Below are 115343 nucleotides of genomic sequence, written 5' to 3'. Positions count from 1 at the left end.
GACGCCAAACGCTATGAAACCCTGCGAGCTCCCTCTCTCACGGAAGCAGAGTTGATGGCCGCGGAGGCCGAAGCGTTTGGCGTGACCTATGCTGCGCTGGGTGCGGCCCTGTGCCAGTCATGGGGGCTAGCACGGGATGTGGCAGACGGGGTGCGCATGCGCGTGCTGCCCACCGAACAGTGGTCAACCGAGCGTCCGCAGTTGCAGCGTTTGCTGACCATCGGGATGGCTGTCGACCACTTGCTCCTGGATGTCTTGCAGGAACGTCCTGTTGACGCCGACGCCGTGTGGACCACGCTGCGCCCCGTGGCAAATCAGGCTGGCTTGCACTTTGATGCATTCCAGCTCGCGACCCGCCGCGTCTGCGAGCGGCTCAACCCCATGAGCTGAACCGCCCGATCCGGTTCAGCTTATTGCTTGACGGCTTCGACCTGGATCACCAGCTTGACGCTGTCAGGAATGAAAGGCAGACCGTAGTTCATACCGAAAGCGCTGCGGGTGATGGTGCCTTCGAAGTCGCCACCGCAGACTTCACGCTTGAGCATGGGGTTCTGGTAGCAGTTGAAGTTGGCAGCCTTGAATTCCACCGGCTGGCTCTTGCCCAGCAGGGTCAGCGTGCCGGACACAGCCGTCACCTTGTCGCCTTCAAAGGTGAACTTGTCGCCCACGAAATGCGCGGTCGGGAAGGCTTCTGCGTTGAAGAAGTCCTTGCTCTTCAGGTGGGTCTCAAAGGCAGCGTAGCCGGTGTTGATCGAGCCGGTTTCCACGGTCACGTCCACCTTGCCGGTCTTGGCAGCGACGTCCAGCGTCACGGTACCCGTCTTCTTGTCGAAGCGGCCGCGGTTGGTCGAGGTGCCGAAGTGCTTGGCTTCAAAGGTCACGAAGGTGTGGGTGGGGTCGATGTTGTAGGTCGACGGGGCAGCCTGGGCCACCGAAGCGGTCAAGGCAGCGATGGAAGCGAGCAGGGTCAGAGACACGGTTTTCATGGAATGGGCTCCTGGTTGAAAAGGGATCGAGGAACAGACAGAACATCAAAGCGCCGGAACGCCTTGCAACACGAACTTGAACTTCACCTGGACGTCGTTGGCCACGACCGAGGTGTCGGCCCAGTCGCCCTCACCCACCTTGAAATCAAGGCGCTTGAGTGCGAGGGCACCGGTGGCGGTGGTCAGGCCCTTGGCCTGGGTGAGCTGGACGGGCACCGTCACGTCACGGACCAGACCCTTGATGGCCAGCTTGCCCGCCACCTCGAAGCGGCCATTGCCCAGGGCCTTGACGGCCCCCGACTGGAAGGTGGCCTTCGGGAATTTCGGGGTATTGAACCAGTCCGGCTTGACCAGCTCAGCGTTGGCATCGGCATTGACGGCCACGCTGCCGAGGTCGATCTGGATGGCGATCTTGCTGGTTTGGGGCTTCTTCGGGTCGAAGGCCACTTGCGCGGCAAACTGCTTGAAGTGGCCATCCAGCGGCACACCCAGTTGCTTGGCCACAAAGGTGACCTCGCTTTGAGCGGGCACCAGGGTCTGGTCAGCCCAGGCCGCACTGGTGGCCAGGACCGCCAGCGCGGCGGTGGCCACGGTGCGGGTTGTCAGGCGAAACGAAGAGGTCGTCAACATGATGAGATCCTTTGCGAGGTAGTCGATCAACGGCCGGGGCGCATGCGGTCGAGCAGGCCGTCACGATCAATGAACTGGTGCTTCAGGGCGGCGGCGATGTGCAAGGCCACCAGACCGATCAGACCGAAGGCCAGCAAACCATGCAGGGGCTTGATGGTGTCGGCCAGCTGCGGGTTCGGCGCCACCAGATCAGGCAGCGGCAACACGCCAAAGAGCACGATGGGGTAGCCGTGAGCCGAGCTGTAAGCCCAACCGGCCAGCGGCACGGCGAAGAACAGCACGTACAGCAGATGGTGGGTGGCGTGGTAGGCCACGCGCTGCCAGCCCGGCATGGCGGTCTCGATGACCTGCGGCAGCGCAGGCGGCCGGTGTGTCACGCGCCAGATCAGTCGCAGCACGGACAGCGCCAGGATGGTCACCCCAGCCCACTTGTGCCAGTTGATGAGCTTGATGCGGGTGGGTGACAGCGGCAAGTCGTCCTGATAGACGCCCACGGCGAACGCGCCAATGATCAGCACCGCCAGCAGCCAGTGCAAAGCCATGGCAACGCCAGAGTAGCGGGAGGTGGTGGGGAGGGTCATGGCAGACATCCTTGGGTTGGTGGTCGTCACAGGCTCTAGATTAGGAGTTCATCCTGTGAAATTGGTTGCGTCAACTTCACATGTTTTTTCAAATTTATTGAATTGAGACCTGGCATCAGGTTTGATCTGGATATGCCGGTATTCATATATCGGATAGCATTCATGCATGCTTTTCCAGTTTTACCGGCACCTTGACCGCCTGATTTTCGGCACCGAGCCCAAGCAGCGCTTGCGGATCTACCGTTCGCTGATGGCGGCCAATGTGTATGTCATCTGCGTTGGTCTGCAGATCTATGCCTGCTGGGTGGGCTACATGGACGAGCGCGATGTGCGCACCTTGTCGACGGTGATCGTGCTCAACGTGGGCGTCTGGTACATCCTGCTGCGCACCGGGCTGAGCCGCCTCTTCAGAGACCCGTCGCTGACCCTGCCGCAAATTCTGGCTGCGCTCACCGTCATCGTCGGGGCTTACGCCGTCACCGGGCCGGTTCATGGCTCGACCATGATGCTGCTGGCCCTGGTCCTGGTCTTCGGCATCTTCAACCTCACGGCACGCGATGCCCGGATCGCAGGCAGCTACACGGTGGTCCTGATGGGGCTGACCATGAGCATCAAGCTGCGCAGCGACCCGACCCACTACCCGCTGAAGCTTGAAATCGCGCACTTCGTGCTGACCGCGGCCATCGTGCCCACCATCTCGGCCCTGGCCGCCCAGCTGAGTGCCTTGCGCGCCCGGCTGCAGGCCCAGAAAGACGAGCTGGCCTCCGCCGTCACCCGCATCCAGATGCTGGCCACCCGGGATGAACTCACCGGTCTGCACAACCGCCGTCACATGATGGAAGTGCTCAACCAGCACCAACGCCGGCTGGACCGTTCCGGCCACCACCGCTTCTGCCTGGCCCTGCTGGACCTGGATCACTTCAAGCGCATCAACGACACCCATGGCCACAAAGTGGGCGACGAGGTGCTGCGCTACTTCGCGGAACAGGCCCGCTCGGTCATGCGTGAAGTCGACGTGCTGGCGCGCTGGGGTGGCGAGGAGTTCCTGCTGCTGCTGGTGGACACCTCGCCAGCGCTGGCCCAGATCGGCATAGAGCGCATCCGAGCTCAGCTGGCCCACGCACCCATGCAGGTCGATGGCCACGCCATTCAGGTCACGTTCTCGGCCGGCCTGACTGGCTACTGGGGTACCGAACCCCTCGATGCCTGCATCGAGCGGGCTGACCATGCGCTCTACCGCGCCAAAAACGAAGGTCGCAACCGCACCGTCATCGACCTGGGTCCGGGCGCGGAGCTCGAGCCGCTGGCCTGCGCAGCCGCTGCGGCCGAGGCGCCGCAGGTCGCCATGCTCTGACGACCACGGACATGCGCGCCTTCCTGCACACCCTGAATACCTGGCTGCTGGGCACCGAGCGGCATCAGCGCATGCGCGTCAAGATGACCTTGATCGCGCTGTACGGCTATGTGGTCAGCACCGCCTTGCTGTTCTATGGCATGGACATCGACCTGGTCAACCCACGTCACGGCTGGTGGCTGATAGCCTACATCTGGACGGGTGTGCCGGTGTTCTATCTGCTCGTGCGTACCGGCTGGGCCTCACGCCTGGGCAACCCCAGTCTGGACCTCCATCAAAGCCTCTACGCGCTGGTGGCCATACTGGGCGCCTACGTCATCACCGGCCCGGTTCGCAACTCGGTGCTGATGCTGATGTGCCTGGTTCTGGTGTTCGGCATGTTCACCATGTCGGCCCGTCAGGTCATGCTGATGGGTTTGCTGTTTGTCTGCTGCCTGGGCAGTGTCCAGACCATCATGGTGCTGGCCAACCCCGGTGCGTTCGACGTCCGCATTGAAGTGGTCAAGTTCATCCTCGCCGCCTGCACCCTGCCCGCCGTGTCTGCTGTGTCGATCTACGTCAGCCAGGTTCGTGCACGGCTGATCGAGCAAAAGGAAGAACTGGCACATGCCCTGGCCATGCTGCAGGACATCGCCTCGCGTGACGAGCTGACCCGCCTGGTCAACCGCCGCCACATGCAGGAGCGCGTCACCCAGGAAGCAGACCGCCAATTGCGCAGCAACGAAGCCTTCTGTCTGGCCCTGATCGACCTCGACCATTTCAAACGCATCAACGACCTGCATGGTCATGCCATGGGTGACATGGTGCTCAAGGAATTTGCGCGCCTCGCACTGGAAGGCTGCCGCAAGACCGATGTGCTGGCGCGCTGGGGCGGCGAAGAGTTCCTCATGCTGATGCCGGCCGAGACACTGGACGGCGCGCAGGCCGCGCTGCAACGCATCCGCGAACACCTCGATACATCGATGGCCCTGTCGCCCGGGCTGAGCGGCTTGCAGGTCACCTTTTCTGCCGGACTGACCGACCACCCCGCAGGCGAACCGCTGCATGAAACCCTGGAGCGCGCCGACCGTGCGCTCTATACCGCCAAGGAGGGTGGCCGAAACAGAACCGTGGTGACACCCGCCATGGGCAACGGCGCCACAAGCCCGCCTTTTGCCGATCTCGCCCATCTGTGAGACAGTAGTGGCGCGGCGCGAGCACACCACCCTCTGCCGCATGGGAGGACGGTGGTGATGATTCAGTGGCATTTTCATGAGCATTCCGCCCGCCAATCCCGGTCAGGACGAGGTTCAGCAATTGCGCGCCCAGGTGGCCGCACTGTACGAGCGTCTGCAGGCCAGCGAAGAAAACTACCGACAGCTCTTTGCCGCCGGCGTCGGCATTGCGCGGGTCAGCCTGCAAGGCCACTTTCTGGAGGTCAACCACCGCTTCGGCGAGATCGCGGGACGTTCGCCAGATCAACTCAGGCAACTGACCTTCCAGGACATCACCCACCCGGACGACCTGTCACCCGACATGGCCTTGGTGGAGTCCTTGCTGGAGGGGCGCAGCCACCGCTACACCATCGACAAGCGCTATGTGCGCCCCAATGGCGACATCGTCTGGGTCGCCCTGACGGTGGCTTTGCTGCGCGATCGGCTGGGCCAACCGCTGCACTTCATCTCGGTCATCGAAGACATCACGGACCGGCGCCGCCTGGCCGAGGCCGTGATGACGGCCAAGGCCGCCGAGCGGGCCAACAAGGCCAAGACGGAATTCCTGTCCCGCATGAGCCATGAGCTGCGCACACCGCTCAACGCCATGCTGGGCTTTGCACAGCTGTTGCGACTCGACCCGGCCAACCCGCTCAACACGGCGCAGACCCGCAAGGTCGAACACATTGAAAAAGCCGGCGGACACCTGTTGGCCATGCTGACCGATGTGCTGGATCTGTCTCGCATCGAAGCCGGTGGGCTCCCGCTGAGCATCGAGACCCTGCAGCTGGCCCCCGTCTTCGACGAGGCTGTCAGCATGGTCACCAACCAGTTGCGACAGGCCCAACTCGAGCTGCACTGCACCGCACCAGATGAAGACGTTTACGTCAAGGCGGATCAGGTGCGGCTGCGGCAGATCCTGGTCAACCTGCTGTCCAATGCCATCAAGTACAACCGGCCTGGCGGGCGGGTGATGATCGAGGCGCAGGCCTTGCGCGCCTTCGTGGTCATCACCGTGACCGACACCGGAAGCGGCATGTCCGAAGACCAGCTCAGCCACCTTTTCGAACCCTTCAACCGCCTGGGCGCCGAGTTGAGCAATGTGGAAGGCACCGGCATCGGCCTGGTGATCGTCAAGCGCCTCGTCGACCTGATGCAAGGACGCATCGAGGTCAGCAGCCAGCCCCATGCCGGCAGCACCTTCCGCGTGTGGTTGCCCAGTGCCGAAGACCCGAACATCGCCTTGCGCGATGCGCAGGAAACGCTGGGGCTGGACACGCCCCGCTCGGGCTGGGGCACGTTCGATGCCCTCAACCCCGGCACCCTCTCCGTGCTGTACGCCGAAGACAACCGTGTCAACGTCGAGCTGGTGCGCCAGGTGGTGCGCATGCGCCCCAAATGGCAAATGGAAGTGGCCCGCTGCGGCGCGGATGCCATCGAGATGTGCCGCTCCAGCCCGCCGGATCTGATCCTGCTGGACATGCACCTGGGCGACATGAGTGGCCTGGACGTGTCCGATGCGCTCATGCAGTACGCCCACACCGCCAACATCCCGCGCGTAGCCCTGTCAGCAGATGCCATGCCCGATCAGATCAGGCAAGCGCGAGAGCGCGGCTTTCTGGACTACCTGACCAAGCCGCTGGACGTAGGCCGACTGCTCAAGCTGCTGGACCGCTGTGCGGGGGAGCGGACCAGTTCAGGTCTGTGAAGAAACGGCCACCCTGGTAGACCAGCGGTGGCACCCCCACGCGGCGGCGACAATGCATGACGCGGCCCACGAAGATCACATGGTCGCCTTCGTCATGCTGGCTGCGCTGTTCGCACTCGAACACCGCCACGGCGCCGTCGATCACCGGTGCACCGGTCAGGCCGGGCTTCCAGGGTGCGCCGTCAAACCGGTCGATGCCCTTGCGGGCAAAGCGCTCGGCCAGTTGCCGCTGATCCGCACCCAGGACATTGATGGCGTAGTGGCTCGCTGACAGGAAACCCGGCATCGAGCCCGATTGCTTGGCCAGGCTCCACAACACCAAGGGCGGGTCCAGCGACACCGAATTGAAGGAATTGGCGGTCAGCCCGACCAGGCTGCCATCTGCCGCACGCGCGGTGACCACGGTGACGCCGGTTGCGAACTGCCCCAGGGCGGCCCGGTATTCTTCTGGTGTGAACGTGGTCTGGCTGGCGGTGTCGGACTGCGGCTGGCTCATGTCGGCTTTCTGGATCAAGCGCACAGTGTAGACGGCGCCCCCCATGCCGTCACAGCGGCTGACGGTACAACCACACAGGCCGTCCGCCTTCCAGCGTCAGGCGGGCCGCGGGCTGAAGGCGGTGCCCGGCATCGTCCACCGCCTCGAATTCCAGGCTGACCAGCCAGGCTCCCGGACGCAGCTCCTGGCGTGCCTTGGCCACCGCGCGAGGCATGGTCTCCGGACGCTGGAAGAGATAGACGAGGTCATAGCCGGACCAGTCGTCGGCCCACATGTCGCCGCGGCGCACGGTGGCCCAGGGACAGCGCCAGGCACACACCAGGCGCCACAGCCAGCTCCATTCGGTGCCATGCAGCGTCGCTTCGGGGTAGGCCCGGTGCAACTCAGCCAGGCCATCGCCCATGCCGCAGCCGGCGTCCAGCACCCGCGCCTGCGCTGGCAGGGGCAGCAAGGCTGGCAGGTCGACCAGGGCGTTCTTCGGGGTGGGAAACACCGGAGCGTCGCGCCAGGCATGGACCGGATAGGCCAGCAGCAGCAAGGCCATGGGCGCCAGCCATAACCAGGCCGGCAAGGCACCGCCCTGCCCCAATGCCAGCACCGACAAAGGAAAGCCTGCCGCGACAAAGATGCGCCGCCAGGGCGTGTTGGCCATGGGCGGCAACACCGCCAGCAAAGCCCCCAGCAGCGCCGGCAACAACAGGCCCAGTACAGCAGGCACCCCCGCCGCCTTCAAGGCCAGGCACAAGGCCCAGGCCAGGCCCCACGCCAGCAGCGCGGGCAAAGGCCACAGGCGCAGCAGCATGCGGCCGCTCAGCCCTGCTCGGCCTGGTTGCCGCGCAGCTTGTCGATCAGGCCGTTGAGCTCGTCCAGGCTGCCGAACTGGATGGTGACTTCACCCTGCTCGCCCCGCTTGGTACGCTTCTTGATGTGAATGCTCACTTGCGCTGTCAACACATCGGACAGCTCTTCTTCCAGCCGAACCACATCACGCGACTTTTCTGCCTTGACGCGCAGCAGCGGCGACTGGCGACCCGCACCAACCAACTTGGTCACGAGCTTTTCAGCATCGCGCACATTGAGCTTCTTGCCGATGATCTCGTGCGCCGTGGTGATCTGCTGGGCCTTGTCGAGGGCCAGCAAGGCGCGGGCATGGCCCATGTCGATGTCGCCGGCCATCAGCATGCCCTGCACCGGTTCGGCCAGGTTCAGCAGACGCAACAGGTTGGACGCCGCACTGCGCGAGCGTCCGACAGCCTGCGCCGCCTGCTCGTGGGTCAGGCCGAACTCCTGCGTCAGGCGCTGCAGACCCTGGGCCTCTTCCAGCGGGTTGAGGTCCTCACGCTGGATGTTCTCGATCAGCGCCATCACGGCGGCCGCCTCGTCGGGCACCTCTTTGACCAGCACCGGCACCTCGGTCAGCCCGGCAATGCGGGCCGCCCGCGAGCGGCGTTCACCCGCGATGATTTCGTAGCGCCCGCCACCGATCGGTCGAACCAGAATCGGCTGCATGATGCCCTGGCTGCGGATGCTTTCCGCCAGTTCATAGAGCGAGCCCTCGTCCATGCGGGTACGCGGCTGGTATTTGCCGGCCTGCATCAGGTCGAGTTTCAAGGTGGTCGGTGGGCCCTCTGGAGCAGGAGCCGCATCGCTGACTTTGGGGCCCAGCAGAGCCTCCAGGCCCATGCCCAGGCCTTTGGATTTTTTCGTCGCCATAGGGGTGGATTGTCCTTCAGTCTGCGGCCGCTGTGATGTCCTGGGTGCCCAACCATGCCTGCCAGCGCGCCCAGCCGGCAGGCCAGTCGCCAAAGCCGGCATCGGCATTCACATGCCCGGCGGGGCCCAGGTCGCCGAAATCGGCCCCCCAGTCTGCCGCCAGACCGGCACTGCGGGCCAGCGATCCATAGGGGTCGTTGCTCGAAGCCAGCATCAGCGCCGGAAAAGGCAGCGCCTGCCGCACCACGCGACGCCAGCCATGCAGCTGGGGTGGCATCGAGGTCATCGCATCCGGGCCATCCAGATCAGGTGGGGCGACCAGCAAGGCTGCACGCACCCGCCCTGTCAGCCCAGAATGGGCCGCCCAGGCCGCCACCAGATGGCAGCCCAGACTGTGTGCCACCAGCACCACTGGCGCGCCCTGCTCCGGCACCTGGGCAAGCAAGGTTTCGTCCAGACGCATCATCCAGTCGCCGCGCAGGGGCTGCTGCCAGTCGTCCTGCTCGACCCGGGTGAAGCGGGCCTCGTCAGCATGCAACAGGGCCCAGCGGCTCTGCCAGTGGGCCGGGCCGGAATCCTGCCAACCAGGCAGCACAAGCACGTGCAAACGGTCCTGATCGAGCATCTTGTTCACGTCAACCGATCCGCACGCGGACACGGCGTCAGGCCAGGCCTCGCTGGACACGCTCGACCAACTCCCCAGCAAAGCCAACGAAGGCCTGGGCCCCCTTGCTGCTCGGGTCGAACACCACGCCCGGCACACCGTAGCTGGGGGCCTCGGCCAGGCGGACATTGCGGGGAATCACCGCGTCAAACACCTTCTCGCCGAAGTGTGCCTTCAGTTGTTCGCTCACCTGCTGCTGCAGTGTGATGCGGGGGTCGTACATCACACGCAGCAAACCGATCAGCTGCAGGGCCGGGTTCAAGTTGGCGTGCACCTGCTTCACGGTGTTGACCAGGTCGGTCAGCCCTTCCAGGGCGAAGTATTCGCACTGCATCGGCACGATCACGCCATGGGCACAAGTCAGTCCATTGAGGGTCAACAGGCTGAGCGAGGGCGGGCAATCAATCAGCACGAAATCGTAATCGGCTGCAGCGGCTTCGATGGCCCCCTTGAGACGCCGGTCACGGCGCTCCAGCGGAACCAGTTCAATTTCTGCACCAGCCAGATCGCGGTTGGCACCCAGCACGTCATAGCCGCCTTTCGGGCTGCGCTGGCGGGCTTCTGCAATCGAGGCATCTTCCAGCAGCACGTCGTACACGCTGTGCTCAAGGGTGCGTTTGTCCACCCCTGACCCCATCGTGGCATTGCCCTGCGGGTCGAGGTCCACAATGAGCACACGCTGGCCAATCTGCGCGAGACCGGCAGCCAGGTTGACGGTGGTGGTGGTCTTGCCAACCCCACCCTTTTGGTTGGCGATGCAGAAGATGTGCGGCATGGGGTGATTATCCTTGCTCTGCTGCACTGCGCCAAATGCCGTTGTCGCTGACGCGACAGTCAAGTCGACTTCCGTGTCCATCACGCCTGTGTATCCCGCATCCAGACCAGGCAGCGCTCGGCATCGAGGCCCGGCACCCGCAACTGTTCCACGTGAAACACCTCCACGCCGGAAGGCAATGCCGCGATCTCTTCATCAGGCACCTTGCCCTTCATCGCCATCCAGACACCGCCAGGCGCCAGCAGCCCGCGGGTGAGCGACACGAAGTCCAGCAAGGACGCAAAGGCACGCGACGTGATCACGGGCCAAGGCTTGGCAGGCAAGGTCTCGACCCGCGCATGCTGGGCACGCAGATTGGGCAACTTCAACTCGGCGGCCACCTGCCGCACAAACGCGGTCTTCTTGGCTACGGCATCCACGCAGGTCACCTCGAGTTGGCGCATGGTGATCGCCAGCACCACACCCGGCAGCCCGCCCCCACTGCCCACATCGAGCACGGCAGACGGCTGCTCACCCAGATGGCGCCACAGCGGCGCACGCACCACCAGGCTGTCCAGCAGGTGCAGGCGCAGCATGTCCTGAGGGTCCCGCACCGCGGTCAGGTTGTAGGTCTTGTTCCAGCGAGACATCATCTCGACGTAGCCCAGCAAGCCCGCCACTTGCCCATCAGTCAGATCGGGTGCAGGCGACAGGTCGACTTGCGTCAGGGCCTCACGGAATGGCACTTCAAGGTTCATCGTTTCAACAATCAGATGGTGTGGTCTCGTCGATCAGACCGATGTGGGCTGGGCTTCGTCCATCCGGTCAAAGCCCTTGAAGCGCCCCTTCTTCAGATGGATGAGCAACAGCGAGATGGCCGCAGGCGTCACACCGGAGATGCGTGAAGCCTGTCCGAGCGTCTCGGGGCGGTGCTTGTTCAGTTTCTGGCGCACTTCGATGCTCAGCGCCGGCACAGCCATGTAATCCAGATCCAGAGGCAAGGGCAGGCTCTCGTAATGAGCCGCACGCTCTACTTCGTCCACCTGCTTGCTGATGTAGCCAGCGTATTTGACACTGATCTCCACCTGTTCGATCACCGCGTCAGCCAGGGCTGCACCCAATTCGGATGCCAGCATGGCGCGCTGATCAAGGGGTGTTGTTTCACGTGAAACAACGTCAGGTGCAGCCAACTCGCCACCAGCCTGGGCCACCTTGTCTGCGCGCATGGCCAACTGGATGTCAGCAGCAATCTGGCCCGCCTCAGCCACCGCATCGTAGTGAACGCCCGGGCGTCTGAGTAAATCCGCGAGGTTGTATTCACGTTCCAGCGCCTTGCCCAACAGCCGCTCGGCATCGGTGGCAGGCAATGTTGCAGGGCGAACCCAGGTGGTGCGCAGCCGTTCTGTTTCACGTGAAACAGCATCGCGCTTGCGGTTGAAGGCATCCCAGCGCGCATCGTCAACCAGACCCAACTCACGCCCCACTTCCGTCAGCCGCATGTCCGCATTGTCCTCGCGCAATTGCAGACGGAACTCGGCTCGGCTGGTGAACATGCGATAAGGCTCCGTCACCCCCTTGGTGATCAGGTCATCGACCAGCACGCCCAGGTAAGCCTGATCACGGCGCGGCACCCAGGGGCCCTGCCCCTTCGCCTGCAAGGCCGCATTGAGGCCGGCGAACAGGCCTTGCGCGGCGGCCTCTTCATAGCCCGTGGTGCCATTGATCTGCCCGGCAAAGAACAGGCCCTCAATGGCCTTCGACTCGAAGCTGGACTTCAGCTCACGCGGATCAAAGTAGTCATACTCGATGGCATAGCCCGGTCTGAGGATGTAGGCATTCTCCAGGCCCGGCATCGTGCGCAGGGCGTTGAGCTGGATGTCGAACGGCAAGGAGGTGCTGATCCCGTTGGGATAGAACTCGTTCGTCGTCAGACCTTCCGGCTCCAGGAAGATCTGGTGCGAATCCTTGTCGGCAAAACGGTTGATCTTGTCTTCAATGGAGGGGCAATAGCGCGGACCCACACCCTCGATCACCCCGGTGAACATCGGGCTGCGGTCAAAGCCCGAGCGGATGATGTCGTGGGTTTGCGTGTTGGTGTGCGTCACCCAGCATGGCAACTGGCGGGGGTGCTGATCCGGCGAACCAAGGAAGCTGAAAACCGGCACATCCGGACCGGTCGGGGCCGATTCACCCCACTTGCCCACCAGGCCCACGCCATCACCGGGCTGTTCGGTCAATTGGCTGAAATCGATGCTGCGGCCATCGATGCGCGGCGGGGTCCCGGTTTTGAGACGCCCTTGCGGCAGCTTCAATTCCTTCAGGCGTGCGGACAAGGACACCGCCGGCGGATCACCCGCACGCCCTGCGCTGTAATTGTTCAAACCCACATGGATGCGCCCGTCCAGGAAGGTACCCGCGGTCAGCACCACAGCCCGCGCGCGAAAACGGATGCCGACCTGCGTCACCGCACCGACCACCCGGTCGCCTTCGACCATCAGGTCATCCACAGCCTGCTGGAACAGCCACAGATGGGGCTGGTTCTCCAGGCGCTTGCGGATAGCGGCCTTGTAGAGGATGCGATCAGCCTGCGCACGCGTCGCCCGCACGGCCGGCCCCTTGCTGGAGTTGAGGATGCGAAACTGGATCCCACCCTCATCCGTGGCCGCCGCCATGGCCCCACCCAGCGCGTCCACCTCCTTGACCAGGTGGCCCTTGCCGATCCCCCCGATCGATGGGTTGCAGCTCATCTGCCCCAGCGTTTCAATGTTGTGACTCAGCAGCAGCGTGGCACAGCCCATGCGGGCTGCAGCCAAGGCTGCTTCGGTTCCGGCGTGGCCACCACCGACCACGATGACGTCAAATTCCTGGGGATACAGCACGGCTCACCTCGCTCGAGAAAGTGCTTAATTTTTGGGCAACCTTCCATTGTACCGAGTCAGCGCGCTCTGCGCACATACCCGCACCAGCATCGTGCGCCCATTCGGGCAAACTAGGGATAGGCACACCAGGCCGATCAACCTACGATCTCGCCCAATACGTGCTGTCATCACGCTCGACTACAAAAACAGGGCTCGCTTTCACGCTTCATGGAGGCACACTCGCGCCATGAACTGTCGCCCTGGCTGCGCCGCCTGCTGCATCGCGCCCTCCATTTCTTCCCCCCTGCCGGGGCTGCCCCAAGGCAAGCCGGCCGGCGTACCCTGCCCTCATCTGGATGAAGCCCTTCGCTGCCGCCTGTTCGGTCAGCCCGAACGGCCGGCCGTGTGTGGCTCCCTGCAACCCAGCGAAGACATGTGCGGCGACAGCCGCGAACAGGCCCTGCGCTGGCTCACCGCACTCGAAGACGCCACCCGCAGTTGAGCTCAGCTCGCGTCGGCACGAGCCTTCACGTAATACCAGCGCCCCTCTTCCCGCACGAATTCGCTGTTTTCCTCCAGGCGATGCGCCCGCCCACCGATCTTGTAGCGCGCCACAAAAGCCACCAGGCCGGAGGACTCGGCAGGAGCCGGCGCCTGCCGCACTTCCAGGCCCAGCCATTTGAGGCCAGGCTCCGGTGGCTCGATCTCGCCGGGCCGGGTCGAGGCATGCCAGGTCGCCAACAGATACGGTCGCAAGTCCAGCACAAAGGCGCTGTAACGAGAGCGCATCAGCGCCTCCGGGGTCGGGGCCTGCCCAGCGGCCGCCCCCCCATCGTGATAGCGCCCGCAACAAGCCGAGTAAGGCAGACCAGACCCGCAGGGGCAAGCGGATGAGGCAGTCGAAGAGGTGGGCTTGGCCATGGCGCGCGTGGTCTACACCAGGATGGTGACGAAAAGGCCTTATCGTAGCGACTCCCGACCCACCACCTGAACCGGACCGATGTTGTTGTTGCGCCGTCTCTGCTCCCGACACAACCTGCCCTGGTGTCTGCTCAGCCTGTTGAGCTGGTTGATGGTGGGGGTGCTGGTCTGGGACTCGGCCACCGCACCCGCGCCGCAACCGGCATGGCATTGGGCGCCCGACACTGGTCTGACCATGGCTGCCCCAGGCGGCCCGATCCCCTTGGCCGGACTGCGTTTGCCAAATGGAGCCATCACCGAAGCGAGCCCCAGGTGGCATGCACTGGCACCCGAGACACAACGCACCCTGCCCGACCTGCAGGCCTACTTCCAGACCGAGGGCTGGCTATGGTCACTGCGTGGCCAGTCACTGCATTTCGTCGACGTCGATGGCCAACTCTGGCCGGTCCGCTGGAGCACACTGGGCACCGCCGTGCTGACCCATATGAACTGGGCACTGATCTCGATGGCCCTCTTCACCTGGCACCTCGCCCTGTGGAACTGGCGGCAACGTCCCCGCGATCGACTCGTCGCCATCTATGCCATTGGTGGCCTGGCCTATGCCGCCAGCCTGCTGGTGCGCGCCTGGGTGTCGGCGCGCCCCTGGGCTGTACCAGGCTGGAGCATGGCGGCTGTTTTCCATGTGTCGCACCTGATGGGCTACATGCTCCTGGGTGGTTGCCTGTTCGTGGCGATGCGCCTGCCTCGGCGCCTCATCCCGCTGGCCCTGGAGCGCGTCATCGTCGCCGCCATCCTCGCCCTGTGTGTCCTCGACCAGCTCCAGGCATCACCGGCCATGCTGTTTGCGACCTACCAGTACCCCGTGGTGCTGATGACCTGCGCCATCGTGCTGCTGGAGGTCTGGCTCGGTTTCAAGCTGCGCCATGACCCCACCTACCGCGCCGCGCTGCGCTGGCTGTTCATGGCCTTTGCGCTGTCTGCCGGACCAGGGGTGCTTTTCTATGCCTTCTGGGCGATGGGATGGATGGACCTGGGCATCAACCATTCCGCCAACCTGATGGCCCCCGCGCTGGGCTATTACGGCATCTCGGCCCTGCTGCACCGGGAGCAGCTGTTCCGGCTGGAGAACCTCCGATCCGGGGCCCTGGCCTGGTGGATCGCCTTGCTGGCCGCCCTCGCCGTGCTGCTGGGCCTGTCCACCCATGGCGGCAGCCTCGTCAGCTGGGCCCCACTGGTGTCGCTGCTGACACTGCCCTGGGTCTATCTGGCCGCACGCCGGTGGCTGGACCGACGCGCCCCGCTGACCGCCGCAGAGCGTCTGGAACAGCTGGTGCCCCAGTTGATGAACATGGCCGCCGCCGAGTCCCGTGCGGGTCACACCAGGCAGCACTGGCATGACATCCTGAGCGCAGCCTTCCAGCCTGAAAGGCTCAGCGTCGGCACGACAGCATCCTCGTCAACGTGCGACATCGCCATCCTCGAAGGCGGCGTCTGCCTGCGTGTGCCTGAACTCGATGGCCAGGCCGGCCCCGCCGAGCCGCCCCCCTTGCTCCTGCACGGTGCGCAAGGCGGCGCACGCTTGTTCAACCCCACCGACATCCAGCTGGCCGAAACCCTGTGGCGACTGGCCTCGCAGGGCGTGCTGGCTCACCAGTCCTACACACTGGGCGCGCATGCCGAACGCCGCCGCATCGCCGCCGATCTGCACGATGACATCGGTGGCAAGTTGCTGCATCTGAGCCAGGCGGCGGCCGACCCGCAGATGCGGCACTACGCGCTCAACACCCTGGGTGACCTGCGCAACATCACCCGTGGCCTCAGCGCCCAGCACCGCAGCTGGCGCGACGCCATGGCCGACCTGCGCCACCAGCTGACCCGCCGACTGGAAGCGATCGATGTGGATCTGAACTGGCAGATCACCTGGACCGAGGCCCTGTTGAACCAGCCCGCCCCAGCCGAAGTGGCGGTCTCCATCAGCTGCATCGCCAGTGAACTGGTCCGCAATGCCCTGGAACACGCCCAGGCACCCCAACTGCGCATGCTGTGGCAACAGCACGGCGACCAGCTGACCTTGTCCCTCGTCCACAGCGGCCAGGTCACCGATCCCCAACGCTGGCAACCGGGCCTGGGCGTGAACTCGATTCGTCGCCGGGTTGGCGAACTGGGCGGGCAATGTCGCTGGGTGCGTGAAGCCGACAGCGGCGAGTTGCATTTCGATGCCAGCTGGCCTGCGGCCGCATGCGCCGCGACGTCGCAGCCCGCCAACGCGTCCCGAGGACTCGGGATAGCCGGGCACACCGCCTGAGCCGAGAATGCCCGGACCATGGCCAGCACCCACCCCCAGCGCATCCTCATCATCGAAGACCAGCCCGAAGGCCACCGCCTGCTCGGGCGCATTGTTGACGAGCTGTTCGCACCGGCCACCCGAGACCACGCGCCCGATCTCGCGCAGGCCGAACCCTGCCTTTACAACGCCTATGACCTGGTGCTGTGCGACCTGCGCCTGCCTGATGGCCTGAGCCTGGGCTGGATCGAACGCTATCGACGGCTCCACCCCGATGCCTGGCTGGTCGTGAGCACCCTGTACGACGATGACGACCTCGTGTTCGCCAGCTTGCGGGCAGGCGCCGATGGCTACCTGCTCAAGACCGACCCGCCCGAGCTGCTGCAGGACACCCTGAGCCGCCTGGTGCGAGGAGAGCCGCCCATGTCCCCCACCATCGCCCGCAAGGTGCTGGTGCATTTCCGGGGTCAGGCGCCCGATACCCCTCGCCCCCAGCCCGACATCGACACGGAAGGGCTCGAACAGCTCTCCCCGCGCGAACAGGAAGTGCTGACCCTCATTGCCCAGGGCCTCAGCGCCAAGATGGTGGCCGGCGAGCTGCAGACCAGCCGCTACACCGTCAACGATCAGATCAAAAGCATCTACCGCAAGCTCGGCGTGCGCAACCGCGCCGAAGCCACCGCGCAGGCCATGCGCATGGGCCTGGTCGACCTCGGCTGAGCAGCCCTCCCCGACAACTCGGGATAGCTGCCCAGCGCCCACCTCGGCACCATCGGCGCGTCCCCATATTCGGGCTTCCTTAACAAACCATCAAACCAGTCTGGACGGGCCCATGCGCCCGCCCATGGAGAAGTCTTGCCATGCATCTCATGAACCAGCCCCACAAAGCCCTGCTGACCTCCGGCATCGGTCTGCTGCTCACCGCCTGTGGCGGTGGTGGCGACAGCGGCACCAACGACAACAGCGCCGTGCCCACCGGCCGCCTCGGCCAGATCACGGCCCTCAGCACCGGCTACCTGCAGTCGGGCACCTATACCCCCACCGATTGCGTCAACAGCAGCAACCAGTCCGTCAGCCGCAAACTGCGACTCAACAGCAATGGCAGCATCGAATGGCTCGACGGCAACAGCACCGTGCTGGCCACCTACACCCCGAACAACAGCACCACCTCCACCCAGCGCGAGTCCCGCCAGTTGCAGTTCGTGGCAGACACCAGCCTGTCCTACAGCCACTGGTTCTTGCGCTACAAAATCTACGACAGCAGCGGCTCCCAGACCCTGGACTTCCAGCTCGCCCAGAACTACCTGCGCATGCAATATGGCAGTGCCGACGACAGCTGCGGCGCCTCGGGCGCCAGTGCCGCGGTCGTGAGCATCCCCATTACCCTGGACAGCGCCAACCTGAAGGCCCGACTGAAATCGGTTGCGGCCACCAGTGGCACCACCACGGGCTGGAACAGCACCAATGTCCTCACCGACACCGGACAGACCTATGCCCGCTTCATCCTGGACGCCTCGGGGCAGATCAACAGCACCTATGGCAGCACCAGTGCGGCCTGGGGCGACTGGGGCGACCGCCTGGCCAGCAGCACGACTCGGGGCTACATCTACGAAAGCTGGTGGGCTCAAAACAGCTCGGGCGCCAGCAGCCCCACGCAGCCAACCATCTACCTGCAGTTCGGGCACCCCACCCTGACCTTCTCTGGCACCACCACCGCCGAGAACATGAGCTTCCAGATCGAGAGCTACAGCGGCACCACGCCCGTGGTCACCATGGGCGCCACCTCGAGCGGCCCTCGCTGACACTGGGCACGGGCATGGCCGCACCACCATCGTCGTGCAGCCTGCCCCGCAACAGCAGGTAGATCTCGCATGCCCCACGCAGGTAGACCAGCGTGGGCAGCACCACCGCCAGGGCAAACACCAGTCCACCCCCGACCGACGCCGCCATCACATAGGGGTGGGCTGCCGCAGGCACGTCGGTCGCCGCCGTCATCTGCAGGCCATGGCCAAACAAGCCGGCCATGAACAGCTCCGGTGCCACGTCCACACCCAGCATCCACACCGACAACTGGGCCATGACCCGACCGCCGGCCATGACAATGAAGCTCAGGGCCCCGCCAACCAGCGCGGTGATCACGCCGAGCGCAGTCGCCAGCGCGGTCGCCTCGAGCAGCCGATGGCGGATGAGCGCCCACAAGGTACGAACACAGTCCACGGAAGAGGCGCCCGCCCATACGGCTGGCCCGGCAAGCAGGCCCACCACCGTGGTGCCCGCCAGCAAGGCGACACCCAGCACCACCACCGTTGCCGGCACCACCAGTGTGAACAGCCAGGACCCGACCACGGGCAGGCCGCACAGCCAGAACAGCCCCCAAACGAGCGCACCGCCCGCCAAGCCACAGGCCAGCACCACCAGCAAGGCAACCAGCACCCGATGGGCCACGCCCAGCGCATCCTGCAAAGCCACCCCGACGTCGCGAGAAGCCAGTCCCTGTGCGGCATCCATCATCATCAGGCCCGCCGCATTGGCGCCATAAAAAACGATGAACAAGGCAGCCGCGCCCAGCACGATGGCGCCCCGCTCGTGTCCGCCCGACAACACTTGCAAAGACTGGGTGAGTGTGAAGCCGCCGGCGGCAAAACTGGCCAACAGCACATACAACGCGCGCCCGGACTTCATGGCGACAACACAGGAAAACAGACGCGCGAAAGCGGCGCCCCAATCCATCTCTTCAGCGTGGTCCGATGTCGACACCATGGATTTCCAGACGTGGAGCCCGAGTCATTCGGGCAGCATGCAGGCAATCATAGGGGCTACCCCCTACCCCGAAATGACGAATCGACGCAACAAACCCGCAGACCAGTTGACATTTCGTCGCAATGGGGGAAAAAAATCTGTGGCCTAAATAAAAACTCTCACTCATAATGGTTTGGTCTGTGTCTGGTAGCGACCCCGAGAAGGAATGGGTCCTGATGGGTTGAAGCTCCGCATGGTTACTTTGAAAGGAGCTCACTCATGGGCAACAAACTCTACGTAGGCAACCTGGCCTACACCCTGCGCGATCAAGATCTGCAGGATGCCTTCTCGCAATTCGGCGCTGTCAACTCTGCCAAGGTCATGATGGACCGTGAAACCGGCCGTTCCAAGGGCTTCGGTTTCGTGGAAATGGCTTCCGATGCAGAAGCCCAATCCGCCATCAACGGCCTGAATGGTCAACCTCTGGCTGGCCGCGCCATCGTCGTGAACGAAGCACGTCCTCGTGAAGAGCGTCCCAGCGGCTTCCGCAGCCCCTACGGCGGCGGTAACGGTGGTGGCGGCTTCGGCGGCGGCCGTCGTGAAGGCGGCGGTGGCGGCTTCGGCGGTGGCCGTCGCGAAGGTGGCTTCGGCGGTGGTCGTCGTGATGGCGGCAACGGCGGCGGCTACGGCGGCGGCTACTGATCCTGTTGGCCGGCTTGGTCCGGCCTGAGGCTCAAGAAAGGCGATGCTCCGGCATCGCCTTTTTTCATTCATGGCTCAGCGTAGGACACATCTCGATACGTGTCAGGGGTCAACTCGTGACATCCTCGACGCGTTGAGTACAGTGCTCACCTACTTTCTGAGGAGTTATCCATGTCTAACCGCTTTGCTTCCGGCCTGCGTCTGGCCCGCCATGGTGCGTTGGCCCTGACCGGTCTGCTCGCAGCCGCCAGCGGTTTCGCTGCAACCAACGTAGGCGTCAGCGTCTCTATCAACCAGCCAGGGTTCTATGGCCGCGTCGACATCGGCGACCAGCCGGCCCCGGCCGTCATCTACCCGCAGCCCGTCATCATCGACCGCGGCCCGGTGGCGGTTTACCAGCGGCCCATTTACATGCGTGTGCCTCCCGGCCACTACAAGAACTGGGGCCGCTACTGCCACAACTACAACGCCTGTGGTCAGCCGGTTTACTTCATCAACCCTGATCGCAACGGCCCTGCCCCACGCATGGATCGCCGTGACGACCGCCGAGATGATCGTCGGGATGACCGCCGTGACGATCGCCATGACCGCGGCCATGGTCATGGCCGAGGCCACGACCGCCACGATCATTGATCACTGGCGTCGACGCTTCTTGCGGTGAGACTGTGCGCCCACCGCAGCGTCGAACAACCAGCGCGGCATGAAGCGCAACACGGTTGCCACCACGCCCATCTGCCAGGGGATCACCCGAAAGCGCACCCCCTGGTCGATGGCCCTGACGGCCCGCCGAGCAAACGCATCGGGCGCCATCAGGAAGGGCATCGGGTAGTCGTTCTCTGCCGTCAGCGGCGTGGCGACATACCCTGGCGCCAGGGTCACCACACGAACCCCGAACGGCCGCAACTCACCGCGCAGCGTCTCGCAAATCTGCACCACGGCAGCTTTTGACGCGCAGTAGCCTGCGTGTCCGGGCAAACCGCGCATGGCCGCCACGCTCGCCACCCCCACCAACGTGCCAGAACGGCGCTGCTTCATCGGCTCGATGAAAGGCTGAAAGGTCGCCGCCAGACCGGACACATTGGTGGCCAACAGGTCATCCAGCACCGCCAGGTCTTCTTCATATGACAGGTCGATGCCAACGCTGATACCGGCATTGGCGATGACCACGTCCGGCACACCCCACTGCGCCATGCAGCGCTGTGCGGCCGACTGAAGCCGCGCGGGCACGCGCACATCGGCCCCCAGCGCGAGCCATTGCCCACGGGGCCAGCCCTGGGCCAGTGCCCAGGCGCTCAAAGCCGCCTCACGACGGGCCACCATGGCCACACGCCAGCCCTGATCCACATAAGCCTTGGCCAGTGCCTGCCCCAAGCCACTGGAGGCCCCGGTGATGAAAACCAGGCGCCCTTCAGCGGCGCGGGGCATCGTAGTAACCGCTGACGTGCTGGTGGAACTCGGTGATGCCGGTGCGCTGGTCATGCAGCATCGAGCCGCCGCGCACCACCCCGGCCTCATGCAACAGACGCACAGGCTGATCCGAGCTCAGCACCTGCGAGCGGTTGTCCGCCTTGAGGATCTCACCTTCGAAGGTCACGGGCGAGGACGCCAGGCCCTTGGCCCCCGGCTCGGCGAAGGCCACGGCATGCGCGCCCCCTTTGAGGGTCACGGTCTGGTTGACCCCATCGGCAAAACCCTGGCGGGCCACTGCCTGCAGCCGTTTGCCCGCATCATCCCGGGCTGACAGCCGTACCTCGTCAATCACCAGCCGATCACCGTCGACATAGTGCCGCATCACGCGACCATCCAGCACGGACACCAGCTGACCCTTGGGTGCAAAGCGTTCGACACGCGCCTGTTCCAGTTCATAGTCCGGCGCAGAAGACGCGGCGGCGGCCCGAGCCGGGCCATTGCTGCGCGGTGTGGACTGCACCAGCCACCACGTGAAAGCAGCCAAGCCGGCCACCGCCACGATGGGTATGGCTGACCGGGCCTGATCAAGGGCATGGAGCCACAGCTTCTTCACCGACGCGCCCCTTCGGCCGTGGTGTCCAGTGTCTGGAGATGCCCTTCCAGCAGCGCCTCATAACGCCCAGTGGCCCACAGCAACAGGTCACAGCATTCGCGTGCAGCACCTTCTCCCCCACGCACGGATGTGACGTGGTCGGCCAGGGCCCTGACCTCCGGGTGGGCGTTGGCCGGGGCACACGCGAAGCCCGCGCGCACCAGCAATGGCAGATCAGGCCAGTCGTCGCCCATCACGGCCACCTGCTCCCAGTTCAGTCCCAGTTCCGCCAGCAGGGGCTCGGCCACGGTCAGCTTGTCATGGGCACCGAACACCGCCTGGGTCACACCCAGGTCTTTCAGGCGACGGCGCACGGCGGGTGAATCACGCCCGGTGATGACGATGGGGGTGATGCCGCCTTGTGCCAGCAACTTGAGGCCATGGCCATCCAGTGCATGGAAGGCCTTCAAGGTTTCACCCGCTTCGCTGATGTAGAGGGTGCCGTCCGTCAGCACGCCATCGACATCGAAAATGGCCGCGCGGATGCCTTCCGCCAGGACGCGGGCATCATTCGAAAAAGACTGTGTCGGCTTGATCGTACGCATCAGATCACCTTCGCGCGCATCAGGTCGTTCGTCGACACGGCGCCGACCAGATGCCCTTGGGCGTCAACCACCAGCAGCGTGTTGATGCGGCAGGTTTCCATCAGCGACACGGCTTCCGCAGCCAGCACGTCATCGCGGATGGTGCGGGGCCCCGCCGTCATCAACTGTGCCGCCGTGGCCGAACGCAGGTCCACCCCGGCTTCGATCTTGCGACGCAGGTCACCGTCGGTGAACACCCCCAGCACCTTGTTGCCAGCACCCACCACCACAGCGGCACCGAGGCCCTTGGCGCTCATCTCGCGCATCAGGTCGCTGAAAGAGGTGTCCGGTCCGACCTTGGGCAAGGCATCGCCCGAGCGCATGACATCGCGCAGGTGCGTGAGCAGCTTGCGCCCCAAGGCGCCACCCGGATGGGAGCGTGCGAAATCTTCAGCCTTGAAACCACGCAGTTCCAGCAAGGCGACGGCCAGCGCATCGCCCAACGCCATCTGCGTGGTCGTGCTGGCCGTCGGTGCCAGGTTGAGCGGGCAAGCCTCCTTGTCCACGGCGCAATCGAGCACGATGTCGGAGTGGCGAGCCAGCGAAGATTGCGCCTTGCCGGTCATGGCAATGAGGGGCACACCCTGGCGCTTGAGCACCGGCAACAGCGCCGTGAGTTCTTCGCTCTCACCGGAATTCGAAATGGCCAGGACCACATCGATGCGCGTGACCATACCGAGATCGCCGTGGTGGGCTTCTGCGGGGTGAACGAACATCGCCGGGGTCCCCGTGGAGGCCATGGTGGCCGCGATCTTGCGGCCCACATGGCCACTCTTGCCCATGCCCATCACCACCAGGCGCCCTTTGCAGGCGAGAATCGCCTGCACGGCCTTCACAAAGGCCTCTCCGCTGTGCTCACCCAGGCGCGCACTCAAGTCCTGCAAGGCCTGCGCCTCGATCTGCAAGGCATGCTGTGCCATGGCCACCACAGCCGTCGGCTCGACAGCACCCGGAAGCGAAGAAGTCATACCAGATGAAGGAATGTTTGAAACAGTCATGAATGTAGCGGGTAGGATCGAGGGATTCTAGGGACAAGATGGCCAGCACGCTCGACCTCACATTGTTGTACCTGTTTGCCGCGGTGCTCGGCGTGGTGCTGTGCCGTCTGGCCAAACTGCCACCGATGCTCGGCTACCTGGCAGTCGGTATTGTGATCGGTCCCAACGCCCTTGCGCTGGCCAAAGATTCGGCCGGTGTGCAGCATCTGGGCGAATTCGGCGTCGTCTTCCTCATGTTCGTGATCGGGCTGGAGTTCAACCTGCCCAAGCTCAAGAGCATGAAGTCACTGGTGTTCGGCCTGGGCTTCAGCCAGGTCGCCCTCACCATGATCGCCACACTCATCGGCCACACCGCGCTGAGTGCCATCATGGCCCAGATGGGCCATGCCGAAGGGCTGCTGGGCTGGGGCATCACCTGGCAGAGCGCCATCGCACTGGGTGGTGCGCTGGCCATGAGCAGCACCGCCATCGTCGTCAAGCTGATGGCCGAGCGACTCGAGCTCGACAGCCCCCATGGCAAGCGGGTACTGGGCATCCTGCTGTTTCAGGACCTGGCCGTGGTGCCCTTGCTGGTGCTCATTCCTGCCCTCGGTGAAGACAGCGCCGCCGACCTGACCCGCACCCTGGCCATCGCCATGGGCAAGGGTGTGGCGGTGCTCACGGTCGTGCTGCTGGCCGGGCCCCGGGTCATGCACTGGTGGCTCACCCTGGTCGCTCGCCGCCAAAGCGCCGAGCTGTTCATGCTCAACCTGCTGCTCGTGACCCTGTCGCTGGCCTGGCTGACCGACTACGCCGGCTTGTCGATGGCCCTGGGTGCCTTCCTGGCCGGCATGCTGATTGCCGAAACCGAGTTCAAGAACCAGGTGGAAGCCGATATCCGGCCTTTCCACGACGTGCTGCTGGGCCTGTTTTTCATCACCATCGGCATGAAGCTCGACTGGCACAGCGTCATCGACCACTGGCTGCTGGTGCTCATCCTGACCACCTTGCCGGTGTTGTTCAAGTTCGGTCTGATCACCATGCTCACCCGCCTGTCCGGGGCAGAAACCGGGGTGGCACTGCGCACGGGTCTCTATCTGGCTCAGGCCGGTGAATTCGGTTTCGTGCTGCTGACGCTCACCGCCGGCACCCACCTCATTCCCCACCAGGCGCAAAGCCCGCTGCTGGCATCGATGGTGCTGTCGATGCTGGCCACGCCCTTCATCATCATGGCCAGCAACACCATCGTGATGAAGCTGTCGTCCAACGACTGGCTGATGCAGTCGCTGGCCATGACCAAGGTGGCGACCAAAACCATTGGCATCCACAACCACGTCGTCATCTGCGGTTATGGCCGCAGCGGGCAGAGCCTGGCCTATCTGCTGCAACAGCAGCGCATCCCCTACATCGCGCTGGATCTGGACCCGGACCGTGTCCAGCAGGCCATGTCGGCCGGGCAAAACGTGGTGTTCAGTGATGCCACACGGCCCCAGAGCCTGATTGCCGCGGGTCTGACGCGCGCGGCAGCGGTCGTGGTGACCTACCCGAACACGGCATCTGCCCGCAAGATCTTGCAGGTGGTCCACGAGCATGCGCCCACCGTACCCGTACTGGTTCGCACCACCGACGACAGCGCCCTCGACGAACTCCATGCTGCAGGCGCCACGGTGGTGGTCCCCGAAGCCCTGGAAGGCTCGCTGATGCTGGCCTCTCAGGCGCTGGCCCTGCTGGGCGTGCCAATGCGCCGGGTGCTGCGCATGATCCAGGACCAGCGGGCGGCCCGCTACGGCATCATCCGCAACTACGTTCACGGTGCCGATGACGACACGGTCGACGAGCGCGAACTGCAACGCCTGCGCTCCTTCACCCTCGGCCCAGATGCGCCCGCCATTGGCAAGACGCTGGAGCACGCGCTGCATGAGCTCGACATGACGGTCGTGGTCATTTCCCTGCGTCGCGCCTACGGCGCGGTCATCACGCCCACGCCCTCACTGCGACTCGAACAGGGTGACACCCTCGTGCTGTCGGGCCGCCCCAAGGCGCTCAACCGCGCAGAAGAAGTGTTGCTCAACAGCTAGCCCTGGGCGCATCCCTCTGGCGGAGAAGGCCGGCAGCGGGCAAACTGCAGCCACACCGCCGACACCAACATGGTGTCAGAACAAGAAAAACGCACAGGAGCGTGTTCAGGATGGATGGCGCCCGCAAGTTCTCACCCATGGAGCCTGAAACCGGGCCGCAAGACACGCTCAGCAGCCGCGTCGGTCTCAATCGCTCCCTCATCTGGGCCGCCATCATCTGGACGGTACTCATCCTGATCGGCGCATGGATCCTGATTGCCCACCAGCTCAACGACCACCGCGAGAAGCGCCTGCAGGCCACAGCCCAACGCCTGGAAAACCTGGCCGACGCTGTCGATCTGACTTTCCAGCAACTCGAAGCCCTGCCCAAAGCCCTGGGACGCCAGGCTTCGATCGCCGACTTCCTCGCCCAGATCAAGGTGCCTGACAGCGACCGGCTTCAGGAGACCGACCAGCTCAAGACCCAGCACTGGCTGCTGGAACGCGCCGATGTGCGCGCCATGTCGGCCACGCTGAAAGAAACCACGGAAGATTTCAGCCTCAACAACATCTTCCTGTTTGACCGCTTTGGCACCGTCGTGGCCGAAAGCCGCCTGAACCGCAGCCCGGTCATCCTGGGCTCCAACTACCGCACCCGCCGGTACTACACCGAAGCCCTCGACAACGGACGTGGGCAGCAATTCGCCGTCGGTCGGGTGACCAAGATCCCTGGCTACTTCTTTGCTTCACGGGTTGACCGCGGCCAGAACACACTGGGTTTCGTGGTCGTCAAACAGGAACCACAGGCTTTCTCGGGCATCTTCGACGACCCGGACCGCCGCCTCTTCGTGGTGGATGCCCAGGGCGTCATCGTCATGGGCGGCCGACAGGAAGACCTGCTGCACCGCATGCCGCTGGCCCCACCTTCTGCCATCAATGCAGAGCAAACAGCCCGGCTGTACATGGGCACGCCACCCACCCTGCCCTGGCAAACCACCCGCGTCAAGGTCCGGGATCACATCGTCGATCTGGTCACCATCGACGGACAGCGCTACATGGCCAGCACCGTCCCGCTGCACCCGGCCGGGCTGCAGGCCTGGGCCCTCACACCCATGGGCGCAGAAAGTGCCCTGATCGCCGGCTGGTCGCTTGCAGCCCTGCTCCTGCTGCTGATGGGCTACTGGCTGATCGGTGGCATGGCCCAACGTACCCGTCGGCTGTCCATGCTCACCCATGCCCAGCGCAGCCTCGAAAACATGGCGCATGCCTTGCCACTGGTGGTCTTTCGCTACAAGCAGCCCGCAGATGACAAGCCCTACTTCAACTTTGTCGGCCAAGGCTTCAAGACCCTGTTCGACACCGACCCCGAAGCCCTGCAGGATGATCCCGCCTTGCCATGGCGACTGATCTCGCCAGACTTGCACCTGCCCCCTACCGCACCGCGCGAGTTCCCGATTTTCGCCGGGCAGCAGCGCCGCTGGATCCGCTGCGACAGCACCCCCACCATCTCGGCCCATGGCGCCACCATCTACAACGGCTACTGGCTCGATGTCACCGAGCGCAGGCAGATCGAGCAGCGCTCCAACGCCGTTTTCGAACATGCGCCTCTGGGCTTCATGTTCTGCGATACGCAGGCCCGCATCCTGCGCTGCAATCCCAGGGCGGTGGAGCTGTTCCAGGCCGGCAGCGAGCAAGCGCTGCTGGGTCTGCGCCCACCCATGCCGCCACTCTCGCCGGTGCTGCAGGCGGAGGGCACCACCTCGGAGAGCCAGGCTGACGACATCCTGGGGCGCATCGCCACCACCGGGCAGGCTGAAACCTTCGAATGGCTTCACACCCGGTTCGACGGCAGTGCGTTCTACGCCGAGGTGGTCCTCATCCCGCTGGAACAAGATGGTCAGCAGCAGCTGTGCGCCATCCTGCAAGACATCACCGCCCGCAAGCAGGCCGAAGCCGACATGCGCGACGCGCGCCATGCAGCCGAAGCCGCGGCGCTGGCCAAATCGAATTTCCTGGCCAACATGTCCCACGAAATCCGCACGCCGATGAATGCGGTCATGGGCATGACGCATCTGGCCTTGCTGGATGAATTGCCCGCACGGGCACGCAACTACGTCGACAAGGCCCACCGCGCCGCGGGCAACCTGCTGCAGATCCTCAACGACGTGCTGGACGTCTCCAAGATCGAATCCGGCAAGCTCGAGCTCGAGACCGCCGACTTCCAGCTCGAGCAGGTCATCAGCAACATGGCCGATGTGCTGGGTGTGCGGGCCGAAGAAAAGGGGCTGGAGCTGCTTTTCACCGCCGACCCCGACATCCCCACCGCCCTGGTCGGCGACCCGATGCGGCTTGGCCAGGTGCTCATCAACCTGGGGACCAACGCCATCAAGTTCACTGAGCGGGGTGAAGTCATCATCGGCGTCGAAGTGCGCCGGCTGGACCCCCGCCACGTTGAATTGCACTTCTGGGTGCGCGACACCGGCATCGGCATTGAGCCCGATCTGCTCACCCGTCTGTTTGAGCCCTTCACCCAGGGCGACAGCTCCACCACCCGTCAATATGGCGGGACCGGCCTGGGCCTGACCATTTCACGACAGCTCGTGCGCATGATGAACGGCGACGTCTGGGTCGAAAGCCAGGTGGGCAAGGGCACCACCGTGCACTTCACAGCCCGTTTCGGCATGCAGGACCATGCCGGGGCACGCCGCGCCCTGCTCGCCACGGAACTGCGCGGCAAGCGGGTGCTGCTGGTCGACGACAACGCGACCGCCCTCGACATCCTGGGCCACATGATGAGAAGGCTGGGACTGGACGTCGAGACCGCGCTCAGTGGCGAGGCGGCTTTGCACCGCATCGATCAGGCTTCCCGAGAAAGCAAGCCGCACCATCTGCTGGTCACCGACTGGAAGATGCCCGGCATGGACGGCATCGCCTTCGCGCGCCGCGCGCTGGATCTTCCGCCCGAACACCGCCCCTGCGTGCTGCTGGTCACGGCGTTTGGCCGCGAAGAGGCCTTGCGGGCTGCCGAGGGCGTCGGCCTCGCTGGTGTCCTGACCAAACCGGTGACCCCTTCGACCCTGCTGGACAGCGTCTCCAAGGCACTGGGGCAGCACCATCACCTGCCTGCCGCCATCAACCAGGGGCCGCAGGTCTTCGAAAAGGCCAAACGCCAGCTCGCCGGCGCACGCCTGCTGCTCGTGGAAGACCAGCCCATGAACCGTGACCTCGCCTGTGACCTGCTCGAGCGCGCCGGCATCCAGGTGGTCACCGCCCACAACGGCATGGAGGCCCTGGACCGCCTCGAGCACAACGGCCCCTTCGATGGCGTGCTGATGGACTGCCAGATGCCCGTCATGGATGGCTACACCGCCACCCAGCGCATCCGCGCCTCCCAACAATGGGCCACCCTGCCCGTCATCGCCATGACCGCCAGCGCCATGGCCTCGGACCGCGAACGCGTGCTGGCCTGCGGCATGAACGACCACATCACCAAGCCGCTGGACCTGGCACAGATGTTCGCCATCATGGCCCGGTGGATCATCCCCGCCCGCCCGGCGGTACCGGTTGCAAGCGGCCCCGATCTGCCGCCGCCACAGGCACTGCAGCCCCCCTTCATCGCGCGCGACGCCCACCTCGCTGTCCTCGACACGGTGGACGGCCTGACACGCTGCATGGGCAATCTGGACCTCTATCGTCGCCTGCTCAAAGGCTTTGACAAGACCCAGCAGGACTTTGGCGACCAGATGGCGTCGGCCCTGGCAGAGGGCCGGCTCGACGATGCCGCCCGCCACGCCCACACACTCAAGGGTCTGGCAGGCAACATCGGCGCCGCCAAGCTGCAGCAACAGGCCGCCCTGCTCGAAACCCACCTGCTGTCCACCCCGGACGAGCCCGTCGAGCCCGTCCTGCACGACACCCTGACCGCACTCCAGGCCGTTCGTCAGGACATCCAGGCCCTCATCAGTCAGGCCGACAGCAGTCCGGCTCCCAACGCGACAGCGGACGCAGCCTTGCCTGATGACGAGGTCCTGCACAGCCAATGGCAGCGACTGGCCGCCCTCATCGACGACGATGATGCCCAGTCACTGGAGCTCATGCAGGACATCCTGCAGCACTGGCGCATGCTGGAAGGCGTCGCGGTGGTGCAGACCCTGTTCCAGCACCTCAGCCGCTATGACTTCGATGCCGCCCGTCCGGTGCTGACGGACATCATTGGTCGGCGAGCACGCCCCGATCATCCGCATACAGATCCATCACCTTGAGGATCTCGTACTGCTGCTGGAAGAAACACGCCAGCAGCGCCGGATCAAACAGCGTGCCCTTGCCTTCAGCCATCGTGCTGAGCGCCTGCGCCACGGTCATGGGGCCACGCCAGGGGCGCTTGCTCATCAGGGCATCAAACACATCGGCAATCGCCACGATGCGGCCAAACAGCGGGATCTGATCCCCCACCAGCCCTTGCGGATAGCCACTGCCATCCCAGCGCTCGTGGTGGCTGAAGGCGATGGCGCGCGCCATGGCCAGCAACTCGTTGTCATGGCGGCCAATGATGTCGGCCCCCATCTGCGGGTGCTGCTGCACCAGCTTGCGCTCGTCATCATCGAGCACCCCTGGCTTGAGCACCACCCTGTCCGGCACGCCGATCATGCCGACATCGTGCAAGGCAGCCGTCTGAAACAGCAATTGCACGGATTCGGGGCCCAGGCCCGCCTGCAGGCCGATCAACCGTGCCACATGGCTCATGCGGATCACATGGTTGCCGGTCTCGTTTTCGCGGAACTCGGCGGCACGCCCCAGGCGTCGGATGATCTGCTGGCGCGTGGCCACCAGTTCGGCCGTGCGCTGGGCAACCATGCGCTCAAGTTCACGAGACTGGTCATACAAGGCCAGGTGGGTACGCACACGAGCCTGCACCAGAGCCGGGGAAATGGGCTTGGTGATGTAATCAACCGCGCCCAGCGACAAACCCATGCTTTCATCTTCGACCGTGCTCATGGCCGTCACGAAAATGATGGGAATACGGCGGCGATCCGGATTGGCCTTGATGCGCCGGCACACCTCATACCCACTGAGGTCGGGCATCATGATGTCGAGCAGGATGAGATCGGGCGATTCGTCGGAATAGGCGATGGTCAAGGCCTTTTCGCCTGACGTGGCGACCTTGATCCGATAGTCCTGCCCCAGCACGCGCGACAGCAACTCGATATTTTGCGGAGAGTCGTCCGCGACCAGCACGGTCGGCCGGCGCAACTCCTGACTGTTGTACATCCCACCCACTCCCTTGTGTTTATCGGGCGCCGACATTCAGAAATTCAGAAAGGGCGGGACTGACTTTACGCTGAAGGAACCTGTCTCTGCAAGTTGGCTCGCATGCGGATGGCCATCACGCCACCGAGGGAGCGCAGCACCTCCAGGGCCACACCGGGCACCCGGGCACACAGCTCTTCAAACCGAGGCAGGCGCAGGGCAAACACCACACAGGGCGTCATCGCCTCCACATTGGCCATGCGCACCCCATCACCGAACAAACCAGCTTCGCCACAGACCGAGCCAGGACGCAAGATGGCAATGCGAGACGCGCCGGGCGTGCCCCCGGTCATGAACACCTGCATCGAGCCCTGACCCAGGAAATAGACCGTGCGATCCCGGTCGCCCTGCTTGATCAGCAAGTCACCAGAGCGCAGTTCATGGCGGGTCAGATACTGAAAGAAGGTTCGCCATTGCTGGGGATCCAGCCTCGGGCGAAAGGCATCTTCGGTATTCAGGGTCTGAATGGCCTGATGCAGTTCGGTGACTTCCATCATTTCCTCTTTAATGGTGGATATTGCGCAAAACGCAGAAATTTAATACATAACGATCAACATACTGCACTATTTGCCAATGCAAAACCGCGTAAAGATTTCGCCCAGCAAATCATCCGGCGAAAACGCCCCGGTGATCGCACCCAGTTCGTTATGCGCCAGACGCAATTCTTCTGCCAGCAAATCCAGTGCCCCATCCCGCTGAGCGGCATGGGCCTGTGCCATTTCAAGATGTGATCTGGCCAGCCGAAGGGCCTGCACATGGCGCTGCCGCGCAATGAACACGCCTTCCGATGCCGACTGCCAACCGGCCATCTCCAGCAGCTTGTGCCGAAGGGCCTCCAGCCCCGCCCCGGTGCGTGCCGACAAACCCAGTGTCATGTCCGGCGTACCCGCTGTGTAGCTGGCCATGACCAGCTCGCTCGCGGCATCCACCTTGTTGAAAACATGCACCACCGGAACGCCTGTCGGCAAACGAGCAGCAATATCAGCATCGGCCCGCGCGTAAGTCTCCTCGTCACACCGCGTCAGGTCATGCAGAAACAGCACGGCATCAGCCTGACCAATCGCCTCCCAGCTACGGGCCATGCCAATGCGCTCCACTTCATCACTGGCTTCATGGTCAGCCCGCAACCCGGCGGTGTCAATCACATGTAAAGGGACCCCCTCTATTTGGATGGTCTGGCTGACCTTGTCGCGTGTCGTTCCTGCAATGGGTGTCACGATGGCCAGTTCCGCCCCAGCCAGGGCATTGAGCAGCGAGCTTTTGCCCGCATTCGGCTGCCCAGCCAGCACCACCTGAAGACCTTCCCGTAAGAGCGCCCCCTGACGGGCCTGAGCCAGCACCTTGTCAAGCGCATCGACCACCCGGTTCAAGCGACCACGCGCATCGGCCTTCTCCAGGAAGTCGATTTCCTCTTCGGGAAAGTCCAGCGTCGCCTCCACCAGCATGCGCAGGTTGATCAACTGGTCGCGCAAGGCCTCGATCTCTTTCGAAAAAGCCCCCCCGAGCGAACGGGCAGCAGAGCGCGCCGCGGCTTCGGTGCTCGCGTCAATCAGATCGGCAATGGCCTCCGCCTGAGCCAGATCGATCTTGTCGTTGAGAAACGCGCGCTGCGTGAACTCACCCGGTTCAGCCAGGCGCAAACCGGCCAGCCGGGGCTGCCCCGTGCCAGCATCCAGCTCTGCGGCAGCTTCCAGACAGCGTGCCAGCAACAGCTGCAGCACCACCGGCCCACCGTGCGCCTGCAGTTCGAGCACATCCTCACCGGTGAAACTGTGCGGCCCGGGGAAGTGGATCGCCAGACCATGGTCGATGGCCTCCCCTTTCGCATCCAGCAAAGGCCCGTACGTGGCATACCGGGCTTGCAGGGACACCCGCCCGGTCAAGGCCTGCGCCAGGGGCATCAATCCGCGTCCGGACACGCGCACGATGCCCACCGCACCTCGGCCTGGTGCCGTTGCCACCGCGACGATAGGGTTGTTGCGATCCGTCCAGCTCATGGTGTGTTTGTCTTTCTCATCACGTTAGTATTCTCGTTCAGCTGCTTGCCAAGGCACATGGACGAAAAAAAACCGCCCGGCTGAGCGGGCGGTTTTCTGTGCAGGGCAGCAGCGACGTCAGGCGTTGTTGTTCACACCCAGCTGCTTGTTGATGAACCACTGCTGTGCAATCGACAGCAGGTTGTTCGTCAGCCAGTACAGCACCAGACCAGCCGGGAAGAAGAAGAACATCACCGAGAAAATCATCGGCATGATCCACATCATCTTGGCTTGCATCTCGTCAGCCGGCTTGGGGTTCAGCCAGGTCTGCAGCAGCGTCGAGGCCGTCATCAGTGCCGGCAGCACGTAGTACGGGTCTTTCAGAGACAGATCGGTGATCCAGCCAATCCATGGGGCATTGCGGATCTCGACCGACGACGACAGCACCGAATACAGCGCGATGAACACCGGAATCTGGATCAGGATGGGCAGACAGCCGCCGATCGGGTTGACCTTTTCCTCGCGGTAGATGCGCAGCATTTCCTGCTGCTGCTTCTGCGGATCGCTCTTATAGGTTTCCTTCAAGGCGGCGATACGCGGGTTGAGGGCCTTCATCTTGGCCATCGAACGGTAGGCGCTCGCATTCAGCCAGAAGAAGGCTGCCTTCAGCAGCACCACCAGCGCCACGATGGACCAGCCCCAGTTGCTCAGGAAGCCATGCAGCTTGTTGAGCAGCCAGAACAGCGGCTTGGCCATGATGGTGGTCCAGCCGTAGTCCTTCACCAGTTCCAGGCCATCGGCCAGCTGGCTGAGCTTGACTTCTTCCTGCGGGCCCACGAACAACTTGGTGTCCAGCGCCTTGGTCTGACCAGGGGCAATTTCACCCATGGGCAGCAGCATGCCGGTGGCATACAGGTTGTTGTCGACCTTCTTGGCGAAGAACTCGCGCGGCAGCTTGTCGTTTTCGATCCAGGCCGAAGCGAAATGGTGCTGCACCATGGCGATCCAGCCATTGTCGTCAGCCTTCTCGAACTCGGCCTTGCCTTCTTCAATGTGCTTGAAGTCGATCTTCTGGTACTTGCCCTTGGCGGAGTAAATCGCCATGCCGGTGTAGGCCACCGGGCCACTCAGGAAGCCACCCGGGCCTTCGGCTGCCGGCGGCGGGGTGCCATCACGCAGCAGCTGCACGTACAGCGAAGGGCGAATCGCCACTGCCGAGCCGTTGACCACTTCCTGCTTCACATCGATGGCGTAGTTGCCACGTTCGAAGGTGAAGGTCTTGACCAGCTTCACGCCGTCAACCGGCTGTGACTCCAGCGTGACCACCAGCTCCTTGGCATCGGCGGCCAGCGCACGCTCCTTGCTCACCACGGAGAACAGCGTCTTGTGGGTCGGCAAGGCGGCACCTGAAGCCACCAGGCCCGACTGCGCCTGATAAGTGTGTGTCGCTGTCTGATCCAGGATCACGACAGGGCTGACCTTGTCTTCCTGGCTCAGGTGCTTGAGCAGTTCCACCTTCACCACGCTGCCGCCCAAGGTGTCGATCGTCACCTTGGTCACATCGGTGGTCAGGGTGATCAGCTCACCCTTGGCAGGAACCGGTGCACTGGCACCATCAGAAGCAGGCACGGCAGCAGCCGTGGCACCAGTGGCCGCAGGCACGCTGGCTGCTGTCGGCGTGGCCACCGCAGGGGTAGACGCTGCCGCCGCACTGGCAGCAGGCGCCGGTGCAAACAGAGAAGGCTGACCAGTGTGGCGCAGCCACCCGTCCCACAGCATCAGCAGCGAGACAAAGAACACCGACCACAGGAGGGTGCGACGCAGATCATTCATGGGTGATGGGGATCCGACGAAGGGTTGGAAAAACGGGAAAACAGACCCGGCACCTTATCAGGTACAGGATCATGCCCACCGGCGCACATCGGGTGGCAGCGCAACAAACGGCGCGCAGCCAGATAGCTGCCGGCTGCAGGACCATGTCGCTGCAAGGCATCGAGTGCGTATTGGGAACAGGTCGGCGTGAAGCGACAGGCCGAGCCCAACCAGGGGCTCAGTAAGAAACGGTAGCCCTTGACCAGCCCGATCAGCACGGACTGCACAGCCGAGCGGACAAGGCGAATCATCTCAGTGGCTTCCGTTCGGGCGCTTTCGGGCGCACAACGCTGCCCAGAGGGCGTCGAGTTCCGTGCGCACCAGCTTTGTGAGGGCCTCGGACGCGGCACTGGGAAACTGCTGACGGTCAAATGGCGCGCGCAAGCGCAGCACCCAGGCTTCTGCGGGCGAGTAAGGCCCCCAGCCTGCAGCCGCCACAGCGGGTGCATGCCGGCGAACGGACTCCCGCGCCTGATGGCGCAGCAGAGAACGGGTCACAGAACGTCGTGCCAGACGCTTGGGCAGAACCAGCCCGAGCCGCCACGAAGGGCAGTCTTCCACATGCAGGGAAGCAGACTCGGTACCAGCTGTTGACAACTCCATGCCCGATGGCCCTTCAGAGACATCGGACTTATCCGCAGGACCAGGATCTTGCGGCAGGAGATGCAAAACGAAATGGGCAGACCGCGCCACAGGGCGCGTGCCCAATGCCTTTTGAAAATCAACAGCTTTGAGGCTGGGCCTGCGCACGGTCGTCGGCTGAGGCAGGGGTCAGACTACCCCGACTGCCTGGCTCAGACAGCCAGACGCTTGCGGCCCTTGGCGCGACGAGCGTTGATGACAGCGCGGCCACCGCGGGTCTTCATGCGAACCAGGAAGCCGTGGGTACGGGCACGACGGGTCTTGGAGGGCTGGTAAGTGCGTTTCATGGTCAATCCTTCTTGTGATCTGAACCTGTGAAATCAATTGCCCACAGGCCTACTCCAGCCACGTGGCCGGTCGAACCCGCGATTACACCAAATCTTTTGCCTGTGGTCAATGCCCTTGCCTGTCAAGCGCTTTTGACTCTGGATAACCATGGGTAAAAATCTGTGGATAACCCATTCCTCATTGCCCGATCTGGACGTAGAATTCGCGGCCCAAGTACGGACTTGTCCACAACATGAGTGCCCTCGAATCCAGCGCTGACAGCCCCATTTCTGCCGATCTGGCCAGCCTGTGGCCGCGCAGCTGCGAGCGTCTGGCTGCCGAATTGCCCGAGCAGCAGTACAACACCTGGATTCGCCCCCTGCCCCCTGCCGACGTCAGCCAGAAAGACGGCGTGACCCTCGTCAACGTGCGAGTGGCCAACCGTTTCATGCTCGACTGGATCCGCACCCAGTACAGCGCCCGCATCGAAGCCATCGTGGGCGAACTGGTCGAAGGCCCCATCAAGCTCGATATCAGCCTGGCCCCGCGCGCGCCTATGGCCCGCCCGGCCATGCCCTTGCCTGCTGCCGGCGTGATGCCCGCCCGTGCCCTGCCGCCCAATTCGTTTGCGGCGCAGCAGACTTCGCAGCACAGCAGCATGCCCATGGCAGCCGAGCCGGTGGCCCACGTCAAGGCTCACCCGCAGGTCATGGGCCTGAACCCGGCCCTGACGTTTGACAACCTGGTGCCCGGTCGTGCCAACCAGATGGCCCGCACCGCTGCCCTGCATGTGGCTGGCGCCCCGGGCCAGATGTACAACCCGCTGTTCATCTATGGTGGCGTTGGCCTCGGCAAGACCCACTTGATGAACGCCGTCGGCAACGCCCTGCTGGCAGACAAGCCCGATGCGCGCATCCTCTACCTGCACGCCGAACAGTTCATCTCCGACGTGGTGAAGAACTACCAGCGCAAGACCTTTGACGAACTCAAGGCCAAGTACCACCAGCTCGACCTGCTGCTCATCGATGATGTGCAGTTCTTCGCTGGCAAGGACCGCACGCAGGAAGAGTTCTTCAACGCCTTCGAAGCCCTGCTGGCCAAGAAAGCCCACATCATCATGACGTCGGACACCTACCCCAAGGGTCTGGCCAACATCGATGAACGCCTCACGTCACGTTTCGACTCTGGCCTGACCGTGGCCATCGAGCCGCCCGAGCTCGAAATGCGTGTCGCCATCCTGATCAAGAAAGCTGCCCAGGAAGCCATTGAGTTGCCTGAAGACGTGGCCTTCTTCGTGGCCAAGAACGTGCGTGCCAACGTGCGTGAACTGGAAGGCGCCCTGCGCAAGGTGCTGGCCTTTGCCAAGTTCAGCCACAAGGAGATCACGATCAACCTGGCGCGTGAAGCCCTGAAGGACCTGCTGTCCATCCAGAACCGCCAGATTTCGGTCGAGAACATCCAGAAAACCGTGGCCGACTTCTACAAGATCAAGGTCGCGGACATGTATTCCAAGAAGCGCCCGGCCTCGATCGCCAAGCCCCGTCAGATCGCCATGTACCTGGCCAAGGAGCTGACCCAGAAGAGCCTGCCCGAAATCGGCGAACTCTTTGGTGGACGCGACCACACCACCGTGCTGCACGCCGTGCGCAAGGTGGCTGGTGAACGTGGCAAGGACACCGAACTCAACCAGCAACTGCACGTGCTGGAACAGACGCTCAAAGGCTGACCCGGTTCAGCAAGCGACACCAGGAGGCTTCAGGCCTCCTTTTTTTTCGCCTGTGGTGAAGCGAAGCTGTCCACAACACTATCTCTTCAATATCTCATTGGTGGTTGTAGTAGAGGGTGCCTCTTTCTGTGGACAAGTCTGTTTTCATCAAGCAGATCAAGCACTTGTCTTACTTCAAAGTCTGTGAAGCCCGGTCTGGAAAGCACAGGGACAGCTGCACAACAACTTTTCAAAACAGCTTGTGCGTGTGGAAAACAACGCGCTTGTCCTTTTTTGATGAACAGGCTTGTTCACAGCCCTGGAGACCGCTTTAATGCGCTTGAACGCGCTGCCAAAGGTTCTGCAGACCTGTCAAGCCAACAAGGTTGTGGACAAAATTTGAACAAGCAGAGGCTTATCCACAGGGTCTCTGCTTTTTCCAGAGTTGTTGTCAGCTGTCCCCATCTCGAACCGGGGTACGATCCACAGGCTTGTCCTGAGGCTAAATCCTTGAAGAATCAGGACAAAATAGCGTTGTTCACAAAAAAAGCGGCCCTCTACTACGACGACCAATTTGAAAGAATAAGATGATTGTGTTGAAAGCAGCCCAGGAAAAAATCCTCGCCGCACTGCAATCAGTGGGTGGCATCGTCGAACGACGCCACACGCTGCCCATCCTTGCCAACGTCCTGATCCGCAAGAAGGGCCCTCAGCTCGAATTCATCACCAGCGATCTGGAAATCCAGATCCGCACCACCGCCGAGCTGGATGGTGATGACGGTGACTACAGCACCACCGTGGGTGCCAAGAAGCTGGGTGACATTCTCAAGAGCCTGCCGAGCGACCAGATCGTGTCGCTCACAGCCAATCAGAACAAGCTGACCCTGCAAGGTGGCAAGAGCCGCTTCACCCTGCAGACCCTGCCGGCTGAAGACTTCCCGCTGGTGCAGGAAGCCGCTGACTTCGGTCCCGCTTTCAGCGTGCCGCAAAAGACGCTGAAGATGCTGATCGGTCAGGTGCACTTCGCCATGGCCGTGCACGACATCCGTTACTACCTCAACGGCATCCTGTTCGTGGCCGAAGGTCAGACCCTGACCCTGGTGGCCACCGATGGCCACCGCCTGGCACTGGCCCAGGCCACCCTGGACGTCGAGATTCCGAAGCAAGAAGTCATCCTGCCGCGCAAGACCGTGCTGGAACTGCAGCGTCTGCTGAAGGACGACAGCAAGGGTGAGGAAGAACAGGTCATCGAAATGCGCTTTGCCGGCAACCAGGCCAAGTTCAACTTCGGTGGGCTGGAGTTCGTGACCAAGCTGGTCGAGGGCAAGTTCCCCGACTACAACCGCGTCATCCCCAAGAACCACAAGAACCACATCACCCTGGGCCGCACCACCCTGCTGGCTTCGCTGCAGCGTGCGGCCATCCTGACGTCCGAGAAGTTCAAGGGCGTGCGCATGAACTTTGCGCCGGGCGTGCTGGGCATCGCATCGAGCAACGCCGAGCAGGAAGAGGCCAAGGAAGAACTCGAAATCGATTACGGTGGCGACAGCTTCGAGATCGGTTTCAACGTGGGCTACCTGATGGACGTGCTGGCCAACATGAGCCAGGACATGGTGACCGTGTCGCTGCAAGATGCCAACAGCTCGGCGCTGATCACCAACCCCGAGTTCGAAGGCTTCAAATACGTTGTCATGCCGATGCGCATTTGATGTCGGCTTGAGCGGCTAGAATCGAGGGTCCCGGTATTGTCAGATCGGGGCCCTTTTCCTTTTTTGGAACCATCCAGGCGCTTGCACAGATGACCGACGAGATTCAACCCGACCAACAGCCTGAAAAGCCCGCCACCCCTGTGGACACGGGCTACGGCGAAGGCAGCATCCAGATCCTGGAAGGCCTTGAAGCCGTGCGCAAGCGCCCAGGCATGTACATCGGCGACACGTCCGACGGCACCGGTCTGCACCACCTGGTCTTCGAAGTGGTGGACAACTCCATCGACGAAGCGCTGGCAGGGCACTGTGATGACATCGTCGTCACCATCCACATGGACAACTCCATCTCGGTGGTCGACAACGGTCGTGGCATTCCCACGGGCGTCAAGATGGACGACAAGCACGAGCCCAAGCGCTCGGCCGCTGAAATCGCCCTGACCGAGCTGCACGCCGGTGGCAAGTTCAACCAGAACAGCTACAAGGTGTCGGGCGGTCTGCACGGCGTGGGCGTGTCCTGCGTGAATGCGCTGTCCAAGTGGCTGCGTCTGACCGTGCGCCGCGATGGCCAGGTTCATTTCATCGAGTTCCGCAAGGGCGTGCCGCAAGACCGCGTCATCGAGATCCGTGACGGGGCAGAAACCAGCCCGATGAAGATCACCGGGACCACCGACAAGCGTGGGACCGAGGTGCACTTCCTGCCGGACGTGGAAATCTTCGGCGAGAACCACGTTTTCCACTACGAGATCCTGGCCAAGCGCCTGCGTGAACTCTCCTTCCTGAACAACGGCGTCAAGATCCGTCTGGTCGACGAGCGCAACAACAAGGAAGACAACTTCGCCTACGCAGGTGGCGTCAAAGGCTTTGTCGAGTTCATCAACAAGGGCAAGAACGTCCTGCACCCCAACATCTTCCACGCCATGGGCGACAAGATGTCGGAGCAAGGCACGAACATCGGCGTCGAAGTGGCGATGCAATGGAACGAGAGCTTCAACGAGTCCGTTCTCTGCTTCACCAACAACATCCCGCAGCGTGACGGTGGCACCCACCTGACCGGCCTGCGTGCCGCGATGACCCGCGTCATCAACAAGTACATCGAAGACAACGAGCTGGCCAAGAAAGCCAAGGTCGACATCGCCGGTGACGACATGCGCGAAGGCCTGGCCTGCGTGGTGTCGGTGAAGGTGCCCGAGCCCAAGTTCTCGAGCCAGACCAAGGACAAGCTGGTGTCGTCGGAAGTGCGTGCACCGGTGGAAGACATCGTCTCGCGCCTGCTGACTGACTGGTTGCTCGAGAACCCGACCGACGCCAAGATCATCTGCGGCAAGATCGTGGAAGCCGCGCGTGCCCGTGAAGCGGCTCGCAAGGCTCGCGAAATGACGCGCCGCAAGGGTGTGCTCGACGGCCTGGGGCTGCCGGGCAAGCTGGCCGACTGCCAGGAAAAAGACCCGTCGCTGTGCGAAATCTACATCGTGGAGGGTGACTCCGCCGGCGGCTCGGCCAAGCAAGGTCGCGACCGTAAGTTCCAGGCCATCCTGCCCCTGCGCGGCAAGATCCTGAACGTGGAAAAAGCCCGCTACGAGAAGCTTCTGACCAGCAATGAAATCCTCACGCTGATCACGGCGCTGGGCACCGGCATTGGCCGTGGCGCCGGTAACGACGATTTCAACCCGGACAAGCTGCGCTACCACCGCATCATCATCATGACTGACGCGGACGTGGACGGCGCCCACATCCGGACCCTGCTGCTGACCTTCTTCTTCCGTCAGATGCCGGAGCTGGTCGAGCGTGGCCACATCTACATTGCCCAGCCGCCTCTCTACAAGGTCAAGCACGGCAAGCAGGAGCAATACCTGAAGGACGCCGGTGCGCTGGACGAGTACCTCACCAAGGTGGCTCTGGACAGCGCCGTGGTGCTGCCCGGTGCCGGCAAGCCGGCCATTGAAGGGGAAGCGCTGCAGGAGTTGGCCAAGTCTTACGTGACGGCCAACAACGTGGTCGAACGCCTGAGTGCCTGGATGGACGTGGAAGCCCTGCGCGCCATCGCCAATGGCCTGACCTTGAACCTGACTACCGAAGCCGATGCCCAAGCCAGTGCGGCTGCCTTGAAGGCCGCCCTGCACAACGCCGAGGTGACGGCTGAATTCGATGCGCGCCACGACAAGCACATCCTGCGCATCAGCCGCATCTTCCATGGCAACACGAAGAGCAGCGTGATCACCGCCGACTTCCTGCATGGTTCCGACTACGAACTGCTGACGCAGGCTGGTGTCACCTTCAAGGGCCTGCTGACCGCCGACGCCGTGGTGCGCCGTGGCGAGGGCGAAAAGGCCAAGGAATCAAAGGTGAGCGACTTCCGCGCTGCCATGGCCTGGCTGATGACCCAAGCCGAGAACTCGGTGGGTCGCCAGCGCTACAAGGGTCTGGGTGAAATGAACCCCGAGCAGCTGTGGGAAACAACGATGGACCCGAATGTGCGTCGCCTGCTGCGCGTGCAGATCGAGGACGCCATCGAGGCCGATCGCGTGTTCACCATGTTGATGGGCGACGAGGTCGAGCCTCGCCGCGATTTCATCGAAACCAACGCCCTGCGCGCGACGAACATCGACGCTTGATGGCTGTCGGGTGACACGGATAGTGAGATCTGTGTCAGGTTAGTGAGAGATTGCTGACGCGATTGTTGAGAGATTCGCTGGCTCCGAAACCTTGTTTCCTTAGGGAGCCTTTGTCTTCATTCCATCGAGCCGACTGAAATGAGTGGGGCCCGTTACCTTCCTGGTCGGAGGTCAAGGCCATCCAGCGCCTCTAACGTCTGAACCACGGACTCCACCAGGTCTGCGTCGAAGTCATCTCTGTTTGCCTCTTCGTGTGTCCCCTTGTTGAGATAGGTCCACACCAAGTTGGCAGCTGGGATACCGAGAATGCGGCCGAAGGTATCTACCAGCACAGCCTTATTCGGATGGTTGAACGTCGCGGAGTCATTCAGCCGCTTGTAGAGTGCTTCGCTAAGGTTGCGCAGACTTGGTTCGGCACCGACACCTGCAAGCTGCAGATTGATCACGCCTAGGCCGTGGCTCGCGAGCCAGCGCCAAACCTTTTCGGCCAACATCTCAAGGCCCTGTCGGGATGAAGCCAGCGCTTCCCGGTTGTCCAATGCATCCTTGGATGACCGCGCCTTAACCACATAGTTCCGGCTAGGAATATTGCCGGTCACACGGGGCTGGTAGTTGCCGATGTGGTGACGAAGCAGGTAAACCTGACAGTCGTCGCGACGTTGTGCGGAGAGATGCTGCTGGATGTCTTTGATGAACTCATTGCTATGGCAAGTCACAATGAGTTGGGTATCTGCGAAATGATCGCTCTCAAAGATCGTCTCGCGAATTCCGCTTCGGTGATCGTGGTCGATTGCGTTGATGGCGTCATCGAAGACGATCAGTGGGCTTTGAATGCTTTGGCCCTTGGCGAGCAAAATCGCCAGACCCAAACATCGAATATGGCCTTCACTGAGGATTCGAAGAGCATCGACGCGGACCTGCGGGTTGCCTCTGAACGAGATCTCGATTTTTTGCTCGGCGGTCAGCGGTAGGTGTAAGGCCGAAAGCTTGTCCGCATCGAGGTCGTTGCGATTGAACTCGTTGTACAGGTTCATCGCTGTTTCGTTCAGACCCGCCATCAAGGTGCCTGGAAGCTCGTTCCGGTAGCTTTTTAACAAGGTCAGGAATCGGTCGTATGCACTTTTTATGGGTTCATCGCGTGCTACATCGCGAGCTTCTTGAGCCACCTCCTCGATGAGCGGAGCGTTGTCCACGTCAAAGGCTGCAATGCGGGCTTTTGCCGCAGCTAAGCTGTCAACGAGTTGTTGCCGCTTCAAATCTTGTACCTGAACGGCCAAGCGGAACTCGTTGAGTCGATCACGTTCCGCGATGTTGCGTTGGCGCTCCAGACGGGCAAGAGCTGAGGTCCTGTCTTGCGCTTCAGCTCGGTCAACGATGGCAAGAATCTGGTCCAGCGTTACAGCAGCTCCATCCTGGTGGGTGGGGTAAACAGCTGCCCACCAGTCTCCGGCTGGTTCCGCTGCAAGGCCAGCAAGGTAGTGGAACACAGGTGTCTCTTGCTCTTCATAGGATGCAAGGAATGCAGACAGAACGCCAAGCTGCCGCCGCAGTTCTCGCGATGCGGTGGCCACCTTCTCCTGCGCGGTTGCCAGTCGTTCCTGCAGTTCCCCAAGTTCTTTCAGTTGGATAAGACCGGCAGATGCTTTCTCATATGGGTTGGCTTTGACTTCAGCCAATGGAGTGTTGCAGGCTGGGCAGTGATCATCCTCGCCAGCTTGCAAAGCAAGGACGGCGGTGTACAGGTCTTTGAAAGAAACCTGGCTGCTCCTGGCCTGAAGTTGTGCTGTGATGCCTACCACCTCTTCGAGCCTGAGGTGCGGTGCTTCGAATGCGCTGAGCAGACCTTGTCGCGTTAGCCCAATTGCTGCCGGTGGCACGGCGTTCAGGATGCCTTCTAGCTCTTGCAGGCGTCCGGGTGTCTCAGCGGTGCCTATAAGCGCCTTCAGTCCCGCATACGTCATCCCTTCCGAGTGCGTAAGTGCTAGGTTGGCTTCTTCGTTGGTCAAACTCGATAACGCTTGGGCCTCCCCATTGACGGTTGCTTGATCGGCCAACAAAGCATTGCGTTTGCCGGTAAGGACGATCTGCTTGGCAGCGGTCAGCGTCAGTTGTTGGTCAATCGACTCGTTGAAATGACCCACGAAATCGTTGAACTTGTCCATGCCAAACAGCGTGGCGATCAGCTCTGTGCGTTGGGCTGGCGGCCTGGCCGCAATGCGTGAGAACGCGTCGATCCGGTTCTTCTCGACGAAGCAGAATCTGAAGGTGTCGGCACTCGCCGCAACTGCAACATCACGATTCTGATGGTCCGTCGCGCGGAGTGTCGGCGGTTCAAACCGCCGTGCATGCAGGTTGGTGAGGTAGGCGCGCCCGTCAATCCGCTTGGACTCAGCCTCTTCGACGGAACCCAAGAGACCGTACTCCAGTCCCTCGCACAGGCTAGTCTTGCCGCTGCCGTTCGGACCATAGAACAGGATCACGCGCTTCTGCAAATCGAATGGCTCTGGCGTGCGGAAGCCTCGAAATGGCCCGATGGTCATGCTTCGCAGACGCCGCCACGGCCAAGTGCCATCGGCGGCGATCTCCTGGATGTTCGGCTGGCCGTCAGGTGTCTGAGCCAGGTTCCTTCGCGCGAGATCTACCAAAAAGGTGGACCGCTGGCTGTGCTGTCTCGATGTCCGCGCCAACGCGTCGAAGTTTGCCAATGCTAGATTGGCCAGACGCCGTACATCAGATGGCGCCCCGACGGCTGGCTGGTGCAGCCAGATAACAAATCGCTCGAAGTCGCGCTTGGCAGTAGACATGATTTTCCCTGGCTGTCTTTGAATGTCGTAGTTAGAAGGCGGGGGCCTTCAAAACATGGCCCTACTCGTCAACATCACTGAAAATTGAACGGCCACGCTGTTGTTGAGGGCGAGCCGCAGCGGGCATGCTGTTGAAAAAGCTGGTCTCTTCGTCATCGTCCGACTTCCTAGCTTCGACTTCCCTTTTGGCCTGCTCTAACTCAGCGATCAATTCGTCATGTTTCTGTTTGAAGGCAGAGCTCCCTTCGAACACGTACCAGATGTCGTCAAGGAAGTCAGTCACCTTCTCGAATTGACTATCGATATCGCCATCGGGGTCAGCCTCGCTCTGACAGTCGGCAATCTTTTCCGAGATCTCCGAGTTCAACTTGGACAGCAGTCCAGCAGTCAGCCGCATCAGCTCAGAGGGACGGAACAGCGCCAAAATGCTGTCATCACTAACGAACGAAGCGTCGAGCGAATAGATAGCTTCCTCTTCAAGCATAGCTGTCGTCTCAGCGCGAATTTCATCAGAGAGCAGCCCCATGTGATGGGCCGTCGCGCGTAGACGAACCATCTCTTGCGATCGGATGCGGCGCCAAGACACACGGATACCCTGCCGTCCAAGAAGCTCCGGAGCCCGCTGGAGGAGCTTCTGCACCAAGTCCTCGGGGAGACGACGATTCAGAAACTCAAAGAGATGTTCGTTCGAACTCTCCTCGTCAGGAGTCTCTAGTAGTCGGTCGATGAGTGCATCACTGTTGCTTCGAGGAACTACGACAGCATCGCGAACCTTTGGGGCACCCTCACAAACAACATCGGTTAGCAGCGTGTCGAGTCCTGCACCCCGCACGTAAACCGAAATTAGGTCCGGGCGTTTGCTCAATATCTCGCTGATGGCATCGGCAAATGTCGGGTGCCAGAATGCCCAGTAGTCTTGGTCTCCGTCGCTCCGCCTGATCACGAAGGAGCCCCCAAGTCGAAACAAAGCCTGGGTCATGTTGGCCGTTGTCACACCGTAGCTCGCGGCGACCAAGGCCGCTTCTTCTTCGGGGAAGGTGTTGACCGGTAATCGTGACCGAGCAAGGAACACAAGCGTCAGCGCCGCTTGCTGCTCTGGTGCCAGCTCCTTGAATGTCTGAACCAGGAATTCTTGTGGCTGAGCAATGAAGCGCAGCAGGTCGTCTGGAAGCGTCGTGATGTTTCCGGTGTAATCCTTGTCGCCTAAGCGTCGTGCAAGCTCGGGTAGCAGGCTGTTCTGTTTGGACAGTTGGGGCAAGTAGCTCTTGATCCTGGCCTTCCAGGACGATGGTTGAGTACCTGCCTTCAAGTGGTTGTACAGAATCTGTTCGCGTTCTGATTCTGTCAGGTCACCGACATGGACAACGGCCGTGCCTGCTGTCAGGAGAGGATGGTTTCTAGAGCCCAGACGAGGTTCAGCCTCATTCCAAATATGAGTGCGGGACGTGAGGATGAAGTGACAGCCGTGATCAAGGGCTGTCTTAAGTTTGGGCATGAACTCAACCCAAGCGTTCACATAGTCCGGCATCAGCAGGTTGGCGCCGAAGGCGTCATCCACCCAGAACAGGCGCTTGTTATCGTGAGGGTTCCAGTGCTGCTTCAGCTCCAACGGCCCGTCACACTTGAACACTTGGACGTCGTTCTTGTCGACCGCCATCATGGCGAGGATCGCTGCCAAAGTGGACTTTCCCGTTGCCGGAGCTCCAAGAAGAAGCACCAGTTTGTGCTGCGCCAGGATGTTCACTGCCGCACGGTGAGGTGCCGTCGGTACGTATACATGCAGGGCTTTGCGATGCTCGCCAAGCAAGGCAAGGGTCTGTGCGGCGCATCGCTCGTCGAGGATCGTTGAAAGGTCGCCAAGGCCATAGACGCGAGGAACCAACGCCCGAAGACGGGGACTGGCCTTTATCTTGCCGAGCAACCATTCCTTGCCAACGACATGAGGCTCAGATACCCCTTGAGCTGATAGCCGCTCGCGAATCGCGCGCGCGACATCTGCGTCCACTCCCATGCTGGTGACGAAGTAGTAGACGGTCGCCATTTTCTTGGCGACGAGTTGTTCAACGTTCGCGAGCTCTCCGGTGATATCCGATGCTCGCAACCGTTGCTCTGGCTTGCCGGAGAACTTGCACTGCACCGTACCGACCGTCGTGAGGCCATCAGCCCCTTTTACGAGAAAGACAGCATCCTGCCCGCCGTCTTGTGCCTCGCGGTATACCGAAACTGAGGCTCGCAACTCCTCCTCCATGACCTGAGCACACAAGTCCTGAAAGGCTTTCCAGCCCAGGGTGTGAAGTGCAAAGTCAACGTGGTAGGCCTGTGCTTTTGAAGCAGTCATCTGATCGCCTACCTCGTGTCAACTGTTGGGCGATGCAATGTCGAGCTGAGGCAGTGACCTCACGATCTTCATCGTTTCCAAGCTCACAGTAACAACCCGCTGGAACAACTCCAGCGGGTATCGCGGGTTGCCCATCGTCTCGACCGCCCAATCATTCGCATCGTTGACGATGCCACTGTCCTTGTCGGTCTTTATGGCTTGGCGCTCGACCACCCAGTCCAAGGCTGGTTTGCCGTTAACAACATAGTCGTAGGCTTCCAGAGGGATGCCGGTCAAGGTGATTCTGTCGTTGTAGTGCAGGGTCGTCAGGTCCTTGTCCTTACCTTTGCCCTTGCCGTAGCGCATCTTCTCGACGCGGTAGTCGGCGTCAGTGAGCTTCTTGCCGCCGCTGTCGATCTGCAGCGGATAGGGTTCGACGCTCTCGTAGTTCAGGTGCAGGTCGGCTAACTTGCGGCCAGCTTGGGAGAAGACCCAGAAGTCGGTGGCCGTCTTCACACGCGGGATTCGCGGCAGCTCTTTGCCCAGGTTGTCGGCGAAGCGCTTGCGGTAGTCGGGCGAGTGCAGCAGACCGTAGACGTAGTAGAAGAGGTCTTCTCGGGCGATGGTCTCATTTGGGTAGGCGCACTGGAAGTGCGCCAGGCCCTCCGCCGTGATAGCGTCGCGGCGCTTGGGTGCCAATGGTTGCGTTGGCGCATCCGCATCGCCGAACAGGCCTGACTGCGCAAGGCATGCTTCGGCTATTTCTGGTTCCGTGCTGTCGTAAAGGTGTAGCGGGAAGCACTGTGACCCTGCAACGAAGTGGAAGTTTGGCACCTCATCTGCGATAAGGGAGCTAAAGCCTGCAGCCTCCCCAAGTCCGGTGACGCACACCACTAGATTTCCTGTGGCGGCATTCGGAAAGATGCGCGGCATCTGCAGCACCATCTCATTGAATCGTCGATCGAAGTACATCCACTGCTTGGTGAACGGGCGATAAAGAGCACGAACAATTTTCTTGGCATCGAACTCGAAGGTACGACCTTGTATCAACTCCTGCTTGAGACCACGGGACCAGCTGATCCGGCTGGCATCGGTGTCAATGAAGTCGTCTACCTTAGTTGCACGATCCTTCCTATCCAGACCTGCAAACGCCTTTGAAAACCGCTGAGACTCTGCGTTGAAGTGAGCAATGAGACGTGCGACTTGTGAGGCTAACTGTTCTTTTGAGGCGTTGTAGCACCAGGCGTCTCGGCTCGTGACAACGCCCTGGGAATAGCTTTCGAACAACTTGAGGTCACCTCCCCGCTTGTCGCCAAGCACCACATACTCAGCGAAGCTGTCGTCCCGCTGCTTGAGCCAGTCGCCATGAGCGTCCGGCGTGATGGTCTGCCAGCTCTGTTCAGCCGTGATGCCTGCAATGCTTCCCAAGGATTCGATCTTGGCGAGCTTTTCCTCGCGGCTCAGGTAGTCGCCGATGTCGTGGAAGCTGATGTGCCCGTGCTGCCTAGCGGCCGGGTTCTTTACCAAGAGCGAGATGGCAATCGGTGCACGGCTGCCACTGCCGAAAATCTTGCCACCTTCCCTTCGGGAAAGCTCACCCGCAGTGCGTTGATTACCTCGCAAGTGGAAGACGTAGATGCTGCTGAACTCCTCAGCCAGGCACTTTCGCAGGCCATCTGCAGTGTTGGCCTCTAAAAAACCAGCGTTGGTGACAAATCCGATCACGCCACTAGAACCAACGCGATCACTGGCCCAACGAATGGCCCGAATGTAGCTGTCATACAGGCCCTTTGACAGGGCCGCAGCAGATCGTTCGGAGTAGGTGGCGCGGATACGGCTATCAAGGTGCTGGTAAGCGACGTTCTGGTTGTTGTCGTTTTGGCTGCTCTGGCCGATGGAATAAGGCGGGTTTCCGAGGATCACCCGGATGTCCAGCTTCTTTTGCCGCTTGCGCCGCGCGCTGTTGTCCACCAGCAGCGCGTCGACCAGGTCTTCCTTCTCGTACATCTGGAAGGTGTCGGTCAGGCAGATGCCCTCAAAGGGCTGGTACTTGCCGCCGACGATGCCGTGATAGACCGCCTCGATGTTGATGGCGGCGATGTAGTAGGCCAACAGCACCAGCTCGTTGGCGTGAATCTCGTGCTTGTACTTGTGTGGCAGGTCCTCGGGTGCGATCAGGCCGCTCTGCAGCAGACGGGTGATGAAGGTGCCAGTGCCCGTGAAGGGGTCGATGATGTGGACGCCCTTGCTGCCCAGCGTCTGCCCGAACTCGGTCTGCAGGACGTGGGCAACGCTGTGTATGATGAAGTCCACCACCTCGACCGGCGTGTAGACAATGCCCAGCCGCTCGGTCATCTTGGGGAAGGCGTTGCGGAAGAACTTGTCGTACAGCTCGACGACGATCTTTTGCTTGCCGGCCGCGTTATCGATGCCCGCAGCACGCATCTTCACGCTGTCGTAGAAGCGCTGGAGGGTGTCGGCCTCCTTGTCCAGCCGGTGCTCCTGCAACACGTCGAGCACGCCCTGCATGGCCAACGACATGGGGTTGTGCTGGGCGAAGCTGTAGTCTTCGAAGAGCGCGTCGAACACCGGCTTGGTAATGAGGTGCTGGGCCAGCATCTCAATAATCTCACCATCGCTGATGCTGCCGTTCAGGTCGTCGCGCAACTCGTCTGCGAAGGAGTTGAAGGCGGCGCGTTCCTTCTCGTTCGCCGGGTCTTCAACGATGGCAGTGATGCGATCGATGTGGGTTCGGGCGATCTTGGCGATGTCGTTGGCCCAGTCTTCCCAGTGGTGGCGGTTGCCCACCTTTTGCACTAGCTTGGCGTAGATGGCCTTCTCGATCTCGCCGATTTCGAATGGCAGGGAGGTCTGGTCTTCCTTGCCGTATTGTTTGGGCGTCGGCTCGCCGATGGTGAAGCCGCCCTTACCGGCGTCCTTGTTCTTCGGCCCCTTCGGCTTCTCTGCTCTCTTCTGAATCTTGTCGGTGATCGCGACGACTTCCATCTTGCTGGTGTCGCGCCCGATCAGGTCCAGCTTGTTCACCATCGCGTCGAAGCGATCGTCATGCGAGCGCAGAGCCTGCAGCACTTGCCACACCACGGCGTAGGTCTTGTTGTCGTTCAGCGCGTCGTGCGGCTCCACGCCCGCCGGGATGACCACTGGCAGCACAACGTAGCCACGCCTCTTGCCCGGGGCGTTGCGCATGACCCGGCCAACCGACTGCACGACATCGACCTGCGAGTTGCGCGGGGTCAGGAACAGCACCGCATCCAGCGCGGGCACATCCACACCTTCAGACAGGCAGCGCACGTTGCTCAGGATGCGGCACGTGTCCTCGGGGGTTTCGGCCTTAAGCCAAGCGAGCTTGGCTTCCTTCTCGCTGGCGTTCATGCTGCCGTCCACATGCTCGGCTTCACAGGCCAGGGTGGAAGCTGCATCGTCCTCCTCGGTCGCTTGGTAGGCCTCGACCACCGCCTGGAACATGCCGGCGATGTTCTTGGAGCTGACCTTGTGGGTCTTGGCACCCTTGCTCACTTCGATGACCTGGCAGAAGGCCACGGCGCGCTTCATGGCTTCGTGGTCGCCGCTCAGGTCTTCAGCGAGCCCTTGCTTGGCCAACGCTTTCCAGCACCCAATGATCTTCGCGGCATCGTCCACCTTGAGCTGGTTGTTTTCGTCCTTGAGCAGGGTCTGGATGCGGCGGCTGACATGGCTTTCTTCCACTGAAAGCACGATGACCTTGTAATCCACCAGAAGGCCACGCCGGACGGCTTCAGAGAACGTGATGACGTACAGCTCTGGGCCATAGAGGGCTTCGTCATCCATCGAGCACAGCGCCACGCTGCCCTGTTCGGCCTTGGCTTTGGCGCTGTCTCCATAGATGCGTGGCGTGGCCGTCATATAGAGGCGCTTGGCCGAGCGAATGTAAGCTGCATCGTGTACCTTGACGAAATTGCTCTCGTCTTCGTCACCGAAGGTCGCGCCGGTGGTGCGGTGGGCCTCGTCGCAGACGATGAGGTCGAAATCAGCCAGGCCGTGCCCTTGCTGGGCACGGTGGATGACGTCGATGGAGTGGTAGGTGCTGAAGACCACGCTCATGTGTGCTGCGTCATGCCGCTTGGCCATCTCAGTCGCCAGGCGGCCTGGTTCAGTCGTGGCGGGGTAGCGCAGTTCGTGGGTGAAGGTCTGGACGCTGTCGTCGTCCTTCTGGCGCTTCTTGCCGACATCGCTGTCCGAACAGACGGCGAAGCTGTGCAGCGGCGTGCCGCTTTCCTGGGTCCACTCGGTCAGGGTCTGAGACAGCAGGGACAGGCTGGGCACCAGGAACAGCACGCGCTTGCCCTTGCCCGCCAAGGCCTCGGCAATCTTCAGGCTGGTGAAAGTCTTGCCCGTGCCGCAGGCCATGATGAGCTTGCCTCGGTCTGCCGTCCCCAGGCCGGACAACACCGCGTCCAGCGCCTGCTGTTGGTGGGGACGAAGCTGCTTCTTGACCTTGAGCACTGGCGCAGCCTTGGGCTTGTACTGAGCCCAGTCGATTTGGCTGTTCTCCAGGTCATTCAGGTCGATCTTGCTGACGGGAGGCTGCTGGTCGCGCAGCGCCTCTTCGGCGTGGGTACTCCAGTGATTTGTCGTACTGACGATCACGCGGTGGGAGAACGGCTTTTTGCCGGATGCGGTGAAGAAGCTGTCGATGTCGCTCTTCTGCAGCCGGTAGTCCTCAGCGTACAGCTTGCATTGGATGGCGTGGATCTCGCCAGTGCCCTGGGTTTTGGCAACCAGGTCGATGCCCGCATCGCGTTTGTCCAGCCCTTGGAGTGCTGCCCATTCGCCGTAGGTCCATACATCGCTGTAGAGGTCGCGGTAGGTCGCCTCGTTGCGCAGGTAACAGAGCATCAGCTCTTCAAAGTAGGTGCCCTTCTCACGCTCCGACATGGAGGATTGGCGATAGTGGTTGAGCAATGAAGCAAGAGCTGTCATGAGAGGCCTGGCAAGGGAATCTTGGCTACTGGTCTGAGGTGTCGGATGGCTCATGGTGCTTTGCGCACACGAGTTGTTTTGACAGGGCGCGCGGGCACGATGCCGTGGGAGCGGCAGTAGTCCAAGACCATGAACTCCACCATCGACGCGACGCTGCGGCGCTCTTGTTCCGCCGCTGCGACGAGGGCAGCCTTGACGTCGGGTGGGACCCTGACACTGACGACTTCGGTTTTCGTGATGGCCACAGCGAACTCCAGTTTGCAAAACGCTAGCACTTTGCGCAGGGTATCAGGTTGTATGGCCATGGCCCGTTGACGCACGCAACCGTTTTCGACCCAGCCACACCTATTCCCGTACACGGCAGTCGGAATTGCGTGGGCGAGCAACACGTGGTCAAGCCAGCTGGGCTGCCTCCGCCTGATTTCTTGTCGCACAAGGCTTTTGGCCAAACAACGTCAACCGAACATGCAGTCACTCTGACAGCACGCCACTTTTCCGCTGTTTTGGCCGTTTGACAGCCCGCTCGTCGATACCTACGCTAGCCGTCAAATTCACGACTGGTGCGAGTTATCTTGAGCCCGTTTTCCCGAGTCCTTCGTGAGCTTCGCATGCGTCACGGCATGCGCCAAGGCGATTTGGCCGATGCGATGGGCTATGAGCAGACGTACATCTCCGCCCTGGAAATCGGGACGAAGGGGCCGCCGACCGCTGAGTTCACTGAGCGGGCAATCAGTGCGCTGAAGTTGTGTCCCGCAGAACAAGCTGAACTGAGAACAGCAGCCGCTGCGTCGGAGCGACAGATCAAGCTCCGCAACGACATGCCCGAGGCCTTGTTTTGGATGGTCTCGGAATTGCGGGACCACCTGGAAACGCTTCACCCCGCGCAGGTCACTCTCATCCGAGAAATCATTGGCATGCGCGCACGGCTCGCTGAATCGCCGCCGGTCGAGTTGCACCGGATTCGCAAACGACCAAGATCGGAGGCCACCATGTAAAAAGCGGGACAAACCTTTTGGCTTGCCCCGCTGGGTAGCATCCCTTGCGGAACACCTAGTTAGCGCTTTCAGTGTCTCCGACAGCTACTCAGCCGTCAAGCCTCCTTCATTCCAGCCATCGGTTTACTCGTGGGTTCAGCACCCGCGATGGGCGTAGCTACGCCTGAAATCCGTCGGCTGGTGAATCACAGGTTGGCGTGATGGCCCAAGGACCATCTGCGCCCTTGGAGGAGTTGAATGTCAAAGTTTGGATGGGATGGCACATGGCGAGGACGTTCGCCTGCAAGCGCCCCTCATAAGCCCGCGCGAGACATCGTCAGGTACACCGGCGCGATCGTTCGAGGAAAGTTTCCAAGCAGAAAAACAGGTCGCATGATCGGCCATGAAAAGCTGCTGGAGCTGGATGCGATATACCTGTTCGAGACGGCGCCTCAAATCGAGCGGTATGTTGAGCAGCCCGAAAAGATCAGCTACCCGGATGGTGCGCTGCTGAGGCGCTACACCCCGGACTTTCTGCTGACCTTTGCAGGGGGGCGGCAGCTTACGGTCGAAGTCAAGCCCAGAGAGCATCTGGAGCGACCGGAGACGTGGCATCGGTTCCAGTGCATCGCCGAACACATGGCTCGCATCGGACGGGACTTCATCGTTCTCACAGACGATGTGATCCGCCTGGAGCCCCGCCTCACCAACCTCAAGTGGGTCTATCACGAGGCACCTCGGCTCGGGCCCACAACTGCCGCGGCTTGCGCGGCGCTGGGGAAGGTCAGCAGCGAATTCCCAACCTCGATCCGCCGAGCAATTGATGTGCTGACCCCGTATGGCGTCAGCCCGTTCTCGCTGGTGCTCTTGGGCATGCTGGTCTGTGACCTGCAGGAAGCTCTATCGCTGGACTCAATCGTCCGCATCGAACCTTCTGGAGGTACGCATGGCGAACTTTTCGCTCCGCGTTGGGGCAATCTTTGAGCTTGAAGGGGCTGCGTATCAGATTGAGCGGCTGCACAGTACTGGCCCGCAGGAAGTCCGCCAAGTAGTCTTGCAAAGGTGCCACGATGGCCACACGGTGCTGAAGACAGATGTAGAGCTTCTGTCCGCCTACACAGCGGGGCGGATCACTGCGCTTGATCAGAGCACCGTTGCAGCCACTACCGCACCGGTGTCGTTGCCGCTGTCAGGTTTGAAGGAGCGCGAGATGCGCGAGTTCAAGCGCAGGCGTGCCTATGTGTTGGCTTTGGTCGACTGCGGAAGTTTCACCTTCGAGCCGCATTTCATAGAGCCCTTTATTGCCGACAAAGCGGCGGAGATCAATGACCTTGATCCGCCTTCGCGAGCTTCTTTGTGGCGCTGGCATTCCACATATCTGGCCTTTGGGGACGTTCGTGCGTTGATTCCAAAGTACCGAGACAGAGGCTCCAAAGGCAGCCGACTGGACGGGCGTGTGCTGGAGCTGTTCGCGGAAGCACTGGATGCGGCGTTTAAGCAGAGCCCAAAGGCCACCGGTGGTGACGTTCATGATCGGCTAGCCGGGATGATTCAACTTGAGAACCTGCGACGTCTCCCTGATGAGCAACTACAGACGCCGTCAATACGCACAACTTATCGGTTGTTGTCGAAGACGGAGGCCTACGATCAAGTGGTTCTTAGTGAAGGCAAAGCCGCAGCAGATCGGCGGTTCAAGATCGCGAAACGAGGCCCCAAGGTTCGGAACATCCTCGACCGCGTTGAGGGCGACCACACCCCACTGGACTTGTTCCTGATTGACGAGGTGACATGGCTTCCACTTGGTCGCCCGACGCTCACGATGTTTCTTGATCACTGCAGCCGCTTCCCGCTTGGTTACTACCTCAGTTTTGGCGGCACCTCTGCGGCTGCCGTCATGGGTGCGCTGCGGCACGCAATACTGCCGAAGACCCCTGTGACTGAGGTGATCCCTGATTTACCCGTGCAGCATCGATGGCCTTGCCATGGGCTGATGGATGTTCTTGTGTTGGACAACGGCTTGGAGTTCCATGGGCTAGACCTCGAGAGCGTGGCTTTGGACTTGACGATCCGCCTGCAGTACTGCCCGAAACGCACCCCGTGGTTCAAGGGTGCCATCGAGCGATATCTCAAAACGGTCAATTACTCGTTTGCGCACCAGATTCCAGGGGCGTCCATGGCCAAACTGGCGGACCGAGGGGACTACGATCCACAGCGCCACGCGGTTCTCACGATGGGTGAGTTCAGGCATCTGTTCGAGAAATGGATTCTGGATGTTTACGCGCAGACCGTCCACCGAGGTATTGGAACGACGCCGTGGGCCAAGTGGCATGAAGCGGCCTCGCGCAGGACACCGCAATTGCCTGCTGATATCAAGTTGCTACAGCGAAGAATTGGCTTGGTCAAGGAACGAAGCCTACGGCCGGATGGCATCACGATCGACGGGATTCGATACGCTGACGACAGCCTCCTTCCATTGCTGAAGAAGTGGGGGCCAGGCACAAAAGTACGCATCGTCTGTGACCCTGAGAACCTGGCTGACATCCAAGTTTGGGGTCCAGAAGAGCGCGATCCTGTGACAGTGCATGCGGTTGAGCCTGAGTATGCGAACGGACTCACGCTGACACAGCACCAACTCATTCGCCAAGAGCTGCGTGAGGCTGGCAAAAATGCGGAGGACACACAAGCCCTTATCGCTGCCAAGTACCAAATCGCGCGTTCTCTGGAGCAGTTGATCACAAGTCGAAAGCAAAAGACCAGGCGACGTGCTGCGCAGGTGCATGGCATCACCAGCGCCAAGCCACAGGCGCGCCTTGAGTCTTCGGCGATCCCGGTTGTTCCTGCGCCGAAGCCGGTGCTGGTACAGCGTCAGACCGCTACCATGGCCAACGATCCCCCTGCATTGCTGCAGGCGTTTCGTCTTGCGCCCGGAGGGTCCCAATGAACCTCCGTGAATTCGAAGCTTTCAGTGCCTTTGATGCCGAGTGCTTGCTCTTCCCCCCCTTCGTTGCTGCATTTGAGGCCATTGAGCGATTGCTTCAGCAGTACCGGCACACAGGCATGGTCGAGAACCTGCTGGTCACAGGGGAGTCCGGTACTGGAAAGACCACGCTGTGTCGCTTGATGCTTCAGAAGTATCCAAAGCAGATTCATCGCGAACGGGACGTGATCCCCGTTCTTTTCGTGGCGATGCCGCCCGCTGCGACGATCGGCGGAGCTGCCGAACAGATGCTGCTTCGATTGGGGGACCCAGCGCCCACAAAGGGGACGACGTCGTCGAAAACAGCTCGCGCCATTCAGATTGCGCGAGGTTGCGGTGTTGAGTTGCTCTTATTCGACGAAGCCAATCACATCCAAGACCGAGGATCATCGCCCACCCAGTACTACGTAGGCGACTGGCTGAAGTCGTTAACCGATGAACTGCAGAAGCCTTGCGTCCTGCTTGGTCTCCCCCGAGTGGAGTCGTTGCTGAGGGTGAACGAGCAGCTCCGCCGCAGGTTCACCAGGCAGATGCACATGGAGCTCGGTCAAGCCAAAGATGTTGCGATTGAGCGGGAATGCATTCAGCTATTCAATTCGCTGGCCCATGCGCTACCGATTCCGTTTGACCCAGGCGATATGGCATGGGATGAGCTTGGTCACCGCGTGCGCTTTGGAACCGACGGGCGGGTCGCGTTCTTCAAAGTTCTGCTTGCTCAGGCATTGAGAACGGGCATGGAAAAAGGCTTGGACGTTCTAACTGTTGCGGACCTCGAGGTTGCTTTTTCTGCGGCGATCTGGCCCCAAGGCATCGGCGCCTTGAACCCGTTCAACATCCAATTTGAGTTCAGGCGGCTTGATCGCGCAGGTGAGCCGTTTGAACGTGGTGCCCTGGGCGTTGGTCGGCGATAGGAGTTCACCATGATTCAGCTGGAGCAGTTTCCTTTACGGCCAAGTAAGTTGGAAGGAGAGAGCCTCGCAGGGTACTTTTACAGGTACTTTGACACCAATGGCCACCGCATGCCAGACGCGCTTCATCGCAGCCTCCAATGCATCTATCGCCCCATTGATGAGGAGTCCTTGAATGAAGCCTGGACAACCGTGCAAAGGATTGCAGGTGATCGGCTGCGTCCAGATCGAGAGGTTTGGAATTTGAATCATGCAGCGGTTTCGTCCCGAAGAACAAAAGTCGCGACTCAGGCTGAGTTCAGCTACTTGCATCTGAGGTTCTGTCCGCAGTGCCTCAAGTTGCATGAACACCATCGCTGGCTCTGGGAGCTTCCTCTTGTCCTGATTTGCCTGGATCACGGGTGCGAACTGCTGTCGAAATGTGAGTGTGGAACCAAGCTCTCATGGCGGTCGCTTCAGCCCGCATGGCATTGCCGCTGTGGCCAGGATCTGCGGATGTTGACCAGCAAGCCATGCGTGCCGACTCGTGCGCATCTCGACAGGTTCGTCGTCAAAGGCTTTCACGAGTACATGAAAGCGGGGCTGGCGTCACCAGCGGGGCGGTCTGCTGCGACAACGCCGTACCGAACGATATCGCTCTTGGGCGCGCTCTGCAGGCCGATGTACAGCTGGGATGCCGCTTCAAGCGGCACTAAGTTCGACCTCGACATCATGATCGCGCGGTTAACCAGTCGATGGCCCGCGACCTTATTGAGGAGTCTGACGCGCGTCGAGCGATCTTTCGCATCGAAACATGCCGAGCTCTGCATTGAGTTGACTCCGCCTCTGGCATTCACTGAGCTTCTTGGCTGGTACAAAACTGTAGAAGCGGAGCGGAGGGCGGATCCAGAACTTAGGCGTCTTGTTCAGCGCCGGATGTCGGCGCTGTTGTTGCCCGTTGAACGTGGCAACCTGGTGGTCTTGAATCCTGTCATCAATCACGAAGAGAGGCAGGAGCGGCTCAAGGTTTTCAGCGATTGGTGGAGGAGACTGTTTGACGCGTACGAGCCGATGGATCCGCGCGTCGCAAAGCAGTTGGCGGCTCGGAAGAACGTCCAACGCGACAGGCGGTTCGGTCGATCAATCCGGCCACACTGGTCAATCGTTAATCGCTTCTTGGACGCATCATGGGCAGAGCTTTCCGTGTCCGCATTCCTTCCGATCGCGTGGGAGTGGCCAGAACGGTATGTGGACCCGATAGATGATCCGGTCCGGCTTCTGAGTCAGGTGTCTGATCAACTGGCTGGGGTGACCATCATGCAGGCCTGTCGTTTTGACTACCTGTGCAACCGCGCTTTGGCGGCCAGTACCCAATGAGTCACAGCGACGCGCTTGAAGCGGAGTTCAGACTTCTGCCCTTACGACCTCGTCCCGTGCATGATGAACTGCCTGCGGGCTACATGGCGAGACTGTCGGAACGGTTGGGGACCGAATCACCCCGAGCGCTCTGGGCTGCCATCGTCAGCCGTTACGGCGCTGGTCCAAACGTGCTCCAGAAATGTCTAGGCTTGAGCGACATTGAATGGCAGCACCTGAAGGGGCCATGGCTTCGCCACTGCAAGGAGGTGGATCTTTTGCCCTTGGGCCTTTCGCGGGCTGATTTCACCCTGGAGGTGATGCGGTGGTGTCCGCAATGTCTCAGCGAGTCCATGCATTTGCGGTTCCAGTGGTCAATCAAGCTTGTGTGCTGGTGCGATGTCCACCGGGTCAGATTACTGGACGCGTGCCCTGGTTGCGGATCGGTTCAGCGGTTGGAGCGATCGTGCCTCTCAAGCTGCGCCTGCGGTTACCAGTTGGCACATGGATCTGCCGAGCCTGGCAGTAATGCACTCGCGTACGTGCAGGGGTGCTTGAACGATAGCCTGCAGCGTGGCTTATCAGATGCTGGGTTTGGGCTTTCTGCGAATGGCTGGATCGAGCTGTTGCGGATCGCCGAGCAGATCACTGATGCTCAGCGTGCAAGAGCGACCGGACAGGTTGCTGGCCTAGATCGTGTTGAGAAGTCCGCTCGACAAAGCGAGGCGCTTGGACAGCTGTTGTGTGATTGGCCGCATGGCTTTCATTCTTTGCTGGCTCAACACCAAGCTGTAAAAGGTACGAGCCTGAGCATTTCGAGGACGTACGGACGCATCTATAAGTGGCTGTACGCTTATCTAGAAGCCCCTTGCTTCCAGTTCCTGCGAGATGCTTTTGAGGCCTATCTGAATGAACATTGGTGGGGGTTGATCTGCCGACGCAATCGCAACCTGAGGAATGGCACCAAGGCGTCACATGGACGCTCTACCGTAAGCGCCACAGCCACCGCTGCAGGCACAGGGCCCGCCACGGTCAAGCAACTCCATTTGGCGGGCCTTGTTGCTGCTGATGTTGTGGAGCTCCCATCCGGCAGGTCCGCATGGTCAGTGCCCGTCTCTGAGATCGCCACAATCGCTGAGTACGTTGAGGACGCCGTCGACCTTCAGACTGCAGCGAGGCTTCTCGGAATCGCCAAAAGCCGAGTCCGAGAGCTTGTCGATGCGCGCACGTTGACAGCGCATATCCGGTCGAATGGTGGCTCACGTCCGTGGATGCTTTCGCGCATCGAAGTTTGCGAGCTGTTGGAGAGATGCCGTATGCAGATCCGATCTGAGGAGAGTGCCGGCAATCAAACGGTCAGCATCCATCAAATCCTCAAGTGTTGGCGGCTACAGGAAGGTGAGTTCGCCAAACTACTGATCGCCGTCCAGTCGGCTGTAGTCCGTGTCCGTGGTCTCGATACAAGTCGAGACGGCCTGAGTGGCTTTCTGCTTGAGCGAGATACCGCATCTGCTTGGCGCGCAAGCATGGTGCAGCAGTGCAGAGACTGGCTTTCTATTGACGTGGCAGCTCGGATGCTGGGGGTGAAGCAGCAAGTGGGCTATCAGCTGGTGCGAAGGGGGCTGCTACTGGCGCAAGAGGATGATGGACAAAGTGGCAGGCGAGTCCATCGAGACGAGGTGAGACGCTTCGGGGAGACCTATATCTCCCTGAGTGCGGTTGCTGCTGCTGTCAAGCGCTCGCCCAAGGCTTTACTAGCCCAACTGGAAGGACGACCAGTCTGCGGGCCCAGTGTCGACGGCGTCAGGCAGTACTTTCTCCTGAGGCGTGATCTCGCGAGGTTAGGGGTCCAAGTCGCGCCGGTTGGCACAAACCCGTCATGAGCGGCGCGGTCCGTTCGAAATTGGCCGTATGTGGCGCTTGGTTGGTGGACAGCGGCTATGCCTGCGTTGCATCCGGTCGCAACAGATCACTGATGTCCAACTCCAGGGCCTTCGCAAGCGCCTCCATGTTGTCAACCGCGATGTTCCGTTCGCCTCGTTCAACGGAGCCGACGTATGTACGGTGTAGCCCAGCTAGTTCAGCCAACGCCTCCTGGCTAATACCTTGGGCCAGACGTGCTGTCTTGAGCAGTCTGGCAAAGCGTTGCCTGGCAGATTCGGCTGTTTTGCGGGCGGATGACATCACCCGCGAGATTGCTTTTTTGATGACTATAGGTCTACAGACTATAAGTAGCATCACGCTAGAATGCCACTCAGTGCGCCATCCATGCAATTCGCCGCGATGGCATCCCGTTGCTTGTTCCGTGGGGGAACCCGATGCCTCACTTACTTGAAAACGTCGCTCATGCGTCGATTACGTTCGGCGTCAAAACACCGCGTCATCTGGGCACGTTACCCGGTGGGAGAGGAGACGTCTGGTCAGCAGACGTGAAGGCGGTGCGCAAAGGGCAGTTCTGTAAGCTCTTTCCAAGCGTGCTGTTCGTCGAGAAGGACGACCTGGCTTATGTGCTGGGCATTGAGGTGCCAGATGGGCGCTCTGCAATCCTGCGGGCGGACTTGGCGAACCATCAGCAGCAGTTCATTCTGTTTTTGCGTGCGCAGACCAGCCTTGACGCAAAGGCACTCGGCCTGATGGCCAGAGCATTTGACGGCCATGAGTACGGCAGTGAGGGCTCAGTGACAGCGGCCTACGCGGTGGCACGGCAGGTGCCTTTGCATCTTGGCGTTGGCTACTTGGCCGATTCTGGCGGCTATGAACTCATCGGAATTCATCAGTCCGATGAGCTGATTGCCGATGCCCGTTCGACCTTGCCTTTCGACGAGCTGAATGAGTTCTAAAAGGTGACGCCATGCCCCAGCTAAATCCAGCAGACGCCCCCGCGTACTCAGTCTCGTGGTCAGAAGAAGATCAGGAGTACGTGGGGCTCTGTGCCGAGTTCCCGTCGCTTTCATGGCTTGCACCGACGCCCGAAGACGCACTCGCAGGCATTCGCAGGCTGGTACAGGATTGCAGAGGCGACTTGAGCGCTGGCTTGGTGGCTTCATCTGACAACGGCCATGCCATGTCAGGAACACCGACGGCAACATCAGCACGCTACGACGAGCAGCGCCATATTCTGGTTATCAGGTTCAGCGACGGCCACACGCTGCAGCTCAACCCCGACAAAATTCAAGGCTTGGAAAACGCGCAGCCGTGTCAACTACAGAGCTGCGAGCTCTCGCCTTCTGGCTTGGGTTTGCACTTCCCAGAGCTGGATGCCGATGTGTACTTGCCCGCGCTGTTAGCTGGCCGACTGGGCACTATTCAATGGATGGAAAACCTCAACAAAAGCTCCCTGAAGAACGAAGTGAATGGGGATGAATAGTCGGCCGCTGCCGGTTTGTGAACAACCGCGCCACCCGAATCAGCTCAGCGTTTCACCCTTCTTGCTCGGCAACGATCCGGATGTCTGCTATCTCCTTGGCCAGATCACTCCACCCGGCAGCATTGGCATAGATAACCATCCGATCCACGACCGCTGGGGGAGCCGGGCGCTGTTGGGCGGCGGGGACCTCGGACGGACGCATCAACCATGGCTGCAAGACATGCCCTGCTTCCGTGGCCGCGCGGCTCAGATGCGCAGCGATCCGGAACCCGCCTTCATCCACATCCCCCCAATGGCACACCGCCAGGCCAGACTGCAAGCTGGAAAGCAGCCGCACGTACATGGCCCTCCAGGCGGGTGAGGGCATCCCGGCCGTATAGAGCACCAGCGTGTCGGTGTCAGCCAGTTTCCTGGCGGTAACGTGGAAGGTGGTCAGGTTCTCGATCGAGAGCACCCTGCTCGGCGCAGCCCCGCCAACGCCCAATACCGTCGTTGGCGGCAAAGCGCAGTAGGGCCGATCCAGCGGAAACTCTCCGCGTTCTCTGCGGATAACGACATTGCCAGCCAAGCGCGCGGGCTGCTCCTCTCTGTAGAGCCCAAGCTCCTGCATGACCTCTGTGTCCGGCCGAGCCTGATCCTCAATGCTGGTGCAGAGCAAAGCATCAAGCAGCGGAATCAATGCCTCGACACGCTTGCTGTCCTTGAAAAGCCGCGCACTGACATCACGCACCGGCATCTCAGCAACACCAAGGGCCACCTGGTTGCGGCAGTGCGCGATCACCTGGCAAGCGGCAACCCAGCTCGGTGAATCCTCCGGGCTGCTGCCTCGGACCTGCTTCATGAGACTCCACTTGGAGATCACGTCCTGCAACACAGGGAAGTCATCCAAGAATCCCTGCAGGATCTGGCGAGCACCCTCCACGCGCTGAGCATGGGGAATCAACCCTAGCAGGCTGGCAAGCCTGCCCCCGTCGACCAGGTCAATGCGTTCTATCTGGCCATGTGGGTTTTGACGAGGCCGGTGAATCTGGATCGCGCCTTCAGCCTGGCAATACAGCATCGTTGCGTCGAAGTCCTCCATCTGCTTGAGCACCCGCAGCGCATGGTACTCACTCAAATCCTTTGAGGTCAGCGCAGGAGCACGACCGGATATACCGGCCGCATGCCGATTGGCCCTCTTCAGTAGAGTTTCAAGGGACTTCCTCGCCAATGTATCCAGCCCGGACTTGCTCCCCTGGTTCGCTGCGCTCGTCATGACGCGATGACTCCACCGATCTCTGGCAGCAAGTTGCTAGGAGACTGATACTGCCTGGCGATCTCGTTGGCGAGCAACTCCGGGTTCAACTCGGGCCAATCGGCTCTGAACATCTGGCGAACCGACTCGTCGACATCGTGGCCCTCGAGAAGCACCACATTGCTCTCGGCGTCTCGCATGATGTCGTAGTAGCGATGCAAGAAAGCCGTGAGCGTCCCTAGGGCGTCCCCAGTGCTGGCCATGAAGACCTGCAAGCCCAGTTCCTCGAAGTAGCGCATGATCGCAACGATGTTGCGCCCGTCCATCTTGATGAAGGCCTCGTCAACGACCAGGAGCCGGATGCCTGACTCGTCGCCCCGCTCCAGGCGATAGGCCGAGGCCATGGCAGCGCCTGCGATCACATAGAGCGGAGCTCTGTGCTCGCCGCCCGAGCCTGAGCCCACGCGCTTGCTGAGCCAGCCTACATGCTTGAGGCTGCCATCAGCCGCTTCGCGCAAGACCTCAACGTCGAAGTCGAAATATTCGCGGTAGTCGTCCAATGGGGACTTGATGGCAGCCGATCCTGGCACCGACTTTTCGCGGATGAGCTCGGCGAATTCCGGCGGCATCTCGCCCGCGCCACCGAACAGGTCGTCGCCGGGACCATAGTCGGCCACGTCCTTGATGAACTTCAGCAGGTTGGCATATGCCGGGCGCACCGTGCGTTGAAAGCGATACCTCTCGCCGTTGGTGAAGGTGGGCGCCGAGCGCAAGGCCGCGTTCATGCGATCCATGGTGTCGCTCAGCCAGTCGAGGTTCTCCTTCTGGGCCACAGCGACGTCGTTGCGGAAGGTGTTCTGCGCCGTGAGAAGGGCGGCCTCCATTTGAGGCTTGTATTCATTGAGCCGGGTTGAGCTCAGCTTTTCAACCCGCGCGGTCAGCCAGGCGCGTGATAGGCGCCAGTCACCACGGGCTTCTGAAGGCAAGAACTCTTGGTACTTCTGGGTGAACGCGCCTAGACGAGCTCCGCCACTATCGGCCTTACGGCGCGACAGATCGTGTGCCTCACGCGCACGGCGCTTGAGTTCGGCCTCAGCCTCTCGGAACGCCAGGTCATTGCGGGTGAGCAGCTTCTCCCATTGCTCAGACGCATAGTCAGCGTCGAACCCCTCTTGCTGGCGGGCACGATCGGCGATATCAGTCTGTTGGGTCACCCAGGAAGCGCACTTCGCGGTGAAGCTCTGCCGCTGTAAGAGATCAGTTCCGGCACCCCCCACTGCTGTCGCTGCCTGCAGATGCTTTGCACGCAGTTCCTCGACGGCTTGCTTGGCCTGCTTGACGGCCTCGACAAGCAGCCGGTACTCCTCTGTGTCCAAGGACACGAGACGAGCGACCAGAGCCCGATGATTCTCGACCTCCATCCCGGCACGGTCAAACTCTTCAAGCAGCGACTGAACCTTCTCGTTCTCGTTACCGGAGAAATTGGAGACCAGGCCAAGTACGCGTTTGGTGTCGTCATACGCCTTCTTTAGATCAGAAACGCGGGTCTCCAGTCGTCGGATCTCATCGGCAATGGCGGTACGAGTTGCTGTTGAGGTCGGGCCGATCTTGAAGAACACCGGATCAGTCGGCTGAAATCGCGAGAATTCGCCATCCGACACGAACATGCCGTCCTTTGTCAGCGCAAAGCGGTGCGAGAAGCACTCATCTTCGGTGTCGGCGCAGAAGGTCTCTCCTAGCTTGTGGCGCAAGTAGTTCACAGCAGCCGCATTGTTGCCAGCGATCAGTTCTGCGACTGTCCCGCGCTTAGGGCTGGGACGAGAGGTGAATTTGCTGGGCATGACGACCTTGGCGCCGAAGATGCGTAGGCCACGGGCGATGGCAAATGCCTTGCGCTCGCTCGCCGCATCACCTTCGATCACCAGGGCCTGCAAGTTCGACGAACCCAGGTACGACTCGATTACTGGCTGCCACAGCGGATCTTCGACTCGAACCATGTCGCACACGGGCGTGGCATCAATGCCTTCATCGGCCAACGCGCGCTTGAGATCGGAAACCTTCCTGTCAAGTGGCGGCTTGCCTTTGGAGATGCGCTCCTGGTTCTCGCGCATCCCTTGAAGCTCAGCCTCAACGCGTGAGATTTCGCTGCCGAGATCTTGCATCTCCTTGAAGATCTCGTCTGACAAGCCCTTCACTGCACGCAGAGCAGCCCGTATGTGCCGCTCGATGTCCTCTCGGTTGGGCGCCCTTTCCTCATCAAGCAGGATCTGCATGCCCCGCTGGGCCATGCTGACCGCTTCGGCGCCCCTCGAGATCAGCTTGCCGGGAATCTTCACATCGAGGGCACTGTTGATGGCCATCAGCGTGCGCCGATATGCAGCCTGGCGATCCTTCATCCGCGCCTCTGCCTGCACGACCTGCTCTCGCAGGAGGGCCGTGTCGGCATGTGATGCGTGCTTGTCACGCCGCTCGGTGCATTCCTGCTCCTGAGCTACAGCGTTGTCCACCTTCTGAGCAGCAGCCTGCTCCATCTCCCTGGCACGATCGAGCCGTTGAAACGCATTGCCCTCCTCTTCCTCAGCCTTGGCCAACTCCTCGTTGGCAACTTCTAGTGCAGCGGCTTCCGCCAAAGCGGCGAGGGTCACACCATGGCGATACTTTCGATCAGCCTCGGCATAGTCAGCCTCGATCAGCTCAGCTTCCTTGAGCTTTCCATCGATCTCACGAACTAGGGCTGACACATCCTGGAAGGTCTGAAGCACCTCACGGAATCGCTTGACGTTGGTCGGGCGGGCTTCCAGCACCTGATTGCGCACGATGTCGTCAACGCTCTTGTCGAACTTCATGCGCAGCCCAAATCGGAAGGACTGCCTGAAGGCATCCAGGCTTGCGGCCCCCCGCGAGCCACGCAGCGCAAACAGCATCGCGCTGATGAATCGGTCGGAATCGTGGAAGAGCACCTCTTCGTCCCTGCCGGCACGGTGTTGCAGGCTCTGGCGGAACGTGTTCCAACCGCGCGGCCGCTCTATGCCTTCTGCGCTTTCGAGGTGGTCATTCAAGGTCAGCGCGATCGGGGCAATGTAGCGGCCCAGCACCTCATGCTTGTCGCGGTCGCTGCTGGCAGCAATGCACACCCCAGTTGAGATGTACTCCTTGGTGACCGTGTCATACCAGACCAGGGTCACGTAGGACGTGGCGTTTTGGCGCACACGCGCGTCCGGCGAGTCACCATACTGACCCAGGCAGTAGCTTCGAATGGAGCGCGTGTTTTGCCCACCTTCATCTGCCTGCGCGTTGAACGAGACGCCTGATCTGCCGCGGCTCTGGTTGGCGCCCAGCATGACGATTTGCACGGCATCCAGCAGCGAGGACTTGCCGCTGCCATTGGCCCCGAAGACGCCGGTGAACTGCCCAATGCTCACCTCCCTCTTCTCGTAGAGGAAGAACTGAACCAGGTGAATCTTGACCAGCAGTTTCATCAGGCTTCACCTTCCTCATCTGGGTTGCCGTCAGCCGGTAATTGATCGGCGGCAATCGTGTTTTCGACATCAGCCGCTGGAGCAGAAAACTGAGCAAGCCGCTCGAGCGCGGCCTCACCGAGAACATCGGCGATGCCCGGGCGAATGATCACGATGTACGGTTGTTCGCTTTGGTACCCATCGCGCGCCAATGGCGAGGCTTCATCAACAGCTATGCGTGCAATGCCCCAGCGGCGCATCCACTGCATCAGCTCCTTGAGCTTGCCGGAGCTCGCAAGCTCGCGTCCTCCGGTGGCCTGCTTGTACTTCACTTCGAGCGTGACGAGATCGACGGCGACTTCCCCGTTCTCGTCGTGGTTGCCAGCTCGCGTTTCCTCATCGAAGATGATCCGCAGAACCAGGGCAAAAAGGGTCTGATCCACGGTCACAGGTGTCGTCTTGGCGTGCAGTGGGATAGCGCAAACGTAGCGCAACTGGCTGTTGACCTTGAGGGTGATTCCAAACGGCTCAAGGGCTCGCTTGAACTCCTTTTGGTAGTCACGGATCAGGCCATAGGCCACCTTGCTGCCGCGGTCGGCTGCGTACAGGATCTGCTCAGAGATCAGGCGATAGGCGGCGGCCTCAAAGTCCTCTTCGAGGACTGCATTGCCCGTGGTCTCGGCGGCACTTGTCCAGAAACTCATCCCTTTGCTCCCTCAGTATTTCTGCGTGTGCTCACGATGTCGAAGGGCATGTGAGTGATGCCTGCTCCCGCCAGCTCTTCATCGTCGGTTCTAACCGTCGTGAAGCCACTGCTCATCGTCTTGGCATTCATTTTGAGCAATGGGCTGTTCGAGTCATTCGCGCTGGCAATCGTGAGCAAGACCTGAAGCGCACGCACCGACTCGATGGTGTCGGCGGGCAGTGCTGTGCTGGCGATTGACTTCGCGCCGCCCAGGTGATCACGCACGAAGGCCGCGAGCTTGGGCATGTTCACATTGCGTCGGTCGCGCGCCAGAAGGTGCAATCGGCTTCTGGCCTCCTGCTCTGCTGACATCACCTGCTTGCGCAGCTCTCCCGGCTCCGCACGTTGAGACGAGACCCTCGGCTTGGCCAGCCGCTCGGGGCCGATCATCTCCGAGGGCGCACAGGGCAAGACTTCGGCAGCCGCAGCGCCATGCTTGATGACGGAGTCGATGGCGTGGCCGACCAGTTCATCGAGCGGTCGTGTGCCCCGCAAGCGGTAGTCGAGGAATGCCAGGGCCAGCTTGTTGGCCTTGCGGATCTCGTCATCGAGCCGATCGAGGTATTCGTCGATTCGACGCAGGTCTTCGATCTTGCCGATGTCCCTTTGGAACAGCGCCTCGGCACGTTTGGGGTCGTCGTTGGCTTGCTTATGCCGGTACCAGGTGATCAGGCGATCTCGAATCTCAGGAGTCTGCTGGATCTGATGGATGACCTTGAGGATCTCCTGGCGACGAGACAGGGGATGCTCACGGGTGCGCAGCTCCTTGTAGTCACCAATGAACATTCGCTCGATGTAGTCGCTGAAGAAGCGTCGCACGAACTCGCCGGTGGCGTCTACGTCTCCCAGCTCTCGCATAAGATCACGCACGTTGGTGCCTGCAATGCGCACATGCTCCAGCAGTGCCCGGGTTTGCTTGGCCGCTTCCTGAAGCGATGCGCCGTCTGTGGCTTCGTCAAGCAAGAGCTTGACGTTGACCTCGATGCTTCGGATCTTGCCGGAGACGAAGACGGGGCCTGTCTGGGCGAACTCCAGCAGCCTATTCATGAACTGGGCGACGGCAGGCGGCATGGTCACCATTTCGCGCACACCGACACGGTCAACGCGCAGCCAACCGGCATCGCGCAAGCGGTTGAAGACAGCGATCGCGCGGATGGCCAGCGGGGTGGCAGGCGTGACGTCTTTCAGCTCGTCCTCGGTGCTCCACTCCTGAAACTGCAGCTCATCTGCGATGTCGCCGGTGATGTCCCTGGATGGAAAGCCATGGCTGGGGGGCAACTCCGCCTCTGGGCCGAAGCGTTTGGCAAACAGCGCGCAGAGCAGGCTCCAATACTGGAAGCGGTTTTGCGATGCCAGGGGGCCAAAGAGCCGATCTGGCAACGACTTGAACAGAGGCGGATATCGCTCCTGGGTTCGAGCCAGGCTCAGTTGGTCTGTGATGGGGGTGGTGCTGCTCATGGTGCTCAGCCTTGGAACAGCCATTGACGGCATTCGTCCATGTTTTCGATGGCCAACTGATAGTCCGGTGGCCGTTGAACATTGACGTCCGTGGCAGCGCGGATCTCCTGTACCAGGTAGTTCAGCAGGGCTGCCCGGCATTTCTCGACTCGGGCTGCTGTTCCGTTAAAGTATTCGTTGCGCACAACCAGTTGCTGGGCCTCGCTCAACTTGGGATGGGCGACGATGCGCACCTCCACGAATGTTGACCACGTTCGATCGCCGCTGGGGTCAGCTGTGCTCGGGTCGGTCAGCAGCTTGACCTTTGACATGCGGCCCAGGACGAAGTCACGGAAGTCCTGTTTCTCCACGCAGTAGCCGCGAACGTGCCAGCGCCGACCAGTCTTGATCAGGCAGTGGGGCTCTAGGGTTCGCTCATGCGGCTCGGGATTGCCCATCGAGCAATAGGAAAACTTCACCCGAACCCTGTCTGTGATGGCCAGGTTGATGCGCGAGAAGACTTGCGGCGACGTGCGCGTGAAGCTCCAGTCCGTCGACATCTGGCCACCGCCCTCTTCCGACAGGTACGGGGCCAGCATCGCGGCAACAGGCTGTTCTGTGGACGCACGCTCTACGGCCACATAAGCAGCGTGGGTGGCGACATACGCTTTGAGCTTGGGATCCCAGGCGCCCCAAGTCGGGTAGGACTCGCGGAAGTCGCGTAGCCATTCGCTTGCCCGGATCGGGCTCAGCTCAAACTCGGCGATCAGGCGTGCACGACCGACACGCCCCTCCCAAAGAAGGATTCGACCGACTCGAATTTCCCGTTCTTGACGCGATTCAAGGGCCATGGGGCTTAGCTACTGTGTTGATTGCAAAATAGTATGTTTTTACATATGATATGGCAGAACATATCATAATACTGGGCGACCGAACAACTTCGGCTCTTCGCCCGCGCCACGGAGCCCCCTTTGAGTTGCGCGAGGATTGATGTTCTTTACGTCTGTACCTACGCACCCACGGGCATGGCCTGTCTGCATCGCATGACTGTTACTACACTGCAAACGGCGCTCCTTGCGTACGCCCTCACATGCTAAGAATCAAAATGTACCCAGCGAGAAACGGTGACTCGTTCCTAGTAGAGGCTGCTGGCGCATTCATTCTCATCGATGCCGGCTTTGCAAGCACATTCCAGGACTTCGTGAAGACGGACCTTGCGTCACTTAGCCGTGACGGCAGTCGACTAGCCCTTGTAGTTTGCACACACATCGACGCTGACCACATTGGCGGCCTTCTAGAGTTCTTCTCTTCAAATGGCCCTGAGCCACACCGTATCGTTGCTGTCGACAGGGTCTGGCACAACAGCCTGCGCTCGATGCCGCTCCCGCCCAGCGGAGAGGAAGGCGTGGAGGGCAAGCTCGTCCTGGAGGCACTTCGAAGGCGAGGGTTCGGTGGGCCCGCGGCGCAGGGGCCTATCAGCGCTCGCCAGGGGAGTTCCCTAGCCAGACTGCTTTGGCAGTACGGCTACCGCTGGAACGAAGGTGATGGGACGACATGCATATGCCAAGACCAGCAGCCTCTAGCCCTATCGGAGGAGGTTTCGGTGGAGGTCGTTGGTCCGAGTCGCGCCCGGCTTGAATCGCTGCGTTCTGTATGGCTAAAAGAGGTTGCAAAGCTTGGATACAAGGGAGGTGAAGCGTCAGCTGATCTTCTCGATGATGCGTACGAGATGTGGTGTGCGACTTTGCCGCAGCTTCAGGAACCAAAAGCCCGGATGGTTTCAGCGAACAGCAACTTGCGCCTAACAGACATCTATGCGCCGGACCAGTCCCCCGCGAATGGGAGCTCGATTGCAGTCATCATCACGTCTGCAGGAGTTCGGGCGCTATTCCTCGGGGATGCGTGGGCTGAGGACACGGTGGCAAGGCTGCAAGCCGCAAAGCCGGCAACGGGCCCCATTCTCTTTGACGTGATTAAGGTTGCGCACCACGGCAGTTACCACAACACGAGTCCAGAAATGCTCGCCACTGTTGATGCCCCCTGTTTCCTGATTTCAACAGATGGTAGTCGTCACGGCCACCCAGACTTCGAAGTACTCGCAGAGATCGTGGATCGCCCCGCACCCTTTGAACGACGATTAATTTTCAACTATGAGACAGCTGGCGCTCAGCGGCTGCGGGCACACGCCTCTAGATCAGGTACGCCATTCAGCGTTCATATCGCAGACACCAACTGGATTTCAATTGGATGCAAAACACAATGACTGAGGAGGGTGTGAAACTGGCAACCTGCCAGGTCGTCGGTAAAGACGAATCAGGCACGGGATGGCTTGTCGCAAAGGACCGAATCCTAACCGCCTATCACTGCGTCGAGGCTGCGCATACGGCAGGTGAGAAGGTGGCGGTTCGCTTTGGCGTAGGCGCGTCGGCCTCTGAGCACTCTGTTGTTATCGACTCGCATGACAAGAGCCTTGATGTATGCGTGCTCTTGCTTGCAGCGCCGCTTGAGATCGAACCAGTTCCCCTCAACGTAGAGCCTGTTCGTCCTGGCGAGAAGTGGTCATGTTTCGGATACCCCGTGGTGAAGCTCAGCATTGGCCACGTTGCACAAGGTGAGGTGCAGCAGGCTTTGTCTGAATGTGTGCACGGAGTCGACCTTGACCTGTCCGTCACTGCAGAGACGCAGCTGTCGGACTACAAGGGGTTGTCAGGCTCTGCGTTAATGGTCGGAATGGCCTGTAGGGGCCTGATCCGGCTGAATGTGGACAGCGCGCTCTGCGCTTTGAGCCTGCACGTAGTAAAGCCGTTTCTAGAAGCCTCCGGCCTTCTTGCCAACGGGCCCATCACAAAGCCAGGCGATACGCCCATGGGCCAGCGCCCAGACTTCGACCAGCTCTTTGAGTCAACGCTAACCAAGGTTGGTGGTGGTTATGTTTTCCTTGATGGTCCGCACGGAATTGGCAAGTCCACCTACTGCAGGGAGTTCACGCCGCAGTCCGATACCATCGAGCGACTTGGTGTGTATCACTTCTCCGAACATTTGCGGGGTTTGACGCCGGCGTATCAAACTCAGCCAGAAGTTTTCTTTGATTGGGTCAACTCACTTCTGTCGACGCAGTTGACAGGTAGGCCAGCGAGGCTGCTGGATCTTCCCTACAGTGAGCTCGTCACAAGGACGAACAAGCTCCTTGATGCGCTGGGACAGCACCTGCGCAATGCCAAGAAGCAGGGGATCATCTTCATTGACGGCATTAATGAGGCCGTTGCAGCGGGGGAGGACTCCTTGCGGCGCTTCGTTGGACTACTGCCCTCGTCTGTGCCTGAAGGCTTGGTGGTGGTGATAACGGGTGTCGGCTTGGATTCAATCGCTGCCAGCTTGAGCCCCATCCTCCAGAGCGCAGAGCGTCTGACCCTTCCTCAGCTTGACGAGTCCGCTCAGCACAATCTATGTGTTGAGCTTCTGGATCAAGAAAAGGTGAAGCCGAGCACTGTGGCCGCACTCTGCGAACGCGCCAGGGGGCACCCGCTATATCTGCGTTACCTGACAGAGTTAGTCAACGGGGGGGCTGAGCAGTCGGAGATAGACGATCTCCCGGCTTTCAGCGGAAAGATCGAGGACTACTACGAAACCATCTGGGCAGGCCTGACGGTAAGCGCCGACGCTGTTCACCTACTGGCCCTCATTGCTCGACTCCGGCAACCTATACCAGTCGCCAGCCTCGCTGGTCTACTCATGCCCTCTGAGGTGGCCGCCTTACCTTCAACACTTGCGCGGATTCGTCATCTCCTTCAGAAGCCTGAAGATGCAGCCATCTATCACGCGTCTTTCTCCGAATTCATAGCTCTGAAGACCGCGGCTGTCGAGCAGTCGACACACAGCCGCCTCGCGGACTTCTGTTTCGGCAGCGAAAGCGGTAACTACGGCGTCCTGAACAAGGTCTTTCACCGCCTGCGGGGTCCCAGCACCTCAAAGCTTGAGGGTGTGCGTGCCTGTGACCAGGAGTGGGTTGATGGATCTGTAGTCCTCGGGACGGAGCCCGATATCTTGCTGGCAGACATAGACGACGCCCTGGAAGTTGCTACTAAGTGTGGCGCCGCAACAGAGATTGTCCGATTGCTGTTGTTGTCGCAGCGTCTGAGCTTTCGCTACAACGTACTTTTCGTTCAGTGCGCCGAGCTCGTTGCCCGTGCGCTGGTCTCGCTTGGTAAGCCTCAGGTTGCGCTTCGACATGTTGTTCGTCATGGTCGACTAGTCCTATCTCCCGATGAGGCCTTTGCGGTCGCAAATGTCTTGATTCGACACGGTCATGACGATGATGCGCTGGAACTTCTTGAGTTGTTTCAGCGCGAGCTCGACCGAGGATTCTTCGAAAGGCTCGCCCCTGGAACAAGCATCAATGTTGGAGACTTCTTCAGCGCTATCAAGCTCCGCTTACACGGCCATTCCCTTGCGCATGCGGCAGGGGCACATGTGTCGTTCATGAGAACGCTTCGGGCAGTCGTTGAACGCTTCCTGCCAATGTCGGACCTCAAGTCCGAACAACGGGCCGAAGTTGTTCGAAACCTTATTGGCGATATGACGGGCGCCAGGCTCACTCTTGAGGGCGCCTACACACCCGTGAGAGAACTCGGATTGCCACCAGACGTCGATCCAAGCCACATGCTTTTGATGTTGCTACAGATTGTCGACCACGCTCAAGCACAGGCAAGGCACTATGCAATATCGCTGCCTCAGCGTGAGCTTGACCTTCTCTTGCAGGATGTGGCGAGCGTCATTGAAGCACCACTCGAACCAGAGAACCGACGCGACGACCTTCTGGACTCGTTGATCGAGTCAGGCGCAGGTGTTGAGCTTGTCGCAAGTTACGCGGCGGGTATGGATCTGAGTGACGCTTCGATTCCTCTCACCAAGAGGAATCGCGCAGTTCCGGACACATCAAGTTTCGAGGAAGCCTTACGCCGTATTCGTGCCGCTTACTTTCTTGATTCTAGGCATGAGGAGCCGCCTTTACTCTCTGCCGACTCCGCCGGCTGGGAGGACTGGCTCCAGAGCGTTGCTCGAGCGATAGCTTGGTGTGACGGCAAAGCTCGGCGAACTGCTGCGGCCAAGGACGAAGCCGGTTGCGCCAAGGTCTGGGCTTTCGCAACAGACAAGCTGCTGCCGGCTTTGGGTCTAGAGCTTGGGGCTCGTTGCCACTGGGATTCCAGCTACTTCATTCCAGAAGCGATCATTCCCCTGCTGTATACCCGCCTAGTCAAGCTCGCTCTTGACTGCAGGCCCTCCGCTGTTGATGTTCTCGTTCACACCCTTGATCGGGAGTTTGACTCTCAGCTTGGTCTTTACAACGAGGGATTCAGAGCCGTGCTAGCCGGCGTATTGGCCCTGGTTGTGCCCAGCAAGCCGACTGGTGCGCTGGCTGACAAGACCTTTGAGCTCATTGTTCGCTGGCGAGACTACATCAGTGCCAACGTTGAAAACAGATTCGAGCTTGTTCCAGAGCTGCTTCAAATTATCCCGATGCTTGTGGATCTTGAGGCTGTAGAAGAGGCGCAAAGAACCTACCGAATGGTTTTGTCCTTCTCCATGGGACCGAGCTGGTACAAGGAGGATCAGCTATCCCTCATGAGTGGCGCATTGGAAGCCCTCCCAGCCACGGGTTCGATGGCTTCGGAGTCATTGCGGGAGATCGCTGGACTGCTTGAGCGTGCCTCGGGAGAGATGACTTTCCAACGGTTCGTGCGGGCGGACAAAGGCTCATTCATTGCTGAATTGTGTCGCCGCTCGCGCTTCTCGGACGCGGTCATGTACTTTCAACACCAAAGCTGCGGTACGAGAGAGCAGCTGCATGTGCAGGCCACGACTGGGAATCTTGATCGAATCTCTGCGCTCGTCGGTATGCGCTTTCCAGGGGCGGCTCTAGAGGAGCAAGCCGCCATGCTGGCATTGCTACGAAAAGTGCGTGATGTAGCGCACTGGAGCGTTCGCTGGGCTTTACTGGAGGTATTCCTTCGTGGCGACGAGCGTCACTTACCGGATTGGGGGCGCGAGTTTGGCTCCGTACTGTCTGAGTTGACCGAAAGCCCAAATGACTTGGCGCAGGCAACGAGTCGATTGAGATCGATCATTGCCTCGCTCAGCGATGAGCGTGCGTGGCTTCTGATGATGGCACTTGTGCCTACTGTGCCGCCCCCCCTCAGGCCGGACCTGGAGGCAGTCCTTGCCGGGTGTGAATCCAGGCTTGAGCCCGGCCAGGTTTCGCTACTTGAGTCGACCTTCGATGTGAAGCGCGAGCTAGCTGCACGGAACGCGGCCGCGACGGAGGCCCCGAAGCTCAAGGAGCTTAGCGGAGACAGTGCCGCGAAGGAGTTGGACGAGGACGCACTCTATTTGCCTGGAACGTTTGGAAAGAAGGCGGCTCTACGAGAGGCCAGCGAGCGGCTCACCTCTGCACGTCGGCATGCGTCCAGGGGAAACTCCGCCGCTGCAGTAGGCGACAGCATCGGCGCGTTGAGCGCACTTCAAGACGGCGGATGGTCCATCTGGTCGAGTAATCACTCCCATCTGGAGGCGGAGGCAATCATCTCAGCCAACATCCAAGGCGCCGATGAACTTGCCCGTGCCTATGGTCCTCTTCTGCTAGGTGAAAGGTACAACCAGCGTTGGATGGTTGCTAACCACGTCATCAGCCTGGTCGGCAGTCGACTTGATCCAGCCGGGCAGACCGAGCTGCTGAGGGTCGCAATCGATCACGTCAGACATCTGGTCGGCGCTGTATCGACCGGCTCTTTCTCATACATCGGTTCAGACGCTTCCTTGAGTGCGACCGAAGCGTTGAAGGAGCTACTGCTTTGGGCTATTGATCATCCTTCCTGGGAGCGCAGGGACAGTGCTGCCGCAATGGTGCTGTGGTGTGCCAGATGGGACTCGGGATGGCTGCCCATGCTCGCTCGCCTGGCAGCTTCCATGGAGAACAGGGCGAGAGCAGATATTGCCGCAGCGGTGCTCGACATACTCTCACGGGAACGCCCCGCGGAGGTGTGGCAGCTCATTGAGCTTCACTTACCTTTGGCTGATGGGCTCATTAACTGCAGCCATGTTGGGCGCGTGGCAACTATCCTGCGAGTCGCTGAACGTGCCAGCAAGTTGGGCATTGATTCGGCGTCGAAAGTTGTCGCTTCCCTCAAGACGCGGTTCCCGGAAAGCTCATACAACCCGCCCGCGCCGTCGGGTCTACCACCTCCCACCTATCTGCCCTCCAGCATGCGGTCGCACTGGCGTGCCTTGGATCGCGTTGGCGCCTTGTCCAAGTCCTTGCTTGATCGTGTGGAAACAACACTTCGGAGTCTCTGCGAGCCACACAGCATTGCGACAGTGCATGAGCTTGAGAACCTCGTCGCAGATGGGGCAAGGGAATCGCGATCGCTGCCAACCGGGCGATGGGGAACACTGGTTCGCCACGCGCTTAATGTTGCGTTGTTCGAGCCGATGCCAGCAAGAAAGCTCAGACTCATCGATTCGGCCTTGAGGGCCTACAACCCTGAAAGTCTTACGGAACCTGAAACTGACCATGAGTTGCTGCGTAGCTTGGTGGACAGTGTCAGAAAGGGCAAGGAACGCTCCTACAGACCCGTTTTTGGGGGCTTGGTGGTTCTAGATCTGCAAAGCTTCGTTGAACTTAAACACAAGGTTCTGCACTTGGAGCTGACATCCCATCTGATACCACCCGGCCAAGGGCAGCCTCCAAGATCCATTGAACACACTTTCCAGGCTACTGAACTGCCGCACCCTGGCCCAGAGGAGCCACTTGCCGTCTGCGGTAGGGCAAGGCCAACCGTCGCCTACTTTGGAGCCATCTCGCCTGCGATTGCTACGCAGAGGTTTCTTCAGCTTTTAGGTACTAGTTCAGCAAACACGGTTCGATACCACTGGAGAGACGGAGCAGGCGCAGAGGGTCACGATTCGCATCGACGATTCGAGACCGCAGTGTTGGCCATTCATCGTGACTCCTTTGCGTTGCCTGGCGGCTGGCGAGTGCAGTGGTTCCTGCGAGTGGATGGCGAGCTCAAGGCGGTCTTGAACAACTACTAGGAAGGATTTGCGCAATGATGAGACACATGGAGACGCCCTCGACCAGGGCGGAGTTCGAAGAGCGCATGCAGATTGTCCGTGAGCAACTCGTTCAGGGAAAGCTGATGTTCAACAAGGGCCTGCGCGGGCCGGAGAGCCTGCTCAAGGTTCGGTTGCTCCCGAATCGTCGAATTGACCTGATGAGCATCGACGAGTCAGCCCGCCTGCAGGGGAATATGGCCCGACAGTTCATTGATGGAGCCTTTGACGATTTGCTTCCTGACTAGATCCGACGATGAGCTCGATCATTGCAGTGCCTCCCATCATTTATGCTGGCGGGGGCGCTGCGCCCCAAGAGCACTTGATGCTTTCCAGCGTTAGTTCGCCCTTCACGCTTTACTCATAAGCTAGCATTTCACTTATCAAGTCACACTCTGCGGAAGCTTTCAACAAACGTGTCACTGACGGACGGGCGTGTTGACAAAGAACTTGAAAGAAGGCTTACGATTCAAGGGGCTAGCGTTCACTTTCTGTGTCATCCGACAATGGCGTGTGCTGCAGGCTGCCTCAGCGCTTCTTGTCGGCCTTCTGGTCGAGCAAGCGGGCCAGGCGGCCGGCGCGTGCGATGCCAGACACATATGGCTCGTGCTTGGGCTCGGGGCGGGCCATGAGCATGGGCAGGTGCGAAGGGGTGGTGGCAGCGGGGGTTTTGATTTGTACGGACATACGCGTGCAATGACGAGTGCTGATGTGCTCCTAACGTGACCCGCTCGCACTCCGTTGACAGGGAAACGTCTCAAGGTGTTGACAATGTCACGCCTTTTTTCTGCCAGAGCACCAGGCCCAGCGACATCAGGGCCGCGGCGCCGTTTTCACCACCGCCCTTTCCCATGAGCCCGAAGCTGGAAATCCCGTTTGTGGAAGACCACAAGGGGTGAGTCAATTGACCCGCTTGTACGGAATGGTGATCAAGCCCAGGTTGAGCTGGGCTGTGTTCTCGTCAGGCATTTCGAAGACCAGCACGGATTTCTCCCCTTCGGGGTAGACCTTGATGCGTTGACCTTCCTGCACGAAGCGGCATTTGATCTCGCGGCCTTTGATCACGATCGCGTCGGACGTAAAGGTCAATTGCTCCTCGATCCCTGCCTGAGAAAAGCGCATGCCGAACACACTGGGCGTAGTCTCGGTATCCACCTGCCAGGTGCCTTCGAGGGGATGGGTCTGCATGCCGAGCATGGACTTGATGCGACTCCAGAACCCGGGCTCGGCAGACGCTTTGGCTTCATCCTGTTCACGTTGTGTGGCGCGGCTATTTCGTACCTCTGCGGCCGAGATACCGGTGGCTATGCGCCACTTTCCTTCCTTGACGACGAAGTCTTCCTCGCGCGCCGCCGTCAGGTGCCCTTCGGACGGGGCCCAGGTCCAGTCGGGCAGCAAGGGCAGCATGTGTTCGGCGACACCGGGCTTGCTCAGCCAGTCCGCCGGGTCTGCCGCAGCCACCACCACCTTGGCGTGCACCATGTGTTGCCCAGGGGCGTCAGGTCGCACGCGCACGTCCTGCGGCGTCCCGATGTCTGTTACCTCGGACACGACCGCGCTGTGGGCAATGCAGAGCCGGTTGCCATCGCGCCACTTCATCAGCACCGACGTGGGTTTGTATTGAACCAGCGTCTGGCTGAAGAAGCCGTTGCCACTGGCTATCGGCCCGACCTTTTCGTACAGGCCGGCGCTGCTCAGCATGTCCAGCCAGCCCAGCGTGCGCTGATCGTACTCGGCCACGTTGAACGTGTCGGCCGCGTAGTCCATGTTGTGCAGACACAGTGAGGCCGGTGCCTTGGCTTTCACCAGCGCAGCCAGATCTCCTTTGGCAGCGACCAGCAAATTGGCCGGGCTGGCCTCGGGTGGCTTGCCGATGACATAAATCGCACCGCCAGCGGCCACCAGGGCCGACAGCGTCAGACCGCCCCAGATGGCCAGGCGCCTGGCTGGCCACGCTGCCGGCATGACCGGCGTTGGCTCGGTTGCAACTGGTGGTGCAGACGCCGTCTCGGTCAGAGCAGCCTTGTTCAAAGGCGCGCCGCAGTTCTGGCAAAAGGCGTCATCGTCCCCGTTGGCGGTGCCGCAGCGTGTGCAGAAACGTCCCATGTTGCCGTCCTGCTTACTTCAGCTTGTGGCCGCAGTTGCCGCAGAACAGGTCATCTGCGGTGATGGGGCTGTGGCAATTCGGGCATTCCGTGGGCGTCGTTGGCTGCGCTGCCGATGGTGCCTGCAATGTGGTGGTGGCGGGGCGGGCCTGTTGTCGTGCGCGCTCTGCTGCTTCCTTGGCCCGTTCCTGCGCTTCCTTGGCCTTGCGGCGGGCCTGTTCGAGCCCGGCGTCCAGGGCGGCGCGGCCCTCGCTCAGATCCAGGCCAGCGGTGACGCTCAGATAGACCAGGTTGAGCCCCATGATCACTACCTGCATCATCAGTGAGAACAGCACGGCGCCAATCATGATCGACGAGTACTTCAATGCCTGCGCCAGCGCGCCACCCGAGCCGCCTTCGTAACCGCCCCCATATCCGCCATATCCTCCCAGGCCACCGTAGCCGCCCATTCCGCCCATGGGCATCAGCGACCCGAGCACCGAGGCGCCAACATGGGCATCCAAGATGCTGGATGCCAGCGTGGTCATGGAACCCAGGCCGAAGAGGACGCCAAACACAACCACCGCGCCGATGAGCATGGTGATGAAATACAGCGCCACCAGCATCACGATCACCTTGAACAGGCGGCTGCGTGCGCTCTGGTAGACCACCACCAGTGCTTCCTTGAAGCTGTGGCCGTCCCACACCGCGGGGGTGAACATCGGAATGGCGACCCATATCACGGCGGTGAACAGGAACGCGGCTGCGACCACAAGAATGGGGTGGGTGACGAACACCAGCAGCGGGCCCAGTCCGGGGATCTTGCAGATCATGTAGACGAGGCTGGCTACCAGCGCCAGGCCGAGCGACAGGGCGAGCAGCACCAGTGCGAAGCCCAGGAAGCGGGGCAGACACATGAAGCCGAACAGGATGGCGTCACTCATCGAGCGCGGGGTAATTTGCTTGGCCCGGTCCATCAGCATCACGCCCGCGCCTGAAAACCCGGCCGAGAGCACGGCCACGGCCAGCAGACCGATGAGCACGCCCAGCAGCGAGCCAAACGAGTTGTGCAGGCGGTTTCCCACGGCGGCAGCCACGGCAAACAGCGCCATGGTGCACAGCAAGGACAGGAAGCTCAGCACCAAGGGGCGCCATTGGGTCAGCCCTTCGGCTGCGCGTATCAACTGGCCTACATTGGCCCTGGACGACAGAGATTCGGTCTGCATGTACAACTCCGGCAGTGGCTTGTTTCTGGACAAAAGAAGGCCTCGCTGGCCAGTCGTGCAGACCAGCCAGCAGGAAGACAGGTTTCAGTTGGGGGCGGCGGTTGGCCCGCTCAGACCTCGGTCTGGCGGATGCGGCCGGCCTTCACGGTGATGCGCTCGACACCGGCAGGCACGCCGGCATCACTGACCTTGGACACGGTGATGGGGTTGCCCTTGGCGGTGTTGACGGTGCCGCCGGTCAATGCCACCTTGCGTGCCTTGACATCAGCTGGCGTCATGGCGACCTGGATCTCGGAGGACCCGCGCTCGTCTGCCACACGCTCGGCCAGCGTCTTGAGCTTGCCCATGGCTGCGTCGTATTCGGGGCTGCCCTTGGTCGACAGAGGCAGGTCCACGCTGACCGACTCGAAAGCCTTGTACTTGCGTGTTTCCTTGGTTTTCTTGTCGGTGGCGGTGACATCGACGGTCTTGACCTCACCCGCCGTGGCACGCTTCCCCGGTGGCAGTGCGGCCATGGCCTGCATGGCCTCGGTGCGTGCCTGTTCGGCGGCTGCCATTTCTTCTTGGCGGGCGCGTTCGAAGCCGATCAGGCCACCCACTGCCGCGCCGACCACACACCCTGCGGCCATGCTGTTGCCGGTGACTTTGGCCAAGATGGCACCACCGGCACAGCCGATGCCCGCGCCGATGGCGGCGCTGGTGGATTTCTTGTCGGTGCCGCCGTCGGTGTTGGCACAACCAGACAGCAAGATGACCAGGGCCACCGTAGAAAGGCTAGCTTGTTTGATCATGATGGAAGTTCTCCCTTACTTGAGCAGATCGTCCAGAGTCTTGTTGGCCTTGTGCAGCTGCGCGCGGTCCTGATCACGCTGGCGCGTGTCTGCCTGCCGCTTCTTGGCGGCTGGGGCACTTGCGGGTGTCGTGGCGGCCGGAGCCGGTGCAGACGCCACCGGAGCGGGCGTCTCGACGACGACGGGCTTGGGGGCCTCAGCAGGTGCTGGGGACGGTGCCGATGGCGGGGCTTCAATGGGCTGCGGTGCGGGTGCGGCGGGCTCAGAGGCCGCGCTGTCAGGCGCGGAGGCCTGGGATGCGGCAGCGTCCGCAGCAGGCGTCGCTGCAGCACCCTGGCGGTGAGCCATGAACCACCAACTGCCACCCACCACCGCCACCAATACCCCGGCGGCTATGGCGCCATACAGATAGGCGCGGTTCGGGCCCTCGGAGCTGGTTTTTTCAACGGCTGGATTGGGTTTGTTTTGCGGTTTGGGTTCAGGTGCGCGCGGTGGAATAACTTCAGGCTCGATATTCGGCGCTGCAGATTCAACAGGTATTTCCACAAGTGCCTGAACGGGGGGCGGCACAGGTACCGGTTCAGGCGCGACTGGTGCAACAGGCGCGGCGGTCGGTGTCCCGCATTTCCCGCAAAACTTGGCCGTGTCGGCCAGTTCATTTCCACATTTCTTGCAAAACATGAAGGCTCTCTGAGTGACGCGCTGTGCCGGTGCACGCGCTTGTTACTAGTTATTTCTGGCGAGCCTATCAGCTTTACATTTGGTTAATATGAAATTAGCGAGACACACTCAACATCACTGTGTGAAAAAAACACGGGAATGGTGTGTGCCAATTAAAATACGGGTTTAGATATTTGTTGTATGTTTATCTAAACCGGTTATTCGTTTATAGGTTTGAATAACTCGCCGGTGTGCCCAGTTGGTCGCGTCGTTGTTCACTCCGGGCTGATCACCTGCTCTGGCCGGCCTTCAAAAAATGCCCTCAGATTGGCCACCACCAGATCGGCCATGGCCTGACGGGTTTCGTGGGTGCCGCTGCCGATGTGGGGCAGCAAGACCACCTGGTTGAGGTTCTGCAGACCACGGGAGACGTGCGGCTCGTGTTCGAACACATCCAGCGCCGCGCCGCGCAGTTCACCCTGCTGCAGTGCGGCAAGCAGGGCGGCTTCATCGACCACGCTGCCGCGCGCCACGTTGACCAGGTAGCCCTGAGGCCCCAGCGCCCGCAGCACCGCTCGGCTGACCAGGTGCCGGGTGCTGGCATCGCCCGGCACGATCACGACCAGAAAGTCTGACCAGGCTGCCAAGGTCAGCAGATCGGGTTCATGGGCGTATGGCACATCGCTCGCGGCATGGCGGCTGTGATAGCGGATGTCCACGTCAAAGCCCTGCATGCGGCGGGCAATGACTCGTCCGATGCGGCCCATACCGATCATGCCGACTCTCTTGCCGCTCACACGGGTGCCCAGGCCAAATCGCTGCGGGCCACCCCACTGCCCGGCCCGCACAAAGCGATCAGCAGCACTGATGCCTCGTGCCACATCGATCATCAGGCCCACCGCCAGGTCGGCTACGCAGTCATTGAGCACATCAGGCGTATAGCCCACGGTGATGCCGCGCCGCCTGATCTCGGTCAGGTCCAGGTGGTCGATGCCAACCCCGAAATTCGAAATGACCTGCAGCCCGGGCAGTGCTGCCAGCACCGATGCCGGCAAGCCGCTGGCCGACGAGGTGACCAGGCCCAGAAAGCGGGCTCCGTGCTCGGCCAGAAAGGCCTGAGGGTCGGGTGCCTGGTTCAGCAGGCACAGCTCGACATGACGGGCCAGCTCTTCCAGCAAGCCAGGCATGTGTGTTCCTAGAACGAGAACAGGTGGACGGGTGGTCATGGCGGGACTGTTCGATTGGTGGCCAGCCCCGATTGGAATGCGAACCAGATGGGCTTAGTGTGAGCTTGGCCTATCGACCAAAGCGCCATGCAAAAAACTATCGACGCAATTTAGATAATTGGTTTGCGCTATTGCGTGGCGATTTCTACACTGCCTGACATCCACCCGCTGACTGACAGAACAGGAGACGCCATGACCGCCGAATCGAAGTGCCCTTTCCACGCCGCCAACCCGCAAACCCGCGTGGCCGCAGCCCCCACCAACCGCACCTGGTGGCCAGAGCAACTCAACCTCAACATCCTGCACCAGCACTCGCCCAAGGCGAACCCGCTGGGTGCTGATTTCAACTACGCCGAAGCGTTCAAAGCACTCGACCTGGACGCCGTCGTCAAGGACCTGCATGCCTTGATGACCGACTCGCAAGACTGGTGGCCCGCTGACTGGGGCCACTATGGCGGCTTGTTCATCCGCATGGCCTGGCACTCGGCCGGCACCTACCGCGTGGCCGATGGCCGTGGTGGCGCCGGTGAAGGCGCGCAGCGTTTCGCCCCGCTCAACAGCTGGCCCGACAACGGCAACCTCGACAAGGCCCGCCGCCTCTTGTGGCCCATCAAGCAAAAGTACGGCAACCAGATCTCGTGGGCCGACTTGATGATCCTGGCCGGCAATGTGGCACTGGACAACATGGGCTTGAAGACCTTTGGTTTTGCCGGTGGCCGAGAAGACATCTGGGAACCCGGTGAAGACACCTACTGGGGCCCCGAGACCAAGTGGCTGGCCAGCAGCAAGGAAGCCAACAGCCGCTACAAGGGCGAGCGCGAGCTCGACAACCCCCTGGCTGCTGTGCAGATGGGCCTGATCTACGTGAACCCCGAAGGGCCGGACGGCAACCCCGACCCCGTGGCCTCGGGCCGCGATGTGCGCGAAACCTTCGCCCGCATGGCCATGAACGACGAAGAAACCGTGGCCTTGGTGGCTGGCGGTCACACCTTCGGCAAGGCGCACGGTGCGGGTGACCCAGCGTTGGTCGGTCCCGAACCTGAAGCCGCACCGGTAGAAGTCATGGGCTTTGGCTGGATCAACCAGTTCGGCACTGGCAAAGGCGTGCACACCACCACCAGCGGCATTGAAGGGGCCTGGAAGCCCAACCCCACGAAGTGGGACAACGGCTACTTCGACATGCTGTTCGGCTACGAGTGGGAGCTGACCAAGAGCCCGGCCGGCGCCCACCAATGGACGCCCAAGGACTGCAAGCCCGAGCACATGATCCCGGACGCGCACGACCCCAGCCAGAAGCACCCGCCGATGATGACCACGGCTGACCTTTCTCTGCGCTTCGACCCCGCGTATGAAAAGATCGCCCGCCGTTACCACGCCAACCCGGCCGAGTTTGCCGATGCCTTCGCCCGCGCCTGGTTCAAGCTGACCCACCGCGACATGGGTCCGCGTGCCCGCTACCTGGGCAAGCTCGTGCCGGCCGAGGTGCTGGCGTGGCAAGACCCGGTGCCCGCTGTGGACCACCCGGTGATGGACGCGCAAGACGTGGCCACCTTGAAGGCCCAGGTGCTGGCTTCGGGCTTGACCGTGTCGCAACTGGTGAACACGGCCTGGGCTTCGGCCGCCAGCTTCCGCGGCAGCGACAAGCGTGGCGGGGCCAATGGGGCACGCATCCGCCTGGCCCCGCAAAAGAACTGGGCCGTCAACAACCCGGCTGAGTTGGACAAGGTGCTGGCCCAGCTTGCGGCCATCCAGCAAGCCTTCAACGATGCGCAAACGGGTGGCAAGAAGGTCTCGATGGCGGACTTGATCGTGCTGGCCGGTGGCGCCGCCATTGAAGCCGCTGCGCAGAAGGCCGGCCACACCGTGACCGTGCCCTTCACGCCGGGCCGCACCGATGCCACGCAAGCGCAGACCGATGTGGACTCGTTCGCCGTGCTCGAACCCCGTGCCGATGGCTTCCGCAACTACGTGGCCCCGGGCGTGGCGCCCTACGCCGCCGAGATGCTGATCGACAAGGCGCAGTTGCTCAACCTCACCGGCCCCGAGATGACCGTACTGGTGGGCGGCTTGCGCGCCTTGAACGCCAACACCGCTGGCAGCCAGCACGGCGTGTTCACCCAGCGGCCCGGCACCTTGAGCAACGACTTCTTCGTCAACCTGCTCGACATGGGCACCGCCTGGCAGCGCTCAGCGGCTGATGCCAACGTGCTGGAAGGCCGTGACCGCAAGACGGGCACCGTGAAGTGGACCGCCACCGTGGTCGACCTCATCTTCGGCTCGAACGCGCAACTGCGTGCCCTGGCCGAGGTCTATGCGCAGCAAGACGGGCAGGCCCGGATGGTCAAGGACTTCGTGGCCGCCTGGTACAAGGTGATGGAGCTGGATCGGTTTGATTTGAAGAAGTGATGCTCAGCGGCGTCATGTGTGAGGGGGCATCCATTAGATGGATCCCCCTACTCCCTTGAACTTTTCAACAAATGCGGCAATCTTCTGAAAAACTGTCTGCTTCTTGGTCTTGAACTGCGGGTTCAAGGGGCTCATTTTGGGCAGTACCCCGTTGAGTTCGGTGCCGTTCTCGCTGGCGAACTCACGCTTCAGTGATGTGGTGATGTAGCGCCTGGCGGCCTCGGCGTTGAGGCCTTCCGTCGTGATCAGTTCCTCCGCTTCACGCTGTTGCTCCGCTTGAGCAAAGGTGAAAAAGGCATCGATCACGCTGGCCTTGTCGCCAATTTTGTCCAGGTCGGTCTGGTTGATGAAATCCACCACCAGGCTTTCTTTGGCGCGGTTGCCCAGGCTGGCCCGAATCACCCGCCGCACTTCATCCACCAGCTCCGACTTGCTCTTGACCTTCTTGTTGTGCTCGAAGATCAACTCCAGGATGTAGTCCAGGTTGATTTCCTGAGATTTCAGCAGGTCCACTTCAAAGACCACGTCATCCCAGTCGATGGTCGACTTTTCCTTCTCGGCGCCGGCCTTGTCACGGCGCAGCCAGTCGCGTACGTCGTTGTAGGTTGAGCGGTAGTCCTGAACCTTGCGCTCCGGCGGCAGGGTGATGCTTTGCAGCTCGGTCAGTGCATCGTCAGTGAGGTGGTGCTTGGCCTTGAACGCCTCCACCGCAGCAGGGTCCGCCAGATCGACGTTTTGCAGGTCTTTCAGGCTGGCGAACTCATCGTAGTTCTGCAGCACGTTTTCCACGCGCAGGTATTCGCCAAACAGCTTGGCGAAGGCCTTCTTGTCGGCCTCCTTCTCAATGGCCGCAGGGTCTGGGAAGCGGGTTTCCAGCTCCTTGATGACTTCCTTGAAGCCCCGACGCGCCTCGCCGGTGGCCGCATCGGTGAAGCCTTCCATGTACTCCTTGTAGCTCTTCTCCAGCACCACGTTCTTGGTGTTCTTGTCACCAAACAGGGTGATGGCATCGATGGTCGCTTGCTCCAGATCCCGGAAGGTGACGATGTTGCCAAAGGTCTTGGTGGCATCAAAGATGCGGTTGGTGCGCGAGTACGCCTGCATCAGCCCGTGGTAGCGGAGGTTCTTGTCCACGAACAGCGTGTTCAGCGTGGGGGCGTCAAAGCCCGTCAAGAACATGCCGACCACAATCAGCAGGTCGATCTCCTTGGCTTTGACCTGCTTGGCCAGGTCACGGTAGTAGTTCTGGAAGCCATTGCTGTCCACGCTGAAGTTGGTCTTGAACAGCGCGTTGTAGTCGGCGATGGCTGCGCTCAAGGCCTCCTTGGCGCTGAGGTTCATGGCTGACACATCAAAGGTCTCGTCCTGGATGTCGCCAATCGCGTCTTGCTCTTCGTTGGCAGCGAACGAGAAGATGGTGGCTACCTTCAGGGGCTTGTCGCTGCCCTTCTGCAGTGCGTTGAAGCTCTCGTAGTACAGCTTGGCGGCTTCCACACTGCTGACCGCGAACATGGCGTTGAAGCCCTTGTTGCCCGCGTGCAGGCGGTGGGTCTTTTGCCGATAGTTGTTCAGGATGTACTGGGTGATCTCGCGGATGCGATCTGGGTGCAGCAGGGCTTGCTTGTTCTCTGCCGCGCTCAGCTTCTTCTCGTCCTTCTCGGTCTCGATGGCCTTGAACTGCGGGCGCACATCGTTATAGTCGACCTTGAACTTGAGCACCTTCTCGTCGCGGATGGCGTCGGTGATCACGTACGAATGCAGCTCGCGGCCAAACACGCTGGCCGTGGTTTCGGCGCCCAGGGCGTTCTCCGGGAAGATGGGCGTGCCGGTGAAGCCGAACTGGCAGAACTTCTTGAACTTCTTCTTCAGGTTCTTCTGGGCCTCACCAAACTGGCTGCGGTGGCACTCGTCGAAGATGAACACCACCTGCTTGCCATAGATGGGCAGGTCTGCCTCGCTCTTCATCAGGTTGTTGAGCTTCTGGATGGTGGTCACGACGATCTTGTTGTCGTCCTTCTCCAGGTTGCGCTTCAGGCCTGCCGTGCTGTCTGAACCGTTCACGCTGTCGGGCGAAAAGCGCTGGTATTCCTTCATGGTCTGGTAGTCCAGATCCTTGCGGTCCACCACGAAGAACACCTTGTCGATGAAGTCCAACTCAGTGGCCAAACGCGCCGCCTTGAAACTAGTCAGCGTCTTGCCTGATCCCGTGGTGTGCCAGATGAAGCCACCGCTTTCGGTGTTGCTCCAGCTCTTGGCATGGTGGCTGCTCTTGATCTTCCACAAGATGCGTTCCGTGGCGGCGATCTGGTACGGGCGCATCACCAACAAGGTGTTGCTGACGTCGAACACCGAGTAGTGCAGCAGCACATTGAGCAGCGTGTGCTTCTGGAAGAACGTGGCCGTGAAGTCCTTCAGATCCTTGATCAGCGTGTTGTCCGCCTTCGCCCAGTTCATGGTGAAGTCGAAGCTGTTTTTGTTGCGCTGCGTGGTGTTGGCGAAGTAGCGGCTGTCAGTGCCGTTCGAGATCACGAACAGCTGCAAGAACTTGAAGAGCGACTGCTCGCTGTTGAAGCTCTCTTTGCTGTAGCGGTGCACCTGGTTGAAGGCTTCGCGGATGGCCACACCGCGCTTCTTCAGCTCCACCTGCACCAGCGGCAGGCCGTTGACCAGAATGGTCACGTCATAGCGGTTAGCGTGCGTGCCCGTCTGCTCGAATTGCTTGATCACCTGCACCTTGTTGCGGGCGATGTTCTTCTTGTCGAACAGGTAGATATTCTGGATGCGCCCGTCATCAAAGACGAAGTCGTGGATGTGGTCGTCGTGGACCTTGCGGGTCTTCTCGACGATGCCATCGCTGGGCTTGTCCAGATAGGTTTCGACAAAGCGCCGCCACTCGACATCGGAGAACTGCACGCTGTTGAGGGTTTGCAGTTGCACGCGCACGTTCGCCAGCATGTCAGCAGGTGTCTTGATGCCCTTGGCGAACTCATAACCTTGGTTGATCAGGTCCTGGACCAGTTCGCGCTCAAGATCACTCTCGCTCTGGTAGCTCTCGGCGACCTGCCACTCTCGGGTGTAACTGTCGAGGACGATGAAATTCTTCGATTCGGCAATGGTTTTGTAATCGGTCATTCATCGCCCCTCTTCATTTTCAGCAGTCGCTTCACCTCGCGGTCGAAATCAGATTCGATGCGCTGCTGCTTGTTGAACTTGTCGTACTCGGCCCCGGCCTTGTGCTCGGCCTGCTTGCGCGTGACGCTGCCATAGCCCTCCAAGACCTGGTACTCGTTGAATGACAAGAACTTGTTGACGCTGTCGGCAAAGCTCTCCATCGTGAACGTGTTGCGCCGCTCGATGATGCCCTCGATGTAATCGAAGAAGGCCGATACGGTGCGCTCCAGCTTCTTGATCTCATCCTCACTCAGGTAGTTCTTGGCCACCAGCGCGTCCGACTTCAACACGCGCCCATCGGGTGCGTTCTTGTACGTGCTCATGCCCATCATGGGCTTGGTGGCATCGGCCTTCATGGCGATGATTTCAGCCGCTGTATGCCCGGTGATCGCGAAATGAAACTTGTCCTGCACATGCGCGTAAAACAGCCGCGTGGTGTCAGACTTGGGGTCGTAATCGATGCTGCATTCGGCAAAGATGTCGGTGATCTGCTGGTAAATGCGCCGCTCGCTGGCGCGGATAGAGCGCACCCGCTCCAGCAGTTCACGGAAATAGTCTTTGCCAAAGTAGCGGCCGTTTTTCAGACGTTCATCATCCATGGCAAAGCCCTTGATGATGTATTCCTTGATGAGCTGCGTGGCCCAGATGCGGAACTGGGTGGCCTGCGCCGAATTGACTCGGTAGCCCACCGAGATCACCGCATCGAGGTTGAAATACTCCAGCTTGCGTGTGACTTGCCGCGTGCCCTCTTGTTGAACTGTTTCCAAAACGGAAACAGTTGCCTCGCGCTGCAGTTCGCCTGATTCGTAAATGCTATCCAGGTGCTTGGAGATGGCCGCCACGCCGACGCCGAACAACTCCGCCATGCGCTTTTGGGTCAGCCAGATGCTCTCGTTGCGAAGCAGCACCTCGACCTTGATCGAGCCATTGGGCGCCGTATAGAGCAGAAACTCTGTGGCCTGATCTTGCAGTGTGACGTGGTGCTTGCTCATCTTTTCCCTGTGTTGATGTCAGCGACGTTCCGTCCTTCAAGCCACCATGCCGTCAGGCTTGGGGAAGCTCAGCAGCAAATCGCGGTAATACTCGTATTGCTTTTGGCGCAGCTCTATTTCGCGGGGCAGGCCTTCGGCGATGGAATTTGTCAGGGCGTCGAATTTGTCGAGGATGGCGACGATGCGGGCTTGCTCGGCAAGGGATTTTTTTGGCTCGTTCGGGTACGGCACAGGAATGGCAATTTTGGAGAACCCATTGATCAAAAGTGTGTTGACTTTGGTCCTGGCGACGTATTTTGCCTTCTCGGCGATGAAAGATGCTGTCTGCATGCAATAAGAAACAAACTTTGGATTCATTGCATGCCGAAAGGCGTAGCAGTGGTCATGAATAGCCACTTCCCCATCGCCGACCCATGCAACGGCCTTGCCAACATCTTCCACAGTCTCGCCGACGTCAGTGATCACAACATCATTCGGCATCGCATAGCGCAGTGATTTCTCCATGTTGCACCGAACTTTGGAAAAAGCTTGATCCGTCCATACTCCATACTGAGTATAGATCTCGCCATAGTGAATGACGTCGATGCCGTCGTCGACATAATCTGCTTTGGTAAAGCGCTTTCCGCGAATGAACTCGCCAAGTTCACTGAGTGGCTTCCACTCAGCTTCGCCACCTGGAAAACTCAACAACTGGTCGCGATAGTGCTTGTATTGTTGCTTGCGTGCTGTAAGCTCGGCTGTAAGCTCGGCTGTAAGCTCGGTGAAGGTGTCCAAGATGCGGACGATTTCGGCTTGGATTTCAAGGGATTTTTTGGGGTCGTCTGGGCAGGGGATTGGAATTTTTAAGTTCTCAATCTTCCCGACAGCCAGTCCAGGTTGAGCAGATTGTGACGCGTACTGATTTAGATTCATTTGCGTTAGCAAGTGAAATGCCCAATCAATATTTATGCAGGCGCTTGGTGTGACAACGACGGCGTGTTCAGTCGCATAAAACTTCCCACTTGTTCGTTGTACGTTTCCGCATAAGGCTCCCTGCCGACCTATGAGCAAATGGCTCCCGTCGTGACTATTCACCGCAACGAAACCTCGAATACCATTTCCGCCAAAACATGGATAAGGATGTTCTTTGCTGGATTTATCGCTAATGTTGCCAGCCGAGATGTGCTGACCTGCGCGCATGTGCACAACTTTGCAGAGCGCAATCCACTCCACCTCAACCCCATCCAGCAGCTTTTCCAAAAACCCCATACTCGCCCACTCACTTCTTGTTCAGCAGATAAATCGCCAGCCCGATCAGCCCAATGGCCACCAAAGCATCCTTCGCATTGTCTTTTTGTCCTTCAGCCACAAAATAGCGGCTGTGGGTGCGCTTGAGGTCATCAATGGAGTCGGCTTCAAAAACCACCACTTCCATTTCGGGGCGATGGGCGTGAAAGTATCCTTGCTCTTTTTGCAGGCAAGCAAGCTGTGCAGCGGCGTAATCACTGAACTCTGTCCAGTGCGTTTCTTTGGTGGTGCGATTGTGTTCAATGAGTAAATACATGGCGAATCGCTTCCTCTAGCTGCTGCTGATAGCCTTCAAACGGCACCACATGAGCATGCTGGTCAATCAAGGCAAACCGCTCCGCCAAAAAATGCAACTGGATCATCAGTGCTTGCTCTTGGTCGTTGCCACCGTACTTGAGGGTGTTTTTCTCATCTGACAAACTCTCCACCAAATTGGCCCAAATGTCTTGCGCATAGGTTCTCAGCTGTATCTCGTAGAACTTCTGGCCGCTTTTGGCAATGATGTGGGTCGCTTTGTAGCCATGGGCGTGCCGCTCTTTGCGCTCCACCTGCCATTGCAGCGTCTCAAATGCACCCATGAGCAGGCTGCTGAGGGCGTCTGCCGCCAAAGTTCCACCCTGAATCACAATCCGGCACCCGGCGATGTCCTGCATTTGGGGCAATCGCAATTTGGGTTGGCGCCGCAGCTTGTCCACAATCGATTGCTGGGTCTTGCGCTTGCGTTTGGTGCCCGTCCACCCAGGGGTGGATGCCAGCGTGCGCTGGATGAGCTGATAGGCCAGCTCATCGATCTCAGTGAAGGTTTGGCGAAACTCATCGAGCATCGCCAAGTCAGCTTCGCTGAATTCGCCGCCGCGAAGCCTGTCGCCCAGCTGTGTGATCTGGCTGTTGCTGAGTGTCATGGGGCGGGCCTCGATTCAAGCGCCTTCAATCTCTGCCACGATGGCGTCGATGTCATTGCGCAGCTTATCAATGCGGGCCACGGTGGTTTTCAACTCGGCATTGAGCTTGACGATGTCCACCACCTCACGGGTGTCTCTGGCTTCGACGTAGCTGCTGACTGAGAGGTTGTAGTCGTTGGCCGCCACCTTCTCAAACGGCACAGACAGCGCGAAGTGATCGACATTCGCCTTGCTGTCGAACACGGCCATGATCTGGTCGATGTGCGCGTCCAGCAGGACGTTGTTGTTGGTCTCTTTCTTGAACAGGCCGCTGGCGTCGATGAACTGGGTGGTGGTGTCCGTTTTGTGTTTGGACAGCACCAGGATGTTCACGGCGATGGTGGTGCCAAAAAACAGGTTGGGGGCCAGCGAAATCACGCTTTCGACGTAGTTGTTGTCCACCAGGTACTGGCGAATCTTCTGCTCGGCCCCGCCTCGGTAAAAAATGCCGGGGAAGCACACGATGGCCGCACGGCCCTTGGCCGACAGGTAGTTGAGTGCGTGCAACACAAAGGCGAAGTCGGCCTTGGATTTGGGCGCCAGCACGCCCGCTGGCGCAAAGCGTTCATCGTTGATCAGCGTGGGGTCGTCGCTGCCGATCCACTTCACCGAATACGGCGGGTTGGAGACGATGGCGTCAAAGGGCCGGTCTTCGGCGAAATGCGGCTCTTCCAACGTGTTGCCCAACTGGATGTTGAACTTGTCGTAGTTCACGTTGTGCAAGAACATGTTCATCCGCGCCAGGTTGTACGTGGTGTGGTTGATTTCTTGTCCAAAGAAGCCGTCTTCGATCAGGTGCTCGTCGAAGTGCTTTTTGGCTTGCAACAGCAGCGAGCCCGAACCGCAGGCCGGGTCGTAAATCTTGTTGACGCTGGTTTGCTTGTGCATGGCCAGCTGCGCAATCAGCTTGGACACATGCTGAGGCGTGAAGAACTCGCCGCCTGACTTGCCCGCATTGGCGGCGTAGTTGGAGATGAGAAACTCGTAGGCATCACCGAACAAGTCGATGTGGCTGGCGTCGAAAGCACCAAAGTCCAGTTCGGCCACGCCTTTGAGCACAGCCGCCAGCCGGGTGTTTTTGTCTTTAACGGTGTTGCCCAGGCGGTTGCTGGTGGTGTCGAAGTCAGCAAACAAGCCTTTGATGTCTTGCTCTGAAGGGTATCCACTGGCAGACGCTTCAATCGCTTTGAAGATGTTGGCCAGTTTGGTGTTCAGGCTCTCGTTGGTGTTGGCACTGGCCGCCACGTTGACGAATAGCTCGCTGGGGTAAATGAAGTAGCCCTTGGTCTTGATGGCGTCGTCTTTGGCGGCGGCGATGGTTTCGTCATCGTCTGCCATGGCCGCGTAGTCAACGCTGTCGTCACCGCCAGTGATGTAGTCAGCGAAGTTCTCGCTGATGAAACGGTAAAACAGGGTTCCCAGCACGTATTGCTTGAAATCCCAGCCATCGACGGCGCCGCGAACATCGTTGGCGATTTGCCAGATTCGGCGTTGTAGTTCGGCGCGTTGTTGGATGCTGGTCATGATGATGCTGTTCTTATGAAATAACGGCGCAATCGTGCTCGCGCCGCTGCGGTCAAAAGTGAACCGTTACACGGCGAGCGAGTCTACTGACGTAGTGAATATTTTTGCAGTGCTTCTGGTAGCAGACTGTGCTCAAAACGCTTTTTGGTGCTCCCTGCAGTATTGAAACCCGCCGAAACGCCTCTCGTTGCCCCAGCAGAACCTGCCTTCTGCGAAGGTGATCTTTTCTCCACAGGTCACGCAGATCAGCTTTTTCTTGAGGCTCTCATCTGGGGCTGATGTAGTAGGTGCAGGGGGCACAGGCTCAGGCTTAGCCTCATAACGGGGTTCAGGCTCTTTCGCCACCACCGGGGCAGCTTTAGGCTGCATGAATTCAGGCAAGGCCAGCAGGTTGGCCGGGCGGTGCTGGCGCGCGAGCTTGTCGCCCCATTCCTTCACGGTGTCGGCGCTTCTGACAGACAGCAGCCCGGCGAACACGTCGGTCACGCCAACGTCTTGGTCGATCCACTTCTTGTGCCAGCTTGGCAGGGCGTCGGCTTTGATGACCATGCTGGTGTCGAAAGCGCTTTCCCTGGGGCGCCTGATGACAGCCTTGGGGTGCAAGAGCACCACGTGATGGAAGTTGGGCTTCTTGCCCATGCGCCCGGTGATCTCTAAGCGATCCAGCACCTTGGCGAGGATGCGTTCATGGCGCCTTGACTGCTCGATGGGGGACTCGATACCGAAGCGCTTGCCACTGGCATAAGCCAGCGAGAACTCGCCGTGCTCGTTGATATCGATGTTGGCGTTGAAGCACTTCGTTTCGATCAGAAAGAAGTCGAGAAACCGGTTGAAAAACAGGTGGTCGATCTGGGCCGTGTCGCCATCCACGCTGAGGCGCAGGTCGTGTAGAACGGCGTTGTTTTTGCTGTCCTTCAGATAGCTGTCAATGTAGAAGGCCGCATCGCGCTCGCCTTCAATGCCGCGCCTGACGCGCACCAGTTCGTCTTCTAGCCATTTGCGCTGTGCGGCGTCTAGCAACGGAGATTGTTTCAGCTCGGCCAGAAGGGCCAAGCGCTTGGTCTTGTCGTCCGTGGTCTTGATGATCACTTTTTCTACTCCCTGATGTGACTCAAGTGGCTGGCTTAAGGCTAACCCAGAAGCCGTTGCCTTGTCCTTGCGTTAGGAGCAGATCAGGATAGCTTCGGACCATGTCAGACAGAGTGCTGTGACCGTAGACCTTCGGTGCAAAACTGGGATTGGTGCGTTTCATGTATTGACCCAGTGCGCCTAATCCAACTTTGCCGTCGGTGGTGTTGCCGGAAAGCAATGCAACGGCGTCCATCAAGGCTCGCGGGCGACGCTTCTTTGCCGGTTGCGGTGGTGCGCCCTTGGGCTCGGTCGTGGCTACATCTTCTGGGGTGGGTGCAGATATCACTTCTGCGGGCTGCCACATGAAAAACTGATCACTGGCGTTCTGCAAGGCATCCGGGGTCTTGGCTTCGCCAACGATCAGCACCGTGGCGCCACGCTCGCGCAGCTTACGGCACAGGTAGGCAAAGTCAGAGTCGCTGGTAACCAGGCAGAAGGTGTCAGCCCGGTCGTCGAACAAGGCCTCCTGGGCGTCCAGCGCCAAGGCAATGTCCGAGGTGTTTTTGCCCGAGGCATATTGGTATTGCAGGCACGGCGAAAACGCCATGCGTACGAGGGCCTCCTGCCATTTGTTGGCCAGTGTGCTGTGGTTGCCATAACCGCGCCGCATCACCACGCGGCCGAATTGCGCCACCACTTGCAGCGCGTATTCCAGAATGTCTGGCGATGTGTTGTCGCAATCCACCAATACCGCCAGGCGGCTGTCGTTGCCATGTTCTGCCATGGTCCTCCCTTGCATGTTGTTTTGCTGTTGTGCTGGTGATTTTGCATGAGCTGCCGATCTGTCCTGACAACTGATCTGCAGGAAATCCGCACCAGAACACAGAAGAAAGGGAGGGCTGACGATGGCGCTCTTATCCCCTCACCCAACGCAGCCCGGCACTGGTAGGCCGCTTCATCCACGATAAGGTTGCCCGGGGTGTCGGCACCAAGCAATGACAGGGCATGGAGGGTGTCGTCGTCAGACCATTCGCGGGGGTCTTTCGGTACCTGCAGCAGGACCTTGATGAGGCGCCCGGGCAGGCGCACGGGCCGAGCTACCAAGCTGGTTGGCTTGCAGGGCTGCCCTCATGACGAGGGCGCCGCATCACCACCGTTCCATGTAGGGGCGCAAATCCAGCTCGAATGTCCAGGCATCGCGTGGTTGCTGGTGCAGGTACCAATAGTTTTCGGCGATGTGCTCACGGTTGAGAATGCCGCCTTCGTCCTTCAGTGCATAGCGCTCGGGGAAGTTGGTCCGAATGAACTCGGTATCAATGGCGCCATCGACCACCACGTGGGCCATATGGATGTTCAGGGGGCCTAGCTCACGTGCCATGCTTTGAGCAAGGGCGCGCAGTGCATGCTTGGCACCAGCAAATGCGGCGAAGTTGGCGGCGCCACGCAGGCCTGCGGTCGCGCCGGTGGAAGCCATGGGCCTGGGCTGGGCCAACCAGTTTGGCTCTGGTATCTTTCTTTCCGTGAACCATCGAAGCCAGCCAGATGGCAGTCGCGCACAGAATCGCTTGTCAAATGCGAGTCGATCGGCGATATTCGTAATTCGCGAATAGCGAATTTCTGATGTCTAAGAACCCATGGAACTCAAACCGCAAGACCTGCTGGTTCTGCTGAAGGTGGCGGCCCATTCACCGCAGCGCTGGACCTACGCCGCCCTGGGCGACTCGCTCGCCATGAGCGCATCAGAAACGCATGCCAGCGTGAAGCGCGCCGTGGCCTCGGGCCTGGCGGTGGCACCGTCACGCAGCGAGTGGTCTCCGGTAAGGCCGAATCTGCTGGAGTTTGTGTTGCATGGCGCGCGCTACATCTGGCCAGCCACGCCTGGGCCCATCAAGCGCGGCGTGCCTACGGCATTCGGCGCCGAGCCGCTGGCCAGCCACTTGGCGGTGGCGCCGGGGGAAGCGCCGGTGTGGGCGCACCCTGAGGGGCCGGCGAAAGGCCCGACGCTGTCGCCGCTCTACCGCACTGCCCCGCAAGCAGCGTTGGCCGACCCAGCCTTGCATCGTTTACTGGCCCTGCTAGATGCCCTGCGCACTGGGCGGGCACGCGAACGCAGCCTGGCTGCCAAGCTGATGGAAGCCGAACTGATGCGGCCAGATGTGGGGGCACACGATGCGAGCCAATGACCCGAACCTGCCTTACCTGCGCCACATTGCCGACGCCCTGGGTGACTTGCGCGAACAAGTGGTGTTTGTCGGCGGCGCCGTAGCGGGCCTGCTGGTCACAGATCCCCTGGCCGACAGCGTGCGTGCCACGCGAGATGTCGACGCGGTGGTGAATGCCACCCGCGCGGTGTTTCATCTCATTGAGGAGGCCGTGGCGCAGCGCGGGTTTGTTCGCGATGTTCAAGGTGATGTGATTTGCCGTTGGGTCCACAAGGACTCGGGCCTGTTGTTCGACCTGATGCCGGTGCAGCCCGAGGTGCTGGGCTTTTCGAATCGCTGGTATCCCTATGCGGTGGAGACAGCCGAGCCCGTGGAGTTGAGCCCCGGCCTTACCATCCGGCTGGTCAGTGCGGTGGGCTTCGTCGCGACCAAGCTGGAAGCCTACGCAGGGCGCGGCGCAGGCGACTTCCTGACCAGCCACGACTTTGAGGATGTGCTCAACATCGTTGACGGCCGAGAAGAACTGACAGACGAAATGGCCGCAGCACCGGCCGAGCTACGACAGGCCGTGAAGTCGGCCTTCCTGCAGCTGCTTTCCAACCCCGACTTTGCGAATGTGTTGCCGGGCCTGATTGCCGAGCCGGAGCGCGCAGGCCTGGTCATGCAGCGCATGAAAGCCATGTGCGCATGAGCCGCAACGAACACAACGACTAACCCATGAACACCTCCACCCTCGTCCAGAAAGTCTGGAACTTCTGCCACAGTTGATCAGGCTATGCCGGTGTGTCCCAGGTGCGGGTCTTCAATGGTTGTCTGGGAAGCGAAAAAGGCCCCGTCTGCAGGGAATAAATTTTTGGGGTGTTCCAAGTTCCCAGCATGCAAAGGCACGTTGCCTTTGTGATTTGACTTAACGATGGGCATGGCAATCAGGAAGATTGCAGCTGCGGTATGGAGCCATTCCTCGCCAGCAAGCGCTTGCGCGTGCTGTCAATGTTGTTCCGCAGCGCATACAGCTCATCCGCATGGGCCAGGGGCACGGCGATCTGGCTGGCCACGCGGTCGAGTTCGTCGAGCTCGTTGAGCAGCTCGGTGTGCTGGGCATCGCCGGCTTCCATGCGGGCTTCCACCTCGCGCAGGCGGGCGTACCAGCGGAACACACGCTGGCGCACACGGTAGGTGTAGAGCGGCGGCACCACGCGTGAGATGGGCAGCAGCAGCACGATCAAGCCGCCAATGACGAGCCACATGCGGTCAAGCAGGTTGCTGGCCCAGAACGGCAGGTAGCGTTGCCAGAACGAGGGTGTGCCGTTGATGGCGCGGTCGCCTTCGGGGCTGACTGGCAACTCGCTGGTGCGGGTGTTGGGGAAGTCGCGTGCGCCGTTGAACCAGCCGGCGCCGCCATGCAGCTTCTGCGCGGTCTGTGCGAACAGCTGGCGCAGCGCGGGGTGGGTGTCTTCGCTGGTGAGCAGCGCGGTGGTGGCGGCCAGCAGGCCGATGTCGTTGGGGGGCAGGTCGCGGGCGAGGTCCACCATGCCGCGCGGCAGCGTGACGGTGCGCAGGAAGGGGAAGCGGCGGGCTAGGGCGTCGGCCTGGGGCAGGTCAGCCAGGGCAATGCCTGGGGCGCGCAGCAGTTGCTGCACCACGGGTGACTCGGGCGCGGTGAGCAGCACCATGGCGTCGAGCCGGCCGGCCTGCAGGGCCTTGGCGGCGTCTTCAGGGGGCAGGTCGTGGGCTTTGATGGCGTCGGCGTCCAGGCCGTTGGCTTCGAGCAGGCGGCGCACGAGGTCGGGCACGCCGCTGCCGGGCTGGTCCACATTGATGCGCAGGCCGTGCAGCTGGGTGAGCGAGGTCAGCGGCACCAGCACGGGGTGGCGGCTGTGGTGGCCTTTGGGCATCGGTGCCTTGAAGGCGGCCGGGCGGTAGAACACCCACATGGGCTCGTAAAACAGCGCGCCCAGCGATGTGATGCCTGCGTCGGCATCGGCAGACATGTCGTCGCTGCCGCCGCGCACGAAGGCGACATCGGCCTGCCCTTCACGCAGGGCCTGCAGGTTGGCGGCGGTGCCTTCGGTGGTCAGCAGCTTCACCCGGATGCCATTGCGTGCCAGGGCTTGCGCATAGCGCTGGCCGAATTCGGCATAGGCGCTGCCGGCGGGGCCGGTGGCCAGGGTGACGGTGCGCGGGGGTTGGGGGTTGAGCCACCAGTAGGCGCCCGCCAGCAGGGCGAACACCAGCAACAGCACGGGGCCGGCTGAGGCGAGCATGTCGCGCAGCGATTCAAGGGCCAGGCGCACGGTGTGGCGAATGGGCTGGGCGGGAGCAGTGGGGCGAGAGTCGGCCATGAAACTTCCTGCGGGCCGACGGGAGATGAAAGCGGTAGCGGGGGGTGTCGGCGCCGGGCTCAGGGCATTTTAGGGTGCTGCTTTCCGGCACGCTCGTCCACGCAATCGAGCAGCGCTTCGACGTCCAGCGGCTTGGTGAGGTAGCCCACAAAGCCGTGCGCGCGGGCGCGGTGGATCTGGTCCGGCATGGCGTCTGCCGAAAACGCGATGCGGGGGATGTCACGCAGGGTTGCGTCCTGCTTGAGCTGGTCGGCCAGCTCGAAGCCGGTCATGTCGCCCAGGTGCATGTCGAGCAGGAAGAGGTCAGGCACCAGGGTGTGGGCCATGACGAGGGCTTCGGCGCCGCTGGTGGCCACATGCAGCTCGCAGCTGGGTCGCAGCTGCAGCACCTGACGCACCAGCTCGATGTTGACCTCGTTGTCTTCGGCGTAGAGCACCACCAGCCGGGGCTCGTTGGTGGCGGCTGAGGTGGGCGTGGTGCTGGGGTCGGCTTGCGCTGTGGCTTGAGCCACCGCAGCTGGGGTCGCACTGGGCAACCAGGCGATGAAGGAGGAACCCTCGCCTTCGCGGCTGTGCACTTCCAGGCGGCCATGCATGGCTTCCAGCAGGCGCCGCACGATGACCAGACCGATGCCGGTGCCCTCGATGCCGGTGCGCTCGGCCCCCAGGCGGTTGAAGGGTTCGAAGAGGTGGGCCTGTTGTTCGGCGCTCAGGCCCAGGCCGGTGTCGTCGATGGCGATGGCCACGTCATTGCCTTCGCGCCAGACGCGGGGGCTGACGCTGCCCTGGGCCCGGTTGTACTTGACGGCGTTGCTCAGCAGGTTGACCAGCACCTGGCGCAGGCGCATGGGGTCGGCCTGGACACGGATGTTCTCCAGGTGTTGCACGGGCTGCAGCTGGATGCCCGCTGCTTCCGCCTGGCTGGCAACCAGGGTACGGGCTTCGCTCAGGATGCACGAGGCCGTGAGCTCGCCGATCTGCAGGGGCAATTGGCCAGCTTCGATGCGGGAGAGGTCCAGCACATCGCTGATGATGCCCAGCAGGTGGGTGCCGGCAGCCTGGATGTGTTCCACATGGCGCAACTGATCGGCATTGAGCTGGCCGGATGAGCCCAGGTGCAGCAACTGGGCAAAGCCGATGACGGCATTGAGCGGGGTGCGCAGCTCGTGGCTGACCCGCGAGAGGAATTCGTTCTTGGCCCGATTGGCCTCCTGGGCCATGCGGGCAGTCAAGCGGGCTTCGGTCAGGGCCTTCTTGTCGGTGATGTCGGCGGTGTGGCCATACCAGGCAATGCGACCGTTTTCTTCTCTGACCGGGATGGCGTGGCCGCCATAGACGCGCTCGCCCTTGTTGGGCAGGATGACGCGGTATTCGAAGTCGGATGGCACCAGTTGCGCATCGGGCTTGGGCGCAGTGGCCAGGCGGCGCACGTAGTCCAGGTCATCCGGGTGCACGCGCACGTGGTGGGCGTAGTAGTCGCGTTCCATCACCTCGTGCGGCAGCTCGAACATCTCCATCGCGCGGTCGCTGATGTAGAGAAAGTGCGCACGCCCCTCGTCATCAAACCCGATCTTGTGGATGATGCCGGGCACGAACTTGCCCATGCTGCTGAGCAAGGCCTCTCGCTCTCGGATGGCCTGCTCGGAGGCTTTCTTTTCCGAGATGTCTTCAATGTTGGTGACGAAGTAGAGCGGCTGCCCCTGGTCGTTGCGCACCAGCCGGGACTTGATCTGGGCCCACACGGTGCTGCCGTCTGGCCGCAGATAGCGCTTTTCTCTCAGGTGGTTGCCAAAGCGCCCGGCCAGCATGTCGGCCATGGTGCGGGCGTCGTCCGAGATGTCGTCCGGGTGGGTGATGTCCTGGAAGCGTCGGCCGACCAGGTCTTTGGCGGTGTACCCCAGCAGGTGGCAGAGGCTGTCGTTGACCTCGATGAAGTGGCCTTCGAGGTCAACCAACGCCTGCCCGGGCGCCGACAGGGCAAATGCCATGCGGTAGCGCGCCACCTGGCTGCGCAGCCGTGCCAATTCTTCCGCCATGTCGGAATCAGATGCGGTGGAACGGTCAAACGGCTGGACTGGGGGCATGTCCTGATCTTATGTTTGCGGACAGCCAGTTGGCCCCTCGGAGATACCAGTGCCCGAGTGGCTGACTGTGCAATATTGGCGTTTGTCAGCAGCGACCGGACCGGCGGCTGCGGGGGTTGAGCTTGTCAATCTCGGTGATCTGCTGCTTGAGCAGGATGATCAGCGTACGTGCATCGTCAACCGACAGCGACAAGGTGCTGGTCGGGAGTTGATCGCCTTTGTTCGATTGCGGCTGGACCAGCACATCGATACCCACATCGATCAGGCCATTGCCATGCCGGGCGAACTTCAGTTTCTGGATTTCGAGGTCGTAGGTTTTCACAAGCGCTCTCCGGCAAGAAGGGGGAGGCGCGATTGTGCCGCTTGAGCGATGGTTTGAGGGCTGTCATATACTCCCCCCCACTATCTGATTTGCACCATGCCCCACTCTCCTGCAGACAAGAAAAAGGCCCTTACGCGTGTGCGCCGCATCCGCGGTCAGGCCGAAGCCCTGGAACGTGCCCTGGAAGCCGGTGCCGACTGCGCCCCCGTGCTGCAGCAATTGGCCGCCATCCGGGGCGCTGTCAACGGCTTGATGTCGGAGATCCTGGAGTCGCATGTACGCGAGCAGTTGAGCGCTCCGCACAGCGTCGATGCCCTGGCCCAGGACATCACGACGCTGGTGCGCTCGTATCTGAAATGAATTCAACCCTGCACCCCTCACCAAAGGAGCTTCCCATGATCAAGTCCCGTGCCGCTGTGGCCTTTGCCGCTGGCCAGCCCCTGCAGGTTGTCGAGATCGACGTCGAGCCGCCCCGCAAGGGCGAAGTGCTGGTGCGCATCACGCACACCGGCGTGTGCCACACCGACGCCTTCACGCTGAGTGGTGACGACCCCGAAGGCATCTTTCCCGCCGTGCTGGGCCACGAAGGCGCCGGCATCGTGGTCGAGGTGGGTGAAGGCGTGACCTCGCTGAAGCCGGGTGACCACGTCATCCCCCTGTACACGGCCGAGTGCGGCGAGTGCCTGTTCTGCAAGAGCGGCAAGACCAATCTGTGCGTGTCGGTGCGCGCCACGCAGGGCAAGGGCGTGATGCCCGATGGCACCACGCGTTTCTCGTACCAGGGCCAGCCCATCTACCACTACATGGGCTGCTCGACCTTCAGCGAGTACACCGTGGTGGCCGAGGTCTCGCTGGCCAAGATCAACCCCGATGCCAACCCCGAGCAGGTGTGCCTGCTGGGCTGCGGCGTGACCACCGGCCTGGGTGCAGTGAAGAACACCGCCAAGGTGCAGCCGGGTGACAGCGTGGCCGTGTTCGGCCTGGGCGGCATTGGCCTGGCCGTGGTGCACGGTGCGCAAAAGGCGGGTGCCGGCCGCATCATCGCGGTCGACACCAACCCCGACAAGTTCGAGCTGGCCCGCACCTTTGGCGCCACCGACTGCGTCAACCCCAAGGACTTCGACAAACCCATTCAGCAGGTCATCGTGGAGATGACGGGCTGGGGCGTGGACCACAGCTTCGAGTGCATCGGCAATGTCAACGTGATGCGGGCTGCGCTGGAATGCGCGCACCGTGGCTGGGGGCAGTCGGTGATCATCGGGGTGGCTGGGGCAGGCCAGGAAATCTCGACCCGCCCCTTCCAGCTGGTGACGGGCCGCAAGTGGCTGGGCACGGCTTTTGGTGGTGTCAAGGGCCGCTCGCAGCTGCCCGGCATGGTGGAAGAAGCCATGCGCGGCGACATCAACCTGGCGCCGTTCGTGACCCACACCATGGGCCTGCAGGACATCAACACGGCGTTTGACCTGATGCACGATGGCGAGTCCATCCGCACCGTGGTGCACTACGCCGAGTGAGGGGCACACAGATGGAACGTGTCGAGCAACACGCCTGTGCGGGTGGCAGCCAGGAGGTGTGGAAGCACACCTCGGCCACGCTGGGCTGCGAGATGAAGCTGGCGGTGTACCTGCCGCCTGCGGCCCTGCAGGGTGAGCGGTGTCCGGTGGTGTACTGGCTGTCCGGTCTGACCTGTACCGAGCAGAACTTCATCACCAAGGCGGGTGCCCAGGCCCATGCGGCTGCGCTGGGCCTGATCGTGGTGGCGCCGGACACCAGCCCGCGTGGCGACGACGTGCCCAACGACCCGGCCTACGACCTGGGCCAGGGGGCGGGCTTCTATGTGAACGCGACCCAGGCACCCTGGTCGGTGCACTTCCGCATGCAGGACTATGTGGCCGAGGAGCTGCCGGCGTTGATCGAGCAGCACTTCCCGACCACGGACCAGCGCGGCATCTTCGGCCACTCGATGGGTGGGCACGGGGCGCTGGTCACGGCCTTGCGACACCCGGGGCGGTACCGCAGCGTGTCGGCGTTTTCGCCCATCGTGGCGCCGTCGCAGGTGCCCTGGGGCCAGAAGGCGCTGGGTGCCTACCTGGGGGGGGCGGACCCTGCCGTGTGGGCGCAATGGGATGCCGTGGCCTTGATCCAGGCCTTGCCGGCCGGTGCCGAGCGCCTGCCCTTGTTGGTGGACCAGGGCGAAGCCGACGAGTTTCTAGCCGGGCAACTGCGTCCCGAGCTGCTGGCCGAGGCCTGTGCTCAGACGGGCCACCCGCTGACGCTGCGTCGCCATGCTGGCTACGACCACAGCTATTACTTCATCGCCAGCTTCGTGGGGGAGCACCTGGCGCATCACGCCCGGGCATTGAAGTCGGCCTGAGGCGGCCAGCCTTCGAAGACCGCCCGGGCCGGTTCGACCTCACCGCATTCGTCGAGCCGGTAGCCGGGCAGCCCGATGAGGGCGGCGCGGCAGGCATCGCTGCGCAACATCGTTAACAGCCGTTGCATGGCTGGGTTGTTCAAGCCCGCCGGTGGCAAGACCAGGCCATAGCGCTCGGTCTGTACCGGGATGAATTCCAGCCCGAAGCGGCGCGCAGAGGTTTCGACCCCGAAGCCGGCGTCGGCCATGCCGCTGGCCACATAGGCGGCCACGGCCGAATGCGTGTGTTCGCCGGTGGTGCCGTCACCGAGCCCGGCAGGATCATGCCCGGCGTGGCGGAGCAGGGTCTCCAGCAGGATGCGGGTGCCTGAGCCCTGTGCGCGTGCGACAAAGCGCACTTCGGGGCGCAGCAGGTCGGCCACGCCGTCGATGTGCAGCGGGTTGCCCGGGCGCACCATCAGGCCCTGGCGGCGCACCACGAGGTGCACATAGAGCCAGTCGGGCCCGAGCCAGCGGGCCTGGTACTGCAGCACCTCGGCCTGCAGCGGGCTGACCGGCAGGTGCAGGCTGGCCACATCGGCGCTGCCCGCATGCAAGGCCGCCAGCGCCTGGCTGCTGTCGGTGTAGCGCCAGTCCAGGGCTTCGCCCGCATCGACCAGCAGGCGTTGCAGCACTTCGATGGCAAAGCCATGGCTGGCTGCCATGCGCAAGGGGCGGTCAGCCGAGCTGAGCACCTGGTGCAGTTCGGCCTGCAGTTCGAACGCCAGGCTGTCGAGTTGGGGGCGCTGGCGCGCCTCGAAGCGCCGCTGTGCCCAGACCATGGCCTCGCCGGCCGGGGTCAGTACCGAGCCCTTGCCGCGGGCCATGTTGACCAGCGGGGTGCCCAGTGCCGCCTCGGCGTCGTGCAGCAGCTTCCAGGTGTGGCGGTAAGACGCGCCCTGCGCCTTGCAGGCCGCCGACAGATTGCCATGTTGCTGGATGGCCAGCAGCCAATGCAGAACCCGTGGAGGCACGGGCAGGCCGGTGGGCCCGGTGATGTGCCAGGTGGGTTCGATGCGGACGTGGAGCTTTTTCATATGCTGCACAAAGCATATCTCATGCGCTGTACAGCACTTATTGCGGCGCGTGGGTGATGCCCCTACATTGCGAGGCTTGTCAAATGTGTTGACAGCGACATATATCGCAAAGTCCGGCCCTGCACCATGAGCGACGTCAAGATTGAGTTTTACAAAGGCCCGGCTGGCGGCTGGGGTGCCTTGCGCAGCGTGGCCCGCCAGCTGTTGCAGCACCGCATTGCCCTCAAGGGCACGCGCACCCTGCTGTCGGCCAACCAGCCTGATGGCTTCGATTGCCCAGGCTGCGCCTGGCCGGACCGCGAAGAAACCGGCAGCTTCGGCTTTTGCGAAAACGGCGTGAAGGCGGTGGCTGCCGAGGCCACGGCTGACCGGGCCACCCCGGAGCTGATTGCCCGCCACACCGTGACCGAGCTGCGCAGCTGGGGGGACCACGAGCTGGAAGGCATGGGCCGGCTGACCGAGCCGATGGCCTACGACGCGGTCACCGACCGCTACCGCCGCATCAGCTGGGGCGAGGCTTTTGCCACGGTGGCGCGCCACCTGCAGGCCCTGCCCTCGCCCGATGCCGCCATCTTCTACACCTCGGGGCGCACCAGCAACGAGGCGGCCTTTCTGTACCAGTTGTTCGTGCGCGAGTTCGGCACCAACAACTTCCCGGACTGCTCGAACATGTGCCACGAGCCCAGCGGCATGGGCCTCAAGGGCAGCGTGGGCGTGGGCAAGGGCACGGTGACGCTGGACGACTTCGCCCTGGCCGATTGCATTTTGGTGTTTGGCCAGAACCCGGGCACCAACCACCCGCGCATGCTGGCGGAGTTGCGGGAAGCCGCCCGCCGAGGCGCCCGCATCCTGAGCTTCAACCCCTTGCGCGAGCGCGGTCTGGAGCGCTTTGCCGACCCGCAAAGCCCGGCCGAGATGCTGGGCGGCGGCGCCACGACCATCTCGTCCGACTACTTCCAGCTGCGGGTGGGCGGCGACATCGCCTTGCTCAAGGGCGTGATGAAGCACCTGCTGGAGATGGGTGCGGTCGATGCCGCGTTCGTGGCCGAGCACACCGCGGGTTTCGAGGCCTTGAAGGCCGACACCGAGGCCGCCGACTGGGGCACGATCGAAGCGGTGTCGGGCATCTCGCGCGAGCGCCTGCGGCATGCGGCCGAGGTGATCGCCCGCGCCGACAAGGTGATTGCCTGCTGGGGCATGGGCATCACCCAGCACCGCCATGGCGTGGGCGGTGTGCAGATGATTGCCAACCTGCTGCTGATGCGCGGCATGGTGGGCAAGCCAGGAGCCGGCCTGTGCCCGGTGCGTGGCCACAGCAATGTGCAGGGCGACCGCACCATGGGCATCTATGAAAAGCCCTCGCCCGCCTTGCTGGACCGCCTGCAGGCGGTGTATGGCTTCGAGCCGCCGCGGCACGAGGGCCTGGACACCATCGGGGCCATCGAGGCGATGCGTGACGGGCGGGCTTCGGTGTTCTTTGCCATGGGTGGCAATTTCGCTGCGGCCACCCCCGACACCCCGACCACCTGGGCGGCGCTGCAGCAGTGCGCGCTGACTGTGCACGTGTCAACCAAGTTCAACCGCAGCCACACGGTGCATGGCCGCGAAGCCCTGGTCCTGCCCTGTCTGGGACGCACCGAGGTCGACCAGCAGGCCAGCGGCCCGCAGCACATCAGCGTGGAAGACTCGATGAGCATGGTGCACCTGTCAGGCGGTATCAATGAGCCGGCTTCGCCGCACCTGCTGTCCGAGCCGATGATCGTGGCGCGGCTGGCGGCCGCCACCCTGCCCCACAGCCGCGTGCCGTGGATGTGGCTGGTCGAAGACTATGACCGCATCCGCGACCAGATCGAAGCCGTGTTCGACGACTTCAAGGGGTTCAACGAGAAGGTGCACCACCCGGGGGGCTTTCGCCTGCGCAACACCGCCAGCGAGCGGGTGTGGGCAACCGCCTCAGGCAAGGCGCAGTTCCAGGTGCATGCGGTGCCCACTGACACGCAGGGGCGCGCCGATCCGGCCCGTTTCACGCTGACCACGGTGCGCGCGCACGACCAGTACAACACCACGGTGTATGGGCTCGATGACCGCTACCGTGGCGTGTTCGGTCAGCGCCGCGTGCTGTTCATCCACGGCGAAGACCGCGCCCGCCTGGGCTGGCCGGAAGGCGCCTGGGTGGACATCGAAGGGGCTGCCGATGACACGCACCGCGTGGCACCCGGCTTCCGCCTGGTCGATTACGACATCCCCCAGGGCTGCGTGGCAGCGTATTACCCGGAGACCAATGTGTTGGTGCCCCTGTCCAGCCATGCCATCGGGGCGCGCACCCCGACGTCGAAGTCGATTCCGGTGCGCTTGCGCCTCAGCGCGGCAAGCCGCTGACGAAACGCTGCAGGCGCAGCAGGCCTTCCTGCAGGTCTTCCCGCGAGGCGGCATACGACAGCCGCACATGCGTGGCGGCACTGCAGTGGCCGAAGTCATGCCCGGGCGTCAGGGCCACATGGGCCTCGTCCAGGGCCTGCTGGCAAAAGCGCATGGCATCCAGGCCGGTGCGGCTGACGTCGATGTAGACGTAGAAGGCGCCATCGGGCTGAACCGGCACGGGCAGCTCAGCCTGGGCGAGACCTTCCAGCACCAGTGCGCGGCGGGCGGCGAATTCCTGCCGGCGGGCTTCGCACACGGCCAGGGAGGCCGGCGTGAAGCAGGCCAGCGCAGCCATCTGGGCGGGGGTGGAGGCGCAGATGTAGTAGTTCTGCGCCAGGCGTTCCATCACGGGCACCAGGGCATCGGGCACGATGGCCCAGCCCAGGCGCCAGCCCGTCATGCCGAAATACTTCGAGAAGCTGTTGATGACGATCGCCTCGGGGTCGGCAGCCAGCACGGTCTGTGCGGGGCGCCCCTGGGCGTCGGCATCGCTGAGGTTGAGGTAGATCTCGTCGACGATGCGCCAGGCATTGTGCAGCCTGGCCCAGTCACAGATGGCGGCCAGCTCGTCGGCCGGCACCGAGGTGCCTGTGGGGTTGGACGGCGTGGCGAGCATCAGGCCCTTGGTGCGGGCGCTCCAGTGGCGCTGCACGGCGGCCAGGTCGAGCTGAAAGCGGGCAGCGGCATCGGTGGGCACCAGCCGCACATCGGCGCCAAAGCCACTGAGAAACTGCCGGTTGCAGGGGTAGGACGGGTCGCCCACCAGCACCTCGTCACCGGGGTCGACCAGGGCCGCGGTGACCAGCAGCAGCGCTGCCGAGGCCCCGGCCGTGACCACCACACGGTGCGGCGACACCGCGACACCGTGGGCCGACTGGTAAAAACCGGCGATGGCTTCGCGCAGGGCATCGAGCCCCAGGGCCCCGGTGTAGGGCAAGGCTTCGTGCTGCACCACGCGCTGCAACTCGGCCAGCACCGCTGGCGGCGCTCCGAAATCGGGTTCGCCGATGTTGAGCTTGATGATGCGGTGGCCGGCGGCTTCCAGCGCCGCCGCATGCTTGCCGAACTCCATGGCCAGGAAGGGCCGGATGGCTTGTGCGCGTTGAGAGAAGTGCATGGGTGAAAGTGTGCCACCGAGGGCGGGCCTAAAATCCGCTCCCCTTGCATCGAGCATCGAGAACACCGGTATGAGCACCATCATCGTCAGCGAAGAACTCAAGGCCTACATCGACCCCCTGACCCCCGAGGAGTACGAGGCGCTGGAGCGCAGCCTGCTGGCCGAGGGCTGCCGGGATGCGCTGGTGCTGTGGGGCGACATCCTGGTCGACGGGCACAACCGCTATGGCATCTGCCAGAAGCATGGCCTGCCCTTCAAGACCATGCAGCATCCCAAGTTCAAGTCGATCGAGGATGTGCACCTGTGGATGATCGACCAGCATCTGGGCCGGCGCAGTGTGTCCGACTTCCAGCGCGGGGTGCTGGCGCTGCGCAAGCGCGAGATCCTGGCCGAACGCCAGGCCCGCAAGATGGCCGAGCTCAACGAGAGCCAGCCCGCCGCCGCAGAAGGGCCGGCCGCTGACGCGCCCGAGCAGGGTGCCGATGCGGGGGCAGCAGGTGCGCCGGCCGGCATGAAAAGCCGTGCCGACATCGCCAGGGCGGCCCGCCTGAGCAACAGCCAGGTGGTGATGATCGAGAAGATTCAGAAGCAGGCCGCACCCGAGGTGGTGGCGGCAGTCAAGGCGGGCACCATCAGCATCAATGCCGCAGCGGCCGTGGCCACCCTGCCCGAAGAGGAGCAGAAAGCCGCGGCCATGGCCGGCAAGGACGAGCTCAAGCAGGCCGCCAAGCGGGTGCGTGAGGTCAAGCGCAAGCCCCGAGACGACGCGGCCCCGGGCGCCGAAGGGGCGACCGAGGCCGGTGAAGGGGATGATGCGGCCGAGTCCCGCGACGAGGTGCCGGCCCTGCGCAAGCGGGTGGCCGAACTCACCGCCGAGAACAAGGCCCTGCGCGCTCAGGTGGCCGAGTTGCTCACACGCGTGGGGCGCTGAGCACGGCTGCGCTCGGCATGCAGACGGGCCTTGCGCTTGCGGGCCCAGATGAGCACCCCGGTCACGCTGAAGGTGGCGATGGCCAGCCCCAGCAGGGTGACGAGCACCCGCCCAGCGGTGCCGATGATGCGCCCGGAGTGCAGCGGGAACATGGTCTGCAGGAACACGTCGCCGGAACTGCCCTCGCCGGGCACAGAGCTGCCGAGCACCCCGCCGGTGGCTGCGTCCAGATCAAGCTGCACATTGCCCAGACCGATGTCGCCGTGGCTGTTGCCTGCCTCATGGAAGCTGACGGTCCAGGCATGGCTGCCCGGGCGGATGTAGAGCGAGCCGACCGGGGCTGACCAGCCGCGTTCAGCGGCGATGGCCTGCGCCCGGGCGATCACGTCATGGCCCTGGGTTGCCAGGGTGACGCCCGAGCCGGCAGGGGCCGGCGGCATGCTGTCGGCCTTGGACTCGGTCACCGGCGAAAACACGTTGACCAGGGGTTTGACGACCTGGCTGCCCAGGTTCATGTCCACCGAGGTGATGGCCACGATCAGCACCAGCACCCACAGCCAGACCCCGCCCGAGCGGTGCAGGTCGAACACCAGCTTGTGCCCGCCCTGGGCCCAGCGAAACGCCAGCGAGCGGCGCCATTGGGCCCGGTTCGGAAACGAGATCCACAGGGCGATGAGGGTATCGAGCACCCACGCGATGGCGATGCCACCCATCAGCCACACCCCCAGTTCCACCGGCCCGATGCTGGGCAGGTGCAGGCTGTAGTGCAGCTTGTAGAGGAAGGGCATCAGGTGTGCGCGCGACAGCGAGAACGCACCCCATTCACGACGAGCCTGCACGTCGCCCGTGACCGGGTTGAGGGCGACCTGGTTGAAGTCCAGGTGAAAAGGCTGGCCGGTCTGCGGGTCGGTGCGGGGCACCACCCACAGCAGGAGGCTGTGGCCGGGCTCGACAGCGAGGGGGAGCCATGTCACCTGCAGCCGCGGGTCGGCGGCCTCGAGCCGTGCCGCCAGCACCACCGGGTCTTGCGCGGGCCCGGCGGTGGCAGCGTCATACAGCTCGGGGTTGAGCCAGCCATCGATCTCGTGGTCCCACGCGATCAGGGCGCCGGTCAGGCCCGCTACCGTCAGGAACGTGGCGGCAAACAGGCCGAACCAGCGGTGCAGTCGCACCATCCATGCACGCATGGTTTGCTCCCTCACGCTGATCAGTAGCTGTAGTGCACGCTGATCTCACCCGAGCGCGGCGCACCGTAGTAGGCCTGTTCCCAGTAGAGGCTGTTGATGTACTTCTGATCGGTCACGTTGCGGATCTGTGCACCCACGCGCCAGTGCTTGTCGATCTTGTACTGGGCACCCAGGTCCAGCAGGGCGTAGGCATCCTGGCGGGTGGTCACACCGTAGTCCGTGCGGTGGATTTCCGACTGCCAGCGCAGGGCGGCGGTGGTGCTCCAGCGTTCGGTGGGGTCGTAGCGCAGGCTCAGTTTGAACAGATCACGCGGCACGAAGGTGCGGGTGTCGTCGCCATCGCCATCGGTGATCGATTGGTGCACATAGCTGCCGCTGAGCTCCAGCCCTTCCATCACGCGGCCAACGGCTTCCAGCTCGATGCCCTTGCTGGTGGCGTCTTCAGCCGGATAGACGTAGGCACCCAGGGTGCTGCTCCAGGTGCTGGTACCGGCCAGGCCCTTGAGCTTGGTCTGGAACAAGGCGGCATTCAGGCCCAGACGGCGCTCGAACAGATTGGCTTTCAGGCCCACCTCGGCATTGGTGCCGTGCGCAGGGGTGAGCGGTGTGCCTTGGGCATTGATCTCGGTCTGCGGCTGGAAGATGGTGGTGAAGCTGGCGTAGGCCGACAGATCAGGCTGGATGGTCCACACGCCGCCCAGGTAAGGCGTGACGCGGGTGGCGCTGTAAGCGTGGCCCACACCATAGTTCTCGCCATGCGAGCTGAGCTGGATGACCTGCCCGCCGGCGATCAGCTTGACATCGTCGGTCAGCGCGAAGCGGCCGGCGGCATAGGCGGTGTTGCGGCGCGAGTAGAAGTCGGAGCCGTCGGAGTTGCCGTTCCAGTCGGGCTTGGTGAAGGTGCCGTCCCAGTTGCTGAGGTCGATGCTCATGTCGGTGTACTGGGCACCGCTGCCGTAGTCGGCGTAGGCCGAGAACTCGCGGGCCGATTCCTGGCCCCAGGTCAGGCCGGCGCTCAGTTCATGCTGTCGGCCAAGCCAGCTGAAGGGGCCGGTCACCTGCACGGTGGCCATGTCCTGCTGGTAGCGGCCCTGGAACAGCGACGGGTAGGCGTACAGGCCGGTGCTGGTGCCCGACACCGGTGAGCCGAAGATATACAGCAGCTCCGAGTCGGTGCGCTGGCTGCGGTGCGAGACGGCGGACTTCAGTTGCCAGCCTTGGCCGAAATCGTGGCTGAGCTCGGCCATCAGGCGGCGGTCGGTGTTGTTCCACCAGGCCCAGTCGGCTGCGGTCGAGGTCGAGACGTCGTAGTTGGTGGAGGAGCCGTCGGCGTAGTGCATGGGCAAGGCACCCCACATCGGGCTGTCGGCGTCGCTGCGCTGTTCGATCCAGCTCAGCGACAGGGTGGTGTCGCGGGTCAGGTCGATGTCCAGCGCGCCATAAATGGTGCTCAGGCGCTTGTGATATCGGTCTAGGTAGCTGTCCTTGTCTTCCACGGCGGCGACCAGGCGGCCACGCACGCTGGCATCGGCGTTGAGTGCGCCAGAGATGTCCCCTTCAGCGCGTTTCTTGTTCCACGAACCCAGGGTGACGGCGCCGCTGGCCTGGAAGGCGGCCGTGGGCTTCTTCAGGGCGAAATTGACCGTGGCCGAGGGCAGACCGGTGCCCGTCATCAGGCCGTTGGCGCCGCGCAGGATGTCGATGTGGTCGTAGATGGCGGTGTCGAGGTCACCCCACTGCGCGCCGTTGGTGAAAGGCAGCCCGAAACCATCAAGCTGGAAGTTCTGGACATCAAAGCCACGGCTGGTGAAATAGGTGCGGTCGGTTTCAACCCGCTCCACGGTGACACCGGCTGCCTGGTCGAGCGCGTCGTTGACGGTGGTCAGGCCCTGGTCTTCCAGCTGCTGGTGCGTCAGCGTGCTGATGGCCTGGGGGGTTTCGGCTGCGGTCAGCGACAGCCCGGTGGCGGTGCTGCTGCGCCGTCCCTTGTAAGAGGTGCTTTTCTCAGTGCGTTCGCCGGTGTCCGCGGTGCTGGTGGCGCTGACCGAGATCTCGGGCAGGGCGGTTTTGCTCTCGGCTGCTGCCGTGTCGGCCGCATGGGCCTGGGCGGCAGACAGACAGGTCAGTAAGGCTGCCAGATGAAGTGGGCGCAGGGCCGGCAAAGTGGTTTTCATGATCGATACAACTGATGAAAGTTGCGTATCGTAATGCAAACGATTCGCATTACCTAACCATGAAATGTAAAGCGCATCACCGTTCGCGTCAGGCGTTTTCAGGTGTGGGCGTGTCGCCACTGTGCCGGTGTGCTGCCTGTCCAGCGCTGAAAGGCCCGGTAGAAGGGGCTGAGTTCGGCAAAGCCCAGTTCGTGGGCGATGTCCTTGAGCGGCAGGCTGGTGTGGCGGATGCGGTGCAGCGCCAGGTCGCGCCGCACCGTGTCGACGATGTCGGCGTAGCTGCTGCCGTGCTGCTGGAGCCGCCGAGCCAGGGTGCGTTCACTCAGGCCAAAGGCGTTGGCGGCTTCGGCGCGGGTGGGCAGCGGTGGCCCCAGGCGGGCACGCACCCAGTCCTGTATGGCCTGATCAAGCTGGCGCCCCTGCCCCAGCGAGGTGAGCTGGCTGGCGGCGTAGCGTTCGTGCAGGTGGGCCAGCTCGGCGTTGGCCTGCGGCAGCGGGCGGTCCAGCACGGCGTTGGCGATCAGCAGGCCGCTGTAGGCCTGGTTGAACTCAACAGGGCAGTGAAAGACCTCGCGGTAGCCGGCCAGCGGGCCGACCTGGTCGTGGCTGAAGCACACCCGCTCAGGTTGCAAGGGCGCGGGGGTGATCCATCGGGAAAAGCTCACCACGGCAGCGAGCACCGCCTCAATCTGGTGCGGGCTGAAGGCCAGGTCGCCCTGGCGAGGGTGGTAAACCAGCCAGCTGGCTGTCTCGCCTGCAATCAGCTGGAAGCGCCCCGCATCGGAAATGAGGCTCTGGTATTTCTGGACCACCGTGAAGGCCTGGCGCAAGCTGGCCGCCGATTGCAGGATGAAGCTGACCACATTGAAGCTGGCCGGCCCGACCAGGGTGCCGGCTTTCAGCCCCAGGCCGGGGTCACCCGACAAACGGGCGGCGGCACGCCACAGCCGGGTGATGTGGTCCACCGGCCAGCGCTCAAGCCGCAGGTCCTCGGGTGCGATGCCTGCGGCCGTGAGCAAGGTGGTGTCGTCCAGCCCCTGGCGGCGTGCTTCGCCCAGCACGGTCTGCACCCAGCTCATCGACACGGTGGCATCCAAAGTCAATCTGTGTGGCCTGTAAAGTCAATTGGTGGACATCATAAAGCGCTAAGGTCACTGCACCTGAAACCATGTCGGAACCGCAACGAGGAGACTTTCCATGCCCAATGGCGCCCAGGCTTTGATGCAGACGCTGGCCGATGCCGGCGTCACCGTGTGTTTCTCGAACCCCGGCACCTCGGAAATGCATTTCGTGGCGGCGCTGGACAACGAGCCCCGCATGCGGGCGGTGCTGACCCTGTTCGAGGGCGTGGCCACCGGGGCGGCCGATGGCTATGCCCGCATGGCCGACAAGCCGGCGGCCACCCTGCTGCACCTGGGCTGCGGGTTGGGCAACGGTCTGGCCAATCTGCACAACGCGCGCAAGGGCAAGGTGCCGATTCTGAACATCGTGGGGGACCACGCCACCTACCACGTGAAGTACGACGCGCAACTGCAGTCGGACATCGAGACCGTGGCGCGTAACGTATCGAAGTGGGTGCGTACTTCGCAATCGACGCAGACGCTGTGCCAGGATGCGGTGGATGCACTGGTCTCGGCCACCACCCTGCCGGCACAGCCGGCGACCCTGATTCTGCCGGCCGATGTGTCCTGGGGTGAGGGGGGTGTGCCGGTGCCGCCACCCGTGCCGGTGGCCCCACCGGTGGCTTCTGACGAGACCGTGGCAGCGGTGGCCGGCGTGCTCCAGGGCGGGGGCAAGGTGGCCTTCCTGCTGGGCGGGCATGCCTTGCGTGAACGCGCCCTGATGGCGGCGGGCCGGGTGGTCGAGGCCACCGGGGCCAAGCTGTTTGCAGAGGTCTTCCCGACCCGCATCGAGCGGGGCGCCGGGTTGCCCCAGGTGGAGCGGGTGGCCTACCTGGCCGAGCTCGCCTCCGTGCAACTGAGCGGCTACGACCACCTGGTGCTGGTGGATGCCAAGTCGCCGGTGTCCTTCTTTGCCTACCCCGGCAAGGCCAGCGACCTGGTGCCCAAGGGCTGCCAGGTGCACGAGCTGGCGTCGACCGCCCACGATGCTGCCGCCAGCCTGGAGCGCCTGGTGGCCGCCCTGGGGGCCGAGGCGCGTGAGCCCTGGTTGCAGACGCCAGAGCGCCCGGAGCGCCCGCGCGGCAAGCTGACCGCTGAAAAAGTGTGCAAGGCCGTGGGGGCCCTGCTACCGGACAACGCCATCATCGTGGACGAGGCCCAGACCTCCGGCGTGATGCTGCCCCTCTACACCCGGGGTGCCCCGCGCCACGATGTGCTGGCGCTGACGGGGGGCGCGATTGGCCAGGGTCTGCCCACCGCGGTGGGGGCCGCCATAGCCTGCCCCGACCGTTCGGTGCTGTGCCTGTCGGGCGATGGCTCGGCCATGTACACCATCCAGGCCTTGTGGACGATGGCGCGCGAAAAGCTCAACGTCACCAACATCATTTTCAACAACAAGTCCTACGCCATCCTGAACGTGGAGTTGCAGCGCGTGGGGGCGACGGGTGAGGGCGAGAAGGCCAGGTCACAGCTGGACCTGAGCAACCCCGGGCTGGATTTCGTGCAGATGGGAGCCAGCATGGGCGTGCATTCGGTGCGCGCCACCACCACGGAAGAACTGGTGTCAGCCCTGGAATACGCCTTGCGCACGCCCGGGCCGCACCTGATCGAAGCCATGGTGCCCAATGCCTTTGCCGGCCTGAAGCTGCGCCTGCTGCCGCACGTGCTCAGCTCGCTCAAGAGCCTGCCGGGGCCACTGGCGCGCGCCATCAAGCGCAAGGTCGCCCCCTGACCTGGGCCAGGGGCGCGACCGGGCGGCGGCTGCTTCAGTTGTAGAAGCGTCCGCCCTTGTTGCGGTAGCCGTGGCCGTGCTGCGGCTCGCGGGCGGCGCGGCAGATGTCCTGATCGGTCATGCCGATGCCGCGCAGGAATTCGTCGCGCAACTGCAGCACCGATTCGATGGTGTCGTCAGACGCCTCGATCAGGTAGCCCTCGATGCGCTCGAGTTCCTGGATCTGCTTTTCGCTGAAACTGGGGTGCGCCCACACCGGCAGGGTAGGGCAAGGCTGCAGGCCCCAGGCGGTCGGCTGGAAATGCACTTCTTGCGCGATCAGCGCGTGGGTGAGGTCTTCGAGCTCGCTGAGACCGAAATCGCGCTGCTGACCCGCTTCGATCACCTGGGCGGCGACCACGCGGGGCTCCGCGACGTCGAACACGATGCGACACAGCACAGGGTCCGTGTAGGGGCTGAGCTGGTGGCGCCAATGGCCATGCATCAGGCAGGCCGCGGCGATCGGCTGATCACGGTCTGACGAGACGTTGTCGAACCAGTTCATGGTGTCTTCCTCCGCAACATCACACAGGGCACTTGGACATCATCATGCATAAATGAGGCCAGTTTGTGCGGTCGGAATTGGCATGTCCCCACGGTTCGGCGTTTGTTTACAACGGGCGCCTCAAACCACGAAATTAGCCTATATTCTGGAAGGCTGTGTGTAGACCAGCACCTTGAGTGCCCGGTCTGGCGACACATCCTCGAACACCGCCGGGTTGGCCAGACGCGCCACGTAGCGCAGCCCCGGGGCCTCGGCTGCCATCAGCTCGGTCAGGAAGTTTTCCCCCAGCTTGGGCGAGTTCAGACACACCAGCACATGCCCACCGGGCACCAGCAGATCGGGCAGGCGTCGCATCAGGCGGGCGTAGTCCTTCTCGGCCACA

At 61.8% G+C, this 115343-nt stretch carries 94 protein-coding genes and 4 pseudogenes (2 of these 98 cut by a window edge); 39 read left to right on the top strand and 59 right to left on the bottom strand.

The window, feature by feature from the left end; genetic code table 11:
- Window positions 1–390: the end of an HDOD domain-containing protein gene (locus ACE3PH_RS00735; RefSeq protein ID WP_374315481.1), read on the top strand. The gene continues 438 nt to the left of window position 1, outside the view; the window shows 390 of its 828 coding nt (coding positions 439–828); its start codon lies off the left edge, out of view; the stop codon is at window positions 388–390.
- Window positions 391–410: 20 nt separating this feature from the next.
- Here the strand turns inward: ACE3PH_RS00735 and ACE3PH_RS00730 are convergent, their stop codons facing one another.
- From ACE3PH_RS00730 to ACE3PH_RS00720, 3 genes are read right to left on the bottom strand one after another with little or no spacing between them, the layout of a single operon-like run.
- Window positions 411–986 carry a YceI family protein gene (locus ACE3PH_RS00730; protein ID WP_374315479.1) on the bottom strand — a complete coding sequence of 192 codons (576 nt, stop codon included), beginning with the start codon at window positions 984–986 and terminating at the stop codon, window positions 411–413.
- Window positions 987–1031: 45 nt separating this feature from the next.
- Complete coding sequence (locus tag ACE3PH_RS00725) at window positions 1032–1616, bottom strand: YceI family protein (RefSeq protein WP_374315477.1); 585 nt, start codon at window positions 1614–1616, stop codon at window positions 1032–1034.
- Window positions 1617–1642: 26 nt separating this feature from the next.
- Entirely contained in the window at window positions 1643–2197 is a 555-nt protein-coding gene (locus ACE3PH_RS00720; RefSeq protein WP_374315475.1) for a cytochrome b, read from the bottom strand.
- A 166-nt stretch (window positions 2198–2363) separates the two neighbouring features.
- On the opposite strand from ACE3PH_RS00720, the gene ACE3PH_RS00715 reads away from it, so the two are divergent.
- The 3 genes from ACE3PH_RS00715 to ACE3PH_RS00705 all read left to right on the top strand — a co-directional run bounded on the left by ACE3PH_RS00715 (window position 2364) and on the right by ACE3PH_RS00705 (window position 6452).
- A complete protein-coding gene (locus ACE3PH_RS00715) occupies window positions 2364–3551 on the top strand; it encodes a GGDEF domain-containing protein (protein ID WP_374315473.1) in 1188 nt (395 codons plus the stop codon).
- An 11-nt stretch (window positions 3552–3562) separates the two neighbouring features.
- Window positions 3563–4726: a diguanylate cyclase gene (locus tag ACE3PH_RS00710; protein ID WP_374315471.1), complete on the top strand. Its 1164-nt coding sequence runs from the start codon at window positions 3563–3565 to the stop codon at window positions 4724–4726.
- 76 nt (window positions 4727–4802) lie between these two features.
- The gene (locus tag ACE3PH_RS00705; protein WP_374315469.1) at window positions 4803–6452 is read left to right on the top strand and encodes an ATP-binding protein; all 1650 of its coding nucleotides are present in this window, start codon (window positions 4803–4805) and stop codon (window positions 6450–6452) included.
- Here ACE3PH_RS00705 and ACE3PH_RS00700 read toward each other — a convergent pair.
- From ACE3PH_RS00700 to mnmG, 7 genes are all read right to left on the bottom strand, one after another.
- Complete coding sequence (locus tag ACE3PH_RS00700) at window positions 6403–6948, bottom strand: flavin reductase family protein (RefSeq protein ID WP_374315467.1); 546 nt, start codon at window positions 6946–6948, stop codon at window positions 6403–6405. The two genes, ACE3PH_RS00705 and ACE3PH_RS00700, sit on opposite strands and share 50 nt — an antisense overlap.
- Before the next feature lie 49 nt (window positions 6949–6997).
- Window positions 6998–7750 carry a trans-aconitate 2-methyltransferase gene (locus ACE3PH_RS00695; RefSeq protein WP_374315465.1) on the bottom strand — a complete coding sequence of 251 codons (753 nt, stop codon included), beginning with the start codon at window positions 7748–7750 and terminating at the stop codon, window positions 6998–7000.
- Between the two features lie 8 nt (window positions 7751–7758).
- Window positions 7759–8661 carry a ParB/RepB/Spo0J family partition protein gene (locus ACE3PH_RS00690; protein WP_374315463.1) on the bottom strand — a complete coding sequence of 301 codons (903 nt, stop codon included), beginning with the start codon at window positions 8659–8661 and terminating at the stop codon, window positions 7759–7761.
- A 16-nt stretch (window positions 8662–8677) separates the two neighbouring features.
- On the bottom strand, window positions 8678–9286 hold the full coding sequence (locus ACE3PH_RS00685; protein WP_374316209.1) for an RBBP9/YdeN family alpha/beta hydrolase: 609 nt from the start codon (window positions 9284–9286) through the stop codon (window positions 8678–8680).
- A gap of 37 nt (window positions 9287–9323) precedes the next feature.
- On the bottom strand, window positions 9324–10100 hold the full coding sequence (locus tag ACE3PH_RS00680; RefSeq protein ID WP_374315461.1) for a ParA family protein: 777 nt from the start codon (window positions 10098–10100) through the stop codon (window positions 9324–9326).
- Between the two features lie 80 nt (window positions 10101–10180).
- Window positions 10181–10837: a 16S rRNA (guanine(527)-N(7))-methyltransferase RsmG gene (gene rsmG, locus ACE3PH_RS00675; protein ID WP_374315459.1), complete on the bottom strand. Its 657-nt coding sequence runs from the start codon at window positions 10835–10837 to the stop codon at window positions 10181–10183.
- A gap of 33 nt (window positions 10838–10870) precedes the next feature.
- Complete coding sequence (gene mnmG, locus ACE3PH_RS00670) at window positions 10871–12958, bottom strand: tRNA uridine-5-carboxymethylaminomethyl(34) synthesis enzyme MnmG (RefSeq protein ID WP_374315457.1); 2088 nt, start codon at window positions 12956–12958, stop codon at window positions 10871–10873.
- A gap of 226 nt (window positions 12959–13184) precedes the next feature.
- Here mnmG and ACE3PH_RS00665 point away from each other — a divergent pair, with 226 nt between their 5' ends.
- Entirely contained in the window at window positions 13185–13439 is a 255-nt protein-coding gene (locus ACE3PH_RS00665) for a YkgJ family cysteine cluster protein (protein ID WP_374315455.1), read from the top strand.
- Between the two features lie 2 nt (window positions 13440–13441).
- Here the strand turns inward: ACE3PH_RS00665 and ACE3PH_RS00660 are convergent, their stop codons facing one another.
- Window positions 13442–13858 (bottom strand): YchJ family protein, encoded by a 417-nt coding sequence (locus ACE3PH_RS00660; protein ID WP_374315453.1) that lies wholly within the window; start codon window positions 13856–13858, stop codon window positions 13442–13444.
- Between the two features lie 79 nt (window positions 13859–13937).
- On the opposite strand from ACE3PH_RS00660, the gene ACE3PH_RS00655 reads away from it, so the two are divergent.
- The 3 genes from ACE3PH_RS00655 to ACE3PH_RS00645 all read left to right on the top strand — a co-directional run bounded on the left by ACE3PH_RS00655 (window position 13938) and on the right by ACE3PH_RS00645 (window position 17944).
- Window positions 13938–16163 (top strand): sensor histidine kinase, encoded by a 2226-nt coding sequence (locus ACE3PH_RS00655; RefSeq protein ID WP_374315451.1) that lies wholly within the window; start codon window positions 13938–13940, stop codon window positions 16161–16163.
- Window positions 16164–16181: 18 nt separating this feature from the next.
- Entirely contained in the window at window positions 16182–16862 is a 681-nt protein-coding gene (locus tag ACE3PH_RS00650) for a LuxR C-terminal-related transcriptional regulator (RefSeq protein ID WP_374315449.1), read from the top strand.
- A gap of 140 nt (window positions 16863–17002) precedes the next feature.
- Window positions 17003–17944 carry a hypothetical protein gene (locus ACE3PH_RS00645; protein WP_374315447.1) on the top strand — a complete coding sequence of 314 codons (942 nt, stop codon included), beginning with the start codon at window positions 17003–17005 and terminating at the stop codon, window positions 17942–17944.
- Here the strand turns inward: ACE3PH_RS00645 and ACE3PH_RS00640 are convergent.
- Complete coding sequence (locus ACE3PH_RS00640; RefSeq protein WP_374315445.1) at window positions 17910–18902, bottom strand: hypothetical protein; 993 nt, start codon at window positions 18900–18902, stop codon at window positions 17910–17912. The two genes, ACE3PH_RS00645 and ACE3PH_RS00640, sit on opposite strands and share 35 nt — an antisense overlap.
- A 258-nt stretch (window positions 18903–19160) precedes the next feature.
- Between ACE3PH_RS00640 and ACE3PH_RS00635 the strand changes: the two genes are divergently transcribed.
- Together ACE3PH_RS00635 and ACE3PH_RS00630 are read left to right on the top strand one after the other, a co-directional pair.
- Window positions 19161–19583: an RNA recognition motif domain-containing protein gene (locus ACE3PH_RS00635; protein ID WP_374315443.1), complete on the top strand. Its 423-nt coding sequence runs from the start codon at window positions 19161–19163 to the stop codon at window positions 19581–19583.
- 171 nt (window positions 19584–19754) lie between these two features.
- Entirely contained in the window at window positions 19755–20216 is a 462-nt protein-coding gene (locus ACE3PH_RS00630; RefSeq protein ID WP_374315441.1) for a hypothetical protein, read from the top strand.
- On the opposite strand, the gene ACE3PH_RS00625 is transcribed toward ACE3PH_RS00630, so the two are convergent.
- The 4 genes from ACE3PH_RS00625 to ACE3PH_RS00610 are packed head-to-tail and all read right to left on the bottom strand — an operon-like array spanning window position 20217 to window position 23197.
- A complete protein-coding gene (locus ACE3PH_RS00625) occupies window positions 20217–21008 on the bottom strand; it encodes an SDR family oxidoreductase (RefSeq protein WP_374315439.1) in 792 nt (263 codons plus the stop codon).
- Window positions 20992–21606 carry an LPS export ABC transporter periplasmic protein LptC gene (gene lptC / locus ACE3PH_RS00620; protein WP_374315437.1) on the bottom strand — a complete coding sequence of 205 codons (615 nt, stop codon included), beginning with the start codon at window positions 21604–21606 and terminating at the stop codon, window positions 20992–20994. Before lptC ends, ACE3PH_RS00625 begins: the two co-directional genes overlap by 17 nt.
- Window positions 21603–22190, bottom strand: coding sequence for a KdsC family phosphatase (locus ACE3PH_RS00615; protein WP_374315435.1), 588 nt, complete (start codon window positions 22188–22190; stop codon window positions 21603–21605). The genes lptC and ACE3PH_RS00615 overlap by 4 nt, the downstream gene beginning before the upstream one ends.
- A complete protein-coding gene (locus ACE3PH_RS00610; protein WP_374315433.1) occupies window positions 22190–23197 on the bottom strand; it encodes an SIS domain-containing protein in 1008 nt (335 codons plus the stop codon). Before ACE3PH_RS00610 ends, ACE3PH_RS00615 begins: the two co-directional genes overlap by 1 nt.
- 68 nt (window positions 23198–23265) lie before the next feature.
- Between ACE3PH_RS00610 and ACE3PH_RS00605 the strand changes: the two genes are divergently transcribed.
- Both ACE3PH_RS00605 and ACE3PH_RS00600 read left to right on the top strand, forming a co-directional pair.
- Window positions 23266–25284, top strand: a complete 2019-nt coding sequence (locus ACE3PH_RS00605) for a cation:proton antiporter (RefSeq protein WP_374315431.1) — start codon at window positions 23266–23268, stop codon at window positions 25282–25284.
- Between the two features lie 110 nt (window positions 25285–25394).
- Complete coding sequence (locus ACE3PH_RS00600; protein WP_374315429.1) at window positions 25395–29525, top strand: response regulator; 4131 nt, start codon at window positions 25395–25397, stop codon at window positions 29523–29525.
- Here ACE3PH_RS00600 and ACE3PH_RS00595 read toward each other — a convergent pair.
- The 7 genes from ACE3PH_RS00595 to rpmH all read right to left on the bottom strand — a co-directional run bounded on the left by ACE3PH_RS00595 (window position 29473) and on the right by rpmH (window position 35347).
- Window positions 29473–30531, bottom strand: a complete 1059-nt coding sequence (locus ACE3PH_RS00595) for an HD-GYP domain-containing protein (RefSeq protein ID WP_374315427.1) — start codon at window positions 30529–30531, stop codon at window positions 29473–29475. The genes ACE3PH_RS00600 and ACE3PH_RS00595 overlap by 53 nt on opposite strands.
- Before the next feature lie 65 nt (window positions 30532–30596).
- Window positions 30597–31067 carry a cyclic nucleotide-binding domain-containing protein gene (locus ACE3PH_RS00590; RefSeq protein WP_374315425.1) on the bottom strand — a complete coding sequence of 157 codons (471 nt, stop codon included), beginning with the start codon at window positions 31065–31067 and terminating at the stop codon, window positions 30597–30599.
- Window positions 31068–31133: 66 nt separating this feature from the next.
- A complete protein-coding gene (gene mnmE / locus ACE3PH_RS00585) occupies window positions 31134–32567 on the bottom strand; it encodes a tRNA uridine-5-carboxymethylaminomethyl(34) synthesis GTPase MnmE (RefSeq protein WP_374315423.1) in 1434 nt (477 codons plus the stop codon).
- Between the two features lie 117 nt (window positions 32568–32684).
- Complete coding sequence (gene yidC, locus ACE3PH_RS00580) at window positions 32685–34379, bottom strand: membrane protein insertase YidC (protein WP_374315421.1); 1695 nt, start codon at window positions 34377–34379, stop codon at window positions 32685–32687.
- Entirely contained in the window at window positions 34376–34669 is a 294-nt protein-coding gene (yidD, locus tag ACE3PH_RS00575) for a membrane protein insertion efficiency factor YidD (protein WP_374315419.1), read from the bottom strand. The genes yidC and yidD overlap by 4 nt, the downstream gene beginning before the upstream one ends.
- A 1-nt stretch (window position 34670) precedes the next feature.
- Window positions 34671–35168, bottom strand: coding sequence for a ribonuclease P protein component (locus ACE3PH_RS00570; protein ID WP_374315417.1), 498 nt, complete (start codon window positions 35166–35168; stop codon window positions 34671–34673).
- 44 nt (window positions 35169–35212) lie between these two features.
- Window positions 35213–35347 carry a 50S ribosomal protein L34 gene (gene rpmH, locus ACE3PH_RS00565; RefSeq protein WP_005798102.1) on the bottom strand — a complete coding sequence of 45 codons (135 nt, stop codon included), beginning with the start codon at window positions 35345–35347 and terminating at the stop codon, window positions 35213–35215.
- A 233-nt stretch (window positions 35348–35580) separates the two neighbouring features.
- Between rpmH and dnaA the strand changes: the two genes are divergently transcribed.
- The 4 genes from dnaA (at window position 35581) to gyrB (ending at window position 41353) form a co-directional block, all read left to right on the top strand.
- Window positions 35581–37053, top strand: a complete 1473-nt coding sequence (gene dnaA, locus ACE3PH_RS00560; RefSeq protein WP_374315411.1) for a chromosomal replication initiator protein DnaA — start codon at window positions 35581–35583, stop codon at window positions 37051–37053.
- 183 nt (window positions 37054–37236) lie between these two features.
- The gene (locus ACE3PH_RS00555; protein ID WP_374315409.1) at window positions 37237–37623 is read left to right on the top strand and encodes a hypothetical protein; all 387 of its coding nucleotides are present in this window, start codon (window positions 37237–37239) and stop codon (window positions 37621–37623) included.
- Window positions 37620–38741 (top strand): DNA polymerase III subunit beta, encoded by a 1122-nt coding sequence (gene dnaN / locus ACE3PH_RS00550; protein WP_374315407.1) that lies wholly within the window; start codon window positions 37620–37622, stop codon window positions 38739–38741. The genes ACE3PH_RS00555 and dnaN overlap by 4 nt, the downstream gene beginning before the upstream one ends.
- A gap of 89 nt (window positions 38742–38830) precedes the next feature.
- The gene (gyrB, locus tag ACE3PH_RS00545; RefSeq protein ID WP_374315405.1) at window positions 38831–41353 is read left to right on the top strand and encodes a DNA topoisomerase (ATP-hydrolyzing) subunit B; all 2523 of its coding nucleotides are present in this window, start codon (window positions 38831–38833) and stop codon (window positions 41351–41353) included.
- 152 nt (window positions 41354–41505) lie between these two features.
- Here the strand turns inward: gyrB and ACE3PH_RS00540 are convergent, their stop codons facing one another.
- The 4 genes from ACE3PH_RS00540 to ACE3PH_RS00525 all read right to left on the bottom strand — a co-directional run bounded on the left by ACE3PH_RS00540 (window position 41506) and on the right by ACE3PH_RS00525 (window position 51699).
- Window positions 41506–44157, bottom strand: coding sequence for an AAA family ATPase (locus ACE3PH_RS00540; protein WP_374315403.1), 2652 nt, complete (start codon window positions 44155–44157; stop codon window positions 41506–41508).
- Between the two features lie 61 nt (window positions 44158–44218).
- Window positions 44219–46495: a hypothetical protein gene (locus tag ACE3PH_RS00535; RefSeq protein ID WP_374315401.1), complete on the bottom strand. Its 2277-nt coding sequence runs from the start codon at window positions 46493–46495 to the stop codon at window positions 44219–44221.
- A gap of 18 nt (window positions 46496–46513) precedes the next feature.
- Window positions 46514–51454, bottom strand: coding sequence for a DEAD/DEAH box helicase (locus ACE3PH_RS00530; RefSeq protein WP_374315399.1), 4941 nt, complete (start codon window positions 51452–51454; stop codon window positions 46514–46516).
- 50 nt (window positions 51455–51504) lie between these two features.
- Window positions 51505–51699, bottom strand: coding sequence for a hypothetical protein (locus ACE3PH_RS00525; RefSeq protein WP_374315397.1), 195 nt, complete (start codon window positions 51697–51699; stop codon window positions 51505–51507).
- 315 nt (window positions 51700–52014) lie between these two features.
- Between ACE3PH_RS00525 and ACE3PH_RS00520 the strand changes: the two genes are divergently transcribed.
- From ACE3PH_RS00520 to ACE3PH_RS00490, 7 genes and pseudogenes are all read left to right on the top strand, one after another.
- On the top strand, window positions 52015–52449 hold the full coding sequence (locus ACE3PH_RS00520) for a helix-turn-helix domain-containing protein (RefSeq protein ID WP_374315395.1): 435 nt from the start codon (window positions 52015–52017) through the stop codon (window positions 52447–52449).
- Window positions 52450–52821: 372 nt separating this feature from the next.
- The gene (locus tag ACE3PH_RS00515; RefSeq protein ID WP_374315393.1) at window positions 52822–53412 is read left to right on the top strand and encodes a Tn7 transposase TnsA N-terminal domain-containing protein; all 591 of its coding nucleotides are present in this window, start codon (window positions 52822–52824) and stop codon (window positions 53410–53412) included.
- The gene (locus ACE3PH_RS00510; protein ID WP_374315391.1) at window positions 53375–55369 is read left to right on the top strand and encodes a Mu transposase C-terminal domain-containing protein; all 1995 of its coding nucleotides are present in this window, start codon (window positions 53375–53377) and stop codon (window positions 55367–55369) included. The genes ACE3PH_RS00515 and ACE3PH_RS00510 overlap by 38 nt, the downstream gene beginning before the upstream one ends.
- Window positions 55366–56316 carry a TniB family NTP-binding protein gene (locus ACE3PH_RS00505; RefSeq protein WP_374315389.1) on the top strand — a complete coding sequence of 317 codons (951 nt, stop codon included), beginning with the start codon at window positions 55366–55368 and terminating at the stop codon, window positions 56314–56316. Before ACE3PH_RS00510 ends, ACE3PH_RS00505 begins: the two co-directional genes overlap by 4 nt.
- A gap of 9 nt (window positions 56317–56325) precedes the next feature.
- Window positions 56326–57669, top strand: coding sequence for a TniQ family protein (locus ACE3PH_RS00500; RefSeq protein WP_374315387.1), 1344 nt, complete (start codon window positions 56326–56328; stop codon window positions 57667–57669).
- A pseudogene (locus ACE3PH_RS00495) lies at window positions 57666–58055 on the top strand (TniQ family protein); the annotation flags it as partial. The gene ACE3PH_RS00500 and the pseudogene ACE3PH_RS00495, both read left to right, overlap by 4 nt.
- 147 nt (window positions 58056–58202) lie before the next feature.
- Entirely contained in the window at window positions 58203–59531 is a 1329-nt protein-coding gene (locus ACE3PH_RS00490) for a hypothetical protein (RefSeq protein WP_374316237.1), read from the top strand.
- Between the two features lie 55 nt (window positions 59532–59586).
- On the opposite strand, the gene ACE3PH_RS00485 is transcribed toward ACE3PH_RS00490, so the two are convergent.
- A complete protein-coding gene (locus ACE3PH_RS00485) occupies window positions 59587–59832 on the bottom strand; it encodes a helix-turn-helix domain-containing protein (protein WP_374315385.1) in 246 nt (81 codons plus the stop codon).
- Window positions 59833–59966: 134 nt separating this feature from the next.
- On the opposite strand from ACE3PH_RS00485, the gene ACE3PH_RS00480 reads away from it, so the two are divergent.
- The 3 genes and pseudogenes from ACE3PH_RS00480 to ACE3PH_RS00470 all read left to right on the top strand — a co-directional run bounded on the left by ACE3PH_RS00480 (window position 59967) and on the right by ACE3PH_RS00470 (window position 61015).
- On the top strand, window positions 59967–60488 hold the full coding sequence (locus ACE3PH_RS00480; RefSeq protein WP_374315383.1) for a hypothetical protein: 522 nt from the start codon (window positions 59967–59969) through the stop codon (window positions 60486–60488).
- An 11-nt stretch (window positions 60489–60499) separates the two neighbouring features.
- Window positions 60500–60679: pseudogene (locus ACE3PH_RS00475) on the top strand (hypothetical protein); the annotation flags it as partial.
- Between the two features lie 33 nt (window positions 60680–60712).
- Entirely contained in the window at window positions 60713–61015 is a 303-nt protein-coding gene (locus tag ACE3PH_RS00470; protein ID WP_374316207.1) for a DUF2442 domain-containing protein, read from the top strand.
- 52 nt (window positions 61016–61067) lie between these two features.
- Here ACE3PH_RS00470 and ACE3PH_RS00465 read toward each other — a convergent pair whose 3' ends face one another.
- Genes ACE3PH_RS00465 through ACE3PH_RS00445 form a run of 5 tightly spaced genes read right to left on the bottom strand, consistent with a single transcriptional unit; the run spans window position 61068 to window position 68740 of the window.
- Complete coding sequence (locus tag ACE3PH_RS00465) at window positions 61068–62270, bottom strand: Wadjet anti-phage system protein JetD domain-containing protein (RefSeq protein ID WP_374315381.1); 1203 nt, start codon at window positions 62268–62270, stop codon at window positions 61068–61070.
- A complete protein-coding gene (locus tag ACE3PH_RS00460; RefSeq protein ID WP_374315379.1) occupies window positions 62267–65728 on the bottom strand; it encodes an SbcC/MukB-like Walker B domain-containing protein in 3462 nt (1153 codons plus the stop codon). Before ACE3PH_RS00460 ends, ACE3PH_RS00465 begins: the two co-directional genes overlap by 4 nt.
- Window positions 65728–66411 (bottom strand): DUF4194 domain-containing protein, encoded by a 684-nt coding sequence (locus ACE3PH_RS00455; RefSeq protein ID WP_374315377.1) that lies wholly within the window; start codon window positions 66409–66411, stop codon window positions 65728–65730. The genes ACE3PH_RS00460 and ACE3PH_RS00455 overlap by 1 nt, the downstream gene beginning before the upstream one ends.
- A complete protein-coding gene (locus tag ACE3PH_RS00450) occupies window positions 66408–67910 on the bottom strand; it encodes a Wadjet anti-phage system protein JetA family protein (protein ID WP_374315375.1) in 1503 nt (500 codons plus the stop codon). The genes ACE3PH_RS00455 and ACE3PH_RS00450 overlap by 4 nt, the downstream gene beginning before the upstream one ends.
- 5 nt (window positions 67911–67915) lie before the next feature.
- A complete protein-coding gene (locus ACE3PH_RS00445) occupies window positions 67916–68740 on the bottom strand; it encodes a helix-turn-helix transcriptional regulator (RefSeq protein WP_374315373.1) in 825 nt (274 codons plus the stop codon).
- Window positions 68741–68979: 239 nt separating this feature from the next.
- On the opposite strand from ACE3PH_RS00445, the gene avs1a reads away from it, so the two are divergent.
- The 3 genes from avs1a to avs1c are packed head-to-tail and all read left to right on the top strand — an operon-like array spanning window position 68980 to window position 76243.
- Window positions 68980–70152, top strand: a complete 1173-nt coding sequence (gene avs1a, locus ACE3PH_RS00440; protein WP_374315371.1) for an AVAST type 1 anti-phage system MBL fold metallo-hydrolase Avs1a — start codon at window positions 68980–68982, stop codon at window positions 70150–70152.
- Window positions 70153–70163: 11 nt separating this feature from the next.
- On the top strand, window positions 70164–75977 hold the full coding sequence (avs1b, locus tag ACE3PH_RS00435; protein ID WP_374315369.1) for an AVAST type 1 anti-phage system protease Avs1b: 5814 nt from the start codon (window positions 70164–70166) through the stop codon (window positions 75975–75977).
- Between the two features lie 26 nt (window positions 75978–76003).
- Window positions 76004–76243: an AVAST type 1 anti-phage system protein Avs1c gene (gene avs1c / locus ACE3PH_RS00430; protein ID WP_374315367.1), complete on the top strand. Its 240-nt coding sequence runs from the start codon at window positions 76004–76006 to the stop codon at window positions 76241–76243.
- A gap of 280 nt (window positions 76244–76523) precedes the next feature.
- Here avs1c and ACE3PH_RS00425 read toward each other — a convergent pair whose 3' ends face one another.
- The 7 genes and pseudogenes from ACE3PH_RS00425 to ACE3PH_RS00395 form a co-directional block, all read right to left on the bottom strand.
- On the bottom strand, window positions 76524–76682 hold the full coding sequence (locus ACE3PH_RS00425) for a hypothetical protein (RefSeq protein ID WP_374315365.1): 159 nt from the start codon (window positions 76680–76682) through the stop codon (window positions 76524–76526).
- A 213-nt stretch (window positions 76683–76895) separates the two neighbouring features.
- Window positions 76896–78101, bottom strand: coding sequence for a zinc-ribbon domain-containing protein (locus tag ACE3PH_RS00420; protein WP_374315363.1), 1206 nt, complete (start codon window positions 78099–78101; stop codon window positions 76896–76898).
- A gap of 13 nt (window positions 78102–78114) precedes the next feature.
- The gene (locus tag ACE3PH_RS00415) at window positions 78115–79305 is read right to left on the bottom strand and encodes a zinc-ribbon domain-containing protein (protein WP_374315361.1); all 1191 of its coding nucleotides are present in this window, start codon (window positions 79303–79305) and stop codon (window positions 78115–78117) included.
- 110 nt (window positions 79306–79415) lie between these two features.
- Complete coding sequence (locus ACE3PH_RS00410) at window positions 79416–80096, bottom strand: hypothetical protein (RefSeq protein WP_374315359.1); 681 nt, start codon at window positions 80094–80096, stop codon at window positions 79416–79418.
- Between the two features lie 15 nt (window positions 80097–80111).
- Complete coding sequence (locus ACE3PH_RS00405; RefSeq protein WP_374316235.1) at window positions 80112–80642, bottom strand: hypothetical protein; 531 nt, start codon at window positions 80640–80642, stop codon at window positions 80112–80114.
- A 72-nt stretch (window positions 80643–80714) separates the two neighbouring features.
- A pseudogene (locus ACE3PH_RS00400) lies at window positions 80715–80777 on the bottom strand (zinc-ribbon domain-containing protein); the annotation flags it as partial.
- A 254-nt stretch (window positions 80778–81031) separates the two neighbouring features.
- Window positions 81032–81943: a 2-hydroxyacid dehydrogenase gene (locus ACE3PH_RS00395; protein WP_374315357.1), complete on the bottom strand. Its 912-nt coding sequence runs from the start codon at window positions 81941–81943 to the stop codon at window positions 81032–81034.
- 231 nt (window positions 81944–82174) lie between these two features.
- On the opposite strand from ACE3PH_RS00395, the gene katG reads away from it, so the two are divergent.
- The gene (gene katG / locus ACE3PH_RS00390; protein WP_374315355.1) at window positions 82175–84388 is read left to right on the top strand and encodes a catalase/peroxidase HPI; all 2214 of its coding nucleotides are present in this window, start codon (window positions 82175–82177) and stop codon (window positions 84386–84388) included.
- A gap of 33 nt (window positions 84389–84421) precedes the next feature.
- On the opposite strand, the gene ACE3PH_RS00385 is transcribed toward katG, so the two are convergent.
- The 9 genes and pseudogenes from ACE3PH_RS00385 to ACE3PH_RS00345 form a co-directional block, all read right to left on the bottom strand.
- Window positions 84422–87520 (bottom strand): type I restriction endonuclease subunit R, encoded by a 3099-nt coding sequence (locus ACE3PH_RS00385; protein ID WP_374315352.1) that lies wholly within the window; start codon window positions 87518–87520, stop codon window positions 84422–84424.
- Complete coding sequence (gene rhuM / locus ACE3PH_RS00380) at window positions 87517–88551, bottom strand: RhuM family protein (protein WP_374315350.1); 1035 nt, start codon at window positions 88549–88551, stop codon at window positions 87517–87519. The genes ACE3PH_RS00385 and rhuM overlap by 4 nt, the downstream gene beginning before the upstream one ends.
- Window positions 88552–88587: 36 nt before the next feature.
- Window positions 88588–89799, bottom strand: a complete 1212-nt coding sequence (locus tag ACE3PH_RS00375; RefSeq protein WP_374315348.1) for a restriction endonuclease subunit S — start codon at window positions 89797–89799, stop codon at window positions 88588–88590.
- Window positions 89800–89809: 10 nt separating this feature from the next.
- Window positions 89810–90094: a hypothetical protein gene (locus tag ACE3PH_RS00370; protein ID WP_374315346.1), complete on the bottom strand. Its 285-nt coding sequence runs from the start codon at window positions 90092–90094 to the stop codon at window positions 89810–89812.
- Window positions 90078–90740 carry a hypothetical protein gene (locus ACE3PH_RS00365; protein WP_374315344.1) on the bottom strand — a complete coding sequence of 221 codons (663 nt, stop codon included), beginning with the start codon at window positions 90738–90740 and terminating at the stop codon, window positions 90078–90080. Before ACE3PH_RS00365 ends, ACE3PH_RS00370 begins: the two co-directional genes overlap by 17 nt.
- A 15-nt stretch (window positions 90741–90755) precedes the next feature.
- The gene (locus ACE3PH_RS00360; protein ID WP_374315342.1) at window positions 90756–92303 is read right to left on the bottom strand and encodes a type I restriction-modification system subunit M; all 1548 of its coding nucleotides are present in this window, start codon (window positions 92301–92303) and stop codon (window positions 90756–90758) included.
- Window positions 92304–92435: 132 nt separating this feature from the next.
- Window positions 92436–93392 carry an NERD domain-containing protein gene (locus tag ACE3PH_RS00355; RefSeq protein WP_374315340.1) on the bottom strand — a complete coding sequence of 319 codons (957 nt, stop codon included), beginning with the start codon at window positions 93390–93392 and terminating at the stop codon, window positions 92436–92438.
- A 22-nt stretch (window positions 93393–93414) separates the two neighbouring features.
- On the bottom strand, window positions 93415–94158 hold the full coding sequence (locus ACE3PH_RS00350) for an NYN domain-containing protein (protein WP_374315338.1): 744 nt from the start codon (window positions 94156–94158) through the stop codon (window positions 93415–93417).
- Window positions 94159–94521: 363 nt separating this feature from the next.
- Window positions 94522–94839: pseudogene (locus ACE3PH_RS00345) on the bottom strand (SDR family NAD(P)-dependent oxidoreductase); the annotation flags it as partial.
- Window positions 94840–95008: 169 nt separating this feature from the next.
- Between ACE3PH_RS00345 and ACE3PH_RS00340 the strand changes: the two are divergent.
- The 3 genes from ACE3PH_RS00340 (at window position 95009) to ACE3PH_RS00330 (ending at window position 96437) form a co-directional block, all read left to right on the top strand.
- On the top strand, window positions 95009–95557 hold the full coding sequence (locus ACE3PH_RS00340; RefSeq protein WP_374315336.1) for a hypothetical protein: 549 nt from the start codon (window positions 95009–95011) through the stop codon (window positions 95555–95557).
- Entirely contained in the window at window positions 95544–96227 is a 684-nt protein-coding gene (locus ACE3PH_RS00335) for a hypothetical protein (protein WP_374315334.1), read from the top strand. Before ACE3PH_RS00340 ends, ACE3PH_RS00335 begins: the two co-directional genes overlap by 14 nt.
- A gap of 84 nt (window positions 96228–96311) precedes the next feature.
- Window positions 96312–96437: a topoisomerase DNA-binding C4 zinc finger domain-containing protein gene (locus tag ACE3PH_RS00330; RefSeq protein WP_374315332.1), complete on the top strand. Its 126-nt coding sequence runs from the start codon at window positions 96312–96314 to the stop codon at window positions 96435–96437.
- Between the two features lie 25 nt (window positions 96438–96462).
- On the opposite strand, the gene ACE3PH_RS00325 is transcribed toward ACE3PH_RS00330, so the two are convergent.
- The 3 genes from ACE3PH_RS00325 to ACE3PH_RS00315 all read right to left on the bottom strand — a co-directional run bounded on the left by ACE3PH_RS00325 (window position 96463) and on the right by ACE3PH_RS00315 (window position 100284).
- Window positions 96463–97878 (bottom strand): TAXI family TRAP transporter solute-binding subunit, encoded by a 1416-nt coding sequence (locus ACE3PH_RS00325; RefSeq protein WP_374315330.1) that lies wholly within the window; start codon window positions 97876–97878, stop codon window positions 96463–96465.
- Between the two features lie 59 nt (window positions 97879–97937).
- Complete coding sequence (locus tag ACE3PH_RS00320) at window positions 97938–99914, bottom strand: PAS domain S-box protein (RefSeq protein ID WP_374315327.1); 1977 nt, start codon at window positions 99912–99914, stop codon at window positions 97938–97940.
- Between the two features lie 133 nt (window positions 99915–100047).
- Window positions 100048–100284 carry a hypothetical protein gene (locus ACE3PH_RS00315; RefSeq protein ID WP_374315325.1) on the bottom strand — a complete coding sequence of 79 codons (237 nt, stop codon included), beginning with the start codon at window positions 100282–100284 and terminating at the stop codon, window positions 100048–100050.
- Between the two features lie 96 nt (window positions 100285–100380).
- Here ACE3PH_RS00315 and ACE3PH_RS00310 point away from each other — a divergent pair, with 96 nt between their 5' ends.
- The 3 genes from ACE3PH_RS00310 to fghA are packed head-to-tail and all read left to right on the top strand — an operon-like array spanning window position 100381 to window position 102658.
- On the top strand, window positions 100381–100644 hold the full coding sequence (locus ACE3PH_RS00310; protein ID WP_374315323.1) for a metal-sensing transcriptional repressor: 264 nt from the start codon (window positions 100381–100383) through the stop codon (window positions 100642–100644).
- Window positions 100645–100682: 38 nt separating this feature from the next.
- Entirely contained in the window at window positions 100683–101798 is a 1116-nt protein-coding gene (locus ACE3PH_RS00305; protein ID WP_374316205.1) for an S-(hydroxymethyl)glutathione dehydrogenase/class III alcohol dehydrogenase, read from the top strand.
- Between the two features lie 11 nt (window positions 101799–101809).
- Window positions 101810–102658, top strand: coding sequence for an S-formylglutathione hydrolase (gene fghA / locus ACE3PH_RS00300; RefSeq protein WP_374315321.1), 849 nt, complete (start codon window positions 101810–101812; stop codon window positions 102656–102658).
- On the opposite strand, the gene ACE3PH_RS00295 is transcribed toward fghA, so the two are convergent.
- Window positions 102631–103734, bottom strand: a complete 1104-nt coding sequence (locus tag ACE3PH_RS00295; protein WP_374315319.1) for a substrate-binding domain-containing protein — start codon at window positions 103732–103734, stop codon at window positions 102631–102633. The genes fghA and ACE3PH_RS00295 overlap by 28 nt on opposite strands.
- 126 nt (window positions 103735–103860) lie before the next feature.
- Here ACE3PH_RS00295 and ACE3PH_RS00290 point away from each other — a divergent pair, with 126 nt between their 5' ends.
- Entirely contained in the window at window positions 103861–106113 is a 2253-nt protein-coding gene (locus ACE3PH_RS00290) for an FdhF/YdeP family oxidoreductase (protein WP_374315317.1), read from the top strand.
- On the opposite strand, the gene ACE3PH_RS00285 is transcribed toward ACE3PH_RS00290, so the two are convergent.
- Entirely contained in the window at window positions 106094–107272 is a 1179-nt protein-coding gene (locus ACE3PH_RS00285; RefSeq protein ID WP_374315315.1) for an aminotransferase class I/II-fold pyridoxal phosphate-dependent enzyme, read from the bottom strand. The two genes, ACE3PH_RS00290 and ACE3PH_RS00285, sit on opposite strands and share 20 nt — an antisense overlap.
- Window positions 107273–107342: 70 nt before the next feature.
- Here ACE3PH_RS00285 and ACE3PH_RS00280 point away from each other — a divergent pair, with 70 nt between their 5' ends.
- Entirely contained in the window at window positions 107343–108203 is an 861-nt protein-coding gene (locus ACE3PH_RS00280) for a plasmid replication/partition related protein (RefSeq protein WP_374315313.1), read from the top strand.
- Here ACE3PH_RS00280 and ACE3PH_RS00275 read toward each other — a convergent pair.
- The 3 genes from ACE3PH_RS00275 to ACE3PH_RS00265 form a co-directional block, all read right to left on the bottom strand.
- A complete protein-coding gene (locus tag ACE3PH_RS00275) occupies window positions 108167–109390 on the bottom strand; it encodes a PepSY-associated TM helix domain-containing protein (RefSeq protein ID WP_374315311.1) in 1224 nt (407 codons plus the stop codon). The two genes, ACE3PH_RS00280 and ACE3PH_RS00275, sit on opposite strands and share 37 nt — an antisense overlap.
- Before the next feature lie 20 nt (window positions 109391–109410).
- Window positions 109411–111564, bottom strand: coding sequence for a TonB-dependent siderophore receptor (locus ACE3PH_RS00270; protein ID WP_374315309.1), 2154 nt, complete (start codon window positions 111562–111564; stop codon window positions 109411–109413).
- 98 nt (window positions 111565–111662) lie between these two features.
- Window positions 111663–112643, bottom strand: coding sequence for an AraC family transcriptional regulator (locus ACE3PH_RS00265; RefSeq protein WP_374316203.1), 981 nt, complete (start codon window positions 112641–112643; stop codon window positions 111663–111665).
- 118 nt (window positions 112644–112761) lie between these two features.
- On the opposite strand from ACE3PH_RS00265, the gene ACE3PH_RS00260 reads away from it, so the two are divergent.
- Window positions 112762–114417 carry an acetolactate synthase large subunit gene (locus tag ACE3PH_RS00260; protein WP_374315307.1) on the top strand — a complete coding sequence of 552 codons (1656 nt, stop codon included), beginning with the start codon at window positions 112762–112764 and terminating at the stop codon, window positions 114415–114417.
- A 34-nt stretch (window positions 114418–114451) separates the two neighbouring features.
- On the opposite strand, the gene ACE3PH_RS00255 is transcribed toward ACE3PH_RS00260, so the two are convergent.
- Both ACE3PH_RS00255 and ACE3PH_RS00250 read right to left on the bottom strand, forming a co-directional pair.
- A complete protein-coding gene (locus ACE3PH_RS00255) occupies window positions 114452–114961 on the bottom strand; it encodes a hypothetical protein (RefSeq protein WP_374315305.1) in 510 nt (169 codons plus the stop codon).
- A 138-nt stretch (window positions 114962–115099) separates the two neighbouring features.
- Window positions 115100–115343, bottom strand: the 3' end of a protein-coding gene (locus ACE3PH_RS00250; protein ID WP_374315302.1) for a class I SAM-dependent methyltransferase. Its footprint extends 710 nt past the window's final position; only the last 244 of its 954 coding nucleotides appear in the window; its start codon lies beyond the right edge, outside the window — the gene reads right to left on this strand; its stop codon occupies window positions 115100–115102.

It is taken from the genome of Aquabacterium sp., assembly GCF_041909175.1.
In the GTDB taxonomy this organism is placed as follows: domain Bacteria; phylum Pseudomonadota; class Gammaproteobacteria; order Burkholderiales; family Burkholderiaceae_C; genus Aquabacterium.
This window is presented reverse-complemented; position numbering and strand designations above follow the sequence as displayed.

What these genes read in the sequence shown, in the direction of transcription:
- ACE3PH_RS00730 (WP_374315479.1), bottom strand. Translation starts at nt 986, where the DNA reads ATGAAAACCGTGTCTCTGACCCTGCTCGCTTCCATCGCTGCCTTGACC.
- ACE3PH_RS00725 (WP_374315477.1), bottom strand. Translation starts at nt 1,616, where the DNA reads ATGTTGACGACCTCTTCGTTTCGCCTGACAACCCGCACCGTGGCCACC.
- ACE3PH_RS00720 (WP_374315475.1), bottom strand. Translation starts at nt 2,197, where the DNA reads ATGACCCTCCCCACCACCTCCCGCTACTCTGGCGTTGCCATGGCTTTG.
- ACE3PH_RS00715 (WP_374315473.1), top strand. Translation starts at nt 2,364, where the DNA reads ATGCTTTTCCAGTTTTACCGGCACCTTGACCGCCTGATTTTCGGCACC.
- ACE3PH_RS00710 (WP_374315471.1), top strand. Translation starts at nt 3,563, where the DNA reads ATGCGCGCCTTCCTGCACACCCTGAATACCTGGCTGCTGGGCACCGAG.
- ACE3PH_RS00705 (WP_374315469.1), top strand. Translation starts at nt 4,803, where the DNA reads ATGAGCATTCCGCCCGCCAATCCCGGTCAGGACGAGGTTCAGCAATTG.
- ACE3PH_RS00700 (WP_374315467.1), bottom strand. Translation starts at nt 6,948, where the DNA reads ATGAGCCAGCCGCAGTCCGACACCGCCAGCCAGACCACGTTCACACCA.
- ACE3PH_RS00695 (WP_374315465.1), bottom strand. Translation starts at nt 7,750, where the DNA reads ATGCTGCTGCGCCTGTGGCCTTTGCCCGCGCTGCTGGCGTGGGGCCTG.
- ACE3PH_RS00690 (WP_374315463.1), bottom strand. Translation starts at nt 8,661, where the DNA reads ATGGCGACGAAAAAATCCAAAGGCCTGGGCATGGGCCTGGAGGCTCTG.
- ACE3PH_RS00685 (WP_374316209.1), bottom strand. Translation starts at nt 9,286, where the DNA reads ATGCTCGATCAGGACCGTTTGCACGTGCTTGTGCTGCCTGGTTGGCAG.
- ACE3PH_RS00680 (WP_374315461.1), bottom strand. Translation starts at nt 10,100, where the DNA reads ATGCCGCACATCTTCTGCATCGCCAACCAAAAGGGTGGGGTTGGCAAG.
- rsmG (WP_374315459.1), bottom strand. Translation starts at nt 10,837, where the DNA reads ATGAACCTTGAAGTGCCATTCCGTGAGGCCCTGACGCAAGTCGACCTG.
- ACE3PH_RS00665 (WP_374315455.1), top strand. Translation starts at nt 13,185, where the DNA reads ATGAACTGTCGCCCTGGCTGCGCCGCCTGCTGCATCGCGCCCTCCATT.
- ACE3PH_RS00660 (WP_374315453.1), bottom strand. Translation starts at nt 13,858, where the DNA reads ATGGCCAAGCCCACCTCTTCGACTGCCTCATCCGCTTGCCCCTGCGGG.
- ACE3PH_RS00655 (WP_374315451.1), top strand. Translation starts at nt 13,938, where the DNA reads ATGTTGTTGTTGCGCCGTCTCTGCTCCCGACACAACCTGCCCTGGTGT.
- ACE3PH_RS00650 (WP_374315449.1), top strand. Translation starts at nt 16,182, where the DNA reads ATGGCCAGCACCCACCCCCAGCGCATCCTCATCATCGAAGACCAGCCC.
- ACE3PH_RS00645 (WP_374315447.1), top strand. Translation starts at nt 17,003, where the DNA reads ATGCATCTCATGAACCAGCCCCACAAAGCCCTGCTGACCTCCGGCATC.
- ACE3PH_RS00640 (WP_374315445.1), bottom strand. Translation starts at nt 18,902, where the DNA reads ATGGTGTCGACATCGGACCACGCTGAAGAGATGGATTGGGGCGCCGCT.
- ACE3PH_RS00635 (WP_374315443.1), top strand. Translation starts at nt 19,161, where the DNA reads ATGGGCAACAAACTCTACGTAGGCAACCTGGCCTACACCCTGCGCGAT.
- ACE3PH_RS00630 (WP_374315441.1), top strand. Translation starts at nt 19,755, where the DNA reads ATGTCTAACCGCTTTGCTTCCGGCCTGCGTCTGGCCCGCCATGGTGCG.
- ACE3PH_RS00625 (WP_374315439.1), bottom strand. Translation starts at nt 21,008, where the DNA reads ATGCCCCGCGCCGCTGAAGGGCGCCTGGTTTTCATCACCGGGGCCTCC.
- ACE3PH_RS00615 (WP_374315435.1), bottom strand. Translation starts at nt 22,190, where the DNA reads ATGCGTACGATCAAGCCGACACAGTCTTTTTCGAATGATGCCCGCGTC.
- ACE3PH_RS00610 (WP_374315433.1), bottom strand. Translation starts at nt 23,197, where the DNA reads ATGACTTCTTCGCTTCCGGGTGCTGTCGAGCCGACGGCTGTGGTGGCC.
- ACE3PH_RS00605 (WP_374315431.1), top strand. Translation starts at nt 23,266, where the DNA reads ATGGCCAGCACGCTCGACCTCACATTGTTGTACCTGTTTGCCGCGGTG.
- ACE3PH_RS00600 (WP_374315429.1), top strand. Translation starts at nt 25,395, where the DNA reads ATGGATGGCGCCCGCAAGTTCTCACCCATGGAGCCTGAAACCGGGCCG.
- ACE3PH_RS00595 (WP_374315427.1), bottom strand. Translation starts at nt 30,531, where the DNA reads ATGTACAACAGTCAGGAGTTGCGCCGGCCGACCGTGCTGGTCGCGGAC.
- ACE3PH_RS00590 (WP_374315425.1), bottom strand. Translation starts at nt 31,067, where the DNA reads ATGATGGAAGTCACCGAACTGCATCAGGCCATTCAGACCCTGAATACC.
- mnmE (WP_374315423.1), bottom strand. Translation starts at nt 32,567, where the DNA reads ATGAGCTGGACGGATCGCAACAACCCTATCGTCGCGGTGGCAACGGCA.
- yidC (WP_374315421.1), bottom strand. Translation starts at nt 34,379, where the DNA reads ATGAATGATCTGCGTCGCACCCTCCTGTGGTCGGTGTTCTTTGTCTCG.
- yidD (WP_374315419.1), bottom strand. Translation starts at nt 34,669, where the DNA reads ATGATTCGCCTTGTCCGCTCGGCTGTGCAGTCCGTGCTGATCGGGCTG.
- rpmH (WP_005798102.1), bottom strand. Translation starts at nt 35,347, where the DNA reads ATGAAACGCACTTACCAGCCCTCCAAGACCCGTCGTGCCCGTACCCAC.
- dnaA (WP_374315411.1), top strand. Translation starts at nt 35,581, where the DNA reads ATGAGTGCCCTCGAATCCAGCGCTGACAGCCCCATTTCTGCCGATCTG.
- dnaN (WP_374315407.1), top strand. Translation starts at nt 37,620, where the DNA reads ATGATTGTGTTGAAAGCAGCCCAGGAAAAAATCCTCGCCGCACTGCAA.
- gyrB (WP_374315405.1), top strand. Translation starts at nt 38,831, where the DNA reads ATGACCGACGAGATTCAACCCGACCAACAGCCTGAAAAGCCCGCCACC.
- ACE3PH_RS00540 (WP_374315403.1), bottom strand. Translation starts at nt 44,157, where the DNA reads ATGTCTACTGCCAAGCGCGACTTCGAGCGATTTGTTATCTGGCTGCAC.
- ACE3PH_RS00535 (WP_374315401.1), bottom strand. Translation starts at nt 46,495, where the DNA reads ATGACTGCTTCAAAAGCACAGGCCTACCACGTTGACTTTGCACTTCAC.
- ACE3PH_RS00530 (WP_374315399.1), bottom strand. Translation starts at nt 51,454, where the DNA reads ATGACAGCTCTTGCTTCATTGCTCAACCACTATCGCCAATCCTCCATG.
- ACE3PH_RS00515 (WP_374315393.1), top strand. Translation starts at nt 52,822, where the DNA reads ATGATCGGCCATGAAAAGCTGCTGGAGCTGGATGCGATATACCTGTTC.
- ACE3PH_RS00510 (WP_374315391.1), top strand. Translation starts at nt 53,375, where the DNA reads ATGGCGAACTTTTCGCTCCGCGTTGGGGCAATCTTTGAGCTTGAAGGG.
- ACE3PH_RS00505 (WP_374315389.1), top strand. Translation starts at nt 55,366, where the DNA reads ATGAACCTCCGTGAATTCGAAGCTTTCAGTGCCTTTGATGCCGAGTGC.
- ACE3PH_RS00500 (WP_374315387.1), top strand. Translation starts at nt 56,326, where the DNA reads ATGATTCAGCTGGAGCAGTTTCCTTTACGGCCAAGTAAGTTGGAAGGA.
- ACE3PH_RS00485 (WP_374315385.1), bottom strand. Translation starts at nt 59,832, where the DNA reads ATGTCATCCGCCCGCAAAACAGCCGAATCTGCCAGGCAACGCTTTGCC.
- ACE3PH_RS00480 (WP_374315383.1), top strand. Translation starts at nt 59,967, where the DNA reads ATGCCTCACTTACTTGAAAACGTCGCTCATGCGTCGATTACGTTCGGC.
- ACE3PH_RS00470 (WP_374316207.1), top strand. Translation starts at nt 60,713, where the DNA reads ATGTCAGGAACACCGACGGCAACATCAGCACGCTACGACGAGCAGCGC.
- ACE3PH_RS00465 (WP_374315381.1), bottom strand. Translation starts at nt 62,270, where the DNA reads ATGACGAGCGCAGCGAACCAGGGGAGCAAGTCCGGGCTGGATACATTG.
- ACE3PH_RS00460 (WP_374315379.1), bottom strand. Translation starts at nt 65,728, where the DNA reads ATGAAACTGCTGGTCAAGATTCACCTGGTTCAGTTCTTCCTCTACGAG.
- ACE3PH_RS00455 (WP_374315377.1), bottom strand. Translation starts at nt 66,411, where the DNA reads ATGAGTTTCTGGACAAGTGCCGCCGAGACCACGGGCAATGCAGTCCTC.
- ACE3PH_RS00450 (WP_374315375.1), bottom strand. Translation starts at nt 67,910, where the DNA reads ATGAGCAGCACCACCCCCATCACAGACCAACTGAGCCTGGCTCGAACC.
- ACE3PH_RS00445 (WP_374315373.1), bottom strand. Translation starts at nt 68,740, where the DNA reads ATGGCCCTTGAATCGCGTCAAGAACGGGAAATTCGAGTCGGTCGAATC.
- avs1a (WP_374315371.1), top strand. Translation starts at nt 68,980, where the DNA reads ATGCTAAGAATCAAAATGTACCCAGCGAGAAACGGTGACTCGTTCCTA.
- avs1c (WP_374315367.1), top strand. Translation starts at nt 76,004, where the DNA reads ATGGAGACGCCCTCGACCAGGGCGGAGTTCGAAGAGCGCATGCAGATT.
- ACE3PH_RS00425 (WP_374315365.1), bottom strand. Translation starts at nt 76,682, where the DNA reads ATGTCCGTACAAATCAAAACCCCCGCTGCCACCACCCCTTCGCACCTG.
- ACE3PH_RS00420 (WP_374315363.1), bottom strand. Translation starts at nt 78,101, where the DNA reads ATGGGACGTTTCTGCACACGCTGCGGCACCGCCAACGGGGACGATGAC.
- ACE3PH_RS00415 (WP_374315361.1), bottom strand. Translation starts at nt 79,305, where the DNA reads ATGCAGACCGAATCTCTGTCGTCCAGGGCCAATGTAGGCCAGTTGATA.
- ACE3PH_RS00410 (WP_374315359.1), bottom strand. Translation starts at nt 80,096, where the DNA reads ATGATCAAACAAGCTAGCCTTTCTACGGTGGCCCTGGTCATCTTGCTG.
- ACE3PH_RS00395 (WP_374315357.1), bottom strand. Translation starts at nt 81,943, where the DNA reads ATGCCTGGCTTGCTGGAAGAGCTGGCCCGTCATGTCGAGCTGTGCCTG.
- katG (WP_374315355.1), top strand. Translation starts at nt 82,175, where the DNA reads ATGACCGCCGAATCGAAGTGCCCTTTCCACGCCGCCAACCCGCAAACC.
- ACE3PH_RS00385 (WP_374315352.1), bottom strand. Translation starts at nt 87,520, where the DNA reads ATGACCGATTACAAAACCATTGCCGAATCGAAGAATTTCATCGTCCTC.
- rhuM (WP_374315350.1), bottom strand. Translation starts at nt 88,551, where the DNA reads ATGAGCAAGCACCACGTCACACTGCAAGATCAGGCCACAGAGTTTCTG.
- ACE3PH_RS00375 (WP_374315348.1), bottom strand. Translation starts at nt 89,799, where the DNA reads ATGGGGTTTTTGGAAAAGCTGCTGGATGGGGTTGAGGTGGAGTGGATT.
- ACE3PH_RS00370 (WP_374315346.1), bottom strand. Translation starts at nt 90,094, where the DNA reads ATGTATTTACTCATTGAACACAATCGCACCACCAAAGAAACGCACTGG.
- ACE3PH_RS00365 (WP_374315344.1), bottom strand. Translation starts at nt 90,740, where the DNA reads ATGACACTCAGCAACAGCCAGATCACACAGCTGGGCGACAGGCTTCGC.
- ACE3PH_RS00360 (WP_374315342.1), bottom strand. Translation starts at nt 92,303, where the DNA reads ATGACCAGCATCCAACAACGCGCCGAACTACAACGCCGAATCTGGCAA.
- ACE3PH_RS00350 (WP_374315338.1), bottom strand. Translation starts at nt 94,158, where the DNA reads ATGGCAGAACATGGCAACGACAGCCGCCTGGCGGTATTGGTGGATTGC.
- ACE3PH_RS00340 (WP_374315336.1), top strand. Translation starts at nt 95,009, where the DNA reads ATGGAACTCAAACCGCAAGACCTGCTGGTTCTGCTGAAGGTGGCGGCC.
- ACE3PH_RS00335 (WP_374315334.1), top strand. Translation starts at nt 95,544, where the DNA reads ATGCGAGCCAATGACCCGAACCTGCCTTACCTGCGCCACATTGCCGAC.
- ACE3PH_RS00330 (WP_374315332.1), top strand. Translation starts at nt 96,312, where the DNA reads ATGCCGGTGTGTCCCAGGTGCGGGTCTTCAATGGTTGTCTGGGAAGCG.
- ACE3PH_RS00325 (WP_374315330.1), bottom strand. Translation starts at nt 97,878, where the DNA reads ATGGCCGACTCTCGCCCCACTGCTCCCGCCCAGCCCATTCGCCACACC.
- ACE3PH_RS00320 (WP_374315327.1), bottom strand. Translation starts at nt 99,914, where the DNA reads ATGGCGGAAGAATTGGCACGGCTGCGCAGCCAGGTGGCGCGCTACCGC.
- ACE3PH_RS00310 (WP_374315323.1), top strand. Translation starts at nt 100,381, where the DNA reads ATGCCCCACTCTCCTGCAGACAAGAAAAAGGCCCTTACGCGTGTGCGC.
- fghA (WP_374315321.1), top strand. Translation starts at nt 101,810, where the DNA reads ATGGAACGTGTCGAGCAACACGCCTGTGCGGGTGGCAGCCAGGAGGTG.
- ACE3PH_RS00295 (WP_374315319.1), bottom strand. Translation starts at nt 103,734, where the DNA reads ATGAAAAAGCTCCACGTCCGCATCGAACCCACCTGGCACATCACCGGG.
- ACE3PH_RS00290 (WP_374315317.1), top strand. Translation starts at nt 103,861, where the DNA reads ATGAGCGACGTCAAGATTGAGTTTTACAAAGGCCCGGCTGGCGGCTGG.
- ACE3PH_RS00285 (WP_374315315.1), bottom strand. Translation starts at nt 107,272, where the DNA reads ATGCACTTCTCTCAACGCGCACAAGCCATCCGGCCCTTCCTGGCCATG.
- ACE3PH_RS00280 (WP_374315313.1), top strand. Translation starts at nt 107,343, where the DNA reads ATGAGCACCATCATCGTCAGCGAAGAACTCAAGGCCTACATCGACCCC.
- ACE3PH_RS00275 (WP_374315311.1), bottom strand. Translation starts at nt 109,390, where the DNA reads ATGCGTGCATGGATGGTGCGACTGCACCGCTGGTTCGGCCTGTTTGCC.
- ACE3PH_RS00270 (WP_374315309.1), bottom strand. Translation starts at nt 111,564, where the DNA reads ATGAAAACCACTTTGCCGGCCCTGCGCCCACTTCATCTGGCAGCCTTA.
- ACE3PH_RS00265 (WP_374316203.1), bottom strand. Translation starts at nt 112,643, where the DNA reads ATGAGCTGGGTGCAGACCGTGCTGGGCGAAGCACGCCGCCAGGGGCTG.
- ACE3PH_RS00260 (WP_374315307.1), top strand. Translation starts at nt 112,762, where the DNA reads ATGCCCAATGGCGCCCAGGCTTTGATGCAGACGCTGGCCGATGCCGGC.
- ACE3PH_RS00255 (WP_374315305.1), bottom strand. Translation starts at nt 114,961, where the DNA reads ATGAACTGGTTCGACAACGTCTCGTCAGACCGTGATCAGCCGATCGCC.